Below are 115343 nucleotides of genomic sequence, written 5' to 3' on the forward strand. Positions count from 1 at the left end.
GTGTACGCTCCGGTTTTTGCGCGCTGTCCGTGTCCAAACTGGCTGCGCCAATAACGCCTGGTGGGATAGGCTCTTAACTGCATGTTGATCTGATGTTGCATGGTTGAGATATACTGTTGCTGGTTTTAGTTACCTGACAGGTCCCTATGGAACGCTTTCTTGAAAATGTAATGTATGCGTCTCGCTGGCTGCTCGCGCCGGTGTATTTTGGCCTCTCTTTGGCGCTGATCGCTTTAGCGCTAAAATTTTTCCAGGAAATTCTACACGTTCTGCCGAACGTTTTTGCCCTGGCGGAAGCCGATCTGATTCTGGTGCTGTTATCGCTGGTTGATATGACGCTGGTCGGCGGATTGCTGGTAATGGTTATGTTCTCCGGGTATGAGAATTTTGTCTCTCAGCTGGATATCTCTGCGGGCAAGGAGAAGCTGAACTGGCTGGGGAAAATGGATGCGACGTCGCTAAAAAATAAGGTGGCGGCATCGATAGTCGCTATCTCTTCCATTCACCTGTTACGCGTGTTTATGGATGCGAAAAACGTCCCGGATAACAAATTAATGTGGTATGTCATCATCCATCTGACCTTTGTCCTGTCGGCGTTCGTGATGGGCTATCTGGACAGATTGACGCGGCATAACCATTGAGCCGCCGTCAACGGCGGGGCAGTCGGGCAAAGGACGCTGAGCCCGGCTGTAAAACAGCGCTACTTTAACGGCGGATAACCGCCTCCCTGCAGCCTTACGCAATATTTTTACTACATCTATTCATTTACTCAGTAATAAGACTAAAAGATTTTCTCTGCGTTCACAGATATATAACATCTGCGGGTACGTAAACGGCGATAACTGTAAAAAAATGGAGAATGCATTATATATTCTCCGCGCCTTGCCGATAACGAGAGTGCGTCATCATCAGATGACTAATCTCTTATATTCAGCAAGGAAATTCATATGCGTTTGCTGCAAAACTTTACTATTCGTATGGTCATGCTGACGATACTGGGACTTTTTTGTCTACTCTGGTCGGGGGTGGGGTTATACAGCGTCCATGCTTTATCCGAAGTTTCGGAAGGAAATGATATTGACCGGCATCTTGTGCGGCAAATGACGGTGCTAAGCCAGGGTAACGATCAATATTTCCGCTTTGTTACCCGCCTTAGCCGCGCGATGGATGTAAAAATCGGCGGCGGCACGCCCGATTTTGCGCCCGCCCGGCAGTCGCTCGAGAATATGCGTCAGAAGCTGGAGGAGATGAAAGCGCTATCGCCAGGGCCGATGAACCCTGATATCTCAAGGGAGGTCTTGTCCAACTGGCAGGCCTTGCTGGAGAAAGGCGTCGTTCCTCAAATGCAACTGGCGCAGCAAGGATCGCTAACCGCCTGGAGCGAACATGCCAGTACGGTCACGCCCGCACTCAGTCGCGCGTTCGGCGCCAGCGCGGAACGGTTTAGTCATGAAGCTGGCGCCATGCTGGATAACACACGTGTGATGGTCGATGGTAAAACCTATACCATCCGCATCCTGCTTATCACGGCGGTGATTCTGGGCATTGCTATCCTGATTTTTACCGATCGCTATCTGGTTGCAATGATGGTGAAACCGCTGGAGCGCATCCGTCAGCAATTTCAGCGCATCGCGCAAGGCGATCTTAGCCAGCCGATTGAAGCGTTGGGGCGTAACTGCGTAGGCCGGTTGGTGCCGCTACTACGCGCGATGCAGGACAGTTTACGCGAAGCCGTGAGTACGATCCGCGCCGGAAGCGACAATATCTGGCGCGGCGCGACGGAAATTTCTACCGGTAATAACGATCTCTCTTCCCGAACGGAAGAACAGGCCGCTGCGCTGGAAGAGACGGCCGCCAGCATGGAACAGCTTACCGCAACGGTGAAAATGAACGCCGAACACGCTCGCCAGGCGAGTCAGCTTGCGGATGCCGCCTCGCTAACGGCAGGAAAAGGCGGTGAACTGGTTTCCGATGTGGTAGAAACAATGAACGGTATTTCCGCCAGTTCGCAGCAGATCGCCGAAATTACTACCGTGATTAATAGTATTGCTTTCCAGACCAATATTCTGGCCTTGAACGCAGCGGTAGAAGCGGCCAGAGCGGGCGAGCAGGGACGCGGCTTCGCGGTGGTCGCCGGTGAGGTACGTAACCTGGCCAGCCGCAGCGCGGGGGCGGCGAAAGAAATTGAAGCCTTAATTGGCGAATCGGTACGTCGCGTAGCGCAGGGCGCGCAGTTGGTCCAGGAGACCGGCGCGACGATGGACGCCATCCTGCGCGGCGTCACGGAAGTGACGACGATTATGAAACAGATCGCGTCCGCCTCCGAAGAACAGAGTAAAGGTATTTCTCAGGTTGGCGTGGCGATTACGCAAATGGATAGCGTTACGCAACAAAACGCCGCGCTGGTTGAGCAGGTTTCCGCGGCGGCAGCGGCGCTGGAACGGCAGACGGAGGATTTGCAACGCTCCGTACAGCAGTTCCGGCTTTCCGCTAGTGAGCCGCAACAACGCGTAACGGCGAAAGCGGCGCCTGGCGTTCAGAGAATGGCGTCGACTCCCGCACAGTCTACTGATGAATGGGTTGCCTTCTGATGTGAAGCAAAAAAGCGCGTAATGCGCTGGCCTTCATTTAATTAGTCGCTATATAATTTATTATATAGCGACTAAGGAGGTCAGATGAATAATCATTTTGGGAAAGGGTTAATGGCCGGGTTGCACGCGCCATATGCATATAGCGCGCATCATGCGGTGAATTTCTGTTCTGAGTATAAACGTGGCTTTGTATTGGGTTTTACACACCGTATGTTCGAAAAGACCGGCGATCGTCAACTTAGCGCGTGGGAGGCCGGAATTCTGACGCGTCGCTATGGTCTGGATAAAGAAATGGTGATGGATTTCTTTAAAGAGAATCATTCCGGGATGGCGGTTCGCTTCTTTATGGCCGGTTATCGACTCGAAGGTTGATCCAACAGGGGTATTATCTTGCTTTAATTAATTACACTATCGCCTCTTCCCTTCGTTTTACTGTTCCGTCGAAGTATTATGGCGCACATAACCATAAAAAAAGTGTGGTAAATGGCGTACCGATCGCAATAACTTCTTCGCGAACAGTGCAAAATAAAAGCCAGGTCTTCGTAACGGAATAACTATAAAATGACTGGAGATAATACTCTCATCACTTCTCACGGCATTAACCGTCGTGATTTCATGAAGCTTTGTGCAGCACTGGCCGCTACTATGGGGCTCAGTAGCAAAGCCGCCGCAGAAATGGCAGAATCGGTATCCAATCCACAGCGTCCGCCCGTTATCTGGATTGGCGCTCAGGAGTGTACCGGTTGTACCGAATCACTGCTTCGTGCTACACACCCAACCGTTGAAAACCTCGTTCTGGAGACCATCTCTCTGGAATACCACGAGGTACTTTCCGCCGCATTCGGTCACCAGGTCGAAGAAAACAAACATAACGCTCTGGAGAAGTATAAAGGGCAATATGTTCTGGTGGTGGATGGTTCTATCCCACTAAAAGATAACGGTATCTACTGCATGGTTGCCGGCGAGCCGATCGTGGATCACATCCGCAAAGCCGCCGACGGCGCAGCTGCGATTATCGCTATCGGTTCCTGCTCGGCATGGGGCGGCGTTGCTGCGGCTGGCGTAAACCCAACCGGCGCTGTCAGTCTGCAGGAAGTCTTACCGGGCAAAACGGTTATCAATATTCCAGGTTGTCCGCCAAACCCGCATAACTTCCTGGCGACCGTCGCGCATATCATCACTTACGGCACGCCGCCGAAGCTGGATGCGAAAAATCGTCCAACCTTTGCCTATGGCCGTCTGATTCATGAGCATTGCGAACGTCGTCCACACTTCGACGCAGGCCGTTTTGCCAAAGAATTTGGCGACGAAGGCCACCGTCAGGGCTGGTGTCTCTACCATCTTGGCTGTAAAGGGCCGGAAACCTGGGGCAACTGTTCTACGTTACAGTTCTGTGACGTTGGCGGCGTCTGGCCAGTGGCGATCGGTCATCCTTGCTATGGCTGTAACGAAGAAGGTATCGGCTTCCATAAGGGCATTCACCAGCTTGCTCATGTCGAAAACCAAACTCCGCGTTCAGAGAAACCTGACGTCAATATGAAAGAAGGCGGCAATATCTCTGCGGGCGCTGTCGGTCTGCTTGGCGGCGTAGTCGGTCTGGTTGCCGGCGTCAGCGTGATGGCGGTACGTGAACTGGGGCGTCAGCAAAAGAAAGATAACGCTGACTCACGGGGAGAATAACCGTGAACAGACGTGACTTTATTAAAGCAGCCTCCGGTGGAGCATTGCTGTTGGGCGCCGCGCCGTCTGTCAGCCATGCGGCTGCAGAAAACCGTCCGCCGATTCCAGGTTCGCTGGGTATGCTGTATGACTCCACTCTGTGCGTGGGCTGTCAGGCCTGCGTCACAAAGTGTCAGGATATCAACTTCCCGGCGCGTAACCCGGAAGGGGAGCAGACCTGGTCGAACAACGACAAGCTGTCGCCGTATACCAATAACATTATTCAGGTATGGCGTAGCGGTACGGGCGTGAACAAAGATCAGGAAGAGAACGGCTATGCCTACATCAAGAAACAGTGTATGCACTGCGTCGATCCTAACTGCGTTTCCGTTTGCCCGGTGTCGGCGCTGAAAAAAGATCCGAAAACCGGCATCGTCCACTATGACAAAGATGTCTGCACCGGCTGTCGTTACTGTATGGTTGCCTGCCCGTACAACGTACCTAAGTACGACTACAACAACCCGTTTGGCGCGCTTCACAAGTGTGAGCTGTGTAACCAGAAAGGCGTTGAGCGTCTGGATAAAGGCGGTTTGCCTGGGTGTGTGGAAGTTTGTCCGGCAGGGGCCGTCATTTTCGGTACTCGTGAAGAGCTGATGGCGGAAGCGAAAAAACGTCTGGCCCTCAAACCAGGCAGTGAATATCACTATCCGCGCCAGACGTTGAAAACGGACGACACCTATCTGCATACGGTGCCTAAATACTACCCACACCTCTACGGTGAAAAAGAGGGCGGTGGTACTCAGGTGCTGGTGCTGACAGGCGTTCCTTATGAAGATCTGGATCTGCCGAAGCTGGATGACCTTTCAACCGGAGCGCGCTCCGAGCATGTTCAACACACGCTTTATAAAGGCATGATACTACCCCTGGCTGCGCTGGCGGGCTTAACCGTGCTGGTTCGTCGTAATAGCAAAAACGACCATCACGATGGAGGAGACGATCATGAGTCATGATCCAAAACCGCTGGGCGGAAAAATCATCAGTAAACCGGTCATTATTTTTGGACCGTTAATCGTCCTGTGTATGCTCCTTATCGTGAAGCGTCTGGTCTTCGGATTGGGCTCCGTTTCCGACCTGAACGGCGGTTTCCCGTGGGGCGTCTGGATTGCCTTTGACCTGTTGATCGGCACCGGCTTTGCCTGCGGCGGTTGGGCGTTGGCATGGGCGGTGTATGTCTTTAACCGTGGGCAATACCATCCGTTGGTGCGCCCGGCGTTGCTGGCAAGCTTGTTTGGTTACTCGCTGGGCGGCCTGTCGATCACTATCGACGTCGGTCGTTACTGGAACCTGCCGTACTTCTACATTCCAGGTCACTTCAACGTGAACTCGGTACTGTTTGAGACGGCGGTCTGTATGACCATCTACATCGGCGTGATGGCGCTGGAGTTTGCGCCTGCCCTGTTTGAACGTCTGGGCTGGAAAGTGTCGCTCAAGCGTCTGAATAAGGTGATGTTCTTCATTATCGCGCTGGGCGCGCTGCTGCCGACGATGCACCAGTCCTCAATGGGGTCATTGATGATCTCGGCGGGCTATAAAGTGCATCCGCTATGGCAAAGCTATGAAATGTTGCCGCTGTTCTCGGTTCTGACCGCGTTTATCATGGGCTTCTCTATTGTCATATTTGAGGGTTCGCTGGTTCAGGCAGGCCTGAAAGGAAACGGTCCGGATGAGAAAAATTTGTTTGTTAAGCTGACGAATACCATCAGCGTGCTGCTGGCGATTTTCGTCGTCCTGCGCTTTGGCGAACTGATTTATCGCGACAAGCTGTCCTATGCGTTTGCCGGCGATTTTTACTCCGCTATGTTCTGGATTGAAGTCGTCCTGATGGTCTTCCCGTTAGTGGTGCTGCGTGTGGCGAAACTGCGTAATGACTCTCGTATGCTGTACCTGTCGGCGCTAAGCGCGCTGTTGGGCTGCGCGACGTGGCGTCTGACCTATTCGCTGGTGGCATTCAACCCGGGTGGCGGCTACCACTACTTCCCAACCTGGGAAGAATTGTTGATTTCTATTGGTTTTGTGGCTATTGAGATTTGTGCATACATCGTACTCATTCGTCTACTGCCGATACTTCCTCCTTTAAAACAAAACGATCATAATCGTCATGAGGCGAGCAAAGCATGAGCCAGAGAATTACTATTGATCCGGTAACCCGTATTGAGGGTCATTTACGCATTGACTGCGAAATTGAGAACGGCGTCGTATCCAAAGCATGGGCGTCCGGCACCATGTGGCGCGGTATGGAAGAGATTGTGAAGAACCGCGATCCGCGCGATGCGTGGATGATTGTGCAGCGTATTTGCGGCGTTTGTACGACAACTCACGCGATCTCTTCCGTTCGTGCGGCAGAAAGCGCGCTGAATATTGATGTTCCCGTCAACGCGCAGTATATCCGTAATATTATTCTGGCGGCGCATACCACCCATGACCACATTGTCCATTTCTACCAGCTCTCTGCGCTGGACTGGGTGGACATTACCTCTGCGCTGAAAGCCGATCCGGAAAAAGCTTCTGCGATGCTGGATGGCGTGTCGAGCTGGCACCTGAACAGCGCGCAAGAGTTCACGAAAGTTCAGAACAAGATCAAGGATCTTGTCGCCAGCGGTCAGTTAGGTATTTTCGCCAACGGCTACTGGGGGCACCCGGCAATGCAGTTACCGCCGGAGGTCAACCTGATTGCGGTCGCCCACTATCTGCAGGCGTTGGAATGTCAGCGTGATGCTAACCGCGTGGTGGCGTTGCTGGGCGGTAAATCGCCGCATATCCAGAACCTGGCGGTCGGTGGGGTGGCGAACCCGATCAATCTCGACAGTATCGGTACGTTGAACCTTGAACGCCTGATGTACATCAAATCGTTTATCGATAAGCTGAGCGATTTTGTCGAGCAGGTGTATAAAGTGGATACCGCAGTCATCGCGGCCTACTATCCGGAATGGCTGGAGCGCGGCAAAGGCGCGGTGAACTACCTGAGCGCGCCGGAATTCCCGACCGACGGTAAAAACGGCAGTTTCCTGTTCCCGGGCGGTTACATTACCAATGCCGATCTGTCGACATACCGTCCGATCACCTCTCACTCCGACGAGTTCCTGATTAAAGGTATTCAGGAGAGCGCGAAGCACGCCTGGTACAAAGATGAAGCGCCGCAGGCGCCGTGGGAAGGCACTACGATCCCGGCTTACGACGGTTGGTCGGATGACGGTAAATACTCATGGGTCAAGTCGCCGACATTCTACGGCAAAACCGTCGAAGTCGGGCCGCTGGCGAACATGCTGTGTAAACTGGCTGCAGGTCGTGAATCCACCCAGACCAAGCTCAATGAAATCATTGCGCTTTATCAGAAGCTGACCGGTAAAACGCTGGAAATGGCGCAACTTCACTCTACGCTGGGTCGTATCATCGGGCGTACCGTTCACTGTTGTGAACTGCAAAACATATTGCAGGATCAATACAACGCGCTGATTGTAAATATCGGCAAAGGCGATTACACCACGTTTGTGAAGCCGAACATTCCGGCGACGGGCGAGTTCAAAGGCGTGGGCTTCCTGGAGGCGCCGCGCGGTATGCTGTCTCACTGGATGGTGATTAAAGACGGTATTATCAGTAACTATCAGGCAGTGGTGCCATCGACCTGGAACTCAGGTCCGCGTAACTTCAACGATGACGTGGGGCCGTACGAACAGTCGCTGGTCGGTACGCCGATCGCCGATCCGGCGAAGCCGCTGGAAGTGGTACGTACCATCCACTCCTTCGACCCTTGCATGGCGTGCGCGGTACACGTGGTGGACGCCGATGGCAATGAAGTGGTCTCGGTGAAGGTTTTGTAATGCGGATATTAGTCTTAGGGGTCGGCAATATTTTGCTGACCGATGAAGCCATCGGGGTACGTATTGTTGAAGCGTTAGAGCAACGATACACCCTGCCGGATTTCGTTGAGATTCTGGATGGCGGTACGGCGGGAATGGAACTTCTTGGCGATATGGCGAATCGGGATCATTTGATCATTGCCGACGCCATCGTGTCGAAAAAGAACGCGCCGGGAACCATTATGGTACTGCGCGACGATGAAGTTCCGGCGTTGTTCACCAACAAAATCTCCCCCCATCAGCTTGGACTGGCCGACGTATTGTCGGCCCTCCGCTTTACCGGCGAGTTTCCGAAGAAACTGACCCTGGTCGGCGTTATTCCACAGTCGCTGGAACCGCACATCGGCTTAACGCCAACCGTAGAAGCGATGATTGAACCTGCGCTTGAGCAGGTTCTTGCTGCGCTGCGTGAATCCGGCGTCGAAGCAATTCCTAAGGAGACGGCGCATGTCTGAAACGTTTTCCGGATTCGACACGGCGCCCGTCGCTCGGGTTCAGGCGGCGTTTGAAGAGATAGCCCATCGTTCGATGCACGATCTTTCGTTTTTGCATCCGACTATGCCAGTGCATGTCTCTGATTTTACGTTGTTTGAAGGACAATGGACGGGCACGGTAATTACGCCGTGGATGTTAAGCGCATTAATCTTCCCTGGCCCGGACCAGATCTGGCCCGGGCGTACCGTCGGTGAAAAACTCGGTCTGCAACTGCCTTATGGCACGATGACCTTTACCGTTGGCGAACTGGAAGGCGTTTCGCAATATCTTGCCTGCTCGTTGATGTCGCCGCTTTCCCGTAGCCTGTCGCCGGAAGAGGGCGTCCGGCTGGCGGATGACTGCGCGCGGATGCTGTTATCCCTGCCGGTAAGCAATCCTGATGCGCCGCAGACAAGCCGGCGCGCGTTGCTGTTTGGCCGTCGGAGCTGTGAGAATGCATGAGCTGTCTCTTTGCCAAAGCGCCGTTGAAATTATTCAGCAGCAGGCAGAACAGCACGGCGTGGCGCGCGTCACCGGCGTATGGCTGGAGATAGGCGCGCTTTCGTGCGTTGAAGAGCGCGCGGTTCGTTTCAGCTTTGACATCGCCTGCCAGGGGACTTTAGCGCAAGGGTGCGAATTGCACATCGACTACAGACCGGCCCAGGCCTGGTGCTGGGATTGCAGTCAGGTGGTGGAAATTCTCAGGCATGACGCGCAATGTCCGCATTGTCATGGCGATCGCCTGCGGGTGGATACCGGCGATTCGTTGAAAGTAAAAAGTATTGAGGTCGAATAACCCGCATTTTATTTCAGGTGGTTAATTATGTGTATTGGCGTCCCCGGTCAGGTGCTGGCCGTCGGAGATGATATTCACCAGCTTGCGCAGGTGGAAGTGTGTGGCATCAAACGTGATGTCAATATTGCTCTGATTTGTGAAGGTAAGCCAGCCGATCTGATAGGGCAATGGGTATTGGTACACGTTGGTTTTGCGATGAGCATCATTGACGAAGACGAAGCGAAAGCCACGTTAGATGCGCTGCGCCGCATGGAGTACGACATCACCAGCGCGTGATCCCTTAATCACCTCTATTATATCGCTCTATAATCGTTGTATAATTATTTATATATCGATTATGGGGCGAAACCTATGAATAAATTTTTGCGCCAGCTCTCTCTGCTGGCGTTGCTTTTTTGCTGGCCGTTAATGTCACAGGCGGCGCGTACTTTTACCGATCAACTTGGCCGCCAGGTCACGGTTCCCGATACCGTCGACAGAGTGGTGGTGCTCCAGCATCAAACGCTCAATCTCCTTGTACAGATGAATGCCACTGACAAAATCGTTGGGGTCATGGCGAACTGGAAACAGCAATTAGGCGACGGCTATGCGCGTCTGGCGCCGGAACTGGCGCAAAAAGCCTCGCTGGGCGATCTAACGCACGTTGATCCTGAAAAACTGGTGGCGCTGCGCCCGCAGGTGGTGTTTGTCACGAATTACGCTCCGCAGGAGATGATCGACAAGATCAGCCGTCTTGGCATTCCGGTGGTGGCGATTTCGCTGCGCCATGATGTTGCTGGCGAGCAGGCTAAAATGAACCCGACCCTGGCCGATGAAGAGCAGGCTTATAATCGCGGGCTGCGTGAAGGAATAACGCTGATTGGCGATATCGTCAATAAACCGCAGGAGGCGAAAGCGCTGATTGAGGCGATGGATAAAGGTCGCAAGATGGTCAGCGACCGTTTGCAGTCGGTTCCTGAAAATGAGCGGGTTCGCGCCTATATGGCGAATCCGGAGTTGACCACCTACGGTTCCGGTAAATATACCGGTCTGATGATGGCCCATGCGGGGGCGCTGAATGTAGCGGCATCCTCGGTGAAAGGCTTTAAGCAGGTGACAATGGAGCAGGTGATCGCCTGGGATCCGCAGGTGATCTTTGTCCAGAATCGCTATCCAAAGGTCGTCAATGAGATCCTGCACAATCCCCAGTGGCAGGTCATTGACGCGGTGAAGCATCATCGGGTTTACCTGATGCCGGATTATGCCAAAGCCTGGGGATATCCGATGCCGGAGGCGGTGGGAATCGGCGAACTGTGGATGGCGAAAAAACTCTATCCGGAAAAATTCCACGATATTGACATGCAAAAGGCCGCTAACGACTGGTATCAACGTTTTTACCGTACTGACTATCAGGGCGTACAGTGATGCGAATACTGGCTGCGGGGAGCTTGCGCGTCGTCTGGCCGCAGCTAATGACGGCGTTTCAGGCGGATGCGGTATGTGATTTCGGTCCGGCGGGGCTGTTACGTGAACGCATCGAAGCGGGCGAAGCATGCGACTTTTTTGCTTCGGCGAACCTGGCGCATCCGCAGGCGCTGCTGGAAAGCGGGCGGGCGCTGCGGGTCGCGCCTTTTACGACGAACCGTTTGTGTCTGAGCGTGCGGGCACAGGCGATGCGTGAAGGCGAGGACTGGCTGTCGCTATTAACCCGGCGGGATCTGCGGATCGGCACCTCAACAGCAGGTTGCGATCCTTCCGGCGATTATACGCAGCAGCTTTTTTCGCGGATGGGCAAGGAGGGCGAAGCGATCCGAAAACGCGCGGTAGCGCTGGTTGGCGGCAGGCAGACTTTGCCGTTACCGGCGGGCCGGCTGGCAGCGGAATGGCTCATCAATCATGATTACACCGATATCTTTATCGGCTATGCCAGCTATGCTCCCAGGCTACGGCTGGTTAATTCGCTGCGAGTGGTTGATATCCCGGAACCTTATAATCCCGTGGCTGAATATGGCTTTGCCTGCCTGAGCGAGCAGGGAAAAACGCTTGCCGACTTTTTACTATCAGCACGGGCGAGGTTGATTCTCATGCAACATGGGTTTAGTGAAGCGCCGAATATGACACACCCGCAGAACTGATAAGCGAAGCGTCAGCAGGGAATACCATGCCGGATGACGACATTACTACCCCATCCGGCATTATGGTTTAACTTTGACGTTTATCTTCGGTATGGTTTTCGAAGTCGCTGGCGTCATGGCGTTCGTGAAGCTGTTCGTTCAATGGGCCGTTGGTCCGGTTGACAATGCGCCCCCGCTTTACCGCCGGACGTTCGGCTACCTGTTTCGCCCAGCGTTGTACGTTTTGATAACTTCCGGCATCCAGAAACTCCGCTGCATCATAGACATTCCCCAGCACCACGTTGCCGAACCACGGCCAGATGGCCATATCGGCAATAGTGTACTCTTCTCCCGCGACATACGGGTGGTGAGCTAACTGCTTATCCAGCACGTCCAGCAGACGCTTGGCTTCCATGGTGAAGCGATTAATGGCGTACTCAATTTTTACCGGCGCATAATGATAGAAATGACCGAAACCGCCGCCGAGGAACGGCGCCGCGCCCTGTAGCCAGAACAACCAGTTAAGGGTTTCTGTGCGCTTAGCCAGATCCTGCGGCAGGAAATGGCCAAACTTATCCGCCAGATAAACAAGAATTGCGCCCGACTCAAAAACTCGAATCGGCGGGTTGTGTGAGTTATCGCGCAGCGCCGGGATTTTTGAGTTCGGATTGATGTCAACAAAGCCGCTGGAGAACTGATCGCCCTCGCCGATGCGAATCAACCAGGCGTCATATTCGGCGCCGGTCACGCCCAGCGCCAGGAGCTCTTCCAGCATAATAGTCACTTTCTGGCCGTTAGGCGTCCCCAGCGAATAAAGCTGTAACGGATGTTTGCCGACGGGCAGCGTTTTGTCGTGCGTCGGGCCGGAAACCGGGCGATTAATGTTAGCGAACGCGCCGCCGCCGGATTTATCCCACGTCCAGACTTTTGCGGGTTGATAAGTATTATCTGCCATATTGACCTGCCTTCACAGTGGTGGTGTTGAAGCAGTGTAGCAGCTTGCTAGTCGGACATTTAACCGATTGGGACATTCCGGCGAGTGAAATTTTAACCTTCTGGCCTCAGTGTGCCTTATTGAGGTGTATGATTATGTCGACCTCTGTCCGGTTAGTGTCACAGAGCAGACAATCAGAGCGAAATCACGCCAGGCTGCTCAGGCGGTCTTGTTTTGAGGTAAGTGCATGAGCAAAGGAACCACCAGTCAGGATGCCCCCTTCGGGACATTATTGGGTTACGCCCCCGGCGGCGTAGCGATCTACTCTTCAGATTACAATTCCCTCGATCCGTGGGACGACGACGACGCAGCTTTTCGTAGCTACATCGACGATGAATACATGGGGCATAAATGGCAGTGCGTGGAATTTGCCCGCCGTTTTCTCTTTCTGAATTATGGCGTTGTTTTTACTGACGTCGGCATGGCCTGGGAAATCTTCTCGCTACGTTTTCTGCGCGAAGTCGTGAATGACAATATTTTGCCTTTGCAGGCCTTCCCGAACGGTTCGCCGCGCGCGCCGGAGGCCGGGGCGCTGCTCATCTGGCAAAAGGGCGGCGAGTTTAACGAAACCGGGCACGTCGCGATTATCACCCAACTCCTGGATAACAAAATTCGTATTGCTGAGCAAAACGTTATCCACACGCCATTGCCGCCAGGGCAGCAGTGGACTCGCGAACTGGAAATGGTTGTAGAAAACGGGTGTTACACCCTGCGCGACACCTTTGATGACACGACGATTTTAGGCTGGATGATCCAGACCGACGACACGCAATACAGTTTGTCACAGCCTGACATCGCGAATCAGTCGCTGGCGATTCGCAGCGCAAGACTGCCAGAGAAAGGTCAGTTTGACGGTCCGTGGCTGGATGAGCGCGATCCGTTACAAAAAGCCTATGTACAGGCGAACGGGCACGTTATCAATCAGGACCCGTACCAGTATTTTACCATCACCGAGAGCGCTGAACAGGAGCTTATCAAAGCGACCAATGAGTTGCATTTGATGTACCTGCACGCCACGGACAAAGTTTTAAAAGACGATAATCTGCTGGCGCTATTCGATATCCCCAAAATTCTTTGGCCGCGTCTGCGCCTCTCCTGGCAGCGCCGTCGTCACCATATGATCACCGGTCGTATGGATTTCTGCATGGATGAACGCGGGCTGAAAGTCTATGAATACAATGCCGATTCCGCATCATGCCATACCGAAGCGGGATTAATTCTCGAAAAATGGGCTGAGCAGGGCTATACCGGTAAAGGGCATAACCCGGCGGAGGGCTTAATTAACGAGCTGGCAGGCGCCTGGAAACACAGTAAAGCGCGTCCTTTCGTCCATATCATGCAGGATGATGATATCGAGGAGGACTATCACGCGCAGTTTATGCAGCAGGCGCTGCATCAGGCCGGTTTCGCGAGCAAAATTCTCCGCGGGCTGGGCGAGTTGCGCTGGGATGACGCCGGGCAGTTGATCGATGGCGACGGACGGCTGGTGAATTGTGTCTGGAAAACCTGGGCGTGGGAAACGGCGATGGAGCAGATACGCGAAGTCAGCGAGACGGAGTATGCCGCAGTGCCTATTCGTACCGGGCACCCGGAAAATGAAGTCCGGCTGATTGATGTATTACTGCGCCCGGAAGTGTTGGTGTTTGAACCGCTGTGGACGGTGATCCCGGGTAACAAAGCGATCCTGCCCATCCTGTGGTCGCTCTTCCCGCATCATCGCTATTTGCTCGACACGGATTTTACCGTTAACGATGAGCTGGTGCAGACCGGCTATGCGGTAAAACCGATTGCCGGACGTTGCGGTAGTAATATTGATTTGGTGAGCCATCAGGAAGAGCTCCTGGATAAAACCAGCGGCAAGTTCGCCACGCAGAAAAATATCTATCAGCAGTTGTGGTGCCTGCCGAAGGTCGCCGGGAAGTATATTCAGGTCTGTACGTTTACCGTGGGCGGTAACTACGGCGGTACGTGCCTGCGCGGGGATGATTCATTAGTCATTAAAAAAGAGAGCGATATTGAACCGTTAATCGTCATCAAAGCGTAACGGGGGCATTCTCGTCGGGATATCGGCGTGGGTGCCGATATCCCGCCTGTTGTGTTTACCAGCGAACGGCTATCAGCCTGCCATTTATTGGTAACATATGAGAAATAATATCACAAATTATTCTTAACTTTTCTGACGCAGGCGGTGACGCTCGCCGCGTTGGCGCATCCGTTTCCTGATTTTCGACTAATCGATACTTTTTGCGGCTGGTTACGCTGCGCCCATTCCTTTGGATTTAGGTCATGCCTGTTTGGCGGGTAAACGGACAGCATAATATATTGATGAGTCCAAATGATATTATTGGTCATATAAAAAGTTTACGTTAGGTTATTTTTCTATTGTAAAAGTTTGCGTTTAAACCCTGTCTGCAATCTTCGTGGCGAGATATAGCTACACCTAAGTAAATGCAGTTAATTATTATTCAGCTATTGTTGTCAGCCTTGTAAATAATATTTCCGTATAAAGCGAAGCGACTTCCATCATGACTGTTAATGGTATTGTTGAATAGTTTACTTTGTAATTATTTAAGTTTGGTGGACGTTTTGTCTTATTCTGGTGAGCGTATGGTTATGGCAGATGACAGCCGATTTTTCATTATGTTAGCATGAGTTGATAATACTTTATCCAGGCATAGATCAGGATGTCCACATATAATAAGGAGAATGGTATATGTTTAAAAAAGTATTAGGCTTGCGCCACTGGAATAATAATGTTGTAAAAATACCGCCGCCAGCAGCAGAATCTGGCGCTAATGCGTCTGACGTGGTGGTGGATACTCCTGAGCCTTATGAGCGGATACTGTGTCAAAAAATTCTGATGGGGATCTCGACGATCGATATCATTCGTAATGCCATCATTAAGTCCTGTGAGCAGCTCAACATTGAAAAAGAACGCATTAATGAACTTAACGAACAGAATGATAAAGCCAGAAGTTCATTAAAATCGCTCGTGGAATTTATCACCGAAATTGGCACGACTTCGTCGGATATTGGCTGTCGTATGGGCGACTTAAATACCTCCTTAACGCAAATTAATGCGTGTATTAAAGAGATACAGAAGATCGCTAACCAGACCAATTTGATAGCGATTAACTCCGCGATCGAGGCCGCGCGCGTAGGGGATGCCGGGCGTGGTTTTAGCGTTATTTCGAAAGAGGTGAAAAACCTGTCCGAAGATGTTAAACACAGTTCGAAAAGCGTCAGTACGTTAACCTCTGTAATCAAAGATAATACGGCCAGAGTGAGTGAGGTGCTGGATAACCAACAGCCGGTTATTGATAATATTACGACTAACATAAATCAAATTGTGGAGTCTATTGGCATCGTCATCGATAAATCGCTGAGCATGAAATCGGTCATGCAGTACATCTCTACGGTGCAGTTTTTGAATATTGTCAAAGTTGACCATGTTATCTGGAAAATGGAAGTCTACAAATTACTCTTAAATAAAGACATAAACAGTAAAATAACGATGCACGATCAGTGTCGGCTGGGGAAATGGTACTACGGTTTTGAAGGGCAGCAGTTTAGCAATTACTACAGTTTCCTTAGTCTGGAAGCGCCGCATAAAGAGGTGCATACCGCTGGTCACTCTGCGCTGAACTATTTTGCCGCAGGCGATATGAATGCGATGTCGCAAGAACTCGACAGAATGGAGCGCTCCAGTAATGAGGTGGTTAACCAGCTGGAAATGCTGGCTGTCGATTTATTAAAAGAAACCACACTGTGAAGTCATGAGTTATTACCGTATAACCAACAGGAGCCATTATCAACAGGACTGATGTATCACACTTTCTGCACTGGAGTTATTCCGGACAGAGAAAAAAAGCATGACGCAGAAGATGGCTGTGTTTGTTTACCCGAATCACTTACCTTAGTAAGTGATTCGGGATTAATCAGCGACATCTTTGCTTTTTATCGGCGGCCAGACTTTGGCTGGAAAAGTGCGTTACTGCTAAATTTCTCACTCTCTTACCGCCTTCCTGCCCCTCGAAATACCTGAAACCTGTGCTCACAGATTAATAGCGATTATTTAATCGTGAAATAACGCTGGGCATTATTGAAGCAGATATCCTGAACCATACGGCTTAGCATCGCTTCATCATCAGGAATCTCTCCGTCCTGCGCCCACTGTCCCAGCAGGTTACAGAGAATACGACGGAAATATTCATGTCGCGTATAAGAAAGGAAACTGCGGGAGTCGGTCAGCATCCCGACAAACTGACTTAACAGTCCCATTTGCGACAGTTGCTCCAGTTGGCGCAGCATCCCGTCTTTCTGATCGTTAAACCACCAGCCGGAACCAAACTGCACTTTTCCGGCAATTCCCGGCCCCTGGAAGTTACCGATCATGGTCGCCAGGACTTCGTTATCACGTGGGTTCAGGCAATAGAGGATAGTCTTGGGCAGTTCATTGGTCACATCCATACTGTCGAGCAAACGGGAGAGCGCCCAGCTAATGTTATTATCGCCAATGGAGTCAAAGCCGGTATCCGGCCCCAGCAGGCGGAACATCCGGGTATTATTATTACGGATCGCGCCAATATGTAGCTGCATCACCCAGCCGCGCGCGGCGTACTGACGGCCCAGCCAGACCAGCACCGCCGTGGTAAACTGGGCGATCTCAAGTTCGCTCAACGTTTCGCCAGCCAGACGTTTGCCCAGAATGGCGTCAAGCTGCGCGTCGTCGGGCACCGGCGCAAATCGCAGCGTTTCAATGCCATGATCGGACGCGCGGCAGCCGCAGGCGGCGAAATGGTCGAGACGGCGAGTGAGCGCCTGACGTAAATCGTCGAAACGGGTAATGCTGACATCTGCCGCCGCTTCCAGTTTCCCCAGGTAATCGACAAAGCCGTCCAGTTCGATTTTGAAAACTTTGTCGGGGCGCCAGCTTGGCGCGACTTCAATATCAATGCTGTCGTCGGCGGCTATCTGGCGGTGATATTCCAGAGAATCTATCGGGTCGTCGGTGGTTCCGACCATCCGCACATTCATCTGCTGCATAATACCGCGCGCGGAAAAGGCCGGCGTTGCTAGTTTCTCATTACACTGCGTCCAGATACTTTCCGCGGTATCCGGTCCGAACAGCGTACCTGTAATGCCAAATGGACGGCGTAGTTCAAGGTGCGTCCAGTGATACAACGGATTACCCAGCGTTTTTGGTACGGTATTGGCCCAGGCCATATATTTTTCATAATCGCTGGTCTCTTTGCCGGTGATCAGCGACTCATCCACGCCTGCGCTTCGTAGCGCTCGCCATTTATAGTGGTCGCCTTCCAGCCAGATCTGACCGAGGTTATCGAAACGGCGATCGTCGGCGATTTCCTGCGGACTTAAATGGCAGTGGAAGTCATAAATCGGCATGGGCGCGGCGTATTTATGGTACAGCGTGCGGGCAATGTCGTTTTTCAGTAGAAAATCTTCAGTCATAAACGTAGCCATGATTTATCTCCTTACTTAGCCAGCGCTTCTACCGTGGCTTTCGCGCCATTCTGCAATAGCTGTTGGTAAGCGTCGGTAACGGCTTGCACAAATTCGTGGTTCTTCGGCAGGTCGTTGCCAAAGATAGACTCGATGGCCAGTAGCCCGCGAACGCGTTCTTCCGGCGTCTGATATTGCTGATGAATCGCCTGATACTGCGCGAGCAGCGGATCGACGACATCAATGGTTTTACCTTGCTCATCGACACCGCCGACGTAACGCATCCATCCGGCGACGCCCAGCGTCAGGCGGCGATAGTCATCGCCCTGTTGCAAGTGTAGACGTACCGGGTCCAACAAACGCTGCGGCAGTTTCTGACTGCCATCCATCGCGATCTGCCAGGTGCGGTGTTTCAACGAGGGGTTAGTGAAACGCGCGATCAACAAATTCGCATACCCTTCCAGATCGGTGCCTTCCGGCATTGACAACGTCGGCGCTTGTTCATCAAGCATCAGCGCCAGCGCCGCGCGACGGTAAGCCGGGTTGGTCATGGTATCGGCGATAGTGTCATACCCGCCGAGATAACCCAGATAGGCGAGGAAAGAGTGGCTGCCGTTAAGCATACGCAGCTTCATCATTTCAAACGGTACGACGTCTGCAACGAATTGCGCGCCGACGGTGTCCCAGTCCGGGCGACCATTCACAAAGTTATCTTCGATGACCCACTGGCGGAAGGGTTCGCAGGCGATAGCGCAGGGATCATAAACCCCTAACTGGTCGGCAACCAGTTGTAGCGTCTCTTCGGTCGCTGCCGGAACAATGCGGTCAACCATGGTGCAGGGGAAGGTTACATTGTCGGCAATCCATGCGGCGAGGGCGGCATCGCGAGCTTTTGCCAGGCCGAGGACGGCAGCCTTCGCGACGTGACCATTCTCGCGTACGTTATCGCATGACAACACGGTAAAAGCTTTCAGTCCTTGCTCCCGGCGCATGTTTAGCGCTTCGACAATATAGCCAATGGCGGATTTAGGCTGCTGTGGATGGGCAAGATCGTTTTGGATCAGCGGGTTATTGACATCAAGCTCGCCGCTGGCGGGGTCGGTGCAGTAGCCTTTTTCGGTCACGGTTAAGGAGACGATGGCGGTTTCCGGGCGCGCCATTGCCGCCAGAATCCCTGCATGGCCGTCGAATTCAGGGTGCAGCGCTTCTTTCATTGAACCGATAATTTTCAGTTCGGTGCTTTCTGCGCCGCGTTCTGCAACGGTGTACAGCAGATTTTGCGCTTTCAGGTTCGCGATCAGCCGCGCGTCGTTACCCGGCATCAGGTTCACTTCACAAATGCCCCAGTCGCTGTCGCTCTTTTCCAGTAGATGATGGGTAAAGAGCGCCTGGTGCGCGCGGTGAAACGCCCCGCAGCCCAGATGCACAATACGGGATACCAGACGTGATTTGTCCCAGTTTGGGCGGGCGACGGAAACCTGGGCGGTGGCGATATTCTGTTCCATTGCAAACTCCTGTCATTCGACGTCTTCGCCCGCGATCTCCGGGGCGAGGCATGTTGCTATTGCATTGAGTAGGGGAAATCGCATGACGCGTCGCGCCATGCGAAAGAAGGTTATTTGCTAAAGAAAGCGCGCTGGATAGCCAGTTCGACGCCGCGGACTTCCGCAAGCCCTTTCAGACGGCCAATGGCGGAATAACCCGGATTCGTTTTCTTCTTCAGATCGTCCAGCATCTGATGACCGTGGTCCGGGCGCATTGGGATCAGATCGTCGCTACCTTCGGCTTTACGACGGTGCTCTTCTTCCACAATCGCTTTAACGACTTCATACATATCCACATCGCCGTGCAAATGGGCGGCCTCGTGGAAGGTCTTAGGATTCTCTTCGCGCAGCGTAGAACGCAGATGCGTAAAGTAGATGCGCGGACCAAATTGCTTGATCATATCAACCAGATCGTTGTCGGCGCGCACGCCGTAAGATCCGGTACACATGGTGAAGCCGTTCGCCATGCTATTAACGGTTTCCACCATCCATTGCATGTCTTCAATGGTAGAGACAATGCGCGGCAGGCCGAGAATAGGGCGCGGCGGATCGTCAGGGTGAACGGCCATACGCACGCCAACCTCGTCGGCAACCGGAATAATGGCTTTCAGGAAATAGGCAAAATGTTCACGCAGTTTTGCTTTATCGATATCTTTATACGTCGCCAGGTGTTGACGGAACTGATCCAGCGTATAGCCTTCTTCCGCGCCAGGTAAACCGGCAATAATGTTGCGGGTCAGACGTGCTTTGTCTTCCTCGCTCATGGTGGCGAAACGCCGCTCTGCCTGAGCAATCTCTTCTGCCGTATAGTCGGCTTCTGCTCCCGGACGCTTCAGGATGTGCAGTTCGAACGCGGCGAATTCAATCTGGTCAAAACGCAACGCTTTGGAACCATCCGGCAATACGTATTCCAGATCCGTACGTGTCCAGTCCAGCACCGGCATAAAGTTATAGCAAACCGTATAGATACCGCATTGCGCCAGGTTACGCAGCGTTTGCTGGTAGTTTTTGATCCATAAATCGTACTGACCGGTGTGGGTTTTGATGTCTTCGTGGATAGGTACGCTCTCTACCACCGACCACTCCAGACCCGCCTCTTCAACGATTGCTTTACGTTTCTGGATCTCGTCTACCGACCAAATTTCTCCATTCGGGATATGGTGTAACGCCGTTACCACGCCGGTTGCGCCAGCCTGGCGTACATCTGACAGCGTTACCGGGTCGTTAGGTCCGTACCAGCGCCAGGTTTGTTTCATATCTCGTTTCCTCTTCTTGCGATAACGTCTTCGTGGTTGACCCATTGCCAGCCAACATCGAAACGTGCTTTGTAAACCCGTTCTGCCCCCTAAATTCAACCAAAATTTTTCTCATGTCAACCTTATTGTCTAAATTGGCTAACCAAATCACAAATATCATCATTCACGGTCTGCCAATTTTATTTATTTGATCTGTGTCAATTTTTGCTGGGTGAAAAGCATTCACCATTCAACTTGAAATGAGTTGATGTATTTATTTCAAGAATATTAAGGGCGGGAGTTGCCGCCAGATTTTGACCGGTCCGGATGAGAAAATATTGATTGGTCAACCAATTTTTGTGATTTCAGTTTTCCCGCTACAGGTCAGACGGCGCGGAGCTAATGTTTTTTAACGAGGCTTTATCATGAAGATGACAAAATTAAGATGGTGGATTATCGGCCTGGTCTGCGTAGGGACCATCGTAAACTACCTGTCCCGTAGCTCGCTTAGCGTTGCGGCGCCAGCGATGATGAAAGAACTCCATTTTGATGAGCAACAATATTCCTGGGTGGTGAGCGCCTTCCAGCTTTGTTACACCATTGCGCAGCCGATCACCGGCTATTTGATGGATGTCATCGGACTGAAAATCGGCTTCTTTATCTTTGCCTTGTTATGGTCGCTGATTAACATGGCGCACGCGCTGGCCGGCGGCTGGATAAGCCTGGCATTTCTGCGTGGTCTGATGGGGCTAACCGAAGCGTCAGCGATTCCGGCCGGGATTAAAGCCAGCGCCGAATGGTTCCCGACGAAAGAACGCGGTATTGCGGGGGGCCTGTTTAATATCGGTACTTCGATTGGTGCGATGCTGGCGCCGCCGCTGGTGGTCTGGGCGATGCTGACCTTTGCTGATAGCGGCATCGGTACTGAAATGGCGTTTGTGATTACCGGTGGGATCGGCGTGCTGTTCGCCATCACCTGGTTCCTGATTTATAACTCGCCAAATAAACACCCGTGGATCACCCACAAAGAGCTGCGTTATATCGAAGACGGCCAGGAAAGCTATCTCCAGGACGATAATAAAAAACCGGCCGTTAAAGAGATCGTTAAAAAGCGTAACTTCTGGGCGTTGGCGATTACCCGTTTTCTGGCTGACCCGGCATGGGGAACGCTGAGTTTCTGGATGCCGCTGTATCTGATTAACGTGATGCATCTGCCGTTAAAAGAGATCGCCATGTTTGCCTGGCTGCCGTTCCTGGCGGCGGACTTTGGCTGCGTTGCAGGCGGTTTCCTGGCGAAGTTCTTCATGGAAAAGATGCACATGACCACGATCAATGCGCGTCGTTGTAGCTTTACCATCGGCGCTGTTTTGATGATTTCGATCGGTTTTGTCAGCATTACGACTAACCCGTATGTCGCCATTGCATTGATGAGTATTGGCGGTTTTGCGCACCAGACGCTGTCTACCGTCGTGATTACCATGAGCGCTGACCTGTTCAAGAAAAATGAGGTCGCGACGGTTGCCGGTCTGGCAGGATCTGCGGCATGGATGGGACAGTTAAGCTTCAACCTGTTTATGGGGGCATTGGTCGCTATTATCGGTTACGGCCCGTTCTTCATTGCACTCAGTCTGTTCGATATTATCGGCGCCATCATCCTGTGGGTACTGATTAAAGATCCAGAAAAGCACCACCCGCCAATGACGGAACAGCCGCTGGCGTCTCACCGCTAAAGCTGTCTCGGTTTCACTGGCCTGATAAGCGAAGCGCTACCGGGTTCTAACGGCCACCTTCGGGTGGCCGTCTTCATTACCCTTATCGGTAAAAATACGCGTTGGTTTTATACCAGCGCGTTATCATTTAGTTTGCCTGATTATTTTCAGATGCTGAAAATAATATTGTGGTAAGGGTTATTGTTTTTCGCCTGGATTTTTATCGACTCTCTGTCTCGCTGCGATCATCGATAAAGTCCCCTTTATGTAAATAAAGGTTCAATGCTTCTACTCTTTTCTCCATATATTTTGCGCAGCTTCACAAAAAATAACCTGATGTTGTAATGCCCACTCCCTAACATTCTCCATGCGCTATACGTTAATTTAAGTTTAAATTTCATGCCGGGGATATCACGATGTCACGTAATTTTACTGTTTCAGCCTGTCAGTATATTGTTACTGAAATAAACACTTTTGAAGATTTCATAACAAAGGTAAGGATACTTCTTAATAAAAGTCAGGGAGCTGATGTCGTTATTTTCCCGGAGCTATTTACCATTGAGTTATTTACACTATTGAAAAAATGGCAAGAAAGACCCATTTCACACCTAACTTTAATTGATCAGTTTACGGATGCCTATAAGCAGCTTTTTCAACAGGAAGCGAAAGAAAGAGGACAGTTCATTATTGCTGGCTCTCATCTGGAGCAGACTGGAGCAGATCGCTATGAGAATGTTGCGCATATATGGGGACCCGATGGCGAACATTATGCTCACAGTAAGACGCATATCTTCCCGGCTGAACGGGGTTGGTATACTCAGGAAGGCGATAAAATGGCTGTTTTTCAACTGCCATTTGCTAAGGTGGGTTTTAATATTTGTTATGAAGCAGAAATACCGGAGTGTGCTGCGACGCTGGCGGAACAGGGTGCGGAGTTAATTTTAACGCCTTCCGCTACGTTTACTGAACAGGGATTTTGGCGAGTCAGGCATTGTTGCCACGCACGTTGTATTGAAAATCAAATTTATCTTGTTCACTGTTGCCTGGGCGGAAACCCGGGCGGGCCACTGCCAGGCTGCTGGGCCCGAAGTTCAATTTTAAGCCCCTGTGATGTCGTGTGGAAAAATCCACAAGGTATTATCGCAGAGGCGCACGTCAATCAAGAGGATGTCATTTCAGGAGAAATTAACCTCGATGTTCTATATGAAAATAGACTTGGGGGGGCAGCAACAACGTTCAAGGACAGACGCAGAAAAGCAGGCATATATAATATCTGGCCATCACACATTAAATAACAGAATGTGTCCCTTCTATGTATTAGCTGGAGGTCGTTATGGGATATTTAAAATTACCTGAGGGTAAAAGGATTGCGGTCAATCTTGGTGTTGATGTAGATGCTCAGTCTTTATGGCTGGGCGGATTTAATCGACCGTCGCCATCCTTTATGTCACGGGGAGAGTTTGGTGCACAAGTTGGCGTACCAAGGCTTCTCAAATTGTTTAAAGAAAATAATATCAAAACCACCTTTTTTATTCCCGGACACACTGTAGACACCTTCCCGGAAATCAGTAAAGCGATTTTTGATGCCGGGCATGAAATCGCTCACCATGGCTACTATCATGAAAATCCGACGCTGGTGAATCGTGATACAGAACGCCGACTAATGGATTTGGCGTTCGCCTGTTATAAAAGACATTTCGGCATACGCCCTGTGGGATACCGTTCTCCCTATTGGGATTATAGCGAGAATACGCTGGATCTTCTGGAGGAAGCCGGTTTTCTCTATGACAGTAGCCTGATGGCGAGAGATCTTGTGCCTTACCATCCTCAACGTTGGCAGGTGAATTGGGAAACGGGAAATATCGCAGGCCCGGCCAGCGCGATTCTGGAAATTCCTGTTAGCTGGTATCTGGATGATTTTCCCGCACTGGCGTATACCGGCAACCAGGAGGGGATGAGCGATACTGACGGTGTTCTGCGACGCTGGAAGGATATTTTTACCTATGCTTATAACCATCAGGAAAACGGTTTATATGCGATGGCTCTTCATCCGCAGATAATCGGTCATGGGCATCATATGATGATGTTGTCACGTTTGATTGAACATATTAAAGGGCATGATGGCGTATGGTTTGCAACCTGTGAAGAGATAGCCAGTGTCTGGGTGGATGACGAAGAGGATCGACAAAAAATGCTCCGTCCTGATGTTCGTGGCGTAGCGCCGGTTCCGGATGATTATGGCTGGCCGGGCAAATGATATCACCTCATGACAATGTTAATATCAGTCGGGTAACGGATTACCCGGGCAGAAGTTACCTGTTTGCCCGCTCGTTAATGCATATTGTCCATCAGAAAGGGAGACTATCCCGGGACGTATAAAATCTTTTTTATTTCGGTCAAAACGTTAATCAACGAGAATAGTTTGTTTTTTGATTTAAATCATTTTTTAGTGTTCACAGGTAAATAAGCAAATAACATTTATAATGTGAGTATTAAGAAAAATAAAATTTCCATAGTGATTAATTTTTATTTAATGCTTTGATTTTTAATGCTTTTGCATGTGTTAATTGATGTAAATCAATTTGTGTTTTTTTATTAAATAAGTAAAAATTAAGTTGATATTTGCTTTTTGATGTGTTTTTTATATATAGCTGATTATTATTCTGAAATGTCAATTTTTGAATAACGACGCTGTGATACCGGCACCAGGGATACTTTGCGATAAAAGGGATTGAATATGGCAGAGAGCGTTCAGTATAACCTCAATTGTATTTGGCCACAGCGGGCCAAAACCTTCTATTGCATTGCAACCAGCGGAATAACGTTCATCAGACGTGGGTAAACGTTGGCAAAATCCCTGCAAACCTGGCGCTTTTCACGCTGTGTTTTTTGGTCGTTGCGCTTTTAATAAGAGTCACAAGCGTTGGCCGCCGGTATTCGTCTGGCTGCTGAACTGCCACCTGATCAACAAGGAGATAAATCATGGATGCGATTTTTTTAAAGCTCGACAATATCAAAGGCGAAAGCCAGGTTGAAGGCTTTGAAGATCAGATAGAGATCATGTCTTATAGCCACAATGTGGCAATGCAGGTAAATAACGATGTTAGCCTCACCGAGCGGACTTCCGGGCGTGCGCATGTTGGTGAAATGTCGCTCACCAAATTTGTCGACCTCGCCACGCCTGTGCTCAATGAGTACTGCTGTAGCGGGAGGCTAATTAGAACCGCGGTGCTGACGTTGTGCCACAATGACGGCGGCAAAATGCGGTCGCTTATCGTTTATACCCTGACAAACGTGCTGATATCACAACTCAGTGTTAGCGGCGGCGCCGGCGGTAAGCCGGTGGAAACGATGTCGCTGAACTTCACGAAAATCAAATGGCAAATCACTGCCGAGAAATCAGACAGCGCTCAACAGGAGTCCAGAACGTCAGTATGGGATCTGGCGATGGACCAGATAGGGAAATGATGATGACGCCAACCATTCCGGTCGCGCTATTCGACAGGCTCTTGGTTGAGGGGATAAGCCCACATGAATTGGTACGCTGCAGGTTAATGTGTTTATTCAACTCTTGCGCCGTGCCAGGTGGCGAGACATTACCGCCGCTGCTCACTCGGGGTATGCCGGAATGGCACGAGGTGAATGTGGGTGACAAACGGGTTCTCAACTGGTTTTGCCGTGAGCTTCGCGCTGCTATTTTACGTTATGAACCGAGCATCAACATGCTGAAAGTCAGTGTAAAAGATGCCTATCATCAGACGCTGGCGTTGTCTTTGGAAGCGATGTTACAGGATGAGTCTGAACCGTTAAGACTGGAGATAGCCTACTCTAACGGTAGATGGCGCTAGTAATGCAGGAAGGAACGCCGGGCCGGGCGTTTAACATTACCCACAAGCAATAAAACGCAGCGAACGAACCTGATAATCAGGCAGACAGTCCACCTTTCGGTATGGTTGATCTGCCTGCATCATTTTCAGGATGGTTAATAACGGACCATGACCGATTTAAGTTCGGTATAGTCATCAATAAACGCGCTGCCAAATTCACGACCAATGCCCGATCCTTTCATCCCTCCAAAGGGTACCGCGGGATCGAGGAAGGTATGCATATTGACCCACACCATGCCAGCATCAATATCTTCAGCGTAGCGTAATGCCTTAGACATATTTTCCGACCACACACTTGCAGCAAGGCCGAATGGCGAAGCGTTGATATGCGAAAGCGCCTCTTTTTCATTCTGATAACCGATAAAGCTACAGACAGGGCCAAAGGTCTCCTCGTGCATCAGCGTACTGTTTTTACTACGCACTTTTACCGCCGTCGGCTGTAAAAAGTACCCTTCGCCGGGTAAAGTTTCACCGCCGTAAACAATAGTATCCCCTTCTTCCCGTGCGCGTTGAATCAGATGCAGCACTTTTTCAAGCTGAACCTGATTCGCCAGCGGGCCCATCACCGTTTTTTCATCTAAAGGCGAGCCGGGCACGATCTCCGATAACCGTTGCCTGAGGAGCGTCATGACCGTATCCAGTTTTTCCTGGGGCAGATAAAAACGCTCTGCGGCAGCACAAATCTGTCCTTGATTCAGATAACCGGCTTCAAGAATACCGTTGACCATGGCTTGTGCCGAGAGATCATTGAGAAACAGCGCCGCATTTTTCCCTCCTAGTTCGAGGGTAACGCGTTTTCCTGACGATGTTGCCGAACGCCGGACTTTCTCACCTGTCGCAACTGACCCGGTGAAACTCACTTTGGCGCAATCTGGATGCGCGATCAGCTGTTGCGCTATCTCACCGCCAGCACCGTTTACCACGTTAATTACGCCATCAGGGAAACCTGCCTCTTTAGCCAGCTCAGCGACTCGCAGCAGTGTCAGCGGGGTATATTCACTTGGTTTAATGACGATGGTGCAGCCACATACCAGCGCTGCGGCCAGCTTCCAGATAGCAATCATAATTGAGAAATTCCACGGCACAATACCGACGACCACACCAATGGGTTGGCGTTGGGTAAACGCTGTGTATCTCTCTTCTCCCATTGATGGCAGGGAGACATTCAGCGTTTCACCGGTTATTTTTCCTGCCCAACCGGCAAAGTAACGCAGGAAGGCCACTGACTGATCGAGTTCAAGACCGCGCGACAGCATAATCGTTTTACCTGAACAGACGCTTTCCAGTTGAGCTAACTCTTCACGATGAGCGGCAAGAGTATCAGCCAGTTTCAGCAGTAATGCGCCGCGTTGTAACGTTGGCATTTTACGCCAGACATCAAACGCCCGTCTGGCGCTCTGCATGGCCTGTTCTGCCTGCGCAGGGGTTGCCGACACAACGTCGGCGATGATTTTGCCTGTGGCTGGGTTAGTGACCGAGAAGTTCGTGCCGTTTCCGGCCTGACGTTCACCTGCAATAAATTGTCCGTGTCGTTGGCGTAAAAAAGTCGTTACTTCGGCAAGTAATGTCACGTCGCTCATCAGAAGTGCCTGTAGGTCAGGAATGTACGTTTTTCCATCTCAACATACTTGCCTGGAACTGAATATCGTTCCAAAGAACGTCATTCTTCCGGACGATATTTTGTAAAACGTTACCGTGCTGTGATAGCGGTCTTAGTCAAGCGTGATGACAAGGTAACGCGATGAATACAAAAATCGATGCGTTGAATTACTACGGCGCGACGAAAAAATACCCGTTGCATTTTCCTGCTCTGCAAGAGGATATTGATGCCGATGTGGTGATCATTGGCGGTGGCTTTTCAGGCATCAATACCGCGCTGGAACTGGCGGAGCAGGGGATCACTAATGTTGTCGTTCTGGAAGCCCGCCATCTTGGGTATGGCGGCACCGGGCGAAACGGCGGTCAGGTGATGGCCGGTATAGGTCACGACATCGAAGCCGTTAAAAAATATGTAGGCGCAGCGGGAATGGAGACGCTGTTTAAAATCTCGAACCTCGGCGCAGGCATTATTCGGGAGCGAATTCGTAAATACCATATTGATGCTGATTTTGTCCCCGGATATGGTTATCTGGCCTACAACCAGCGGCAGTTAAAAACGCTGCAACAATGGGAAAAAGAATTCAAAGCCGCCACGCCGGAAGATGATATTGAACTCTATACCGGTAAAGACGTGCAGCAGGTTATTGGTTCCGACGTCTACTGCGGTGTTCTCAAGCATATGGGGGGAGGGCATGTCCACTCGCTGAATTTATTGCTGGGCTCCGCTCAGGCTGCGAATTCGCTGGGGGTGAAGATATTCGAATATTCACCTGTGGTTGAGGTCAGTTACGGTAAAACTGTGCGGGTACGTACTGCGATGGGCAGCGTAAAAGCGGCCAAATTGCTGTGGGCCTGTGATAGTTTTCTCAATAATCTGGAACCAGAAATTTATAAGAAAACGCTGGTTACTTATTCTTATCAGGTCTCTACAGAACCTCTCTCCAGCGAGCTTGTTGAGCGGATCAGTCCCTTGCGCGGGGCTTTTAGCGATATCCGCCCGGTGATAAATTACTACCGTCTCACAAAAGAAAACCGTCTGCTGTTTGGCAGCGCCACAAGGTTTCTTGAATATACCCCGCACGATTTTGCTGCCTGGAACCGCACTCTGTTGACGGAGGTCTTTCCTTATTTGAAAGACGTTAAAATCGATTTTGCCTGGGGCGGACCGATGGCCTGTAGCGCGAATCTGTTTCCGCAGATTGGCACGCTTCGTGAACACAATAATGTTTTTTATGTTCAGGGTTATTCCGGATTTGGCGTCACGCCTTCCCATATTGTATGCAAAATCCTGGCCGAAGGAATAAATGGCGGTTCCGAGCGGTATCGTCTGATGAGTAGCATTCCCCACGCGACAATTTATGGTCGCGACAGTCTACGTCTATTGCTGGTCAGTGCGGGAAAACTGATACATCAAACAGCCGGTTTCTGGAAAGGCCGGAATTAACCAGGAGAACATTAATGCACGCTTTTAAACTCAATCAACCTGTTCCTGAATTACAGCCAATCGGGAGTGTCAGCCTGTTGGGGGCGTTGCCAACAGAAGGCGATCCCCAGGTCGCCGTTGCGATGATTTACGGTAAACCTGAGGACGTATTTACCTGTGGACTGTTTTCATCGACCCGCGGCGGTTTCACTATGATTTATCCCTTTACCGAGCACGCAACCGTGCTGGAAGGGGAAGTGGAACTCACTGTTGCGGGTCAGGAACCGATACGTTTTTCACCAGGCGATAGTTGGTTTGTTGAACAGGGAACCGAAGTGGCATGGAAAGTTTTAACGCCCCGTTTTGTAAAACATTATCTGGCAAACGTTGAAAGCCACAAACAGGGTTGAATCCTTTAATTGTTCGTCAGTAGCGTTGGCATCACTGGGGAGAATAACGCGCTCCCCACTTGCTATTAGCGCATGCGGGGACGGCGTCACAACGTTATTTACCGTTATCCCTCTTCAGGACGATACCTGTTAGATGCGGTGCCTGCCATAAATAAGCGTTATTCCGGAGCGGTAATTTATTGTTGTAATAATAGTGAAGAGGTTGACCATGTTTAAAAACAGACTTGCCAGCCATCTTGAACGTGGCGTTATTGGTTTCCCCACGACGCTTGCCAGCTCCGTCGGGCTGATTATGGCAAGCCCGGTGATCCTGACCGTGACCAGTGGTTTTGGCTCAGGGGGAGATACCTTTGCCCTTGCGGTATTACTGGCATTTATTATGATGCAAGCGCAGATTACCACCTTTGCCGAAGCGGCAACGCTTATTCCCACGACTGGCTCCGTCTACGACTATATTTCCTGCGGGATGGGGCGTTTTTTCGCTATCACCGGTGCGCTTTGCGCTTACCTGATCGTACACATTTTTGCCGGCACGGCAGAAACGATTCTCGCTGGCGTCATGGCGCTGGTGAACTTTGAGTCCGTTAGCGAACACGTGGCCATGCAGCACAATACCTGGATGGTTGGCGTCGGCATGGTAGTGGTTTTCGGGTTATTGAATGCCATTGGTGTTGAAGTATTTGGCAAGGTGGAAGTGTTTCTTACATTCGGTATGTGGACTACCCTGACCATCTTCGGTTTATGCGGGATCCTGTTATCCCCGGTCACTCATCATTCCGGGTGGTTTGGCGCACCGCTTGATGTCAGTAATCTTTCTGGTCTGTTTGGTTATATTGGCATGGCGATGTTTATGTTCGTCGGTTGTGAACTGGTAACGCCAATGGCGCCGGAAATTAAAAAAGCGCATCGTACGATTCCCAGAGCGATGGCGCTTGGCCTTTTAGCGGTGGCAGGTTGTATGTTCCTCTATGGCGCTGCGATTAACCGGCAGGTAAATAATGTGGTGGTCGATGCGGCAAACCATATCTTTTTACTGGATACGCCGATGGCTATTCCCGCCTTTGCCAATCGTGTCATGGGACATGTCGGGCAATACTGGCTGGGCGTGGGGTTGTTGTTAGCGGGATGTGCGACGATTAATACGCTAATGGCGGCAGTACCGCGTATTATATACGGCATGGCGCTGGACGGCGCTTTGCCGCGGTTTCTGACCTGGTTGCACCCCCGCTTTAAAACACCGGTCATCGCCATCGCATTCGGTGTTGCGATTCCCTGTTTACACGCCTGGTATCTGAACGGTGATATCGACCACATTGTTCCGCTGATCCTCGCTGCGGTCTGCGCCTGGGGGGTAGCTTATCTGCTGGTAACGTTATCGGTCGTTATCTTACGTATTCGGCGCCCCGATTTGCCACGCGCTTACCGGGCCCCCTGGTTTCCCTTACCTCAGATTATTTCGAGCGTGGGTATTATTATCGCCATTATTAATATCGCGCCTCCAGGAATGAACAGTCGGGATGTACTTATACCATTCGGTATTATGCTTGGATTGACTGCCGCCTATGCCTTATTCTGGACATTATGTGTGCAACGGGTTAATCCTTTCCTCCCGCTTCCGGTAGAAGAGGTCGTGGAACGGGCGATGGGCAATTATGAAAAGCGAAACAATGAAGAGATGACGCCAGATGTCCTCCGTCCCCTGGTTTAAGAACGCATTAATGAATATGGTGTTACGTGATTTGAGCGGCTGGCGTTGTGAAAAATTGACCGAACATAGCGCCGTGCTGCATCTGAATGCATTTACCCAGGTTATCTGCCATGTTCAGCAAAAACGGTTATTCATGGCCAGTATTCACAGTTGTGAATTCAGGGTGAAAGGCGCAATCAATTATCCTTTGCAGGGCAAAATTCGCGCTCATCAGCCCGGATGGCTGAAACGTTATCCCGTCATTTTTACTGGCAGTAAAAGTACCGCCGGGCTGATTAACTATCTTAATCGTTTCCCCAATTTACAACAGACTCTGAGTGAACTGGATTATCGTCGGTTTACGCTGGTTTTACATCATAAGGAATGGTATTGCGGCATTGAGCTATGGGCTGCTAGCGAAGTGGTTTGTAAAATGCCGCCGCTGCGCCGTTATCTGCGGCTTGAGCGGCACCAGCGTGTTCTTCTGCTTAGTGTGATAAATATGATCAATCAGGCCATGAATCAATGGCTGCAACAGGATACCGACGCCAGATAATATGACATTTTATTGCGGCATCAGCTCAGAGAGTGGTATTAATTCAGGCATATATGACACAGGGGGAAAAGACCCGCAATTGACGCGGGTGAAAAAGCACGCTTTCACATATGCTGTGAATGTTGTACCGAAGACATTCTGGTTCGGGAAACCAGTTCCGTGCGATTTATCACTTCTGTTTTAGCAAAAATATTACGTAAATGCGTTTTCACTGTTGAGAGAGAAATATTCAACTGACGGGCAATCAATTTGTTGCTGGCCCCTTCGCAGACCATTCCCACAATTTCACGCTCTTTGGCGGTCAATATTGACGTCAGATTGTTGTCTTCCTGAAGAGAATCATGAATTGCCAGTCCCAGTAATGGTTGTACTGCCTGGGCTCGCAAACGCTCTTCGCTGGAAAAAGGTATATCGCGCATTAATGAAATGCCCGCGATAATACGATGGCCCCGACGAATAAAGATCTCAATCATGTCGCACACATGATTAGGTAGCATAAATTCATGATAATAATGGCGATGACGGGCACAGATACCGGGCGTCATCGTCGCTACGGTAATAACCTGCTGGCCGAACCGGGAAGGCGATAGCGGGTCTAATGGTTGAAAATGCTCCAGATATTGTTGGTGTGTGCTATTAGAAATATTATGTAAAACATAGGCTTCCGGCTTTAAATAAGCATTAACACGATAAAAAACCGCCGACGACAGAGGAATAAGTTGCGCAATGCTCTGTAAGCAATGGAGAGTGATCCCGTCATTATGGCCAGTAGTTGATAAGGCTGACATGTTATCTCCTTCCATCCGGATGAGCGCGTCGGGACGCAGTAAAATAGTGGTATGTTGAAACATACAATTTACATTCGGTTAACACAATCATTCACATGTTAATAATGTGACGTGTGTTGCGATATTTTTTATAACCGATTGAAAATAAATGTTTTTAATTTAAATCTTGTCTGGCTTTCTAAAAAATAATTAAAAATTATTAATATAATTTTTTTTCTGTCGCGGTTGACTCATCTCCTGAAAATGCCGTGGGTTCTCGTCCTTCAGGACGATATTATTTTGAGACGACTGTTCTATGATTTTCTGTAATAGCGCAGGTTAACAGAGACTTAATTTCTGGTTCAGACAGGATTTGCTAAATAACGTTTCAATAGCGTCATGCGCTATGCAGAAAACCGGGGTTTTTACCCACAAAAAGCGGTGGCTGCCAGTATATTTTAATGAACAGTAGTGAACATGAAGAACGGAATAACCTGTTGATTTTATAAAGCAAAACGGACGCCACAGGGCGTCCGCATCTGAATGGTTGGTGCCCGGACTCGGAGAAGTCCTTTGGGCTAATGGACTGTTAAAGCTATTTTTGACCGTTTATCAAGACCACTACAAAACTAACCATTACAGAATTATCTACATGATTTTCCCGGTGTGGGTTTGATTCCTGCTACTGTCTGATAATTGTTGAACCAGTTCTTCTGTATAGGGTATCAGTAGAGCAGGCTTTCGAAATTTGACATCCAGTAAGAATCGGTGTGAGACACTCACGGTTTTTTCCTGCCGTCTATTCATCATTGAAAAATGATAGTATTTTTATGAGAATAAGAGCCAAAAATATAGAGGCGCCTATATAAATCCCTCGTTCTGTCCAGGTATCCAGACGAAATAACCAATAGACACATAAAAAAACAAGTAGCCCACCAATAATTGACGCGAGAGCGCCAATGATTTTTTTGAACATATATTTAAAAGTACCTTCATTATATTTCATGGTTTTTCTTTTTGTGTCGCCATTACCATTATTATGACAGTTAATTTTATGCTGAAGAATAACCCTGCCATTATCTGTTTTCTGGCATATCTTATTAGGCGTAAACGTCAACAGGCGTAGCGCATGATAGTAATTTTCTTGTTTTGAAGGCCAGTTTCTATCAACGATTAAATAATCCACTGTACGTATACTATAACGATGCTGATCTGATAAAAATGATACATATTATCAAGTGGAACAGAAAAATGATAATTGCTCTCACCTGGAATTTCAAGCTACTCGTCTGTGTCAAAGACAGAACTAAAGCGGCATGAACCACTTAAATAACGCAGAGTAACCTCGTCATTAATGATACGCTCATCTCAGTATCCAACATCCAGACTCCTGGAAATTTACTGCATTCCTGTAACTCAAATTATTTAGAGCATATTAATATCGGATATTCCTTTTTAATTAACGCCAATCTCCATACTTTCCAGTGACTTTAATATGTATGGCGTAAAATCAATCAACTGATTATCTATTTTTCTGATTAAACTGCCTGCGCCGCATAAAGCATGTGAGCCATCAATCATACAAAAATAAAATTTCTTTTTTATGTTATCATCTTCGTATATCGTTTTATCCATCTCCGAAATATTCTCATCAATGATTAAGAAACCCTGTGCATTCACTGAACTTATATTATATAAAACTGATGGTTTAAATTTATTATTTGTTTTTGTTGCATCATCATCTATCACCCATATGTTTTTATTTTTATCAAAAACGATGTGCTGTATATGTGAGCCATACTCACCAACATCATACACCTCTCTGCTATATGAACAACTCCATAATGTAATTGGATAAAACTCAGGATCATAAACATGGTTTTTATCATTGAGATCTTTAATATTTTCATTTAAGAAAAAGTAATCATTAAATTTTACGTTCTTACACTCAGGGGTTTCCACGCGATAGTCAATCCTTGCATCAATGCGAAGCATTCTTACAGAATATTTCGACTCACTTAATTTGTCTGGTAATGATATAGATGGAATAATATTTGCTTTCAAAGGTAAGATAAGAAACAAACTAATGATAGTGATTTTTTTCATGGCTTTTATCCTGGTTGAGCTTGGTGGAGTTATTTGATTCGATAAGCTTATCATCATCTTTTTTCGGTTGATAAAAATAACCAGAACCAGAAAATAAAAACATCCGATAATAATTACCACCAGATTCAGCAGACATATATATATCTTTTTTGATACATTTTGATTCTGATTTTATATCAGGAAAACAATAAAATTCATCCTCGGAATCATAGGGCGATAATTTTTGATAACCGTCACCAAAATCCCATATATATACCGAAAAATCATTTTCAGGGAGATTATATTTTTCCAGAATTTTTCTTTCATTTTCTCTCCACCAATTCAGCTTTCCCCTGTCCGTAATGGGGAAATGCCTGGCAAGAATGTTAATGTCTTTACCTGAATAATAATGGACATCCACGATTTCTACTGGTCTGCCTGACCATAAGTATATAACAACAGAACAAAATAATATGGCGATTGTCACAATATAAATGAATTTTTTCGTTATTACCCATGACACAATCACATTCCTTATGCAAAATATCGGACTATGCTATGTTAACAATACAAACAAATACCTTGCCGACAATACATACCAAATCAGGAGTAATATCCTCTGACACCTGAGATTTTTACGGTGGTATTTATTTCTGTAATATATACTTCATCCTTTAAGCTGCCTCTTTGTTGGCTGCGCTCAGAAACCCCGGTCACATAGTTATCTATGCTCCCGGGGATTTCTTCCCTTGCCGCCGCGATGCATCTAGAATGATTTTGTGTATAAATGGCTTAAACTCATACCCCTCTTTCTCATAATGTTGAAGTACAAACCAAATTTTAAAGACATCCCAATGGCTATAAAGCCAATGTGTTATATCATTACTGTCAAGACTAAAATGATCCTGCATCCTGTAATGCCCGTTTGCTGCGTAGGCATTTTTGATACATTCAATGATGTTATGGTAACGTGTGTGCCATACATATCATGAACAGATAATCTCAGCCCGTAGCTATAGGCCCTCCACGATTTTATTTCCCACTGTCGGCAATTGTTCCGCATCTTTTGTTGTTGCCTTTTGCTTCCCAGAAGATGTAGATCCGTTACCCGTGTCGACTGTAGGTACATTTGACGGTACAGGGTAATTTGATTTATTCAACAACCCTTCTTATGGTGAAAAATAACTATCTATAGGCATCAAAGCGTTACAGATCTTTCCATCAAATAATTCAAAATCATGGACGTTTACTAAAAATTTATCTTTATATGAGTAATTAGCACCAACCACTGGAATAGTAAAAATCTCGATCTCTTCATTTTTTTTATTTATTATTAACATGCCATCAAAACCATGAGGTATTTGATCGTCACTAAAATTATTTAATGATAGTCTAATATTTATTATAGATTTATTATTCCCAGCCAAAAAGGCATTAATTAAAGAATCAGTTATTCCATGAGGATAAGTATCAACATATACTATTCGTATAGAGTTCCCCGCTCTTTCATTCCAACAAGATTTATTGACCGCATATATCCTTTCATCAGCTCTATATTCTTTAAAATATTCCTTCCCTTCTGGGTTACCCCATACGAATAAATAATATCCTCGCTCACCAGCGCTGACAGAAAATGTCACAATCCAGATAAAGAGGAATATATATTTAGCCATATCATCTATCTCTTATATTAGATTTTTTTGAACGGATGTAAATTCGCCACCGCAAAGATGTCCGGTTCCTGGCCGTCAGCCTCCAGCGTGGAACTTTAGCGGGCGAGAGTTCGTCAGGCTCATACTTTATCGTGTTTCCAGAACATGAAACAATGTACAAAAATAGACTCTTAGTGAGTAGGCCGTAGGATCTTTCCCTACAGCCTCTTACAAACCGTACGTAAAGCTCTCATTTCATACGATTCGCGTCAGACAAATATATCCTCTGGCACTACGGTTCAGTGTAAAAACTCTCAGAATTATGCCTTTGATAGTTGCTCCCTTAACTGACATATTTTTGCCTTTTAACGGTCACTGCATTATCATCCCGGTTCCGGTTGACAAACTCCTCACCACTGATCGCTACTTATTTTCCTTAAAACAGGGGAGTCTCTGAGACTTCCGCCAGCGTTTTAGCTCTTCAATAACTCCTTCAGGACTATCTTCTCGTTCCTCTGATGGATAAAATATCAAATCCCCGCCATCAGGGTGTTGAGTAATTTTATTAAAATGTCGTAGAAGATTATCAATAAACTTCGATAATTCATCTCCAGTCAACTCTTCAGGAGGCTCAAAGAAATTATTTAAAAACTCGATAAACTCATCTTCTGTATAATCTTCAAGGTTATTTTTTAGTTCCATTTTCACCTCAAACCTTACTTATGCAATCGTATATGATTTTTAGGAGTGTTTATCCTAAGGTTATCAACATCAAACACCATTCCTCCATACTGGATCTTTCCAACGTGATAAATTTCATAAGCCCACCTACCTCCGACTTGTTGCCTTATCAAGGTGTACGGCGCTCGACCTCTTTTTATCAAAGTTTGATTCGATTTACTAAACTGCGCCAGTAACTCTGGGCATTCCCCTACACCTGATTTTCATTTACTTTTCTTAAAACAAGGCAATCCTTGAGATTCTCTCCATTCTTTAATTATGTTCAGAATACCCTCAGGTGTTCCATCACTTTCCGTTTCAGGATAATAGATAAGATCTGTTCCATCTGGGTATTCAGTGATCTTATCAAAATACTCAAGCAATGGATCTAATGTTTCATCTGTATCCGACTCGTTTTCAGAAAATATCACTCTCAAGAAATCAATGAACTCACTTTCCGTATAATCACTAATATTTTCTTTTAATTTCATAAATCGCCTGTGTATGTCAATATGGTGTTCACACGGAGATTGTCTACATTGTAAACATCGCCTCTATTTGCAACTTCATCTATATGATGAAACTCGAACCCCTGTTTTCCGACTCTGTCAACTTTTCTAACCTTTGATGCCTTACTTGATTTCATTCGAGTCATATTAACAACCCCGCCACAGTCCACCGCATCACCCATTCTGGCAACGGGCAGGCCGTCAATAAATACCGTGGGGGAACTCGCTATACTCACGGTCTCGTAATAATCGTCGTACTGGGTGCCTTTATCGTTGAGTCGGGCGGCTGTGGGCATTTTTCTCCATAGCTTCATTACTAAATAATAAGTTGTGAGATTATCCTGGAAAATAAGAGTAATTATTTATTAGAAGTTAATAAGTGATAGGAACATTGTACTTACTGCAACTCCAATATAACTAATTAATTCTTTTAATAAAAATCTAAACTCTGAATCTTTTTGATGCGAATTCAGGATATTAATTAATTTATTTTCTCTTCGATTTGATGGCGTAATTCCATCTGGGAATGTATGTATTAGTTTTCTCAACGCACTGCTGATTTTTTTAAAATTTGTTATTAGATAAAGCTTTTCTTTCTTTTTTTATGAATTTGGATATAACATGAGTATTCTGTTTGTGTACTAACTTTTTTTAGTGACCATGACACGGATTCATTATCAATGATAATCTTCCCATCAGAAAATTCAATTTTTTGAATAAAGAAAACTTTTTATTTCCCCGCCAAAAATGTATGCAGGTTCCAAATCAAACATTTCATTATCAGCTAATGCGCCTAATTTTTTTAACCGTGCGATCAAAAAGATAATTATTGTTATCATCCACTAAATCAAATCCTTCCTGACTTGAAGATGCAAGAAAAGATGCAATTTCGCTGTCAAGAATATTTTTTGTTTTATTGATAAACCTATTTTCATTAAAAATGATCTTATTAAGTAAAGGTAAGATGGTAATATTTCCTCCTGTGAACCATGGCCTGATTTAATGCTATCATTGGATGCATCATCTGGTGTTTTTAGTCTTTCATTCTTATTCCAGCTTGCACCTGTTGAACTGTTGATACCTCTGGAGGGTGAAGCTGACGACAGTGGTTGCCGTCGGCGTTAATCCGTCCACATCCAGCGTAAAACGCAGGCCATTTTGTGACATAACCTTGTTCTGGATTTATTGACGAAAAAGGAACCACGGTCCGCTCGTGGCAGTGGCAATGGGGAGGACAGCCGCTTCAGGCACGCTACCGCCAAAGTTTCCGGCATCCACCATCTCCCATATATGAAACGTAACAGACGTAACTCATTGCTGGCACGGGCTTTTTGTCTCCGTTCCCGGACAAAAACAGCATCCCACCATTAAGGCGGAATGCTGTGGATTTACTCTTATGCTTCCAGCGGCGCACGCCAGTCATCAGTACCTGAAGTGCCTGCTGAAACGTGTTTCCATTCAATTTTGCGGTAAGCCAGAGAAACTTTAATCAGATATGTGAACTCACGTTTGGTGTCGTCCTGGCAGTGCGGCACAGCGGAAAGTGTCGATAGCCGGTATCCGGCCTTGTTGTAGGTGTCGATATAGCCCAGCAATTCAGGCAGGCGTTTCAGGGGAAGGGCGGGGTGATGCTGGGTTACAACAGGAGTTACAACGCCATCGAGATCGAATGCCGGATTATATTTAATCGTTCCCTGTTGTACGGCGTGGCGCATAATTTTGGTCAGATGCTGGCGTATACGTCCGGCAACATCATGCACACCTTTATCATCAATGTCTCTGACCAGTCGCGTGAGATGTAGGATTTAAGTCGCCGAAATATCCATTGCGCCGATATCAGGGAAAACGTAGTGTTGGAGGCGGACAGGAATTTTATTGGCGTGACTTCTGACCAGAGTTTCAGGCAGCCGGTATGCCACAATCTGGCGATGTACTGGAACGTTCTAATTCATTGACAACCTTTTTGCGTCCCGGCGCTGCTGAGAAGGGGTAAAGCCGGATTTTAGTACGCGCCGGGTGGCATCGCGTTTTTCGCGGACAAGGGCGAATGAGGTTTCGGGATAAGGACCGAATGATACCCCGGACTCTTTTCCCTCAAAACGATATTTGAAATACCAGATACGAAAACCGTTGGGTTTTACCAGAAGATACAGGCCGAGTGTATCAACGAGTTTATAGGGTTTATCAGAAGGCTTTGCACTACGTGCTTGTTTGTCGGTTAATGCCATTTGAGGGCACTCCTTTATCTAACCGGACTGAGCACCGAGTTGACCACCAAAAGCCCCTGATTTGGGCGGATAAATAGAAATTCGCTGGGAAGAGTTTTTCCACTAAATCATTGAATTAAAAACACATGGGGATTTTTAAGGAAGTATAAAAAGGGAAGGTGGTGCCCGGACTCGGAATCGAACCAAGGACACGGGGATTTTCAATCCCCTGCTCTACCGACTGAGCTATCCGGGCAACGAGGCGCATTAAACCGTAATCGCCTCGCTTCGTCAACGAAATTTCTTCAAATCAACGTAGACTGCACAATCTATCACCACTTTGTTGTTATTGCACGCAGAGTCAGGCAAAAAACATCGCCCATGCGGCGGAAATCGGCATCGCCAGCAACAGCGCCGGGAGCATATTCACTACCGGAAACATTTTGATTCCACATACACGCAAGCCGGTCGCCACCAGCAGCAGCCCGCCTACAGCGCTAAAGTCGCCCATCATTGCCGGCGTGGTCAGCGGAAGAATGAGAGTGGCGCAGGCGGCAAGCGTTAACTGGATAATCAACATCGGCGCGCAAATCGCCGAAACGGCGATGCCAAGCGAACAGGCGAAAATAATGGCAGTGAAAAAATCCAGAAAAGATTTAGCGATCAAAATGTTTGGATCGCCGGTCATCCCTTCATGCATCGCGCCGAAAATACCGGTGCCGCTGGCGCAAAAAAGTACAATGATAGCGACGTAACTTTGAATAAATGAGTCGTGTGTCGGCTTCTTACCCGATGCCATAAATAATTTTTGGATTTTCGCGACTGCGCCATTAATGCCTTTTTCCAGCAAACAAAACTCGCCGATAAGCGCGCCGACCAACGTCGCCAGCACCATCACCGGAAGATTAGCGCACTTCATCACCAGCAGAATGCCAATTCCCAGAGAGCACAGACCAAAAATAGACGTCATTGAGACGCGAATCCGTTCTGGCAGACGCTGACTTAACAGCGCGCCAATAACGCCGCCGAATAAAATTGCGCCAGCGTTAATAAAAGGTCCAATTACCACAATGACTCCTGTTATTTGTCTTTCAAATTGCCTTATTATCACGCGATTAAGCTGTTAATAGCTTGATTATCTGTGACGTATAGAGCGCTGATTTTACCTTGCGCCGTCTGGTGAAAGGTGCCATGATTGCGCGAAATTTCTCCTGCCAGCATGGGGCTCGCCGGGATGAACATAGCGCCTTTATATTGTCTTCACTGTCGCCTGACTGCGCGAGGTTTGCCCCTTTCTTTCCTTTTTTTTGTCATCCCCGCTATGCGGTGAGGGCAGCGCACGCTCACTGCAGGACAACAGTAAAATCAGAAACAGTCTGTTTTTACTGATGTCTGGCGGTCGGAGCTGGTATCCAGTTTGACCCGGCATCTCGTTGGGCAAGGCATCGGCCTTGTCCGGGGTTACTCTACTCCCGAAACGGGTATTTGCGCTTATGAAATCAATGAATATTGCCGCCAGCGGTGAACTCATCCCCCGTCTCTCCACCCACCGAAACGTAGTGGCGCTGGACAGTACCGACTTTACCGATGTGGCCGCAGTCGTCATTACCACTGCCGACAGCCGTAGCGGTATTCTGGCGTTGCTTAAACGCACCGGTTTTCACCTGCCGGTGTTTATGCTTGCGGATGAACCCGTCAGCGCGCCTGTCGGCGTTACGGCGGTAATAGGCGGGAACGCGCAGGAATGGCTGGAGCTGGAAAACGCTGCCTGTCGCTACGAAGCGGAACTTCTGCCGCCCTTTTATGGCACCCTGACCCAGTATGTCGACATGGGGAATAGTACCTTTGCTTGCCCGGGGCACCAGCATGGCGAGTTTTTTAGAAAGCATCCCGCAGGCCGCCATTTTTATGACTTTTTTGGTGAAAACCTGTTTCGTGCGGATATGTGTAACGCCGATGTGAAACTTGGCGATCTGCTAATACATGAAGGTTCTGCCAAACACGCGCAGAAATTTGCGGCAAAAGTGTTTAATGCGGATAAAACCTACTTTGTGCTGAATGGAACTTCGGCGGCGAATAAAGTGGTCACCAACGCCTTGCTGACGCGCGGCGATCTGGTGCTGTTTGATCGTAATAATCACAAATCCAACCACCACGGCGCCCTGATTCAGGCCGGGGCGACGCCAGTCTATCTTGAAGCGGCGCGTAACCCGTTTGGTTTTATCGGTGGTATTGATGCGCACTGTTTTGATGAAACGTACCTGCGCGACCAGATTCGTGACGTGATGCCGGAAAGCGCCGATGCGTCGCGTCCGTTCCGCCTGGCGATCATTCAACTGGGTACCTATGACGGCACTATTTACAACGCCCGTCAGGTGGTGGATAAAATCGGGCATCTCTGCGATTACATTCTGTTTGACTCCGCGTGGGTAGGCTATGAGCAGTTTATCAATATGATGGCGGATACCTCGCCGTTGCGGCTGGAGCTTAATGAAAACGACCCAGGGATCTTTGTGACCCAATCGGTACATAAGCAACAGGCGGGGTTCTCACAAACCTCGCAGATCCACAAAAAAGATAACCATATTCGCGGCCAGGCGCGTTTTTGCCCGCACAAACGCCTGAACAACGCCTTCATGTTGCACGCCTCGACCAGTCCGTTCTACCCGCTGTTTGCGGCGCTGGATATCAATGCCAAAATCCACGAAGGGGAGAGCGGTCGCCGCCTGTGGGCGGAGTGCGTTGCGCTGGGCATTGACGCGCGTAAAGCCATTCTCGCCCGTTGCAAACTGCTTCAGCCCTTTATCCCACTGGTGGTTGACGGCAAGCCGTGGCAGGCATATCCGACGGAGACCATTGCCAGCAATCGTCGTTTCTTCAGTTTTGAACCTGGGGCGAAATGGCATGGCTTTGAGGGTTATGCGGATGACCAGTATTTTGTCGATCCTTGTAAACTGTTACTGACCACGCCAGGTATTGATGCCGATAGTGGGCGGTACACCGAATTCGGCATCCCGGCGACCATTCTCGCCCACTATCTGCGTGAGAACGGTATTGTGCCTGAGAAGTGCGATCTCAACTCGATTCTGTTCTTGCTGACACCCGCCGAGAGCGAAGAGAAACTGGCGCGGCTGGTCGCGATGCTGGCGCAATTTGAACGGCACATTGAAGACGATACGCTGCTTGCGGATGTATTGCCGACGGTTTTTCAGAAATACCCGGTGCGCTACCGCGATTACACCCTGCGTGAGCTATGTCAGGAGATGCACAACCTGTACGTTAGCTTTGACGTTAAGGATCTGCAAAAAGCGATGTTTCGCAAAGAAAGCCTGCCGCATGTGGCGATGAACCCACAGGACGCCAACAGCGCCTTTATTCGCGGCGATGTAGAGCTGGTGCGTATCAGCGAGGCGGACGGGCGTATTGCTGCCGAGGGGGCATTGCCATACCCGCCGGGCGTACTGTGCGTGGTGCCGGGGGAGATTTGGGGCGGCGCGGCGCAGCGTTATTTTTTGGCGCTGGAAGAGGGCATCAATCTGTTGCCCGGTTTTTCGCCGGAATTGCAGGGAGTGTATAGCGAGACCGATGCCGATGGAATTCAACGCTTGTACGGATATGTTTTAAAGTAACGTTGCCTGCAGGCCGGATAAGGCATTTACGCCTTATCCGGCCTGCGAAACAGGGCAAGGATTAATGTGCAACGGGTTGAGAACCCGCCGGAACGCGAACGTGTTTGTATTTGAACAAGGCTACGAACGCGAAGGCCAGCACCAGCGAGTAGCCTGCGAAGATGAGCCACACGGTCTGCCAGTCGGTAATGCCGTTTTGAGTGTAATACTCCACCACTTTACCGCTCACAATGCCGCCCAGGATACAGCCGAAGCCGTTGGTCATCATCAGGAACATCCCCTGCGCGCTGGCGCGGATTTCCGGGCGTACTTCTTTTTCGACAAACACCGAGCCAGAAATGTTGAAGAAGTCGAAGGCGCAGCCGTACACAATCATCGACAATACCAGCAGAACGGTACCGAACGGCGTCGGGTCGCCATAAGCGAACAGGCCGAAACGCAGCATCCACGCCACAATACTGATAAGCATAACGTTCTTAATACCATAACGGCTCAGGAAGAACGGAATGGTCAGGATGAATAACGTTTCAGAAATCTGCGAAATCGACATCATCACCGAGGCGTGCTGCACGATAAAGCTACTGGCGAATAGCGGATCTTTATCAAAGCTATGCAGGAAGGTGTTGCCAAACATGTTGGTGATCTGCAGTTCCGCGCCCAGCATCATGGAGAAGATGAAGAAAATCGCCATCCGCTTATTTTTAAACAGCGCAAAAGCGTCAAGGCCCAGCATTGATGTCCAGCTCTGGTTTTTCTGTTGGTTCGCCACCGGAATGTGCGGCAGGGTAAAGGTAAACAGTACCAGCAGAACGGAAAGCGTCGCGCCGATATAAAGCTGCATATGGCTCAGCTCGAAACCGGAGAAACTCACGCCCCACATCGCCAGAATAAAGCCAATGGTGCCCCAGATACGGATAGGCGGGAAGTCAGTCACAATATCCATGCCGGCAGACTGCAGGCGGTAATACGATATAGTATTGATCAAGCCCAACGTCGGCATATAGGCCAACGAGTTAAGCAGGATCACAAAGAACATCGCCCCAGGCGTAGTGACTTCCGCGGCCATGAATAGCGTGATGGCGCCGACGACATGACACAGGGCATAGACCCATTTCGCGCTCAGCCATTTGTCAGCCACAATGCCTAACAAGGTCGGCATAAAGACGGCGGCAATCCCCAGTGAACTATAAACTGCGCCAATAGATGCGCCGTCAAATTTTAAGGTGACGAACATATACGAGCCCAGGGTAGTGAGCCAGCTTCCCCACAGACAGAACTGCAGAAAAGAGAGTATTTTAAGCTGCAGCTTAAGATTCATGTTAATTTCCTCACACCTGAGAGCGGATGAATGTTTTAAAAGGCACATTTGCCGTTGTGATTTGGTGTGATTCTATCAATGAGAGGCGGGCTTTTTTTGTTACCTGTGACAAATATTTGCAAACAATTTCTGATTGCAAAGCAAAAGAGTGACGGAGTTAACACTTTTACCTTTCCCGCCTCTGTCATTTGCCAACCAGAGGCGGGATGCGATGGTTTATCGGCGACGATACGATCGCTGGGCGGAATTCACCTTATACAGATAGCGGCGCGACTCCGCAGATGGATGTCGGGTGGTTAATATCTGGTACACATCCCCCGGCGACATGCGGTTAATCATATTCGCGGCCTGAATCTTATCGTTCGAGAATACGCGTAATACGCTGCCTGCGCCGCCATTGTAGGCGGTAATGACCGCATAGCGCCGCGACGTCGGATTCTCGATACCGCTCAGATAGACATTATTCAACATCGCCAGATACGCTGTGCCGGTATCGATATTGCTGGCGGGGTCGAACAGGAAGTTACGGCTTGGCGTGCCGGACTTACCCTGAGAACGGAAAACATCTTTCCCGGCGCTGTGTTGCACTACCTGCATCAGGCCCAGCGCATCCGCGTGGCTGACCGCATACGGGTTAAACGAGGACTCCGTTTGCATAATCGCCAGAATCAGCGACTCGTCAACGCCGTATTTACGGGAGGCCTGGCGTACCATGCCAATGTATTTATGCGCGCGTTTATCAAGGTGGTTCGGCACCAGATTAATGGTGACGCTGTAAATAATACGCAGGCCGTTACTGCGGCTTTTGAGCCGCGTTTTCAGCAAGTAATCCGCGAATGTCGTGGCGCGGCCTTCCCAGCGAATAGGCTGGCCGGTATTGTCGAGGACCTGACCATACAGGAAGGGTTCTTTAGAAATTTTTATGTCATCGACATCGGAGTAAAGATCGACGGAGGTTGGGTCGTCACCCATGAGCAACGTTTTAATAATGGCCCGGCGCAGATGTGCGGTAGGTTCCGTCCCGGCGATGGTTTCAACGGTAATGGTCCCATCATCAAAGTTGATGTGGCTACGGGTCTGGAACTGATCGGTATATTTGACGTAGTCTTTCGGCCCGGCGATCAGGACTTCCTTATATCCCCACAGATTTTCAATATTGTTGGCAAATTGCCCCATCAAAATATCAAAGCCGTTGGTATCCTTGACCCAGGCTTCATTATACGTCTCGCCTTTTTTGGTCGAACTGGAGCAGGAGATGAGCAACGGCGCAATAACAGCAAGCGCGAGTAATTTTTTCATCATTCCGGGAGTGCATGTTGTGTTGTCGTTATGCCATGTTGCCGGGCAGCGGCGCTAAGGGCTTATCCGGCATAACTCACAGGCCGAATAAGCGCAGCGTCATTCAGCAACGGGCCTATTTTTTATCTTCCGGCGTATAACCTTCGATATGAACGTCTTTGCCTTCGAACAGGAAGCTCACCATCTCCTGTTCCAGCAGCTTACGGTGCTCGGCGTTCATCATGTTGAGCTTTTTCTCGTTAATCAACATGGTCTGCTTATGCTGCCACTGCGCCCACGCGTCCTTAGAGATCTCGTTATAGATACGTTTTCCCAGTTCGCCAGGGTAGAGCTGAAAATCTTGCCCTTCAGCGTCGCGTTGCAGGTAAGTACAAAAAATCGTTCTGCTCATAAGTCATCCTCTTCATCGACCGGGGCGTTAAACTGGCGCTCCGGTACGTAACTGCTGTAACAAGCGCTCCACGGGGGCCGCCAGTCCGACTGACGGCGGTTGCGCTAAGTTATACCAGAGCGCGCTGCCTTCATCCATGCAGGCGTCCAGTGACGACACGGGAAGCCACATAGGCACAATATCCAGGTGGAAATGGCTAAATGTGTGGCGAAACGCATTAAGCTGGGTCAAATTATCAGCGTTAACATGCCGTTGCGCCAGCCATTCACGTAATTCATCTTCGCTGGCGAACTGCGGGAAGCAGTAGAGTCCGCCCCATAAACCGCTGGGAGGGCGCTGCGCCAGGAAAATCTCCTGATTATGCTGTAACAATAAAAAGTAACCCGTCCGCTCCGGCAACGTCTGTTTCGGTTTCTTGCCCGGATAGCGTGACCAGCTTTCATGCGCAGCGGCGATACAACCGTTTTGCAGCGGACACAGGGCGCACTTTGGCTTTGAACGCGTACAAACCATCGCGCCCAGATCCATCATCGCCTGATTAAAACGCTCCACGCCGCGTGCGGGCGTCACTTGCTCGCTCAGCGTCCACAGCGTATTCTCCACCTCTTTTTTTCCAGGCCAGCCGCTAACAGCATAACAGCGAGCCAGCACACGTTTAACGTTTCCATCAAGAATCGGATAATGTTTACCTAACGCGAGGGAGAGAATTGCGCCGGCGGTTGAACGCCCGACGCCGGGTAGCGCGGCGATTTCGGCAAAAGTTTGCGGGAATTCTCCACCGTGAAGCGTCGCCACCTGTTGCGCCGCTTTATGCAAATTACGCGCGCGGGCGTAATAGCCGAGCCCGGTCCATAAATGGAGCACTTCATCCAGCGGCGCATTCGCTAAATCCGTTACCGTGGGAAAGCGCGCCATAAATCGCTCAAAGTAAGGAATCACCGTTGTCACCTGCGTTTGTTGCAACATGACTTCCGAGAGCCATACTTTGTAAGGCGTCTTGTTAATTTGCCAGGGCAGCGTTTTCCGCCCGTATTTGTCGTACCAGTCCAGAATCTGGGCTGAAAATTGAGACGCTTGCATGGAAACTCATTCATTATTGCCGGGGGCAAGATTGCAGCACAGAGGCCGCAGGGTGTAAACCGGAACTTTCCGCAGTGCGCTTCATGCTTGCATCCGGCAACTAACTTTGGATAATGCCCGTTTTCAGAACTCAAACACAGCAGACTACACTTTTATGAAAAACGACGTCATTTCACCGGAATTTGATGAAAACGGTCGCCCGCTGCGCCGTATTCGTAGTTTTGTTCGTCGCCAGGGGCGACTGACAAAGGGGCAAGAGCACGCGCTGGAAAACTACTGGCCGGTGATGGGCGTCGAGTTCAGCGAAGCGCCGGTAGATTTCGCCACGTTGTTTGGTCGCGAAGCGCCGGTGACGCTGGAGATTGGTTTTGGCATGGGGGCGTCTCTCGTGGCGATGGCGAAAGCGCGCCCGGAGCAGAATTTCCTCGGCATTGAAGTACATTCGCCCGGTGTCGGCGCGTGTCTGGCGTCCGCTCATGAAGAGGGCGTTGAAAACCTGCGCGTCATGTGCCACGACGCGGTAGAAGTGTTGCATACAATGATTCCTGACAATTCTTTATCGATGGTTCAGCTCTTTTTCCCTGACCCGTGGCATAAAGCGCGTCATAATAAACGCCGTATCGTTCAGGTGCCGTTTGCTGAACTGGTATTGAGCAAGCTGAAATTGGGCGGCGTTTTCCATATGGCGACCGACTGGGAAGCGTATGCGGAACACATGCTTGAAGTCATGTCTTCTATCGACGGGTACAAAAATCTGTCAGAGAGCAATGATTATGTACCGCGCCCGGAATCGCGCCCGGTAACGAAATTTGAACAACGTGGCCATCGTCTTGGTCATGGCGTATGGGACTTAATGTTCGAGAGGGTGAAATAATGGCAAAGAACCGTAGTCGTCGTCTGCGTAAAAAAATGCACATTGACGAATTCCAGGAATTAGGATTTTCGGTGGCATGGCGTTTTCCGGAAGGTACATCTGAAGAGCAGGTCGATAAGACTGTCGATGACTTTATTAATGACGTTATTGAGCCTAATAAACTGGCGTTTGACGGCAGCGGCTACCTGGCCTGGGAAGGGCTGATTTGTATGCAGGAAATCGGTAAATGTACCGAAGAACATCAGGCGATTGTGCGTAAGTGGCTGGAAGCGCGCAACCTTGAAGAAGTCCGAACCAGCGAACTTTTCGACGTTTGGTGGGACTAATAAGTACAGGGTCGGCAAATGCCGGCCCGCTTTGTCTTGAGGGAAAGTTATGATGCGCAAAACGCTGCTGGCGGCAGTGCTAACGTTTACGGCGATGGCCGCTCATGCAGATTACAAATGCAGCGTCACGCCGCGTGACGATGTGATCCTGAGTCCACAAACGGTGCAGGTGAAAGGTGAAAACGGCAACCTGGTGATCACGCCGGACGGCAATGTGATGTACAACGGTAAGCAGTACACCCTTAGCGCCGCGCAGCGCGAGCAAGCGAGAGATTACCAGGCGGAACTGCGAAGCGCGCTGCCGTGGATTGATGAGGGCGCCCGATCGCGCGTCGAAAAAGGCCGCGTGGCGCTGGATAAAATCATCGCTAAAGAGGTGGGCGAAAGCAGCAACATGCGTAGCCGTCTGACGAAGCTTGATGCGCAATTAAAAGCGCAAATGAACCGCATTATCGAACATCGTACGGACGGCCTGACGTTCCACTATAAGGCTATCGACCAGGTGCGTGCCGACGGTCAGCAGTTGGTGAATCAGGCGATGGGCGGTATTTTGCAGGACAGCATTAACGAAATGGGCGCCAAAGCGGTGCTTAAAGGCGGCGGTAATCCTTTACAGGGTGTGATGGGCAGCCTCGGTGGTTTGCAAACCGCTATCCAGAACGAATGGAAAAATCAGGAGAAAGATTTCCAGCAGTTTGGCAAAGATGTCTGTAGCCGCGTAGTAACCTTAGAAGATAGCCGCAAAGCGCTGGTTGGCAGCCTGAAGTAATCTTTCCTTTTTAAACAATGGCGTAGATCGTATCTGCGCCTTTTTATTCTGTTTTTTCCTGCATTTTGTTATCCATCTCTAAAAAATACTCTCTGTCGGATATATATCGCTGGTTAATCGTATGACATCACATTATTCGTCTGCAATATAGGGATAATGCGACCAGTTGACATAACTGGAGATATAACATGGAGTTTTTCAGGAAAACGGCATTAGCTGCTCTGGTAATGGGTTTCAGCGGCGCAGCGTTCGCTTTACCGAATATCACCATCTTAGCGACCGGCGGAACGATCGCTGGCGGCGGTGATTCAGCAACAAAATCAAATTATACGGCAGGTAAAGTCGGCGTCGAAAATCTGGTGGATGCCGTTCCTCAATTGAAGGACATTGCGGTAGTGAAAGGCGAGCAGGTCGTTAACATTGGCTCGCAGGATATGAACGATGAAGTCTGGCTCACGCTGGCGAAAAAAATCAATACCGAGTGCGACAGCACCGACGGTTTCGTGATCACCCACGGTACTGATACGATGGAAGAGACCGCTTATTTCCTCGATCTGACCGTGAAATGCAATAAACCGGTGGTACTGGTCGGCGCGATGCGTCCTTCCACGTCAATGAGCGCAGATGGCCCGTTCAACCTCTATAATGCGGTAGTAACAGCGGCTGATAAACAGTCTGCCAACCGCGGCGTGCTGGTGGTAATGAATGATACCGTCATGGACGGACGCGACGTCACTAAGACCAATACGACTGACGTGGCGACGTTTAAAGCGGTTAACTACGGCCCGCTGGGTTATATCCACAACGGTAAAATTGACTACCAGCGTACGCCAGAGCGTAAACATACCACCTCCACCCCGTTCGACGTGTCGAAGCTGACCGCGTTGCCGAAAGTCGGTATCGTTTATAACTATGCGAATGCGTCCGATCTGCCGGCAAAAGCGCTGATAGACGCGGGTTATGACGGGATCGTGAGCGCAGGCGTGGGTAACGGCAACCTGTATAAAACGGTCTTTGATACCCTGGCGACCGCCGCGCACAACGGTACGGTAGTGGTGCGTTCTTCACGTGTGCCGACTGGCGCAACCACGCAGGATGCGGAAGTGGACGATGCAAAATACGGCTTTGTCGCTTCCGGCACGCTGAACCCGCAAAAAGCGCGTGTCTTACTGCAACTGGCGTTAACCCAGACTAAAGATCCAAAACAGATCCAGACGATGTTCAATCAGTATTAAAGATAATGCCCCGGTCGGAAGGCCGGGGCTATCTTTGGAAGACCTCTCGCACAACCAACACTATTATCTTGCTAATTATCATCCTGGTTATGATAATCGTGGGCGTCATGTCTCTGGACGGGAGGTCCACAAGTGGTTCGACAATGGATTGCTGGCGCAGCGCTGTTTGCCCTGATTTCAGGCTATAGTTGGGCAGAGGTTGCTCAACCCTCCGATAACATCTTAAAAGAACAGTTTAGTAAGCAGTACCACGGCATACTTAAACTGGATTCCATTACCTTAAAAAATCTTGATTCGACGGGCAATCAGGCCACCTGGTCTGCCGAAGGGGATATTTCTTCCCGTGAAGATATGTATACCGGCGTTGGTATGGCGGCGGATTATTATTTTGTTGAAAAAACCTGGACCAAAGATCGTCCCGTTAAATTTTCTGCCATGTTAACCAGTAAAGGGACGCCAGCCTCTGGCTGGACGGTGAACTATTACTCATTACAAATGGCAGCCAGCGATCAGGGCCGGGCTATTGACGACATTAAAACGAATGATAAATACCTGATCGTCAACAGTGATGACTTTAACTATCGGTTTGGCAACATTGAAGCCTCCTGGCGTGCGCAGAAAGCGTCGATCCCCGGTCTTGAAGAACAACTCTCTGCCCTGGATAAGAAAATAGCGGTAGCTAAAAAAGAAGCGGACGCGTATTGGGGAAAAGGCGCTGATGGGAAACCGTTGACCCGCGCCGAGGCGTTTAAAAAGACGTTAAAAGAGCGCGATGATTATGTAAAAGCCAACGATAGCAGCGTATATGCCGAGAAATACGAAAAAGAGGTCTATCAACCGGCATTAGACGCGTGTCGTAAGCAGAGTGAGCCGTGCAATGAAGCGGCTATTCAGCAGAAAAGAGATTTAGACATACACGAGCAACGGCGGCAGGTATTTTTGAAATCAGAAGAGCTGCGTCGAAAAGCGCAGAATGACTGGATAACGTTAGAGAAAGGACAATATCCGCTGAATATAGCGGTACAGAAACTTCAGATGCAACAGAGTGATATCCGCATGAAGATCATGGATATTAATGACGGTTACGAGCGCTGGAAAAAAGATACGGACGATTTGCGTCGTAAAGGCGTTATTAAATAATGCGCTTGCTGGTGGCGCATTAACCGCCACAGGTCGGTAAGCGTCGCGCCATCAGGTATTTTACCCGCTGGCGCAACAGGCTTATCCTTGTTATTCCGCGAGAAACAACTCAAGAAGAGAGTTTAAAAACAGTTTACCGTGACGGGTAATCTGCCAGTATTGCTCGCATTCTGTCAGGTAGCCCTGGGCAATAGCCTCGTCGATTGGCTGACGAATAACCGCTTCCGTAAGCCCGGTATAGGCGACAAATTCGGCGCGAGGCGCGCGCTCCAGCAACCGAAAACGATTCATAAAGAACTCAAAGGGTTTATCGTCATCACTCACGTCACGCTGGCTTTCCAGGTAACGTCCCTGCATATAACCGCGTGGGTGACGGGTTTTGGTGGTGCGCAAGATCCTGCCGCCCGGGAAGGTGACTTTACCGTGGGCGCCGCAGCCAATACCCAGATAGTCGCCAAAGCGCCAGTAGTTCAGATTATGCTGGCACTGATAACCGGGTTTGGCATAGGCCGACGTTTCGTATTGCTGATAGCCCGCGGCGGTTAATAACTGGTGGCCCTGCTCAAAGATATCCCACAGAGCGTCATCGTCCGGTAAAACCGGCGGACGCGAACCGAACAGAGTGTTGGGTTCAATCGTCAATTGATACCATGAGAGATGCGGCGGATTAAGCGCAATTGCCTGTCGCAAATCGTTCAGCGCCTCTTCCAGCGTTTGGTCCGGCAATCCATGCATCAAGTCGAGGTTAAAGCTGCGTAGCCCAAGCCCATTTGCCAGTCTTGCTGCCCGCATCGCCTCTTGTGGACCGTGAATACGGCCAAGACGTTTCAGCTTAGGCTCACTAAAGCTCTGCACGCCAATGGAGATCCGGTTTACGCCGGCGCGCTGATAGTCGATGAAGCGGTCGGCTTCGACCGTGCCGGGGTTCGCTTCCATGGTAATTTCTGCATTCGCCGCCAGATTCAGGCGTGCACGCACGCCGTCCAGCAGCGTTTGCATCGCCGGCCCGGAAAGCAGGCTTGGCGTACCGCCGCCAATAAAAATGGTCTTTACTTCACGCCCTTGCGCCCAGACGACGTCGGCATCCAGATCGTTTAACAGATGCTGGACGTAGTCGTCATGCGGCACCTCGCCCTTCAACGCATGGGAATTGAAGTCGCAATATGGACATTTTTGTACACACCAGGGAATATGAATATAAAGACTGAGCGGCGGTAGTTTAGCCATTGCGTAACGCATCCAGCAGCAGCTTGAGCGCTTGTCCACGATGGGAAATCGCGCTTTTTTCTTCACGGGTCAGTTCTGCGGCGGTTTTGCCTTCAGACGGTACGAAGAAAATGGGATCATAGCCAAATCCGCCATTTCCGGCCGCCTGGCGAGTAATGACGCCAGGCCAGCTACCGTGACAGACTATCGGTGTGGGATCTTCGGCATGACGCAAATAAACCAGCACACAATGGAATCGCGCCTGGCGTTTGTCGTCCGGAACATCTCGTAGAGTATGCAGCAGTTTTTCCAGATTTTGCTGATCTGTCGCGTTTTCGCCAGAATAGCGCGCGGAATAGATACCCGGCGCGCCGCCTAAAACGTCAACGGCCAGACCGGAGTCATCGGCAATGGCGGGCAGACCGGTCATTTTAGCGGCATGGCGCGCTTTGAGAATCGCGTTTTCAATAAACGTCAGGCCGGTTTCTTCCGCGGAGTCAACGCCCAGTTCCGTTTGCGCTACCACATCAAGCCCAAAATCGCTTAACAGCGACGCGAGCTCGCGCACTTTACCGGCGTTGCCGGTTGCGAGAACAACTTTTTGCATGGAATACCTACTCAGTTAACGCCGCAATTTCCGGCGGGATCTGTTGCGGGTGAATAATTTTTACCTGTTTGTGACGGCCCAGCTCGCCTTTTTCGATGACGATCTGACTTTTCGCCACGCGAAACTGTTTACCGAGAAACTTGGTCAGATGGCTGTTTGCCTGACCGTCAACCGGTGGGGCGGTAATGGCGACTTTTACCTCGTCGCCATGTAAACCCACAATACTGTCGCGGCTGGCTTTCGGCTGAATATAAAGCCGTAACACCAGACCGTCTTCGCAGCGAGTCACAGCACTCATAACGCCATCCACAGCCCCGGCAGCAACATGTTGCCTGTCGCTTGTAAGACTTCAGCGATCCCCATATTAACGACATACAGTAGCAGCACCAGAACCATCGGCGAGAAGTCGATGCCGCCCATCGCAGGCAGTATACGGCGAATCGGGCTGAGCAGCGGCTCGGCAAGCTGAATCAATACATATTCAATCGGGCTACGACCCTGGCTCACCCAGCTCATGATAGCCATGACCAGCAGCACCCAGAAGATCAGCAGGCCGATTGTTTTAAGCAAGATAAGCACCGCGGCAATCCAGATAATCGCCTGAAACGTAATTACCTTAAACAGCACTATCGCCTTAATAACGCTAAGAATAAACGCCACCAGCAGGGAAGCGCTGTCAATCGGCCCCATTGGCGGGATAATACGACGCAGCGGTCCGATGATGGGCTGCGTAATTTTCACCACGAACTGGGAGAAAGGGTTGTAAAAGTCACAGCGGGCCCACTGCATCCACACGCGCAATAATAGCACCATGGTATACAGCTCAATTACCGTTGAGAGCAGGAAGGTCAACGTATTCATGGCGTTCCTCAGTTTTCCTTAATTTTTTGTGTAATCACGAGCACCAAAGATAGCGGTGCCGATGCGCACCATTGTGCTACCTGCCGCAATCGCGGCTTCCATATCGTCGCTCATACCCAGAGATAGGGTATCAACGTCAGGGTAGCGCGCTTTCAGCCCGGCAAATGCTACAGCCATTTGACGTGCGACTTCAAACTGCCTTACATAATCTGACTCTGGCGCCGGGATCGCCATCAGTCCGCGAAGCCGCAGACGCGGCAGTGTAGCCACCGCAGCGGCCAGCTCATCCAGTTCCGCCAGCGGAATGCCTGATTTGCTGTTTTCATCGCTGATATTAATTTGGATCAGAACATTTAGCGCCGGCAGATTATCCGGGCGCTGTTCGCTCAGCCGCGAGGCGATACGCAGGCGATCGATGGTATGACACCAGTCAAAATGCTCGGCCACCAGCCGACTTTTGTTGGACTGTAAAGGGCCAATAAAGTGCCAGTGCAGGCCTTCCACTTTCGCTTCCTGAAAGTGGCGGATTTTTTCCACCCCCTCTTGTACATAATTTTCACCAAATGCCCGTTGTCCGGCGGCAATGGCTTCTGCGATGTCGCTCGCAGGTTTGGTTTTACTCACTGCAAGCAACGTAACTTCTTCTGAAGAGCGGCCGCAACGCGTCGCCGCGGCGGAGATTTTGTCCCGGATGTATGCCAGGTTATGCGCGATATCGTTCATTTTCCGAGGATGTTTATATGAATATGGAAGAAATTGTGACGCTTAGTGTAAAGCATAACGTCTCGGATCTACACCTGTGTAACGCCTGGCCTGCGCGATGGCGCAAACAAGGACGCATGGAGAACGCGCCTTTTACCGCGCCTGATGTCGACAGGCTTCTGCTTGATTGGCTTAATGATGCGCAACAATATCAGTGGCGAACGCACGGCCAGCTTGATTTCGCCGTCTCGCTGTCTGGCACGCGGCGCCTGCGCGCCAGTGCGTTCACACATCAACAGGGAACGTCGCTGGCGCTACGGCTATTGCCCGAGCGTTGTCCTGATCTGGCGGAAATCCAGACGCCGCCGATAGTACCCGCACTGCTTGCCAGCGAGAACGGACTGATTCTGGTCACTGGCGCTACTGGCTGCGGGAAGTCCACCACGCTGGCGGCGATGGTGGGATATCTTAATCAACATGCTGATAAACACATCCTGACGCTGGAAGATCCTATTGAGTACCGTTACACCAGCAAGCGTTGCCTGATACAGCAGCGGGAAATCGGCCAGCATTGCGCCACTTTTGCCGCCGGGCTGCGCGCGGCGTTGCGTGAAGATCCCGATGTCATTTTGCTGGGAGAGCTGCGTGACAGCGAGACCATTCGCCTGGCGCTGACGGCGGCGGAAACGGGGCATCTGGTACTGGCAACCCTGCATACTCGCGGTGCGGCGCAGGCGGTGGAAAGATTAGTGGATAGTTTTCCGGCGCAGGAAAAAGAACCGGTACGCAGTCAACTGGCGGGTAGTCTGCGCGCTGTACTATCGCAAAAACTGGAGGTCGACAGACAGGATGGGCGCGTGGCGTTGTTTGAATTACTGATTAATACGCCAGCCACAGGGAATTTGATCCGTGAAGGCAAACTCCATCAGTTGGCCCACGTGATACAAACCGGGCAGCAGCAGGGGATGATGACATTCGCCCAGAGCGCGCAATGGCGTCAGGCGCAGGGACGGCTGTAGCGAACATGGCGGCGTAGGGGGGTGTAAAGTGTTGACTGGCGCGGTGGATTGAACGACATACAGGCTTGTATCCTGGCGAACCGGCGTTAAAATCGCAGCTTTGTTAAAACCACAGCGAAGCCATTTAACGATGTCATCACAACCGAATCAAAGCCTGATAGATGGCATTCGCTGTCTGCAATATCTGGTTTCCAGCGACCGTGCTATCGGATGTCGCGAGCTTGCCCGGCTGATGGATATTAATACCACGCGCGTTAATCGCCTGTTAATGACGATGGCCTCTATTGGACTCACGATGCAGGATGAGCACCGACGCTATTTACCCGGGCCAGGCATTCATGCTTTGGCGGCGCAGGCGATTCGTGGTTCAGCGCTGTTCTCCCATGCGTTGCCTATCCTTGAACGCCATGCGCCCAAAGACATCGTGGTGGCATTAGGCGTGCTATGGGAAGACCAGATTATCTATATTTATCACTCTACGCCGGGTTCGCAGGGAAGTCAGGCGCTGGCGGGGTTTCGCATGTGCCCGGCCTGGCAGTCGGTAACAGGAGTGGCGTTACTGGCGGCAGAAAGCGATGAGGCGCTAATGCAGCGTTTTACTCCGGAGCAGTGGCGTAATCTGGCGCCGCATGTGGCGCAGCAGCGCCAGCGGGGATACGTGCTGTGGCATCACGCTGATGGTGAAGTTTCTATGGCGCAACCGCTAGACAAGCACGCCGCAGCGCTGGCCTTTGCGGGAATGTGGCGGATTGATGAGGCGGAGGCGGCTGCGCGTTTACAGGCGTTGAAGGCATTAAACCAGCTTATTGCCCAGTAAGCCTGGCAACCGTGACCGCGTTATCCGCCTGCTGACAAAAACGGCTTTAATACCCCTGTTCAAAATAGCTTTCGAGGATAATCACGGCGGAGGCCGAGTCCACTTTGCCTTTATTCAGCGCGCGATACCCACCTCGTTCAAACAGACCGGAGCGTGCTTCAACGGTGCTGAGTCGTTCATCGTGCAGCGTGACAGTTACCCCGAAACGCCCATGAATACGGTTGGCGAATTTACGTGCGCGCGCCGTCAGCGGTTGTTCAGTGCCATCCATATTGAGCGGTAGCCCGACAATAATTTCGTCCGGCTGCCACTCTTTCAGCAAACGTTCAATGAGCGTCCAGTCGGGCGTGCCGTCCTGTGCTTTGATTGCCGGAAGCGGACGGGCGGTGCCGGTAATGCGTTGTCCTATTGCAACGCCGATGCTTTTTGTGCCGAAGTCAAAGGCCAGTAAGGTGTCGCTCATCAGGCGTGCCCCGCAACGCCAGGCATGGTCAGAATATCAATGCCAATAAGTTTTGCCGCTTCGCGCCAGCGCTCGGCAATGGGCGTTTTGAACAAAATATTGAGATCGGCGGGCGCGGTAAGCCAGGCGTTATCAAGCAACTCTTGTTCAAGCTGGCCTTTATCCCAGGAGGCGTAGCCCAGCGCGACCAGCACATCGGAAGGCTGTTGTTGGGTTCCTAACGTTTCCAGCACATCGCGGGAGGTGGTAATCACGGTATTGTCTGAGATACGAATGCTGGAGGCGAAACGTGACGGCGGAGTATGGAGAATAAATCCGCGATCTTCCGCCAGCGGGCCGCCGAGCATCACGGCTTTATCAAGACGAATTGCCGAATCGCGCGGTTCCGGTGTAATTTTTAATTTTTCCAGAATCCCTTCAATTTGCAGATTTTCCAAAGGCTTATTAATAATAATCCCCATAGCGCCGTCCTGGTTGTGCTCGCAAATATACACCACGGAACGGCGGAAAATCGGGTCCTGGAGCGCAGGCATGGCAATAAGAAAGTGATGCTGTAAATTCATTGTCAGAGGTTCTGTTTCCTGGTTCAAAAAAACGACAGCGTTCAGTATGTGGGGAAAGCGGACGGTTGTCACTCATATAAGCCGTCTTTTGCCAAAGGACGGCTGCCTTATCGGGCAATAGATTGCCGGATGGCGATGCTGATGCGCCGCCTTATCCGACCGGGGCGGCGTGATTGCTCAGGCCCGGTAAGCGCACGCCACCGGGCAATAAACCTTTACTTCGCCAGACGCGCTTCGATGGCGTCCATCAACATCCCGGTGATAGAGATTGGGTATTCCGCTTCAATTTCACGCACGCAGGTTGGGCTGGTCACGTTAATTTCCGTTAAGCGGTCGCCGATAATATCCAGACCGACGAAAATAAGCCCTTTGGATTTAAGCGTCGGCCCAACGCGGCGGGCGATTTCCCAGTCGCTTTCGCTCAACGGACGGGGTTCGCCGCGACCACCAGCCGCCAGGTTGCCGCGGGTTTCGCCGCCCTGCGGAATACGCGCCAGGCAGTAAGGCACCGGCTCGCCGTCGACGACCAGGACGCGCTTATCGCCATCTTTGATCGCGGGCAAATAGTTCTGCGCCATGCAGTAGCGGTTGCCCAGCTCGGTCAGCGTTTCGGCAATAACGCCTATGTTAGGATCGCCTTCCTTAACGCGGAAAATGGACGCGCCGCCCATACCGTCCAGCGGTTTCATAATGATATCGCCGTGCTTTTCCCAAAACGCTTTGAGCTGCGCTTTATTGCGCGTTACCAGCGTTTCCGGCGTCAGATCGGCAAACCAGGCAGTATACAGTTTTTCATTACAGTCGCGCAGGCTTTGCGGTTTGTTGACGATCAGCGTCCCTTCTTCTTCAGCGCGTTCCAGAATATAGGTCGCATAAATAAACTCGGTATCAAACGGCGGATCTTTACGCATCAAAATGACGTCCAGATCGGCGAGTTTAATCTCCTGCTCGCTGCCGAACTCGTACCATTTATCGTAATTTTGCTCCACACTCAACGTTCGCGTGCGGGCGCGGGCTTCGCCGTTAATCAGATAAAGGTCGGCCATCTCCATATAATGAAGTTCATAACCACGACGTTGGGCTTCCAGCAGCATAGCGAAACTGGTGTCTTTCTTGATGTTGATGTGTGCGATGGGGTCCATCACGATGCCGAGCTTGATCATTATTTTCTCCGTTAACGCTTCATCCTAAGTCGCCAAAACGCACCTGTAGCGCGGTAATGGCGGTGAGCGCGGTTGTCTCAGTACGCAGAACGCGAGGTCCTAACAGAATATCAGTAAACTGATAGCGTGCGGTCATCGCGATTTCGTCCGCCGACAGCCCGCCTTCCGGGCCGATCAGCAGTCGGACGCGTTCAACCGGCAGCGGCAGAGTGTTGATGCTGGCATGGGCGCGCGGATGAAGATTGAGCTTCAGCCCGGAATCTTGCTCGGCGCACCAGGCTTCCAGCGCCATCGGCGGGCGAATTTCCGGCACCCGGTTACGCCCGCATTGTTCGCAGGCGGCGATGGCGATCTTTTGCCACTGCTGGCGCTTTTTGTTCAGACGTTCATTATCCAGTTTAACGCCGCAGCGCTCAGAGAACAGTGGCGTAATGAGGCTTACACCCAGTTCGATCGATTTCTGGATAGTAAATTCCATTTTTTCACCGCGCGACATCACCTGGCCCAGATGGATATGTAGCGGCGATTCACGATCGTCGATTTCGCCTTTCATCACTTGCACTTCAACGCTTTTCTTACTGGCGCTAATGATTTCAGCATCGAATACCTGATTGCTGCCGTCAAACAGCTGTAACGCTTGTCCCGCTCCCATGCGCAGTACACGACCAATATGGTTGGCCGCATCTTCGCATAACGAAATCTGCGTACCGGACGTCAACAATTCAGGGTGATAAATGCGGGGAATACGCATAATAAAAAAATCCGCGTCATGGCCCCGGCGTTTGGCTATCCAGGGCATGGGTTAACAAGAATCCCGCTAGTGTAGGTTAGCTCTTTCGCGCCTGGCAAGCGCGTTGCACATAGGGATTATGATTACCCTGGACCTTCGCGATACGCGCATCGCGCTCGCACTCCCAGGCGGTAACGGGGTACTGCTTATCCCAGACGTTAAAAAGCTGCGTTTGTTGGCGGGAAAGTTTCAGTTGGTATTGGTCGCGCATATAAAAATAAGTGCGGGCGATTGCGCCACGGGCGCGGGCGGGCGGCTCGGCGAGCTTCGCTTTGAAATCCACTTTCATGGCGCACTGCCCGTACTGACCTTCGCCGCCGTTCCACTGGCTATACATAAAGTTGCCGCGATCGCCATTCACTTCGCCAATCGCGGGTTGCAGGTTATGCATATCGCTTTCCATTTTGCGGTAGACCGGGTCTTTAGCGCAGTTTTTTCGCCCGCCGTCCTGCCAGCACTGGCGCTGATGACCGAATTGCCAGGCGGGGACAACGTGCTCCCACTCAATGCGTCTGGCGCGATTCTCGTTTTTACGCACCTTATAGCCGCAGGACTCCAGGTCTACGACGCCTTTTTTACCCTGCCAGCGGATTTGGCACCCGCAGTAAAAGCTGCCGGGCGCGTCGGCATTGACTTTGACGCTCGCCGCTTTGGCCTGAGAAAAATTGTTAATGCCATCGGCCAGGGCCTGGCCTGAAAACGCTGCGGCCAGCAACACAGCGGCAAAAGAGAAATTACGGTACATTGCACACTCCATAGCAAAACGAGCCCGCAACGTAACGAAAGTTGTGTCTGTATGCAATCAGTCCGCTCAGGAAAGTTCCCGGACGTTTCGGGAACTACCCGGCGACCAGTGGTTCGCCGCAGTGAACGCAACGATAAACCGCTTCGCCGCGTACTACCCGATTATGACGGCGGACGGTGAGTTGATGTTGCTGGCATTGGCAATGGTAGGGAAAGGTGTTGCGCCGTACGGATTGCAGCGCAAATTGATGAGTACGTCTGGCCGGAACGCCCAGCACGCTTTCCATCATCCACTTCCATTCCTTGCCATGCGGAGCCTTGCGTCCGAAGTGCTTCCACACCAACAGATGCGCCAGTTCATGCGGCACGACCTCTGCTATAAAGGTGTCGATGTTTTCCAGCAGTAACACCGGGTTGAGGCGGATTTCGTAGCTCTCCAGCCAGGCGGTGCCCGCCGAGGTGCCGCGTTGCGTATACACCAGTTTCGGCTCCGGATAATGTCTATCGAGCTTGAGGTTCGCCTGGGCGAGATTTTCCCGCAGACGGCGCATCACGGCCTGCTGGATAGCGATAGGGAGACGAGGGGTTTTCATAGCGGCAGAGAATAGTGCGACGGAAGAGGGACTGCAAGAAAAACGCTTCCTCCTGTGGCAGGAGGAAGCGTGGAGGGATTAGTCGTGGGCGCCGATTTCGCGCAGTTTACGACCTTTCATCAGGTTACGTTCAATGTGTTCCAGCGAAACGTGTTTGGTTTCCGGCACCAGCCACAGGGTCAGCAGGATAAACAGCACGTTCAGGCCAGCGTAGACCCAGAAAGTATTGGCGTTACCCAGATTGTTCAGCATGGTCAGGAACGTTGCGCCGACGATCATATTGGCGATCCAGTTGGTCGCGGTGGAGCAGGTGATGCCGAAATCGCGGCCTTTCAGCGGCTGGATTTCGGAGCACAGTACCCAAATCAGCGGACCAGCGCTCATCGCAAATCCAATGATGAACATCAGCAGCATAGCGATAGCGAAGTATTGCGCAGACGGCGAATGGATGCCGATGTGCATCATCGTACCCAGAATCCCCATACCAATCGCCATGACCAGGAAGCCCAGCGTCAGGGTCGGCTTGCGGCCCCAGCGGTCAACCAGGCCGATAGCGATGAAGGTTGCCAGCACGTTAGTCAGACCAACAATAACGGTGCCCCACATCTGCTCCGTGGTATTCGTGTACCCCGCCAGTTCGAAGATTTTCGGCGCGTAATACATGATGACGTTCATCCCGGTAAATTGCTGCATGACCTGCAACAAAATGCCAAGAAACACGGCGCGGCGGAAGTTGCTGTTCTCTTTGAACAGCGCCCAACCGCTCTGTTTAACCTGCAAACTTTCGCGAATTTCATCGAGCTCACGTTTTGCTTCCGCACTGGTGTCACGCAGGCGCAACAGGACGCGTTCAGCATCATGGAAACGGCGTTTCGCCGCAAACCAGCGCGGGCTGTCCGGCAGGAAGAAGACGCCGATCAGCAGCAGAATGGCCGGGATGATGATCACGCCGAGCATCCAGCGCCATGCGCCGCTGTAGCTGAACGCGGTATCGGACAGATAAGCGCCCAGAATCCCGATGGTGATCATGAGTTGGTACATTGAGATCATACTGCCGCGAATTTTTTCCGGCGCGATCTCGGACAGGTACAACGGTGCAGTGTAGGAAGCGACGCCGACGGCCAGACCCAGCAGCACGCGAGAAATAATCAGGACTTCAACGTTAGGCGCCGCAGCGGAGAACAGCGAACCGGCGACGAACAGGATAGCGCCGATCATCAGGCTTTTTTTACGGCCCAGCTTAAAGGAGAGCCAGCCGCTGCCGACAGCGCCGACGGCCGCGCCAAACATCATGGAGCTGACCACCCATTCCTGAGTGTGTGCGGTAATCTGAAACTCGTCGGTAATGAAGGGTAAAGCACCGGCGATAACGCCGATATCCAGGCCAAAAAGTAATCCTGCCAGGGCTGCAAGAAAGCAGACAAAAAATGTCATGGCCTTGTTGGAACGCCCTTGTTTTTTATTGTCAGGCATTATGCCCTCCGGTTGGGTTAGCAATTTTATCGATGTTAAGAGTAGGTGAGTACGCCGTAAAAAGATGTGAGGCTAATCACAATGGTGTAATCGTTTACACTACTATTTATCTCGGTGATTATTTAATTATCTGAAAAATAATAGTTTTAATAATCTTATAACCATATCAATCGCCTGGTATTCAGACAAAGTTGAAAAATTATGTAATATTTTCATCGCAGAATTAGCATACCGATAGTGAGGCGGTCAGTTCTTAATGAAAATGAATGTAACCGCTTTCATGATGACTGAAACTGAATGATAAAAAGTGTAGTCGAAGAAACGAAAGGGGAGAGTGGATTGTGCTGCGCATCACAAAAAGGTCAGTATAAATTCACGCTGGAATATCTGATAACGTTGCGTGTATCAGCAATGATAAAGGCCAGCAGGGCGCTGGCCTTGATAAGTACGGTATGGTTTACCTGACTGAAAAACAGCGTCAGGCGCGGGCGATTATTTCAGACCGGCAGCATCGCGCAGCAGTTGCGCTTTGTCGGTTTTTTCCCATGGGAAGTTTTCGCGACCGAAGTGGCCGTAAGCCGCAGTTTCTTTGTAGATCGGGTGCAGCAGATCCAGCATCTGAATCAAGCCGTACGGGCGCAGGTCGAAGAATTCGCGCACCAGCAGAATCAACTGTTCAGCAGGCACTTTTTCAGTACCGAACGTTTCCACCATGATGGACGTCGGCTCCGCTACGCCGATAGCGTAGGAGACCTGGATTTCACAGCGATCCGCCAGACCTGCCGCCACGATGTTTTTCGCGACATAACGCGCAGCGTAAGCTGCAGAACGGTCAACTTTAGATGGATCTTTACCGGAGAAGGCGCCGCCGCCGTGACGCGCCATACCGCCGTAGGTATCAACGATGATCTTACGACCGGTCAGACCACAATCGCCCATCGGGCCGCCGATAACAAAACGCCCGGTTGGGTTGATAAAAAATTTAGTGGACGTATTTAACCATTCAGACGGCAGAATGGGTTTGATGATCTCTTCCATCACCGCTTCTTGCAGCGATTTTTGGTCGATATCTTCTGCGTGCTGCGTAGAGAGAACCACGGCGTCGATACCGACGATTTTGCCGTCGTCATACTGGAAAGTGACCTGGCTTTTTGCATCCGGGCGCAACCATGGCAGGGTGCCATTTTTACGCACTTCAGCCTGACGCTGTACCAGACGGTGCGCGTAGGTGATTGGCGCAGGCATCAGTACGTCGGTTTCATTTGTCGCGTAGCCAAACATCAGGCCCTGGTCGCCCGCGCCTTGTTCCAGCGGGTCTGCGCGGTCAACGCCCTGGTTGATATCCGGAGACTGTTTGCCAATTGCGCTCAGTACTGCGCAAGAGTTGGCGTCAAAGCCCATGTCGGAATGCACATAGCCAATTTCGCGCACCGTATTACGGGTAATCTCTTCGATATCGACCCAGGCGCTGGTGGTGATCTCACCGCCAACTAAAACCATGCCGGTTTTAACGTAGGTTTCACAGGCGACGCGTGCTTTCGGATCCTGTTGCAGGATAGCGTCCAACACGGCATCAGAGATTTGGTCTGCGATTTTGTCAGGATGCCCTTCTGATACGGACTCAGACGTAAAAAGGTGTTTTGCCATATTTAATTTCACCTAAGGAGAATTTAGTTAGCTCAAACTGTTGTGCGGAATAGTCATGACAGAAGATTCTACCATGAGTCTGAAGGTCGCTGACACTGGCAGTCTGAGTGTTAATCAGTATGGATGGATTAACATCTGGACGGCTATTTTAGGTCACTTCTTCGCCCAATTTCCAGCTTTTTTTGAAGGCCGTCGCAATGTCGGTCAAAATCAAGCGGTAAACGTTTCTGATAATGCTGACATTATGCGCATTTATGCTTTGCTTTTTTTCTGCGTTCTGGGTATAAAACGCGACGCGCGGCTCATACAAAAGCACACGACGTTTTCTTCGTGTCGCCACTTCCAGCCGGGTTAAAACGTTGCTTTGGCTTGTGGGTTCGTCTTACGAGGCGGCCGTGGAGGTGATACGAGATAATGAACCGTTGTATTCTGCTGAATCTGTCGCATCGTTCTGGTGCGCGCATGTCCCCCGCAATCTGCATCTCTGCTTTGCATACCTGCCGATGTTATACCCATCTCGGCGCTTCTCAGGATTCCAGAGCCGGCAATGGCGCTGAAGACTGAACAAGGGCGCTCTTGTTAACGCAAGAGTTTTCTCGTGGTTTCGCCGAACCGTTATCTGTGAGTTCGGTTACGTGTTTACAATGATATGAAAAAGAAACCGGTCGCGCAGGCGGAGCATCAGCGCTATCTGCTGGAAAATCCGCTTGTCTATGGGTTGTTATCGCGTCTTCGGATTGCGATAGTAGTCAACTGTTTTACACTTGCTAATAAAAATTGAGGTTCGCTATGTCTGACGACATGTCTATGGGTTCGCCTTCGTCAGCAGGCGAACAGGGTGTACTACGCTCCATGCAGGAGGTTGCAATGAGCTCCCAGGAAGCCAGCAAGATGCTGCGCACTTACAATATTGCCTGGTGGGGCAATAACTACTACGACGTCAACGAGCTGGGCCATATTAGCGTATGCCCCGATCCCGACGTACCGGAAGCGCGTGTCGATCTTGCCAAACTGGTGAAAGCGCGCGAAGCGCAAGGTCAGCGTCTGCCGGCGCTGTTCTGCTTCCCACAGATCCTGCAACACCGTTTGCGTTCAATTAACGCGGCGTTTAAGCGTGCGCGTGAATCTTACGGTTATAACGGCGACTACTTCCTCGTTTACCCGATTAAGGTCAATCAGCATCGCCGCGTGATCGAGTCCCTTATCCATTCCGGTGAACCGTTGGGGCTGGAAGCGGGGTCGAAAGCGGAATTGATGGCGGTGCTGGCGCATGCCGGCATGACCCGTAGCGTGATCGTCTGTAATGGTTATAAAGACCGTGAATACATTCGGCTGGCGCTGATTGGCGAGAAGATGGGCCATAAGGTTTATCTGGTCATCGAAAAGATGTCTGAAATCGCGATTGTGCTGGAAGAAGCTGAGCGCCTGAACGTGGTTCCTCGTCTGGGCGTGCGTGCGCGTCTGGCCTCTCAGGGGTCCGGTAAGTGGCAATCCTCCGGCGGCGAAAAATCAAAATTCGGCCTGGCGGCGACGCAGGTGCTGCAACTGGTGGAGACCCTGCGTGACGCCGGGCGTCTGGACAGTCTGCAACTGTTGCACTTCCACCTGGGATCGCAGATGGCGAACATTCGCGATATCGCGACCGGCGTGCGCGAGTCCGCGCGTTTCTATGTTGAGCTGCATAAGCTGGGCGTTAATATCCAGTGCTTCGACGTGGGCGGCGGTCTGGGCGTGGATTATGAAGGTACCCGTTCGCAGTCCGACTGTTCGGTGAACTATGGCCTGAACGAATATGCCAATAACATCATCTGGGCGATTGGCGATGCCTGCGAAGAGCATGGTTTACCGCATCCGACGGTGATTACCGAGTCTGGCCGCGCCGTCACTGCGCACCATACGGTACTGGTCTCTAACATTATCGGCGTGGAGCGTAACGAATACACGGATCCGACAGCCCCTGCTGAAGATGCGCCGCGCGCGCTGCAAAATCTGTGGGAAACCTGGCAGGAGATGCATAAGCCTGGCACCCGCCGCTCGCTGCGTGAATGGCTGCATGATAGCCAAATGGATCTGCACGATATTCATATCGGCTACTCTTCCGGCGCGTTTAGTTTGCAGGAGCGCGCCTGGGCGGAGCAACTTTATCTCAGCATGTGCCATGAAGTGCAGAAGCAACTGGACCCGCAAAACCGTGCGCATCGTCCGATTATCGACGAACTGCAAGAGCGGATGGCTGACAAAATGTACGTCAACTTCTCGCTGTTCCAGTCAATGCCGGACGCGTGGGGAATCGATCAGCTCTTCCCGGTACTACCGCTGGAAGGGTTAGATCAGGTACCGGAACGTCGTGCCGTGCTGCTGGATATAACCTGTGATTCCGATGGCGCTATTGACCACTATATCGATGGCGACGGTATCGCCACGACGATGCCGATGCCGGAATACGATCCAGAGAATCCGCCGATGCTCGGCTTCTTTATGGTCGGCGCCTATCAGGAGATCCTCGGTAACATGCACAACCTATTTGGCGATACTGAAGCGGTTGACGTGTTTGTCTTCCCGGATGGTAGCGTCGAGGTTGAGCTGTCGGACGAAGGCGATACCGTTGCGGATATGCTGCAATATGTGCAACTGGATCCAAAAACGCTGTTAACGCATTTCCGCGACCAGGTAAAACAGACGGATCTGGACGATGCGTTGCAGCAGCAGTTCCTTGAGGAATTTGAAGCGGGACTGTACGGTTATACTTATCTTGAAGATGAGTAATTAAGAGTATTCCGCTTGTGGGTCGATTTAATTATTTAAATCGACCCTTTTATATTTTATAAATTCTTAATTATCAGCGGTGCCGCTTCTCTATGTAATTTTATGGGCCTACAATCCCCCTAATAATTAAAAAGGGGGTTAAGTATGAGCAAATTTAAATTTAATGCCGTCATTGTTGGCTTGTTTTTGCTGTTAGGCGGTTGTTCCAGCGGAATGCAATCTAATAATGGCTCTTCATCCGACGTCGGCACCGCCTGGGGCGGCGACGTGCATTCATCGGTACAAAGCGTTTCGGTAGAACGTGCCGATCGAGAACCTGCCGAAATGGTGATAATAAATTACTCCACTCAATATCCGTCAGGTTACGATAAAGTTTATAGTATACGTATCAGCGATCTTGAATATGCTGTGCGCGACGCTAATTTTAATTCGATTCCAATTACTCGTCGCTACAACGCATCAATGGGACAATGGCAATATAGTATTCCTGCAAGATCAGGGATGAACTATCAGTTATATATTCGTAATTACAGTCATGATACCAATTACGAAATCGTCGCAACGGTTGATGGCCTGGACGTGTTGAACGGAAAAGCAGGCTCGCTGAATCATCATGGCTATATTGTTAACGCCGGCGACTCACTGGCGATTAAAGGGTTTCGCAAAGATAAACACACTGAGGCGGCATTCCAGTTCGCCGACGTAGCTGACGCTTATGCGGCCCACTCCGCGCAGGGCGATGTACGCAACATCGGCGTCATCGGCTTTGCCGCCTTTGCATTGCAGGGTAAAGCAACAAATACGCTACCGCCTTGTTCCTCGCAGGCTTTCCCGGCGGACAATAACGGGTATGCGCCGCCGCCCTGCCGCAAATAAACCCGGCATCAAACGTCAAATATGCGTTATGGGAATCAGTGCCTTTCCTGCCGAGTCTGGTGGGGAAGGACTGTGTGACGCGCATAGCCGTAGGTTGCGGGAAAGAAACGACCACTCTCTGGCAGGGAAATTGTTTACCATAAACATTAGGATTTGTTTACACTACCCTCAAGTGGAGCAATTGCTGTCTACATAGGTATGTGCATGGAACAAATTTTAACCAAGCGGCGCTATTTTGATATAGGGCTGCAAATAGAAGAACTACTCTATTCAGGGGTATTTAAAGCTGGCGAGCGACTTCCGGCGGAGAGAGAACTCAGCGAGCGTTTTCAAACCAGCCGCACGACGATTCGTGAGGCGATTATTATGCTTGAGCTGAAGGGAGTGGTAGAGGTTAAGCAAGGCGCAGGCACTTACTTTATTGATAGTCTGGAGAAAATCAATCAAAAAGCGCTCTTGCCTTACTCAGACATTGGCCCCTTTGAATTGCTACAGGCCCGGCAGGTCATCGAAAGCAACATCACCGGTTTTGCCGCTACGCAAATAAGATTTAATGAACTTAAGCAGCTTAAACGTATTATTGAGCAGCAGGAAAAGCAGATTGGCGGCGACAGCGACAAATTTGAAGAACTGGATCGCCAGTTCCACAATATCATCGCGGAATCCACGCAAAATCGTGTATTAATGAAACAATCTGCCGAGCTGTGGCGGGCTGTCAGGACCGAAAATCCGCGCTGGAAGCAGTTAAACTATAAGTATTTACATAAGAAAGAGTTAAGAATGAAATGGGTGGAAGATCACCGTAGTATCTTCCTTGCATTGCAAAAACGCGATGCTGAGCAGGCCAGACAGGCCTCGTGGACCCATCTTGAAAACAGTAAAAATGAGCTGGTAAAAATCTTCCAACAGGATGATTCGCTGGAAGATTTTGATGATTTTTTCTTCGCCACCTGACGGCTATTTTCAGGCGGATGACATTTTTGTCAGCGATTAACCGGGCCTGCCGTCAAAAACAAACCCGGAGAGAGGGAATCAGGCTTCGTAAACGCTCAGCTTATCCCAGTCAAACTCTACGCCAATGCCGTAGGTGTCCGGTGCCACGGCGCGATAATTGTCGACCACCAGCGGATGTTTGGTATATTGATCGATCGGGAAACTGTGAACCTCCAGTCAGCCAGTCTCGAATGCGGAAACCAGTCTGACGTGTAATTCCTGCATACCGAGCGAGCATACCAAACGACCGCCATTCGTCGACAGACGCGCCGCCTCCAACCAGCCATTTTCCACAGCGGCAGTTTTTCACGTTTGCCTTTCAAATCCCAAAGGGCGATATCCACCGCAGACATCGCAGACATCGCAAACGACGCGATGCCTCCGCAACCCACATAGTGAATATGCTATTCCATAAAGTCATAGATATCGTCAATCGCAGCGCCATCTATCCCTGACAGTACCGGGGCAAGATCGTGGTCGATCATCGCTTTAATTGCATACCCTCCCTTTCCGCCGGTATAGGAATATCCGGTGCCAGTTGAACCGTCTTCCAGCGTAATCGTCGTGGTTACCAGTTCGAAATGGCTATTATGCCATGTTTCACGTCAACTAAGACCTCGGCCAGAGGGGCTTTGAAAGCTTTGTTTCAACGTGCCTAATCCGCGTCTTCATCAATTTTTTCCTGTTTTAAATCAATGGATTAATTTGCCAATTACGTCTAAAGGCGGCTCACTCCTCATCGCTTTAGCAGCGACCCGGATGATCAAAACCGTAACTGATGTTCTTAGGTTAATGTTGATGCTGATAATAAATTGAGTTCATTAATTCACTAGACAAATTATCAGGTTTGGTTTGCTGTATTTCGGGTAATTGTTGAACCAATCATGTGCGGCATATACGCTTGCAGCGGGGTGTTATTCAATAAGATATTGTTTTTAATGGGGTTTAATGATTGCGGGTTGTATGGGTGGTATGCCAATTCGTGGCCGATTTTTCTAATCAAAATCACGCTTTTGTGAATCGTAAAATTTATCCTGAGAAGCGCTTTTTGTAACTAATTGATAAATAAATTATTTTTATTAATTGGCTATTAGTCAGCATACCAGGGTGAAGAATACGGTGCCGTGAGTGTGATCATATTCACGGATTTTGGTATGCTGTTTAAGCAGAATTGGTAAACAAAACAGGAGTGGGAAAAATTCATGGACACCATAGCTCGCCAGTTAGACGCCGCAAGGCACCAATTCAAAACGACTTATTCACGTCAGGGAATGGAAGCCAACATCGTACATATTGGATTTGGCGCCTTTCACCGTGGTCACCAGGCTGTTTATAACGATCTCACGAATGAGATAACCGGCAACCGCTGGGGGATTTTTGAACTAAATCTGTTCGGCGATGCGGAGCTGGTGGATGCGCTAAATGCGCAACAGGGGCTGTTTTCAGTGGTGGAAACGTCAGCCAGCGCCATCAACAGTCGCCTGGTTCGGACCGTCACCGGCGCGTTGCATACGCCGAAGTCAGGTATTCAGGCGGCGATCGAGAAGCTGACTGAGCCGCAGGTAAAAATTGTTTCGTTGACGATAACGGAAAAAGGTTACTGCACCGATCCGCGGTCCAGAACGCTCGATCTCAGCCATCCGCTCATCAAACACGATCTTGCCGATCCTGAACATCCCCGGTCAGCACTCGGACTGATCGTCGAAGCGCTACGGATACGCCGCCAGCAAGGGCTTCCCCCGTTTAGTGTACTGTCGTGCGATAACATTCCGGAAAACGGTCATTTGACCAAAACGGCGATCGTTACGTTTGCCGATAATCTCGATCCGCAACTGGCGGCCTGGATAGCGAAGCATGTCACCTTTCCTGGCACCATGGTCGATCGCATCGTGCCGGCAATGACGCCAGAGCAATTTGACATGATTAAAGACCAGATCGGTTTTGCCGATCCCTGCGGCATCGTATGCGAGGATTTCCGTCAGTGGGTTATCGAAGATAATTTCGTTGCCGGTCGTCCTGACTGGGATAAAGCAGGGGCGATGTTCGTCTCGGACGTGCTTCCCTATGAAGAAATGAAACTTCGTATGCTGAATGGCAGCCATTCGTTTCTCGCCTATAACGGCAGCCTGGCTGGATATGAGTTTATCTATCAGTGCATGGAAGACGACGCTTTTAAAACCGCCGTACATCATTTAATGACGGAAGAGCAGGCAAAATCGCTGCGCCCGAATTTGGCGGTAGATGTACATCAATATGCGCAGTTGCTCATTGAGCGATTCAGCAACCCGAACATTAAACATAAGACCGGACAGATTGCGATGGACGGTTCTCAGAAGTTGCCTCAGCGGGCCGTCGATCCTTATCTGACGCTCCAGGCGCGCGGCGTTAAGGGCAGGGCGTTGGCGACGCTGATTGCGGGCTGGCTCCATTACGTCATTAATACGCTCTCTCAGGGGCAGAGCGTGGCCGACCCGCTCAATGATACCTTCAATGCGGCTATTAAAAATAAAAACACGCGATGGGAACAAGCGCTGTCTTTGCTGCAGATAAATAGCATCTTTGGAACGCTGGCCGGCGACAACGCAGATTTTTTAAACAACATTCAGCAGGCCTTTAACCATATTGAATTACATGGCGTCACGGCCACCATTCACCGTTTATCTTCAAAGGGTTAAGTATGAAAACGCTTATCTGTAATAATCCGGGAAATATCGAATACATTGAAAGGGATATTCCTCATTTAAAAGACGATGAAGTACTGTTAAAAATTAAAGCGGTTGGTATTTGCGGCACCGATATCCATGCGTTTGCTGGCCGCCAGCCCTTTTTTGCCTATCCGCGCGTGCTGGGTCATGAAATTTGCGGCGTGGCGGAAATGTTGGGTAAATCGTGCAGCACGGCGAAGGTCGGCCAACGCTATAGCGTTATTCCCTGTATTCCTTGCGGCGCTTGCGCAGCCTGCCGGGAAGGAAAAACCAACTGCTGTGAGAACGTCTCGCTGTATGGCGTTCACCAGGACGGCGGCTTTAGCGAATATCTGGCCGTTCGTGAACAAAATCTGGTTGAACTGTCGGATAACCTCACCGACAGCGCGGGCGCGCTGGTTGAGTGTTTCGCCATCAGCGCCCACGCAGTACGCCGCGCTGACGTGAAGCCGCAGCAAAACATTGTGGTGGTCGGCGCCGGGCCGATTGGGCTGGCCGCCGCCGCGATAGCAAAAGCCAAAGGCGCTCGCGTCGCGGTAGCTGATATTGACGCCGAACGCCGTCGTCTGGTCGCCGAAAAGGTAGGCGTTGCAACGCTCGATCCGTCGTCAGACGACTATATTGATGCGCTGAAAGCCTGTTTCTCCGGTGAATTAGCCGGCACTGTGCTTGATGCCACCGGCAATAAATCCTCCATGAGCCGCGCTGTCGATCTGATTCGTCACGGCGGAAAAATCGTCTTCATCGGGCTGTATATCGGCGAGCTCGTCATTGACGATCCGACCTTCCATAAAAAAGAGACCACGCTATTGAGCAGCCGTAACGCGACGCGGGAAGACTTCGAATGTGTCATTGAGCTAATGGCTCAGGGCGCTATTAGCGAAACAATGATGAAAAACCAGGAATTCGATTTCTATACGTTCGGCAACCAGTACCAGAAGAACGTGGTAGAAAACAAAAAATTGGTTAAAGGCGTTATCAAATTTTAATAGCGGGATAGTTATGTCAACAATATTAGTCAAAGAAAATGAATTGAAAGCGCTGGCGTTTAATAAACTCACCCAGGCGGGTCTTGACGCGCAAACGGCGCAGCAGGTAGCCGACGTTTTGGTTCATGCCGATATTACCGGCGTTCACTCCCACGGCGTTATTCGCGTAGAGCACTATTGTACCCGCCTGAACGCAGGCGGGCTCAATCCAAAAGCAACATTCAGCATCGAACAGATTTCGCCTTCAGTCGCTATTCTGGACTCTGATGATGGAATGGGACACTGCGCGCTGATAAAGGCGACAGATCACGCTATTAGTCTGGCGAGAGAGACGGGGCTGGGTTTCGTCAGCGTCAAAAATACGTCCCACTGCGGCGCGCTCTCGTGGTTCATTGAGCAGGCGACAAGCCAGGGAATGGTGGCTATCGCCATGACGCAAACGGATACCTGCGTTGCGCCGTATGGCGGCGCGGAGCGCTTTCTGGGGACTAACCCAATCGCCTTCGGCTTCCCCGTTAAAGACAGCCATCCGATGATCGTCGATATGGCGACCAGCGCCATTGCGTTTGGTAAAATTCTGCACGCCAAAGAAACCGGGAAACCAATAGGTCATGGTCTGGCGCTGGATAAAGAGGGACATATCACTACCGATCCGCATAAAATTGAAAATCTGCTGCCCTTTGGCGGACACAAAGGTTCTGGTATTGCCCTGGCGATTGATGCGCTCACGGGCGTCCTGATGGGGGCAAACTTTAGCAACCATATTGTTCGGATGTATGGCGACTATGACAAGATGCGCAAGTTAGCGAGTCTGGTTATCGTTATTGATCCGCAGATGTTGGGCAATCCGCTGTTTTCCTCAATAATGAGCACAATGGTCAATGAGCTAAGGGCTGTAAAACCGATGCCCGGTGTTGATAAAGTGCTGGCGCCAAACGATCCGCAAATCGCCTATAAAGAAAAATGTTTAAAAGAAGGTATTCCTGTGGCTGAGGGTATTTACCAGTACCTGATTGGCTGATAATTATAATCACGACCATTATTTAGGATAACTATAGTATGCTATATGGAAATATAGAGCAGCTTACTTTATTACCTTACGTTAACCACATTATTAAAAAACTTATCATCGAAGCGGTGAAGATAGCTGAAGACCAGCCTGCTGGTAGATATGAACTTTCTTTCCCGGAGTCATTTCTTATGATAAGCGAAGGAGAAACACACTCTTCGTTAAACCGCAAAGCTGAACTTCATAAAAAATATATCGATATTCAGATTTTACTAAGCGGTTATGAGGAGATTGGCTATTCCAACAAAATTGATACCAGGATAAAGGAGCTTGAGCATCTTCCTGATGACATCATCTTTCCTGAATGTGTCGCTAATGAGCAGTTCGTTACATTAAATCCTGGCGATTTCGCGCTTTTTTATCCCAACCAGATCCACCGTCCGCTTTGTACGCGTGGTAAACCTGCGCCGGTTAAAAAAGCGATTGTGAAAATTCCGGCCACGGCATTTAGCGAGTCAAGCTCGCCCTGTCAGACGAAGGAATAAAGAAAGCGCCAAATGCAATTCAGGAAGAGACCTTCAAGTCATCCTGAATTACAGCCAGAATGAATAAGGTGGCACTTTTCTGACTTCAGAGCCTTTTCGCGTTGGGGCTAATCGCGGAAAGGCTTTTTACGTTCTGTAAAAAGAGGATGCGGGGTCTCCCCGGTAAATAAGTGAAAATGATACAAATCGATTTTGATGTTATTTTTGTTCAATCTGAATAATATGGTCTTTTACACGGAAAGTGATTGGCGAGGTGTTATGAATCATATTTTTAAATTAGCATTTATTTTTATTATCAATATTATATTTTTAATAAATGCTTCAGCAACAACGATGGACAAAGATAAATTTGTGGAAGCGAATGGTATCAAAATTCATTACGTTGAAGAGGGCGAGGGGCCTCCGCTGCTGTTGATTCACGGTGGTGGTCTGACGGCGAAAAGCTGGCAGGGATTAGCGAAAGAGGCATCTCGATATTTTCGCGTCATCATGCCGGACAGTCGTGGACATGGATTGACCAATAACCCGCAAGGAACGTTTAGTTATGATCTGATGGTGGAAGATATGGCGGCTTTTGTTAAAGCGCTGAAGCTGGAAAAACCGCTGGTGATGGGTTACAGCGATGGCGGCATGGTCGTTCTGAAGTTAACCAGCCGATACCCGGATCTAGCGCACGCTGCTATCGTCGGCGGCGCAACGCATCGCTTTGCTACGGCCCATTACATGCAGGGGATGGAAATTTTTTATGGTAAAGGAATGCCTCAGGGGCAATTGACGGATCGCGATCTGGATAAAATGGCTTCGGATGCGCCCGGGATGGTTAAATTTTATCAGAACATGCATCATCCAGAGCAAAAAGACTACTGGCGCACGTTCCTCAAAGGTGTCTGGCCAATGTGGACAACGCCCACATCGCTGACGGAAGAAGAGGTGAAAAAAATCCACATTCCTGTGCTATTACTGGCCGGCGACCGGGATGAATTTTTCACCGTTGAAGAAGTTACCGAGCTGTACCGGCTGCTGCCTCAGGCGGAGATGACCCTCATTCCCGGTAGCGGTCACGCCATTTTCCAGACGCCGGGGAAAACACCGCTGTTTTACGCATTAGTGCTTGAGTTTTTACAGCGGCAACTCCCTAAGGCCTCTTAACTGACCGCGATGGACGTATGAGCCTACTGATTTGCGCTGGATATATATTTTTTTCGGGCGTTGTCTACTGTACCTGGCTAAACTGACTTCAATAATGCGGCCTGTCAGAGTAAACTTTGAGCCGTAAACAAATTCAAACCCTTCCTCGTCGGGCCTAACGACGCGGGAGGGTTTTTTTATATTGACTAAGAAGAGGTTTTTGCCATGAGCACCTTAGGTCATCAGTACGATAACTCACTGGTTTCTAATGCGTTTGGTTTTTTACGTCTGCCAATGAACTTCCAGCCGTATGACAGCGATGCCGACTGGGTGATCACTGGCGTACCGTTTGATATGGCAACGTCCGGTCGCGCTGGCGGTCGTCATGGCCCGGCGGCGATCCGTCAGGTGTCGACCAACCTCGCCTGGGAACATCACCGTTTCCCGTGGAATTTTGACATGCGCGAGCGCCTGAACGTCGTGGACTGCGGCGATTTGGTGTATGCGTTTGGCGATGCCCGTGAAATGAGCGAAAAATTACAGGCTCACGCTGAAAAACTGCTGTCTGCAGGCAAGCGTATGCTCTCTTTCGGCGGCGACCACTTCGTCACGCTGCCGCTGCTGCGCGCCCACGCGAAACATTTTGGCAAAATGGCGCTGGTACATTTTGACGCGCATACCGATACCTACGCTAACGGCTGCGAATTCGATCACGGCACGATGTTCTACACCGCGCCGAAAGAAGGCCTGATCGATCCGCATCATTCGGTACAGATCGGTATTCGCACGGAGTTTGACAAAGACAATGGCTTTACCGTGCTGGATGCCTGCCAGGTCAACGATCGCGGCGTGGATGATATTCTCGCTCAGGTGAAACAGATCGTCGGCGATATGCCGGTCTATCTGACCTTTGATATCGACTGTCTGGACCCGGCGTTTGCGCCTGGCACCGGTACGCCGGTGATCGGTGGTTTGACCTCCGATCGCGCCATTAAACTGGTACGCGGTCTGAAAGATCTGAACATTGTCGGTATGGATGTAGTGGAAGTCGCGCCGGCTTACGATCAGTCGGAGATCACCGCTCTGGCGGCCGCGACGCTGGCATTAGAAATGCTCTATATCCAGGCGGCGAAGAAGGGCGAGTAAGTTGTTTTGCCGGATGGCGCTGCGCTTATCCGGCCTACAGCTGATTGATGCTTGTAGGCCGGATAAGGCGTTCACGCCGTCATCCGGCACTGTTCGGGGGTTATTTGATCCCGTCTGCGCTCATACGATCGCGCACATGCTGTGCGCGTGCGGCGGACGCCGGGTGATCGTCGAACATCGAGCTTTGACGACCCGCTTCCAGTTTTGCCAGTTTCTCAAAGCTGGTGGCTAGTCCTGCCGGACTGATACCGCGTTTGCGCAACAGATCGTAAGAATAATCATCCGCTTCGGACTCCTGACGCTGGGAGAACTGCGAGTTCACCAGTTTTTCGCCAAGATCGCCAAGCTGTGATTGCGACAGGCTGCCGACAACGCCTCCTGCCGATGCCGCCGCGACGCGCACTGCGTTAGTGCCCAGCGCGACCTGCATCCCTTTCTTTACATGACCCAGCGCGACATGGCCCATTTCATGACCGATCACGGCTTCAACTTCGTTGTCGGTCATCATATCCATTAGTCCGCTGTAGACGCGGATACAACCATTCGCCATGGCAAACGCGTTGACGTCTTTCGTCTCGTAAACCTTATAGTTCACCGGCTGGCCGTTAATGTTATCCCCCAGCGCGGCGGCAATTTTTGCCAGTCGTTTAGTGTATTCGCTGCTCGCCGGCGCGATTTTCGCTTTGCTGTCGAGCTCTTGACAGGATTGATCGCTCAGCGCTTTTACCTGCGCATCGCTTAACGTATAGGCCTGAAAAGCTTCAGCGCCCGAAGAAAGCAGTCCATTAGAGTCCATATTCTGGCAACCGGTCAGCACCGTCGCCATGCCCAAAGCAAGCAGTAAAGCGCGAATTTTCATTTTTCTCTTCCATACGAATCAATATTATTTTGAAATGCGCTCGTTGCAGATGAATTAGCGCCTGGGTTAAGTATAAAGAAAAGCATGGCAGGCAAGTTAGCTAATTGCGCAACATACGAGCACGATCCGGAGATTTCTGAAGCGGTAAAAGGATGTTCCATGTACATGACGCGCGGCTTGGGGTAAATTGTTGGCAAATTTTCCGGCGTAGCCCAAAACGCGCTGTCGTCAAGTCGTTACGGGCATGGCCTTTCAACATCCGATCTGGAGTCAAAATGTCCTCACGTAAAGAGCTTGCCAATGCTATTCGTGCGCTGAGCATGGACGCAGTACAGAAAGCCAAATCCGGTCACCCGGGTGCCCCGATGGGTATGGCTGACATTGCCGAAGTCCTGTGGCGTGATTTCCTGAACCACAACCCGACCAACCCGTCCTGGGCCGACCGCGACCGCTTCGTGCTGTCCAATGGCCACGGCTCAATGCTGATTTACAGCCTGCTGCACCTCACCGGCTATGACCTGCCGATGTCCGAACTGCAGAATTTCCGTCAGCTACATTCAAAAACCCCGGGTCACCCGGAAGTGGGCTACACCGCTGGCGTTGAAACCACTACTGGCCCGCTGGGTCAGGGTATTGCCAACGCCGTCGGGATGGCGATTGCCGAGAAAACTCTGGCGGCGCAGTTTAACCGTCCTGGCCACGATATCGTTGACCACTTCACCTACGTCTTTATGGGCGACGGCTGCATGATGGAAGGCATTTCTCACGAAGTGTGCTCTCTGGCTGGTACTCTGAAACTGGGCAAACTGATCGCGTTCTATGATGACAACGGTATCTCTATCGATGGTCACGTTGAAGGCTGGTTCACCGATGACACCGCGAAACGTTTTGAAGCCTACGGCTGGCATGTTATCCGTGGCATTGACGGTCACGATGCCGATGCCATTAAACGCGCCACGGAAGAAGCTCGCGCCGTGACTGACAAACCGTCCCTGCTGATGTGCAAAACCATCATCGGCTTCGGTTCGCCGAACAAACAGGGTACCCACGATTCCCACGGCGCGCCGCTGGGCGACGCGGAAATCGCGCTGACCCGCGAACAGTTGGGCTGGAAATACGCGCCGTTCGAAATCCCTTCTGAAATCTACGCCCAGTGGGATGCGAAAGAAGCCGGCCAGGCGAAAGAGTCTGCATGGAATGAGAAATTCGCGGCTTATGAGAAAGCCTTCCCGCAGGAAGCTGCTGAATTCACTCGTCGTATGAAAGGCGACATGCCGGCTGACTTCGATGCGAAAGCGAATGAGTTCATCGCTAAACTGCAGGCGAATCCATCCAAAATCGCCAGCCGTAAAGCGTCCCAGAATGCCATCGAAGCCTTCGGTCCGCTGTTGCCGGAATTCCTCGGCGGCTCCGCTGACCTGGCACCGTCTAACCTGACCCTGTGGTCCGGTTCGAAAGCGATTAACGAAGATGCCGCAGGTAACTATATTCACTACGGTGTGCGCGAATTCGGTATGACCGCTATCGCCAACGGTATCGCCCTGCACGGCGGTTTCCTGCCGTACACCTCCACCTTCCTGATGTTCGTCGAATATGCCCGTAACGCAGTGCGTATGGCAGCGTTGATGAAACAGCGTCAGGTGATGGTCTATACCCACGACTCCATCGGTCTGGGCGAAGATGGCCCGACGCACCAGCCGGTCGAGCAGGTGGCAAGCCTGCGCGTAACGCCGAACATGTCCACATGGCGTCCGTGCGACCAGGTGGAATCCGCGGTGGCGTGGAAATATGGCGTAGAGCGTCAGGATGGCCCAACCGCGCTGATCCTCTCCCGTCAGAACCTGGCGCAGCAGGAACGTACTGAAGAGCAACTGGCGAATATCGCCCGCGGTGGTTACGTACTGAAAGATTGTGCGGGCCAGCCGCAGATTATCTTCATTGCGACCGGTTCTGAGGTTGAGCTGGCGGTTGCCGCTTACGAAAAACTGACTGCCGAAGGCGTGAAGGCGCGCGTGGTTTCCATGCCGTCCACCGACGCGTTCGACAAGCAGGATGCGGCTTACCGTGAATCCGTGCTGCCGAAAGCGGTATCTGCGCGTGTGGCGATTGAAGCGGGTATCGCTGACTACTGGTTCAAATACGTCGGCCTGAACGGCGCTATTGTCGGCATGACCACCTTCGGTGAATCCGCCCCGGCAGAGCTGCTGTTTGAAGAGTTTGGCTTCACGGTAGACAACGTGATCGCCAAAGCGAAAGCGCTGCTGTAATCCTTAATACGGCATAAAACGGGTCGCTTCGGCGACCCGTTTTTATTTTTAGATACTTTTATTTTATCGCTAACAAGGTTTTATTTGTGACGTTTATCACAATTTCGATATTTTGTTATTTATTGAATTTGCAATGAGCGTCACAAAATGAAACTTGCTTTTTATTTTTATATCTATAACAGGTTGTTTTATAGATAAATTATAATCATGTCATTTTAAGCGCTCGCTTTTTCGCCTGGATTGATTTCATTTTGCCGCCCGCGTATTTTATTTTTAACGACAGGTTGTACCCTAAAAATAAAATAAGGATAGTTTATGCGGTTAATAGATTATTTTCCTGAAGCATCTATTACAATAAGACCATTGGCACAAAATTGGCAGGAAGCTGTTGATTTTTCCATGTCATCCCTTTTGGCTAATCGTTATATAAATGAAAATTATATTCAGGCTATCAAAGATTCAACAATCAGTAATGGTCCTTACTATATTCTGGCACCTGGTGTCGCGATGCCTCATGCTCGCCCCGAATGCGGCGCGTTAAAAACCGGGATGTCATTAACATTGCTCAGGCAGGATGTGCAGTTTACCGACGAGGATGACGGCATAAAATTATTAATCGGCCTGTCAGCAGCAGATTCAGATTCACATATTGGCGCTATCCAGGCGTTAAGCGAACTATTATGTGAAGAGGATGTTTTAGCGGCGTTATTAGCTGCGAAATCAGAAAAAGAGCTGGCGGATATTATAGCTCGCGCATAATTATTCTCTCCTTTACAGGATATTAATATGGAACACAAGTCTGCTCGTGCAAAGGTCCAGGCTTTTGGGGGCTTTTTGACCGCGATGGTCATTCCCAATATCGGCGCTTTTATTGCCTGGGGTTTTATCACTGCATTATTTATTCCAACCGGATGGATGCCAAATGAGCATTTCGCCAAAATTGTCGGCCCGATGATTACTTATTTACTGCCGGTGATGATTGGTTCTACCGGTGGACATCTGGTCGGTGGAAAGCGTGGCGCCGTGATGGGGGGAATTGGCACCATTGGCGTTATCATCGGCGCTGACATCCCCATGTTTCTTGGCTCAATGATTATGGGGCCTCTCGGCGGTCTGGTCATTAAATATATTGATCGGTTGCTGGAAAAGCGGATTCCCGCCGGTTTTGAGATGGTGATTAATAACTTCTCGCTGGGTATCGCCGGGATGATTTTGTGCCTGCTGGGTTTTGAAGTGATTGGTCCGGCGGTACTTATTGCCAATAACTTTGTGAAGGAGTGTATTGAATCATTGGTACATGCGGGCTATCTGCCGCTGCTGTCTTTAATCAATGAACCGGCAAAAATCCTCTTTTTGAACAATGCCATCGATCAGGGCGTTTATTATCCGTTGGGAATGCAACAGGCGTCGGAAACCGGAAAGTCCATTTTCTTTATGGTGGCCTCTAACCCGGGGCCTGGCTTAGGTTTGCTGCTTGCCTTTACGCTATTCGGCAAAGGAATGGCAAAGAAATCTGCGCCTGGCGCCATGATTATCCATTTCCTCGGCGGGATTCATGAGCTCTATTTCCCCTATGTGCTGATGAAGCCATTAACACTCATCGCCATGATTGCCGGCGGGATGAGCGGAACATGGGTGTTTAACCTGCTGGATGGCGGCCTGGTTGCAGGGCCAAGCCCGGGGTCAATTTTCGCTTACCTGGCGCTGACGCCGAAAGGTTCTTTCCTTGCTACGATTGCTGGCGTAACGGCGGGAACGGCAGTGACCTTTATTATCACCGCTTTCATTTTGAAAATGGAAAAAAGTAGCGAAGCCGACAGCGAAGATACTTTTAGTGATTCCGCTAAAGCGGTGAAAGCCATGAAGCAAGAAGGCAATTTTTCATATCGCGACGTGAAACGTATCGCCTTTGTCTGCGATGCGGGGATGGGCTCCAGCGCAATGGGCGCCACAACGTTCCGCCGACGTCTGGAAAAGGCGGGCCTGACTATCGACGTTAAACATTACGCTATCGAAAATGTACCGGATGATGCCGATATTATCGTTACCCACGCCAGCCTTGAAGGACGGGTTAAGCGAGTCAGCGATAAGCCCTTAATACTTATTAAAAACTATATTGGCGATCCGTGTCTTGATGATTTATTTAACCATTTGACATCGAATTAATATTTCAGGTTTCTGGAGTAAATATGAAAACGAAAGTAGCTGCTATATATGGCAAGCGGGATGTCCGTATCCGTGAGTTTGAATTACCTGACATTACGGAGAATGAACTGCTCGTAAGCGTAATTTCCGACAGCGTATGTCTCTCTACCTGGAAAGCCGCTTTATTAGGTAGTGAACATAAACGAGTGCCAGATGACCTGGAAAATCATCCAGTCATTACGGGTCATGAATGTGCCGGAATTATCGTCGAAGTAGGAAAAAATCTGACTGATAAATATAAAAAAGGACAGCGTTTTGTTTTACAACCGGCGATGGGCCTGCCGAGCGGTTATTCTGCTGGCTACAGTTACGAATATTTTGGCGGTAACGCCACGTACATGATAATCCCGGAAGTAGCGATTAATCTGGGCTGTGTTTTACCGTATCACGGCTCATATTTTGCCGCGGCATCGCTGGCGGAACCGATGTGCTGCATTATTGGCGCTTATAACGCCAATTACCATACAACACCTTATGTTTATGAACATCGGATGGGAGTCAAACCCGGCGGTAATATCGCGCTCCTGGCCTGTGCCGGACCGATGGGCATTGGCGCGATTGATTATGCCATTAACGGCGGGATCCAGCCGGCGCGAGTTGTGGTGGTAGATATCGATGAAGCCCGCCTGGCGCAGGCGAAAAAACTGCTGCCGGTCAAACAGGCCGCCGAGAAAGGCATTGAGCTTATCTATGTGAATACCGCGGGCATGGTTGATCCTGCTGCGCAACTTCGGACATTAACCGATGGCGCAGGATTTGATGATGTCTTTGTTTATGCCGCCGTTCCGTCCGTCGTTGAAATGGCTGACGATCTTCTCGCCGAAGACGGTTGCCTGAATTTCTTTGCCGGGCCGACAGATAGCCAGTTCAAGGTACCGTTTAATTTTTACAATGTGCATTACAACAGTACCCATGTTGTAGGGACATCCGGCGGCTCCACGGATGATATGAAAGAGGCTATTACGTTAAGCGCAACAGGACAGCTCCAACCTTCATTCATGGTGACGCATATTGGTGGGCTGGATGCAGTACCGGACACCGTACTCAACCTGCCGGATATTCCCGGCGGTAAGAAGCTTATCTATAACGGCGTCACCATGCCGCTGACGGCGATTACTGATTTCGCCGAAAAAGGAAAAACGGATCCGTTGTTCAGGGAGCTGGCGCGTCTGGTTGAAGAGACGCACGGCATCTGGAACGAAAAAGCGGAAAGATACCTGCTGGCGCAATTTGGCGTGGATATCGGGGAGGCGGCATGATGTCTCTGGCATGGCCGCTATTTCGCATTACAGAGCAGGCAGCACTGGCTGCCTGGCCGCAAACCGGATGCGGCGATAAGAACAGAATTGATGGGCTGGCTGTTACCGCGATGCGACAGGCATTGAATGATATCGCCATCCGTGGGCGGATCGTCATCGGCGAGGGGGAAATCGATCATGCGCCCATGCTGTGGATTGGCGAGGAGGTGGGTAACGGCGAGGGGCCGGAGGTGGATATCGCCGTCGATCCTATAGAAGGCACCCGAATGGTCGCCATGGGACAAAGTAATGCGCTGGCCGTCATGGCGTTTGCGCCCCGGGGCAGCTTGTTACATGCGCCCGATATGTATATGAAAAAGCTGGTTGTAAATCGGCAGGCGAAAGGCGTGATCAATCTGGCGTTATCGTTAACCGATAATCTGCGAAATGTCGCCAGGGCGCTAAATAAGCCGCTGGAGGATCTGCGTATGGTCACATTAGATAAACCGCGGCTGAAACCGGCCATTACACAGGCGACGCAACTTGGGGTTAAGGTATTCGCTCTCCCCGATGGTGATGTGGCGGCCAGCGTCCTGACCTGTTTGCAGGATAACCCTTATGATCTGATGTATACCATTGGCGGCGCGCCTGAAGGCGTAATTTCCGCCTGTGCGGTAAAAGCGCTGGGCGGTGATATGCAGGCGGAGCTGCTCGACTTTTGTGAAGCGAAAGGGGACAACGCTGACAACCGCCTGGTGGCGCAACAGGAGCGTCAACGCTGCGAAGAAATGGGCGTTGCGGTTAACCGCGTCTACTCCCTTGACGAGCTGGCTGCCGGTAATGACATTCTCTTTAGCGCGACGGGCGTTACGGGCGGCGATCTGGTTAACGGGATCCAACGGGTTGCGAACGGTGTGCGCACGCAAACTTTACTGATCGGTAGCGCAGATCGAACGTGTAATATTATAGACTCTCTGCATTCATGGTGACTTATCCCCGTCATTCTTCACGTTGCAAGTACGTTGGCGACGCGCGTTCACACCAGTCACTTACTCATGTAAGCTCCTGGTGGTTCTCTCTCTTGCCGCTTGTCTGCAACTCGAATTATTTAGGGTATATACTCTGGGCTTTTCAGGATGAAGGACGGTGGCAAGTCCACGCCCACCTGTAGCTTGAAAGACGATGAGTATATCGGGACACAAATGACGACGCTGACAGAAGACGATGTGCTTGAGCAACTGGATGCTCAAAATAATTTACTTTCGTTTATGACGACGGCACATAACATTTTGCTCCAGGGCATTAAGCGCTTTCTGCCGTCGCTGTTTGTCGATAATGATGAAGAAATTGTGGAATATGCAGTGAAGCCGTTACTCGCCCAAAGCGGGCCGCTTGACGATATCGACGTTGCATTACGTCTGATTTATGCGCTGGGGAAAATGGATAAATGGCTCTACGCTGACATCACCCATTTTTCTCAGTTTTATCAGTACCTGCATGAACAGGACGCGATTCCCGGTTTTGCCGACGACATTACCTGGGACTTCATCAGTAACGTTAACTGTATTACCCGTAATGCGCCCTTATATGGTGCGCTGGAGTCGATGAAGTTTGCCGACTTCGCCGCGTGGTCTGAGGTGCGCTTTACCGGTATGGTCAAAACGGCGATGGCGCTGGCGGTAACGTCAATTTTAAAGGAATTAACGCCGTGAAAATCGCATTAACGGTTAATGGGCTGCACGTTGAAGCACATTATCATGATGATGAAATAGAGAAGGTTCACAAGCCCTTACTGCAACAACTGGCTAAAATACATGCCGCTAAACCTGAGCGCCGTACCATCGTTTTTCTTAGCGCGCCGCCCGGCACAGGCAAATCCACGCTGACCACCTTCTGGGAATATCTCTCTCGTCAGGATGCTGGCCTGCCGGAAATTCAAACGCTTCCCATGGATGGCTTTCATTACTATAACCGCTGGCTGGAGGCGCATCATTTACGTGCCTGTAAAGGCGCGCCGGAAACCTTTGACGTTGATAAGCTGGCGGAAAATCTGCGTCTGGTGCGGGCTGGCGAAGCGACCTGGCCGCAGTACGACCGACAGCGGCACGACCCGGTGGAACACGCTGTTGTGGTCACGGCGCCGATCGTGATTGTGGAAGGAAACTGGCTCCTGCGTGATGACGACAGATGGCGCGCGTTAGCGGAGTTTTGCGATTTCTCATTATTTATTCGCGCCCCGGCGGAAACCTTACGCGCCCGGTTGATTGGACGTAAACTGGCGGGAGGATTATCACAGGCGGAGGCGGAAACCTTTTATGAACGCACCGACGGCCCAAATGTGCGCCGGGTGCTGGAAAGTAGCCTGCCAGCCGATCTCATGCTGGAAATGACCTCTACGGGCGAATATCGGATGGCGTGTCCTTAATGATGTTACGCGGCGTTATCGCGCCATTATGCAGCCGTACCACCCGTGAAAAATGACGCCGGGTAAACGCAGCGTCATGGCTAATCGCCACGACGCTGGTTCCCCGTACCCGGCATGTCGCCAGCCAGTGTTCAAATACGGTTAGCCAGTGGGCGTCAAAATCCCGGCTGGGTTCATCCAGCAATAACACCGGCGGCGCCATCGCCTCCAGACTGGCGACCGCCACCATCCGGCGCTGCGCGGCGTGCAGATCAAGCGGGTGTGCCTCGGCGACGTCCGTTAGCTGGCATAACCTCAGCGCGGCCTGCGTGCGCCGTGAAATTTCCTCTGCCGATAAGCGTTGTAGTTTCAGCCCAAAAGCGACCTCTTGCGCGACATTGCTGTGGAAAATCTGGTTTTCCGCTTCCTGAAAGAGTACGCCGATAGCGGCGGCGCGTTGACGATTTTTAAGCTGCGCAATCGGCTCTCCATTAAGCGTTACCGAGCCGGAAGTGGGGGAAAGCAGGCCGGCCATAATCCGTAACAGCGTTGATTTTCCCGCGCCGTTATCGCCGGTCAACGCCAGCCATTCGCCGTCACGAAGTTCAAGCGAGATGGCGTGCAAACAGTCGGCTGCGGCATCCGGCCAGCGATAAGCGACCTGATTTAACGTCAACATAATGGGGTTAGCGCTCCGTCGCGCAATTGCCATACCCGCTGGCATCGCGTCAGAAAAGGAAAGTGATTACGTTCAAAAAGCACAATGAGAGAATGACGTTCCAGCGCCCACTGTTGTAACCGTTCCAGCAGTTTCCCGGTGGCCGCTGACGTCAGCCGACTGAAGGCTTCATCAAGAACTAATAGCCTGGGCTGCATGGCAAGCGCGCTGGCAATCACTACCCGCTGCGTTTCGCCGCCGGAGAGCGTGCCGGGATGACGATGGCGTAACGACTGGCAGTTTGTCAGAGTCAGCGCCTCGTCAATGCGCCGTAGAATTTCCGCTTCATGGAGGCCGAGATTCTCCGGGCCAAACGCCACCTCTTCCTCTACGCTAAAGGTACAGCCGGAAAGCTGTAAATATGGCGATTGCTGCACCAACTGGATGGTGGGCGACTGTTCTACCAGCGGGAGCCGCCCGATAGGGACGCCAAGCAGTAAGCCTGTGCCGTCAATATCACCGGGGAGATAATCCGGATACCAGCCAGCCATCAGTTGCGCCAGCGTACTTTTTCCGCTGCCGTTATCGCCGACTATCGCCACTATTCCGGGTGTTGAATAGTGAAAATCAAAACATGCCGGCGGGCGTGTCGCATCGGACGGAAGATAACGAAACTGCTCTAACGTAACCATATCCATACTCCCGCTTCCGCCAGTATTAGCAGTACCATGCCATACCGCGCAACCCGTTGTAACATGCTATCTTTCGGCGCCCACAGCGTGGTTCGGGCTCGATGCAGCCGAAACCCCCGCATATCCAACGCCGCGCCGCGTATTGTCAGATCGTTAAGCGCATTTTGCGTAAGCGGCACGATCAGCGCAGGCATTGCCCGTAGCCGCTGATACCAGCCTTCATCCAGCGGTACGCCGCGCGCGCGCTGGGCTTCATGAACGATCGTCAGTTGTCGTTTGAGCTGTTCGACGACCAGCAGCGGGCCAGCGAACAGGTAAGCGATGCCGGGCGGCAGACGTGAAGCGAACAGGGCGCGAATAAACCGCTGAACCGGCACATACTGCATCCATAGCTGCGACGTCGACACGATCGCCAGCAGACGTAGCCATAGCGTAACGGCATATACCCAGCGCTGCGGATCGCGAGGCTGCCCGCTTATCCATTCCGTTAGCCAACCGCCATGTACCAGCCATAGCCCAAACCCTAAAGACAGCATCAGCCAGGCGACATACTTCGCCCGCCGCCGCGTTGATTTCAGCGCCAGCAGACAGAGGAAGGCCGCCGCGCTATAAACCGGGAGCACGGTCTGCGCAGGGAGTAGCAGCGTGGTGCAGGCCGCCAACGCCCATAAGGTTAACGAGGTAAACGGATGCATTTAGCGTACGGCTGACATCGCAGGAAAATGCCGTGTCGTACGTAACGGTAGCTGACGCAGCAGCACCCAAACGATGATCGCCGTCAGAATTTTATCGACCAGATTAGCGCCTATGACGGTAATCGCGACTGACTCCACCAGGTTTTGGCCCATTGAATGCATCCAGGCGACGAACAAATCAGCGCCGCTACCGGTAACGCCGCCAAAAAGCGCGGTACGAAGCGGTACGGCGACCAGCGTCACCGCCAACGTAATGACGACCCCGCTGACGATCACTTTGGGCAGGGTACGAAACCAGCCTGCGCGCGCCAGCCACCCGGCGACCAGACCGATAACCATCGCTACCGGGGCAAACGCGGCAGCGATAGGGTCGGTAAGCAGCCCCCACAGCAAGTTGGTCAGAAGCCCAGTCAACATGCCGATGAACGGCCCTAACAGTACCGCGCTAATTAAGGTGCCGATCGAGTCGAGAAAAATAGGCAGCTTCAACATGCTAATAAGCTGTCCGCCAATCATATTGATGGCAATAGCGATGACAATCAGCACCAGAGACTGGCTGGAAAACGGGCGACGCGCCATAAAGTACCTCTTAAAGAGTCGTCAATTAACGGGAAGAAATATGCAGTTCGTCATAACCGGAAATGGCGCACGGTTGACGGCTGAACGTCAGCGCTGGCAGCTCGCCGATAACCAGCTCCAGCGTGGTACGCACGGTACACCCTGGCATCATATGGCCGCCGAGCATGGCCCCGTAGGGATCCGATACCGCGAGATGCAGATGCTCGCCGGTCAATTCAAGCGTGCCGTTTAGCGAGATAACTTCAAACGTGCCGGTGAGCGATGTGGTCGCCTCTTGCCCGGCATAACGCAGCGCAACGTCGGTCAGACTGCCGGTACACCCTGCAATCCAGGCGGCATGTAATTGGTTCTGTTGCACAAAGGCGTGTAATTGGGAAAACACTTCCTGGCCGGGAAGCAGACGAAGCGCGTAAAAGCGCGCTGTAGAGGCATTGTGGTGAGATACAGTCATCGTTACAGGACTCCGAGACTCGGACGTGGCGCTGATAATATAGACGCTGACGACAGCGCTTTCTGATATAAATCAGTATTTGTGACGCGACGATGAAAAGATCTGACGGATGTACTGGTGATTCTTAAATATGGAATAAATTGCAGCGTAAGCGGCCATGAAATGTGATGCAGGTCAGATAACTGTCTTCTTCGACTGGACAAACATTCCTTTTATTCCCCGTTTCGCTTATTCTAGCTGAAGCGTTTCAGTTAATTAAATGTTCGACAATTAACCAATCAGTCGCAGTTTGCGACAGGTGAGGTTTTACTCGACGATGAGCTGCATTACTCTGTCAGCCTCATCTGAATCGGGATAGCCTTGCAGGAGACCTATGACCGTACGCATAGCGATTAATGGCTTTGGTCGCATCGGACGTAACGTGGTTCGTGCTTTGTATGAATCCGGACGTCGGGCGGAAATTACCGTGGTGGCCATCAACGAGCTGGCGGATGCCGCAGGCATGGCGCATTTGTTGAAATACGATACCAGCCACGGGCGTTTTGCATGGGAGGTTCGCCACGAGCGCGAGCAGCTTTTTGTCGGCGACGACGTCATTCGTATTCTGCATGAACGAACGTTAGCGGATCTGCCGTGGCGCGAACTGGGCGTGGATGTCGTGTTGGATTGTACGGGCGTATATGGCAACCGGGAGCATGGCGAGGCGCATATTGCCGCTGGCGCGAAGAAAGTGCTCTTTTCTCATCCGGGAAGCAACGATCTTGACGCCACCGTCGTTTTTGGCGTGAACCAGAACCAACTGCGTGCGGAACATCGTATTGTCTCAAACGCGTCCTGTACCACGAATTGCATAATTCCCGTCATTAAATTGTTGGATGATGCTTACGGCATCGAGTCTGGTACCGTCACGACGATCCACTCCGCGATGAACGATCAGCAGGTGATCGACGCGTATCACTCCGATCTGCGGCGCACGCGCGCGGCCAGCCAGTCGATTATCCCGGTAGATACAAAACTGGCGGCAGGCATTACGCGTATATTCCCGCAGTTTAACGATCGTTTTGAGGCGATTGCGGTGCGCGTTCCAACCATTAATGTGACGGCGATCGATTTAAGCGTGACGGTGAAAAAACCAGTAAAAGCCAGTGAAGTCAACCAGTTGCTGCAAAAAGCAGCACAAGGTGCATTTCATGGTATAGTTGACTATACGGAATCACCGTTGGTCTCGATAGATTTTAACCACGACCCGCACAGCGCCATTGTTGATGGCACGCAAACCCGGGTCAGTGGCGCCCACCTGATCAAGACGCTGGTCTGGTGCGATAATGAATGGGGCTTTGCTAACCGGATGCTCGACACCACGTTAGCGATGGCCGCAGTTGGTTTCAGGCTCGACGCGTCAGCGTCGACAAAACTTTAAGCATCATTGAGAGGATTCACCATGTCTGTAATTAAGATGACCGATCTGGATCTGGCCGGGAAACGCGTTTTTATCCGTGCGGATCTGAACGTACCTGTTAAAGAAGGGAAAGTGACCAGCGACGCGCGTATCCGCGCCTCTCTGCCGACCATCGAACTGGCTCTGAAACAGGGCGCGAAAGTGATGGTAACTTCCCACCTGGGTCGTCCTACCGAAGGCGAGTACAACGAAGAATTCTCTCTGCTGCCGGTTGTTAACTACCTGAAAGACAAACTGTCTAACCCGGTTCGCCTGGTCAAAGATTACCTGGACGGCGTTGACGTGGCCGAAGGTGAGCTGGTGGTTCTGGAAAACGTTCGCTTTAACAAAGGCGAAAAGAAAGACGACGAAGCGCTGTCTAAAAAATACGCCGCCCTGTGTGACGTATTCGTGATGGACGCCTTTGGTACCGCGCACCGCGCGCAGGCTTCTACCCACGGTATCGGCAAATTTGCTGATGTTGCGTGCGCAGGCCCGCTGCTGGCCGCTGAACTGGATGCGCTGGGTAAAGCGCTGAAAGAACCGGCTCGTCCGATGGTGGCTATCGTTGGTGGTTCTAAAGTATCTACCAAACTGACCGTTCTGGATTCCCTGTCTAAAATCGCTGACCAGCTGATTGTCGGCGGCGGTATCGCCAACACCTTCGTTGCCGCTCAGGGCCACAGTGTCGGTAAATCCCTGTACGAAGCTGACCTGGTTGACGAAGCAAAACGTCTGCTGACCACTTGCGATATTCCGGTTCCGACCGATGTTCGCGTTGCCACCGAGTTCTCCGAAACCGCACCGGCGACTCTGAAATCCGTTAACGACGTGAAAGAAGACGAGCAGATCCTGGATATCGGCGATGCTTCCGCTCAGCAGCTGGCTGAAATCCTCAAGAATGCCAAAACCATTCTGTGGAACGGCCCGGTTGGCGTGTTTGAGTTCCCGAACTTCCGTAAAGGGACTGAAATCGTGGCGAATGCCATCGCTGATAGCGAAGCGTTTTCCATCGCTGGCGGCGGCGACACCCTGGCGGCAATCGACCTGTTCGGCATTGCTGACAAAATTTCCTACATTTCTACTGGCGGCGGCGCATTCCTCGAATTCGTGGAAGGTAAAGTTCTGCCAGCCGTAGCGATGCTCGAAGAGCGCGCTAAGAAGTAATCGTTACGGGCAGGGATTCCTGCCCGTTGATTTATCGCCGATCTGACATTCAGGGCGGCCCGTGTTTTTTCCCAAAGCCCGACGATACAGGACAACGAAACATGTCTAAAATTTTTGATTTCGTAAAACCAGGCGTGATCACTGGTGATGACGTACAGAAAGTGTTCCAGGTAGCAAAAGAAAACAATTTTGCTCTGCCGGCAGTTAACTGCGTGGGCACTGATTCCATCAACGCTGTTCTGGAAACCGCTGCAAAAGTTAAAGCGCCGGTCATCGTTCAGTTCTCCAACGGCGGCGCGTCCTTCATCGCGGGTAAAGGCGTGAAAACTGACGTACCTCAGGGCGCGGCAATCCTGGGCGCTATCTCTGGCGCGCATCACGTTCATCAGATGGCTGAGCACTACGGCGTGCCGGTTATCCTGCACACTGACCACTGCGCGAAGAAACTGCTGCCGTGGATCGACGGTCTGCTGGACGCGGGTGAAAAACACTTCGCGGCTACCGGTAAACCGCTGTTCTCTTCTCACATGATTGACCTGTCTGAAGAGTCTCTGCACGAAAACATCGAAATCTGCTCCAAATACCTGGCGCGCATGTCCAAAATTGGCATGACTCTGGAAATCGAACTGGGTTGCACCGGTGGCGAAGAAGACGGCGTGGACAACAGCCACATGGACGCTTCTGCCCTGTACACCCAGCCGGAAGACGTTGATTACGCGTACACTGAGCTGAGCAAAATCAGCCCGCGTTTCACCATTGCCGCTTCCTTCGGTAACGTACACGGCGTTTACAAGCCGGGTAACGTGGTTCTGACCCCGACCATTCTGCGTGATTCTCAGGACTATGTTTCTAAGAAACACAACCTGCCGCACAACAGCCTGAACTTCGTTTTCCACGGCGGTTCCGGTTCTACTGCTCAGGAAATCAAAGACTCCGTAAGCTACGGCGTAGTGAAAATGAACATCGATACCGATACCCAATGGGCAACCTGGGAAGGTGTTCTGAACTACTACAAAGAAAACGAAGCGTATCTGCAAGGTCAGCTGGGCAACCCGAAAGGCGAAGATCAGCCGAACAAGAAATACTATGACCCGCGCGTATGGCTGCGTGCTGGCCAGACTTCGATGATCGCTCGTCTGGAAAAAGCATTTAAAGAACTGAACGCGATTGACGTTCTGTAATATAGTCTGCTGATTGAAATGGCTTCCCTTGGGAAGCCATTTTTTTATCGTTATTTCCGGAGAGCGGCGTTAGTTAGCGCTTTCATCCGGCCAACTCACAATGTACCTGCCTTTTTTGATTTTGGGATGATGCCGAAAAATGGCATATTCCTCTGTTTTTGTTTACCTTTAAAAAGTTCTTTTCGTGAGAATGATCTCATTTGCTTGTTTTGCTATGACCAAGGAATATTGAATGGAAGATTTGAATGTTGTCGACAGCATAAATGGTGCGGGCACCTGGCTGGTACGCAACCAGGCGTTATTGCTCAGCTATGCTGTGAATATTGTTGCGGCTATCGCTATTATCATCATCGGCTTGATTGTAGCGCGCGTGATCTCCAATACGGTAAATCGTCTGATGCGTGCGCGTCATATTGATGCGACAGTGGCCGACTTTCTTTCTGCACTGGTGCGCTATGGGGTTATCGCTTTTACGCTGATTGCGGCTCTGGGTCGCGTGGGGGTTCAAACCGCCTCGGTTATTGCCGTACTGGGCGCCGCTGGTTTAGCCGTTGGCCTGGCATTACAGGGATCGCTTTCTAACCTTGCGGCTGGGGTATTGCTGGTTATGTTCCGTCCGTTCCGCGCCGGTGAGTATGTCGATTTAGGCGGCGTTGCCGGTACGGTACTGAATGTGCAAATCTTTTCCACAACAATGCGCGCGGTAGACGGCAAAATTATTGTAATTCCGAATGGCAAAATTATCGCGGGAAATATCATCAACTATTCTCGTGAGCCGGTTCGCCGTAACGAATTCATTATTGGGGTGGCCTACGATTCGGATATCGATCAGGTGAAACAGCTGCTAACGACGATTATCGAGTCCGACGATCGTATTTTAAAAGATCGCGAAATGACGGTGCGTTTGAATGAGCTGGGCGCCTCATCAATTAATTTTGTGGTGCGTGTCTGGAGTAAAAGCAGCGACCTGCAAAATGTCTACTGGGACGTGCTGGAACGTATTAAACGTGAATTCGACGCCGCTGGTATTAGCTTCCCGTACCCGCAGATGGACGTCAATTTTAAACGCGTGAAAGATAACGCCGCGGAGTAATTTTCCTCCCGCGCTGCGCTTATCCGCCTCCAGTATTCTCTGGTTATTGAGCGGATAAGCGTAGCCGCCATCCGTTATTCAGTCTCTTCATTAGCTTTTCTTATTAGTGATTAAAATTATCAATTTCCGCTAATAATATTCCCGCGCTATAGTCTGCCTTTAAGAAAAACAGCTCAGGGTAGTTAACGTGATATCTTATTATTTTCAAGGGTTTGCCCTTGGCGCCGCCATGATCCTTCCGCTTGGCCCGCAAAATGCGTTTGTGATGAATCAGGGAATTCGTCGCCAGTACCACCTCATGATAGCGCTGCTTTGCGCGTTAAGTGATTTAGTCCTGATTAGCGCCGGTATTTTTGGCGGCAGCGCGTTGCTGATGCAGTCGCCGTGGCTGCTGGCGCTGGTCACATGGGGCGGGGTCGCGTTCTTGTTATGGTACGGTTTTGGCGCGCTGAAAACGGCAATGAGCAGTAATCTGGAGCTGGCCAGCGCCGAGGTTATGAAGCAGGGGCGCTGGAAAATTATTGCTACGATGCTGGCGGTAACGTGGCTGAATCCGCACGTTTATCTGGATACGTTTGTCGTGTTGGGCAGTCTCGGCGGACAACTGGCTATGGAGCCAAAGCGCTGGTTCGCCCTCGGCACGATTAGCGCGTCGTTCTTATGGTTTTTTGGGTTAGCGCTACTGGCGGCCTGGCTTGCGCCTCGACTGCGTACGGCGAAAGCTCAACGCATTATCAACATTCTGGTTGGGGTGGTGATGTGGCTTATCGCCTTCCAACTGGCGCGGGAAGGCGTCGCGCATATGCACGCGCTTTTCAACTAAGCGTTGTCTGATGGACAACAGGCCGATATCCGCTAAGCTTGCCTGCATGCGCCCTGTATATCAGGGCAATGACTGCAATATGGAGGAGAGACTGTGAAGTTCAAAGTGATGGCCCTGGCGGCATTAGTGGGTTTAAGTGCAATGTCGGCGCAGGCAAGCGAATTGCCGGAAGGCCCGCACATCGTGACTTCCGGTACGGCAAGCGTCGATGCTGTGCCTGATATCGCCACCTTAGCGATTGAAGTGAACGTCGCGGCGAAGGATGCGGCGACGGCGAAGAAGCAGGCCGATGAGCGCGTGGCGCAATATCTTTCCTTCCTTGAGCAAAATCAGATTGCGAAAAAAGACATTAGCGCGGCGAATCTGCGCACGCAGCCGGATTATGATTACCAAAACGGTAAAAGCATTCTGAAAGGGTATCGCGCGGTGCGAACCGTTGAGGTGACGCTGCGTCAGTTAGATAAACTTAATTCGCTGCTGGACGGCGCGCTGAAGGCGGGTCTGAACGAGATTCGTTCGGTATCGCTGGGCGTGGCGCAACCGGACGCCTATAAAGACAAAGCCCGCAAAGCCGCCATTGATGACGCGATTCATCAGGCGCAAGCGCTGGCAGCCGGTTTTAACAGCAAATTGGGGCCGGTTTACAGCGTTCGTTACCATGTCTCTAATTATCAGCCGAGTCCGGTGGTGCGAATGATGAAAGCCGCAGATGCTGCGCCAGTATCCGCGCAGGAAACTTACGAGCAGCCGACCATTCAGTTCGACGATCAGGTCGATGTGGTATTCCAGCTTGAACCTGGAACAGGGCAGACGTCGACCACGGCCGCCAGCACGCAGTAATCTCGCCCGGCCTGGGCGCTTCCAGGCCGCATTTTCTCCCGGTGTTCGCGTTTTTTGCTCCGTATTACGCATTGAAATGAAGATTTGCTAATACGGTGAGCGTTTTGAATCGTCTTGCCGCCAGCAAAAAATAGCCAATGGCGCGTCGTTTTTTGCCGCCTGAACGCAATGATTTTGTGATGAATTTCAAAGAAGTGACGGGGGAATAATGGGTCATGCAGGCCGGATAAGACGTTCACGCCGCCATCCGGCATTCAGAGAGAGGCTAATCCTGACGCAGCACCTTGTGCCCGTACTCCAGCAGCGCGTCGGTCACTTTGCGCATCATCCGGCTTTCCGGGGCAAAGCGGTGCCAGTAAAGCATCCGGCGTTGTAGCAAGCCAGGCGTTAAGTTGATCAACTCGCCGCTTTCCAGCTCTTTCTCAATCTGCAGGTGAGGGATCATGCAGCAGGTCGTGCCCTGACGCGCAAGCTGTACAAACGCTTCGGATGAATTAACGATATGGCACGGCACGCTGCCGGGCGGTAGATCGAAATTCTGTTGCAAAAAGGCCTGATGCATATCATCCAGATGGTCGAACGCGACGGCGGGCGCTTTCAGCAGCGACGACCGGGTAACGCCATTGGGAAAATAGCGCTCGGCAAACGGCTTTGACGCGACAAACAGATAGTCGAGCGCGCCCAGTTTGTCCACCAGGCAACTGGGCAGCGCCTGATGCTGAATACTCACCGCGCCCACCACCTCGCCGCGACGCAGACGTTCTTGCGTGCGCGTTTCATCTTCCACCTGTAAATTGAGACGGATAGGGGAGTCCGCCAGCACCGGCGCCAGCGCTGGAAGCAGCCAGGTCGCCAGACTGTCGGCGTTAACCGCCAGCGACAGCAGCAGCGGCGTAGAGCCGGTTTGTTCATCGCCCAGCCACTCTTCTTCCAGCAGTTCAACCTGACGCAGCAGAGCCAGTAATTTTTGCCCTTGCTCCGTGGGGCGAGGAGGAACGGTACGCACCAACAAAGGTTGTCCGAACATATTCTCAAGCTGTTTTATGCGCTGTGAGACGGCGGATTGTGTGATGCACAGCTTCTGGGCGGCGCGCTCGAATCCTCGTTCACGTATAACGGCATCCAGCGCCTGTAGTGTTCTGTAGTCCGGACGTTTCATTGTTGTGTCATGCTCCTGTTATTTTTTTCCGCACTATGACATAAATTTGCCGTCGGTACAGATGAAATCCGTAGCCTGTGTACGGACACGGAGATTTTTCCCGACAATGTTCTATAATGCGGCTGTATTTTCACACCACAGGCGAAACGATCTATGACGCAGGATGAACTGAAAAAAGCGGTAGGATGGGCGGCACTTCAGTATGTACAGCCCGGCACCATTGTGGGCGTTGGTACAGGCTCAACGGCCGCACACTTTATTGATGCGCTGGGCACAATGAAAGGCCAGATTGAAGGCGCGGTCTCCAGCTCGGACGCCTCGACTGAAAAACTCAAAGGCCTCGGTATTCATGTGTTTGATCTCAACGAAGTGGATAGCCTGGGCATCTATGTCGACGGCGCGGACGAAATCAACGGTCATATGCAGATGATCAAAGGCGGCGGCGCAGCATTAACCCGTGAGAAAATTATTGCTTCCGTGGCGGAGAAATTTATCTGTATTGCGGATGCCTCTAAACAGGTGGATATTCTTGGCAAATTCCCGTTGCCGGTTGAAGTGATTCCGATGGCGCGCAGCGCGGTCGCTCGTCAACTGGTGAAGCTGGGCGGGCGTCCGGAGTACCGTCAGAACGTGGTCACGGATAACGGCAACGTGATTCTGGATGTTTATGGGATGGAAATCCTTGATCCCATCGCGCTGGAAAACGCCATTAACGCGATTCCGGGAGTCGTGACCGTAGGGTTGTTCGCCAACCGTGGCGCCGATGTCGCACTGATCGGCACGCCGGACGGGGTGAAAACCATCGTAAAATGATCCCGCCAGGCGAATTTCCTGCCGCGTAAAAAATTCGGTCAGGGCAAATTTGGTGACATGTATCACGTTTAATCGTTTGCCCTGCCGATCCCTCCAAAGAAAAAGTTATTCCCGGTATTTTCATCTGCTATTTCCCTCTGTATGCGATTCCTTCACGACGCTGGCGCAAACGTTCATATTGCCGTGATAATTTTTTTTGATATGTTGAAGGACGGATGCAAATCCATACACAACATCAGATGGCAAAAAAAGACAGGATCGGGGAAATGGCAAAGGTATCGCTGGAGAAAGATAAAATTAAATTTCTGCTGGTTGAAGGGGTGCATCAAAAGGCGCTGGAAAGCCTTCGTGCGGCAGGTTACACCAACATTGAATATCACAAGGGCGCGCTGGACGCTGAACAGTTGAAAGCGTCCATCCGCGATGCCCACTTCATCGGTCTGCGATCCCGTACTCATCTGACAGAAGAAGTGATTAACGCCGCAGAGAAGCTGGTGGCGATTGGCTGTTTTTGCATCGGCACCAACCAGGTGGATTTAAATGCGGCGGCAAAACGCGGTATTCCGGTTTTTAACGCGCCATTCTCGAATACCCGTTCCGTGGCGGAGTTGGTGATTGGCGAGCTGTTGCTGCTGCTGCGCGGCGTGCCGGAGGCGAACGCCAAAGCGCACCGCGGCGTATGGAATAAACTGGCGGCGGGATCGTTCGAAGCGCGCGGTAAAAAGCTTGGCATTATCGGTTACGGCCATATCGGAACGCAGTTGGGCATTCTGGCGGAATCGCTGGGGATGCATGTCTATTTCTATGATATTGAAAATAAACTGCCGCTTGGTAACGCAACTCAGGTGCAGCACCTGTCTGAATTGCTGAATATGAGCGATGTGGTCAGTCTGCACGTACCTGAAAACGCCTCCACCAAAAACATGATGGGCGCAAAAGAGATTGCCCTGATGAAGCCGGGTTCGCTGCTGATTAACGCCGCGCGCGGTACGGTGGTGGATATCCCGGCTTTGTGCGACGCGCTGGCGACGAAACATCTGGCGGGGGCGGCTATCGACGTCTTCCCGACGGAACCGGCCACTAATAGCGATCCGTTTACCTCTCCGCTGTGCGAATTCGATAACGTGATCCTGACGCCGCATATCGGCGGCTCGACGCAGGAGGCGCAAGAAAACATCGGTCTGGAAGTCGCAGGAAAACTGATTAAGTACTCGGATAACGGCTCGACGCTGTCCGCCGTGAACTTCCCGGAAGTGTCGCTGCCGCTGCACGGCGGTCGTCGCCTGATGCACATCCACGAAAACCGCCCGGGCGTATTGACCGCGCTTAACCAGATCTTTGCCGAGCAGGGCGTTAACATTGCCGCGCAGTATCTGCAAACCTCCGCCCGAATGGGGTATGTGGTGATTGATATAGAAGCCGATGGCGATGTGGCGGAGAAAGCGCTGCTGGCGATGAAGGCGATTCCGGGCACCATTCGCGCCCGTCTGCTGTACTAATTTCCTCTAAATGGGCAGGAGATGACCTGCCCATCCTTTCTCTGGTTTCCCTGCCTCAACATCTCTTCGTGTAACGCATACATTCTGTTTTCGAGCCTTGCCGCAATTGGTAATTAAAGGCAGCGTTGCGTGTTGTACAGCAATAAAAGGAATTTACGATAAGGGCTCAGCATAGCGCTGAAACGGGAAAGCCCCTACCGAGGCAGGGGCTCTAAAAAGGAAAGGGACGATGATGAGATACGTCATCATGCTGCTGATCCTGTTAATCATCGCTTGCCCAGCATATTAACAGAGAGTACGCAGGAGGGAGGTTTGCCTCCCTCACCCTTCACCGAGAAATTTAGGTCAAAAAAGCGACGCTGTCAATCGGCAAAACACGGCTACCACTCCCAAATTTTGGATGGCGTCACCACCGCAGGCAGCGGGATATCCCACTCTTCAACCGGCAGCTTTTCTACTAACTGGCAATCATGCGCGTAGCCCACGGGCTGGATCTTATGCTGCTGCCAGTTTTGTAGCGTGCGGTCATAAAATCCGCCGCCCATCCCCAGGCGCTGCCCGTCTTCGTCAAACGCCACTAACGGCGTTACCAGCACATCCAGCTTTGCCAGCGGTAATACGTCGCGGACATCAAGCCGTGGCTCCCGGATCTTTAAGCGGTTGGTCACCAGCGCACTCTGCGGATGATAGTGCAGGAACAGGAGGTTGCCAGGGCTGAAGGGATGAAGAACCGGAAGGTAGACGCGCTTGCCCGCTCGCCATAGCTGTTCAATCAGCGGCTGGGTGTCGAGTTCGCCATCAAAGGAGAGAAACACGGCGACAGTGTGCGCCATCACGACGGGAGGAAAGCTGAGCATTCGGGCGGCGGCCTGTTGACCAAAGCGGCGTTGCTGCTCTGGCGTCAGCGCACGGCGACGTTGCCGAATCATTCGGCGGATTTCTTGTCGTGATAAAGAGAGTTCGGGAAGTTGCGTCATGGCTGTCGCCAGTCAGAAGGGGAATCTCCGAGATGCCGCCGCAGGCTGTAACCCTTGAACCCTTGGTTCAAGGTGAATGTGTCGTCACAGTTTTAAGGCTTCTCGGACGAACCGAGCATGCTCACCAACCGCGGAGCGCCACATTCTTGTGGTATGAAATATCGGCTCAGGGGACTGGCCCGCTTGCAAACATCTCAGAGAAATTCTGTTTTCACAATCACTTTACCATAGTAAAGCGAAAAGTGTTATTCAAAGTTTTGGCCCGTTTTTTCGGTTATGCGACCTTGATCAAGCAACGCCTGTTCGATGGTCTGTTGTAGCATCCGAATACGTTGTTCCATGCTCGCCGCGTAATCGCGGGTCTTCGCTTTTTCCTGAGTTAACTCATAGCTGATATTCAATGCGGCAATGAAAACCAACTGCTCAGTATTTGTGACTCTAGTGCGAACTTTCAGATCTTGCAACCGCTGATTCAGATCGTCCGCAGCCTGATTCAACGCATCCCTTTGGTCAGGCGGGCAATTCACTCGCAGTGAACGGCCAAATATTTGGATATCGACGGGTTGTGCAGACATGCCACCTTCCTGCTGATTGACTGCGCTGCCTTCGTCTCCAGACCCAGGGTCCGCGAAGGGGCGACACTATAGCTACCCTGGTGTGAAGATACAAGCCCTTTTCTGGTTCACCAGGGTCCAAAGTGGTAGCATATCATGAATATCCTCCCTTTGATGACGAATGCTTATGTCTATACAGAACGAAATGCCTGGTTACAACGAAATGAACCGGTTTTTGAATCAACAAGGGGCCGGTCTGACCCCGGCTGAAATGCATGGTTTAATCAGCGGGATGATTTGCGGCGGCAACAACGACAGCTCATGGCAGCCGCTGTTGCACGACCTGACGAACGAAGGTCTGGCCTTCGGGCATGAGCTTGCTCAGGCGCTGCGCAAAATGCACGCGGCGACCAGCGACGCGCTGGAAGACGACGGCTTTCTTTTTCAGCTTTATCTGCCTGAAGGCGACGATGTCAGCGTATTCGATCGCGCAGATGCCTTAGCCGGGTGGGTTAATCACTTTTTGCTTGGCCTCGGCGTAACGCAGCCTAAACTTGATAAAGTCACCGGCGAAACGGGTGAAGCGATTGACGACCTGCGTAATATTGCGCAGCTTGGTTATGATGAGAGCGAAGATCAGGAAGAGCTGGAGATGTCGCTCGAAGAGATCATCGAATATGTCCGTGTTGCGGCGCTGTTATGTCATGACACTTTCACGCGCCAACAGCCGACCGCGCCGGAAGTGCGTAAACCGACGCTACACTAAGAAAAAACGAAATGGAGGCCATGTCATGACTCAGCAGGAATACCAACGCCGTCGCCAGGCATTACTGGCGCAAATGCAGCCCGGCAGCGCCGCGCTGATCTTTGCCGCGCCGGAGGCGACGCGCAGCGCAGACAGTGAATATCCGTATCGCCAGAGTAGCGACTTCTGGTATTTCACCGGTTTTAACGAACCGGAAGCCGTGCTGGTACTGATTAAGAGTGATGACACCCACAACCACAGCGTTTTGTTCAACCGCGTTCGCGACCTGACGGCGGAAATCTGGTTTGGTCGCCGTTTAGGACAGGATGCCGCGCCGGAAAAACTGGGCGTTGACCGGGCGCTGGCGTTTAGCGAAATCAACCAGCAACTCTTTCAGTTGCTTAATGGTCTGGATGTGGTGTACCACGCGCAGGGCGAATATGCGTATGCCGACGAGATTGTTCTGGCTGCGCTGGAGAAGCTGCGCAAAGGCTCCCGCCAGAATCTGACCGCGCCGGCCACCATGACTGACTGGCGACCGATCGTCCATGAGATGCGCCTGTTCAAATCGCCGGAAGAGATTGCTGTCCTGCGCCGCGCCGGGGAAATTAGCGCGCTGGCGCATATCCGCGCGATGGAAAAATGCCGTCCGGGGATGTTTGAGTATCAGCTGGAGGGGGAAATTCACCACGAATTTAATCGCCACGGCGCGCGCTATCCCTCCTATAACACCATTGTCGGCAGCGGCGAAAATGGCTGTATCCTGCATTACACTGAAAACGAAAGTGAAATGCGCGACGGCGATTTAGTGCTTATCGACGCGGGCTGTGAATATAAAGGTTACGCGGGTGACATCACGCGTACTTTCCCGGTGAACGGGAAATTTACGCCAGCTCAGCGTGAAATTTATGACATCGTTCTGGAATCGCTGGAGACCAGCCTGCGACTGTTCCGTCCTGGTACCTCTATTCAGGAGGTGACCGGCGAAGTCGTGCGCATCATGATAACCGGGCTGGTGAAGCTGGGGATTTTGCAAGGAGAGGTTGATCAACTGATTGCCGAAAATGCGCATCGTCCTTTCTTTATGCATGGCTTGAGCCACTGGCTGGGGCTGGATGTTCATGATGTCGGCGTTTATGGGCCGGATCGCTCCCGCATCCTGGAGCCGGGCATGGTGCTGACCGTAGAGCCAGGCCTCTATATCGCGCCGGATGCCGACGTGCCGGAAGCGTATCGCGGCATTGGCGTTCGAATTGAAGATGACATTGTCATTACCGAAACCGGTAATGAAAACCTGACCGCTGGCGTTGTGAAGAAGGCGGATGACATTGAAGCATTAATGGCGGCGGCGCGGCAGCAATGAGCGTCATTATCGTTGGCGGCGGCATGGCAGGCGCGACGCTGGCGCTGGCCATCTCTCAGTTCAGTCATGGGACGTTGCCGGTACACCTGATTGAAGCGAAAGCGCCTGAAGCCGACGGTCATCCCGGCTTTGACGCCAGAGCGATTGCGCTGGCGGCGGGCACTTGTCAGCAACTGGCGCGAATTGGCGTCTGGCAGGCGATTTCCGATTGCGCAACGGCAATCAACACCGTACACGTCAGCGATCGCGGCCATGCCGGATTTGTGACTCTCGACGCGCAGGACTACAGTCTGGCAGCGTTGGGGCACGTTGCGGAGCTGCATGATATCGGGCTGCGTCTGTTTGCGCTCTTGCGTAAAGCGCCAGGCGTTACGCTGCACTGCCCGGAGCGCGTAGCCAGCGTGTCGCGTACCCAACAGCAGGTTAACGTCACTCTGGAAAACGGCAATGTGATAGCTGGCAGCGTGCTGGTGGCGGCTAACGGTACCCACTCCGCGCTCGCGTCAGCCTGCGGCGTTGACTGGCATCAGGAGCCTTACGAACAGTTAGCGGTGATAGCGAATGTCGCGACCGCTATCCCGCATCAGGGACGCGCCTTTGAACGTTTTACCCCCAATGGCCCGCTGGCGATGTTGCCGATGTCGCATGGCCGATGTTCGCTGGTTTGGTGTCACCCGCTCGACCAGCGCGATGAGGTGCTGAGCTGGTCCGACGCGCAGTTCTGTCATGCATTGCAGGCCGCGTTCGGCTGGCGGCTGGGGCGAATTACTCAGGCCGGTAAGCGCAGCGTGTATCCGCTTGCCCTGACTACGGCGGCAAAAGTGTTTACTCACCGGACTGTCGTGGTCGGCAATGCGGCGCAGACGTTGCATCCTATCGCCGGACAAGGGTTTAATCTCGGTCTGCGCGATGTCATGAGCCTGGCGGAAACGCTGGTCGCGGCACAGGACGCGGGCGAGGATATTGGCGCCTGGCACGTATTATCGCGCTATCAGCAGCGTCGTCAGGTTGACCGGGATACGACGATTGGCGTAACGAACGGTCTGGTCCATGTGTTTGCAAATCGTTGGGCGCCGCTGGTTATTGGGCGCAATATCGGTTTAATGGCGATGGAGTTATTACCGCCTGCGCGCGATGCGCTGGCACAGCGGACCTTAGGTTGGGTTGCGCGTTAAGCAGATCTGTAGGCCGGATAAGGCATTTACGCCGCCATCCGGCATCGTGTTCGTAAAAATGCCGGATGGCAGCTTCGCCTTATCCGGCCTACGGTTTTGATTGTTCCGGTTTCCAGGAGTAAATAGTGCAAAGTGTTGATGTAGCAATAGTTGGCGGAGGCATGGTGGGACTGGCTGTCGCCTGCGGCTTGCAGGGGAGCGGTTTGCGCGTTGCGGTGCTGGATCACGTTGTTCCCCAGCCGTTGGCGAACGATGCCCCGCCTCAGCTTCGGGTGTCGGCGATTAATGCCGCCAGCGAAAAACTGCTTACCCGTCTTGGCGTATGGTCAAACATTGTAGCGCGACGGGCAAGTTGCTACCACGGTATGGAAGTCTGGGATAAAGACAGCTTTGGCCGTATTACGTTTGATGACGCAAGCATGGGATATAGCCATCTGGGGCATATTGTTGAAAACAGCGTCATTCACTACGCATTGTGGCAAAAAGCGCAGCAAGCGGCGGATATCACCTTAATGGCGCCAGCGGAGTTACAGCAGGTCGCCTGGGGGGAAAACGACGCCTTCCTGACTTTAAAAGACGGCGCGATGTTAACCGCGCGTCTGGTGATTGCCGCGGATGGCGCCAACTCCTGGCTGCGTAACAAAGCGGATATCCCCTTAACTTTCTGGGACTACCGTCACCATGCGCTGGTAGCGACTATCCGCACCGAAGAGCCGCACGGCGCGGTTGCTCGCCAGGTGTTTCATGGTGAAGGTATTCTGGCGTTTTTGCCGTTAAGCGATCCGCATCTGTGTTCCATTGTCTGGTCGCTTTCTCCGCAGGATGCGGAGCGTATGCAACAGAGCGGCGACGAGGCGTTTAACCAGGCGTTGACTATCGCCTTCGATAATCGGCTGGGCTTATGCCGCCTGGAAAGCGAACGGCAGGTTTTTCCGCTGACGGGCCGCTATGCTCGCCAGTTTGCCGCGCATCGTCTGGCGTTGGTCGGCGATGCCGCGCACACCATCCACCCGCTGGCAGGGCAAGGCGTCAACCTCGGCTTTATGGACGCGGCCGAACTGGTGGACGATCTGCGCCGGCTTCAGCGCCAGGGCAAAGACATTGGTCAACGTCTTTATCTTCGTCGTTATGAGCGTAGCCGTAAACATAGCGCGGCAATGATGCTTGCCGGGATGCAAGGTTTTCGTGACCTGTTTGCCGGCGAAAACCCGGCAAAAAAATTGCTGCGCGACATCGGACTGAAACTGGCGGATACGCTCCCCGGCGTCAAACCCCAACTGCTTCGCCAGGCAATGGGGCTAAACGACCTTCCGCAATGGCTTCGTTAAGCGTCTGACTGCACGCTAGCAAGAGTTTGAAACCCGTCACACTTTGCTTTCCCGGCTATCGCGCCGGGGGGCTTTCCTCGTTTGAAATAATCTAATTTCACCGCCTATTTCGCATTATATTTTCTAATGCCACTATTTTTAGCGAACGCGATTTTCGACATTTTTTCCGCATTTAATATTAATTTCTGTTGTGGTAAATCGTATCAGCTTCCTTTTTATGACGGTTATTTAGCGTAATAGTGGTTTTTTGTGCTGATGGGATTTTAGCGTTTTTTAGTCATAAGCTAATGTGATGGTAAATTCAGCCTTATGGTTTAGCGCCTGGTTCGGTGGTAAGTTCAGGAGCAAGAGAACGTTTGCGTCGGCGCAGGAAAAAGGGCGTCGATGCCAGGTTTCGTGGCGAAGATTTCCCATGAAAATGGTTGTTAGCCCCCGCTAATTCAACGAGGAAAAGATGGCCCAACAGACGCCTTTGTACGAACAACACACGCTATGCGGCGCCCGCATGGTCGATTTTCATGGCTGGATGATGCCCCTGCATTACGGCTCTCAGCTTGATGAACACCACGCTGTGCGCACCGATGCCGGGATGTTTGATGTATCGCATATGACCATTGTCGATCTTCATGGCAGCCGCACCCGGGAGTTCTTGCGTTATCTGCTGGCAAACGACGTCGCGAAGCTAACGAAGACGGGTAAAGCCCTCTACTCCGGTATGCTTAACGCATCGGGCGGCGTGATTGATGACCTTATCGTCTACTACTTCACTGAAGATTTCTTCCGTCTCGTTGTTAACTCCGCCACCCGCGAAAAAGATCTCTCCTGGATTACCCAACACGCTGAACCTTATGCCATCGACATCACCGTTCGTGACGACCTGTCGCTGATTGCGGTACAGGGGCCGAATGCGCAGGAAAAAGCGGCGACTCTGTTTACTGACCAACAGCGCCATGCAGTAGAAGGTATGAAGCCGTTCTTCGGCGTTCAGGCGGGCGATCTGTTTATCGCCACCACCGGTTATACCGGCGAAGCGGGCTATGAAATCGCCATGCCGAATGAAAAAGCGGCGGATTTCTGGCGTGCGCTGGTGGAGGCGGGCGTGAAGCCGTGCGGTCTTGGCGCGCGCGACACGCTGCGTCTGGAAGCAGGCATGAACCTGTACGGTCAGGAGATGGATGAAGGTATCTCTCCGCTGGCGGCTAATATGGGATGGACTATCGCCTGGGAACCTGCTGACCGCGACTTTATTGGCCGTGAGGCGCTGGAGATGCAGCGTGAAAAAGGCCATGAGCAGCTTGTCGGTCTGGTGATGACCGAGAAGGGCGTATTGCGTAATGAATTGCCGGTGCGTTTTACCGATGCGCAGGGCAATCAGCAAGAAGGCATTATCACCAGCGGGACGTTTTCCCCAACGTTGGGCTACAGCATTGCGCTGGCGCGCGTTCCGGCGGGCATCGGCGAGACGGCGATTGTACAAATTCGTAACCGTGAAATGCCGGTAAAAGTGACTAAACCTGTTTTTGTGCGTAACGGCAAAGCCGTCGCGTGATTCATCCTTTTTTGGAGATTAATTGATGAGCAACGTACCCGCAGAACTGAAATACAGCAAAGAACACGAATGGCTGCGTAAAGAAGCGGATGGCACTTACACCGTTGGCATTACTGAACACGCTCAGGAGCTGTTGGGCGATATGGTTTTTGTTGATCTGCCGGAAGTCGGCGCGACCGTAAGCGCGGGCGACGACTGCGCCGTGGCGGAGTCCGTAAAAGCGGCGTCCGACATTTATGCGCCGGTAAGCGGTGAGATCGTGGCGGTAAACGATGCGCTGAGCGACTCCCCGGAGCTGGTGAACAGCGAACCGTATGCCGGTGGCTGGATCTTTAAAATCAAAGCCAGCGATGAAAGCGAACTTGAATCGCTGCTGGATGCCACCGCGTACGAGGCATTGTTAGAAGACGAATAATGTTGTGCCGGATGGCGCTAATGCTTATCCGGCCTACTCACTGCAACGCGAATGATTTTGCGTATTCGTTTTCGCACGCGTAGGCCCGGTAAGCGTCAGCGCCACCGGGCAACTGAGTTAGAGACAATCACGATTCACTGCACGTTTCAGGAACCATCGCCCATGACACAGACGTTAAGCCAGCTTGAAAACCGCGGCGCTTTCATTGAACGCCACATCGGACCGGACGCCGCGCAGCAACAAGAGATGCTGAATGCGGTTGGCGCCGAGTCGTTAAACGCGCTGACAGGTCAGATTGTGCCGAAAGACATTCAGCTCGCGACTCCGCCGCAGGTTGGCGAGGCGGCAACCGAATATGCAGCACTGGCGGAATTAAAAGCCATCGCCGGGTGTAACAAGCGCTTCACGTCCTATATTGGCATGGGCTACACCGCCGTGCAGCTACCGCCGGTTATCCTGCGCAACATGCTGGAAAATCCGGGCTGGTATACCGCCTACACTCCTTATCAGCCGGAAGTCTCTCAGGGGCGTCTGGAAGCGCTGCTCAACTTCCAACAGGTGACGCTGGACCTGACAGGGCTGGACATGGCTTCCGCCTCGCTGCTGGATGAAGCGACCGCCGCCGCTGAAGCGATGGCGATGGCAAAGCGCGTCAGCAAACTGAAAAATGCCAACCGTTTCTTTGTCGCCTCTGATGTCCATCCGCAAACTCTGGACGTCGTGCGTACGCGTGCCGAAACCTTTGGCTTTGACGTCATTGTGGATGACGCGGCGAAAGCACTGGATCACCAGGATGTGTTTGGCGTGCTGTTACAACAGGTAGGCACCACGGGCGAAATTCACGACTACAGCGCACTGATTACTGAGCTGAAATCCCGTAAAGTTGTGGTCAGCGTCGCCGCCGATTTTATGGCGCTGGTGCTGCTGACGGCTCCGGGCAAACAGGGCGCGGACATTGTTTTCGGCTCTGCGCAACGCTTCGGCGTACCGATGGGGTACGGTGGCCCGCATGCGGCGTTCTTTGCCGCCAAAGACGAATTTAAACGCTCCATGCCAGGCCGTATTATCGGCGTCTCAAAAGATGCGGCGGGCAATACCGCACTGCGCATGGCGATGCAGACTCGCGAGCAGCATATCCGCCGTGAGAAAGCGAACTCCAATATTTGTACCTCGCAGGTACTGCTGGCTAACATCGCCAGTCTGTATGCCGTTTATCATGGACCGGTTGGCCTGAAACGCATTGCGAATCGTATCCACCGCCTGACCGATATTCTGGCGGCAGGTCTGCAACAGAAAGGCTTAAAGCTGCGTCATGCGCACTACTTCGACACCCTGTGTGTGGAAGTGGCTGATAAAGCTGCGGTACTGGCGCGTGCGGAAGCGGCAGAGATCAACCTGCGCAGTGATATTCATAACGCGGTGGGTATTACCCTCGATGAAACCACCACCCGTGAGAATGTGGCGCAGTTGTTCAATGTTTTGCTGGGCGACAGCCACGGCCTGAACATTGAAACACTGGATAAAGACGTGGCGCTTGATAGCCGTTCCATTCAGCAAAGTATGCTGCGTGACGATGCGATTCTGACGCATCCGGTATTTAACCGTTACCACAGCGAAACCGAGATGATGCGCTATATGCACTCGCTGGAGCGTAAAGATCTGGCGCTGAACCAGGCGATGATCCCGCTGGGTTCCTGTACCATGAAGCTGAACGCCGCCGCCGAGATGATCCCTATCACCTGGCCGGAATTCGCTGAACTGCACCCGTTCTGCCCGCCGGAACAGGCCGAAGGATATCATCAGATGATTAGCCAGCTTTCTGACTGGCTGGTGAAACTCACCGGGTATGACGCCGTCTGTATGCAGCCGAACTCCGGCGCACAGGGGGAATACGCGGGGCTGCTGGCGATTCGTCACTATCACGAAAGCCGCAACGAAGGGCATCGCGATATCTGCCTGATCCCGGCCTCTGCTCACGGCACTAACCCTGCTTCTGCACATATGGCAGGAATGCAGGTGGTGGTTGTGGCGTGTGATAAGAACGGCAACATCGACCTGGACGATCTGCGGGCCAAAGCAGAACAACATGCTGCGAACCTCTCTTGCATCATGGTGACTTATCCTTCCACCCACGGCGTCTATGAAGAAACGATCCGTGAAGTGTGTGAAGTTGTGCACCAGTTCGGCGGTCAGGTTTACCTTGACGGCGCGAACATGAACGCTCAGGTCGGCATTACCTCACCGGGCTTTATTGGCGCGGACGTTTCGCATCTTAACCTGCATAAAACTTTCTGCATTCCGCACGGCGGCGGTGGCCCAGGCATGGGACCGATCGGCGTGAAAGCGCATCTGGCACCATTCGTACCGGGTCATAGCGTGGTGCAAATTGAAGGGATGCTCACCCGTCAGGGCGCGGTGTCTGCGGCGCCGTTCGGCAGCGCCTCCATTTTGCCGATTAGTTGGATGTACATCCGCATGATGGGCGCAGAAGGCCTGAAGCAGGCAAGTCAGGTCGCGATTCTTAACGCTAACTACATTGCCAGCCGTCTGAAAGACGCGTACCCGGTACTGTATACCGGTCGCGATGGCCGTGTGGCGCACGAATGTATTCTTGATATTCGCCCATTGAAAGAAGAAACCGGCATCAGCGAGCTGGATATTGCCAAGCGTTTGATCGACTATGGTTTCCATGCGCCAACCATGTCGTTCCCGGTGGCGGGCACGCTGATGGTAGAGCCGACGGAATCTGAAGGTAAGGCTGAGCTGGATCGCTTTATCGATGCGATGCTGGCTATTCGCGCAGAGATTGACCAGGTGAAAGCGGGTGTCTGGCCGCTGGAAGATAACCCGCTGGTGAACGCGCCGCACATTCAGAGCGAACTGGTCGCCGAGTGGGCGCATCCGTACAGCCGTGAAGTTGCCGTATTCCCGGCAGGCGTGGCAGACAAATACTGGCCGACGGTGAAACGTCTGGATGATGTTTATGGCGACCGTAACCTGTTCTGCTCCTGCGTACCGATTAGCGCCTACCAGTAATTTGCTGATTCGACTGTTTTCTAAAGGCGCTTCGGCGCCTTTTCAGCTTGTTAATAAAGTGCGCTTTGTTTATGTCGGATGCAGTGTGAGTGCCTTATTCAGGCTACAAAGTGTTACTAATTCAATATATTACAGTAAATCGTTGGCTCCTGTCAGGCAACCTGGCGTTTGTATCAGTGTATTAGCCAGAATTAAATTACCGCTTTTTTAGAGCCTAATGATTCATTGTGCATCATTTTTACCTTGCTGTTATTTAATCAAAACAACACAGTATATTTACATGTAGTTACAAATAGTTTCTCTCCGGAATCGTTATTTACCTCTCAATATAGTTACAAAAATTTCCGTATATTAAATTCATCAAGTTATTAATTTAAATTATAAATTAAAAATAAACATAAATAACGTAATTATTTATTAACTTAGCGCTTTGTTTTTTATACCTGGAGGGAATAATGAAACGATTTATATTTCTGCCATTAATGACATATTTTCTATTAATGAATGCAATGGCAGCTAACGGAGAAAATAATCCCAGTAATCTATTAGGTGCACCAGTTAATACCGCTATTTCTGGTGGTTCAGTATTGCCGGAAGGAAAGTTATTAACCGCCGTGAATAGCTCATTTCGCGATAAAGATCATCAAATCGAGGGGCACGGAAGTCCGGATGTTTACTCCCAGATATGGTTATTGAAGATTCGTTACGGTTTGACCGACAGACTGGAATTATCAACTGTGGGTTCCTATATCAATAACAAACGAGACAATCTGTCTCCTGAGCACATAGAGGGAATGGGCGACCAATCGGTGGGGGTCAATTATGCTTTAATGAGCCAGCGAAGAGGTGATCCGTTTTGGGTTACGGTAGGTGGGGCAGTATTACTACCCACCGGGCAAGATGGAGATAATCATTTGCCTGGGAATAGCGCCTGGGGAGGAAGAGTAACACTCACTTTAACAAAATTATTTACTCCTAACATTAAAGGGGATATGGGTTTTGTCTATCAGGGACCATTTGAGCGCGGTAACCAGGACGTGAAACGAGGTAACGAATTCCAGTGGAATACCCAGGTGCGGTATATGTTTAGCGATTTACCGCTGGATCTTGGTCTGGAAAGTGCCTACAGCAATAATGCCTCTGGAACGAAAAAACTGTCTAATGGCAGCGTAATTAATAACCATTCTGGAACTACCGAATGGGTTGTTGGTCCGTCATTTAATATTGCCGTCGATTCACTGAAATTATGGTTTGGTGCCGGAGCCTTCTTCCCGGTAATGCAGGAAGCGAAGTCGCCAACCAAAATGGAAGATGTACGCTGGGAATTTAAAATAGGTAAGACCTGGTAAGACTCGTTCAAAGTGTTACCCGCCGACTGGCGGGTAACGTGCAGGAGTTAAAGCTTCTCGCCGTTGCTGGCAATCACCTCTTTGTACCAGTTGAAGCTTTTCTTACGCGAACGCGACATATCGCCCGTACCGTCATCGTGCTTGTTCACGTAGATGAAGCCGTAGCGCTTGCTGTACTGCCCGGTGGTGAACGACACGCAGTCGATGCAGCCCCACGGCGTGTAGCCCATCAGGTCGACACCATCGTAAGTCACCGCTTTTTTCATCTCTTCAATATGGGCGCGCAGGTAGTCAATTCGGTAGTCGTCGTTGATGCTGCCATCTTCTTCTACTTTGTCGTAAGCACCAAAACCGTTTTCGACAATAAACAGCGGCTTTTGATAGCGTTCGTACAGTTCACACAATGAATAACGCAGGCCCACCGGGTCAATCTGCCAGCCCCAGTCAGATGCTTTAACATAGGGGTTCGGTACGCTGCCTTCAAAACCGGAAATCGCATCGCCGCTACCGCCTTCGGCTTTGACCGCGTTGGTCATGTAATAACTGAAACCAAGATAATCGCAGGTTCCTTCGCGCAGCACTTCAAGATCGCCATCTTCCATTTTGATGTTAAATCCGCGGCGCTCCCACTCGTTCAACACATAGGACGGGTAGTAGCCGCGCAGCTGTACATCGGTAAAGACGTAGCGTTCACGCATCGATTCCTGAGCAAACATCACATCTTCTGGTTTACAGGAGAAAGGATACAGCGCGACCATCGCCAGCATACAGCCCACTTTCATCTGTGGATTAATACGACGTGCCGCTTTTACCGCCAGCGCGCTGGCGACAAACTGATGATGTAAGACCTGATACATGGTTTCTTCTGGATTCTCATGCTCGGTATACACCACGCCGGAACAGCAGTAGCCAAACAGCGGCGCGCGCCAGTTTCGCTGGTTGTTAATTTCGTTGAAGGTCATCCAGTATTTGACCTTATGTTTGTAGCGTTCAAACACGACTTCAGCAAAACGGACAAAGAAATCAACGACCTTACGATTGGTCCAGCCGCCGTAGTGCTGTACCAGATGTAATGGCATTTCAAAGTGAGAAAGGGTAATGACCGGTTCGATGTTGTATTTGAGTAACTCATCAAACATGTCGTCGTAGAATTTCAGACCGGCCTCGTTTGGCTGGGATTCGTCGCCATTCGGGAAGATACGCGTCCAGGCAATAGAGGTACGGAAGCATTTGAACCCCATTTCGGCGAAAAGACGGATGTCTTCTTTGTAATGTCCGTAAAAATCCACCGCCTCGTGGTTCGGATAGTATTTGCCAGCAACGACATTCTGGGTGATTTCGCGTGGCACGCCGTGTGCGCCGCCGGTTAGCACGTCGCAGATGCTGGGGCCTTTACCGTCTTTATTCCAGCCGCCTTCAACCTGGTGTGCAGCAACCGCGCCGCCCCATAAAAAATCTTTTGGCAGGGTGAGTTTTCTCATTGTTGCATAATCTCAATTTATTTAGTCTGTTATCATTCATTCTGCACCAAATGGCATGTAAAGCGTACGCAAAATTCCAGGATGCTCGCGTGTCGGGACAAGAACACATTCAGATCGTAACATCCACTTCAAGGGGCCATATTCAGGGGATAACCACATGCAGCCAAACGACATTACTTTCTTTCAACGTTTCCAGAATGACATTCTGGCAGGGCGTAAAACCATCACTATTCGTGATGCCTCCGAGTCCCACTTTAAAGCAGGCGATGTGCTACGCGTGGGACGGTTCGAAGATGATGGCTATTTTTGCACAATCGAAGTGACAGGAACGTCAACTGTGACGCTGGATACGCTGAACGAAAAACATGCGCAACAGGAAAATATGTCGCTTGATGAGCTGAAACGGGTCATTGCTGAAATCTATCCCAACCAGACGCAATTTTATGTGATTGATTTTAAATGTCTTTGATAAATATGAACGCGTGTTAGTTGAGTTTTTGTAATTAACTTATTGAATAATAAACAAAATTTAATTTTGCGAATTTATTTTAGCTAACATGTGTTCACTGGAACCATTCTCAGTTACGCTAGAGGCGCAGTTCATCGTTATGAACGTTTCTCCGGAGTAAGTTATGGTGCAAAAACCATTAATGACGCAGGGATATTCGCTGGCTGAGGAAATCGCCAACAGTATTAGCCACGGCATTGGATTGGTATTTGGTATTGTCGGCCTGGTGCTGTTGTTGGTTCAGGCGGTAGAGGCGAATGCGGGTATGACGGCTATCGCCAGCTACAGTTTATATGGCGGGAGCATGATCCTGCTTTTTCTTGCCTCAACGCTTTATCATGCCATTCCTCATCAGCGGGCAAAAATCTGGTTAAAGAAATTTGATCACTGCGCTATCTATCTGCTCATTGCCGGAACCTATACGCCATTTCTGCTGGTAGGTCTGGATTCGCCGCTGGCGCGCGGACTAATGATTGTGATCTGGAGCCTGGCGCTATTCGGTATCCTCTTCAAGTTGACGATTGCGCACCGATTTAAAGTGCTTTCACTGGTTACGTATCTGGCAATGGGCTGGCTGTCGCTGATAGTGGTTTATCAGTTGGCGATTAAGCTGGCGATAGGCGGCGTGACGCTGCTGGCGGTAGGTGGCGTCGTTTACTCGCTGGGCGTAATTTTCTATGTTTGCAAACGCATACCTTATAACCACGCCATCTGGCATGGCTTTGTGCTGGGCGGCAGCGTGTGCCACTTCCTGGCCATCTATTTGTATGTGGGACAGGCGTAATTCCCGGATGCCCGTGCCGGATGGCGGCGCTGTCGTACCTTATCCGGCCTACGAGAGCAGCACGTGCGAGCCTGATGGCGTTGCGCTATCAGGCTATCCGGCTTTTAACGTGATATCATTCTTCCAGCGAGTAAGGCAGCGGGACGATATGCAGGGTGTTGGCATCGTCGCGAACGCGGAAGACGCTTTCGGCTTCTAAATCGTTATTCATGACGGCCTGAACCAGTAACTGACCATCGTCCAACTGTGCCGCCGCCAGAATAGCGCCGGTACGACGCCAGTTCTCGCCCATCTGTAGCTCCAGATCTTCTCCTGCTTCCGGTACCCGGCTGGCTTTGCCCGCCAGCAACCAAAGCGCGCGTTTATTGGCGCCGCGGAATTTTGCCCGTGCGACCATCTCTTGCCCGGTGTAGCAGCCTTTCTTGAAGCTGATGCCGCCCAGCGCCTGTAGGTTAGTCGCCTGGGGGATAAACTGACCGCTGTTCGCCGCGTCAATCACCGGAATGCCTGCTTCAATATCCAATGCCAGCCACTGTTGACTGTTATTCAGTTCGGCTTCGCCATGCAACTTCTCCGTTAACATGTTGGCCGTCGCGACATCAGTGACAAGCAGGAATCGTTCCGCAGGATGTTCAAACCATAGCAGCGTGGAGGCGCCGTCTCTGACCACCTGATTTTCACTATTGGGCAGTTCGCTAAAGACATTAGCCAGCGCCGCGCGGGCCTGAAAACCTGCCACGCCAAGCAATACGCGTTCGTCATCTGGCGCGATGACCACTTTGGAAAATACGGCGTACTTTTTCAGCTCCGTTAATTGCGCTTCACGCACGCTACGGCGTTCAATCCAGGCGAAACCGTCGCGCTCACGGAACAGGCGCAGAGTGCTCCACATCTTACCTTTAGCATCGCAGTGGGCGGCGAGAAGGTGTTGCTGTTCAGTCATCTGGCTTACGTCAGCGGTGACCTGGCCCTGAATATACTTTTCACTGTCTACGCCGGTGATGGACGACAGCGCCCAGTCGTCAAGCGCGATCAGCGTCAGCGGCAGGCGGGCTGACGATGAAGGATGACGTGGCGGAAAGGAGATAAAAGCCATAAATAATGTCCTGGTTAGCTGCAACAATAATGGTTAATGGTAAAAGAGCCATCGGTCATTGCAAGTGCTTTAAATAGCC

112 protein-coding genes, 1 tRNA gene, 1 other RNA gene and 5 pseudogenes are annotated in these 115343 nt (G+C 51.1%); 69 read left to right on the top strand and 50 right to left on the bottom strand.

Going from position 1 to position 115343, the window contains the following annotated elements:
* Positions 1-146: 146 nt before the first annotated feature.
* The 13 genes from NBA72_RS03255 to NBA72_RS03315 all read left to right on the top strand — a co-directional run bounded on the left by NBA72_RS03255 (position 147) and on the right by NBA72_RS03315 (position 11551).
* Positions 147-641: a TIGR00645 family protein gene (locus tag NBA72_RS03255; RefSeq protein WP_000439335.1), complete on the top strand. Its 495-nt coding sequence runs from the start codon at positions 147-149 to the stop codon at positions 639-641.
* Between the two features lie 306 nt (positions 642-947).
* Positions 948-2591, top strand: coding sequence for a methyl-accepting chemotaxis protein (locus NBA72_RS03260; RefSeq protein WP_021000782.1), 1644 nt, complete (start codon positions 948-950; stop codon positions 2589-2591).
* Between the two features lie 84 nt (positions 2592-2675).
* Complete coding sequence (locus NBA72_RS03265) at positions 2676-2963, top strand: DUF2623 family protein (protein WP_001059119.1); 288 nt, start codon at positions 2676-2678, stop codon at positions 2961-2963.
* Positions 2964-3152: 189 nt separating this feature from the next.
* Positions 3153-4271: a hydrogenase 2 small subunit gene (hybO, locus tag NBA72_RS03270; RefSeq protein ID WP_000145429.1), complete on the top strand. Its 1119-nt coding sequence runs from the start codon at positions 3153-3155 to the stop codon at positions 4269-4271.
* Positions 4272-4273: 2 nt separating this feature from the next.
* Positions 4274-5260, top strand: a complete 987-nt coding sequence (gene hybA, locus NBA72_RS03275) for a hydrogenase 2 operon protein HybA (RefSeq protein WP_001081721.1) — start codon at positions 4274-4276, stop codon at positions 5258-5260.
* Complete coding sequence (gene hybB / locus NBA72_RS03280) at positions 5250-6428, top strand: Ni/Fe-hydrogenase cytochrome b subunit (protein WP_000017678.1); 1179 nt, start codon at positions 5250-5252, stop codon at positions 6426-6428. The genes hybA and hybB overlap by 11 nt, the downstream gene beginning before the upstream one ends.
* Positions 6425-8128: a hydrogenase 2 large subunit gene (hybC, locus tag NBA72_RS03285; protein ID WP_000083044.1), complete on the top strand. Its 1704-nt coding sequence runs from the start codon at positions 6425-6427 to the stop codon at positions 8126-8128. Before hybB ends, hybC begins: the two co-directional genes overlap by 4 nt.
* On the top strand, positions 8128-8622 hold the full coding sequence (locus tag NBA72_RS03290) for a HyaD/HybD family hydrogenase maturation endopeptidase (RefSeq protein WP_001221960.1): 495 nt from the start codon (positions 8128-8130) through the stop codon (positions 8620-8622). Before hybC ends, NBA72_RS03290 begins: the two co-directional genes overlap by 1 nt.
* Positions 8615-9103 carry a hydrogenase-2 assembly chaperone gene (gene hybE, locus NBA72_RS03295; RefSeq protein WP_000004951.1) on the top strand — a complete coding sequence of 163 codons (489 nt, stop codon included), beginning with the start codon at positions 8615-8617 and terminating at the stop codon, positions 9101-9103. The genes NBA72_RS03290 and hybE overlap by 8 nt, the downstream gene beginning before the upstream one ends.
* The gene (hypA, locus tag NBA72_RS03300; protein ID WP_000544945.1) at positions 9096-9437 is read left to right on the top strand and encodes a hydrogenase maturation nickel metallochaperone HypA; all 342 of its coding nucleotides are present in this window, start codon (positions 9096-9098) and stop codon (positions 9435-9437) included. Before hybE ends, hypA begins: the two co-directional genes overlap by 8 nt.
* Positions 9438-9464: 27 nt before the next feature.
* Positions 9465-9713, top strand: coding sequence for a hydrogenase maturation factor HybG (gene hybG / locus NBA72_RS03305; protein WP_000334887.1), 249 nt, complete (start codon positions 9465-9467; stop codon positions 9711-9713).
* A 75-nt stretch (positions 9714-9788) separates the two neighbouring features.
* On the top strand, positions 9789-10841 hold the full coding sequence (locus tag NBA72_RS03310) for an ABC transporter substrate-binding protein (RefSeq protein ID WP_001032017.1): 1053 nt from the start codon (positions 9789-9791) through the stop codon (positions 10839-10841).
* A complete protein-coding gene (locus tag NBA72_RS03315) occupies positions 10841-11551 on the top strand; it encodes a molybdate ABC transporter substrate-binding protein (protein ID WP_042948758.1) in 711 nt (236 codons plus the stop codon). Before NBA72_RS03310 ends, NBA72_RS03315 begins: the two co-directional genes overlap by 1 nt.
* 67 nt (positions 11552-11618) lie before the next feature.
* Here the strand turns inward: NBA72_RS03315 and yghU are convergent, their stop codons facing one another.
* Complete coding sequence (gene yghU, locus NBA72_RS03320; RefSeq protein ID WP_000774852.1) at positions 11619-12485, bottom strand: glutathione-dependent disulfide-bond oxidoreductase; 867 nt, start codon at positions 12483-12485, stop codon at positions 11619-11621.
* 226 nt (positions 12486-12711) lie between these two features.
* Between yghU and gss the strand changes: the two genes are divergently transcribed.
* Both gss and NBA72_RS03330 read left to right on the top strand, forming a co-directional pair.
* Entirely contained in the window at positions 12712-14568 is a 1857-nt protein-coding gene (gene gss / locus NBA72_RS03325; protein ID WP_017466052.1) for a bifunctional glutathionylspermidine amidase/synthase, read from the top strand.
* A gap of 669 nt (positions 14569-15237) precedes the next feature.
* The gene (locus NBA72_RS03330) at positions 15238-16296 is read left to right on the top strand and encodes a methyl-accepting chemotaxis protein (protein WP_020899247.1); all 1059 of its coding nucleotides are present in this window, start codon (positions 15238-15240) and stop codon (positions 16294-16296) included.
* Positions 16297-16595: 299 nt separating this feature from the next.
* On the opposite strand, the gene uxaC is transcribed toward NBA72_RS03330, so the two are convergent.
* From uxaC to uxuA, 3 genes are all read right to left on the bottom strand, one after another.
* On the bottom strand, positions 16596-18008 hold the full coding sequence (gene uxaC / locus NBA72_RS03335; RefSeq protein WP_000190180.1) for a glucuronate isomerase: 1413 nt from the start codon (positions 18006-18008) through the stop codon (positions 16596-16598).
* A gap of 11 nt (positions 18009-18019) precedes the next feature.
* A complete protein-coding gene (locus NBA72_RS03340) occupies positions 18020-19492 on the bottom strand; it encodes a fructuronate reductase (protein ID WP_000437132.1) in 1473 nt (490 codons plus the stop codon).
* 110 nt (positions 19493-19602) lie between these two features.
* Positions 19603-20787, bottom strand: a complete 1185-nt coding sequence (uxuA, locus tag NBA72_RS03345) for a mannonate dehydratase (RefSeq protein WP_000815487.1) — start codon at positions 20785-20787, stop codon at positions 19603-19605.
* A gap of 404 nt (positions 20788-21191) precedes the next feature.
* On the opposite strand from uxuA, the gene NBA72_RS03350 reads away from it, so the two are divergent.
* The 5 genes from NBA72_RS03350 to iraD all read left to right on the top strand — a co-directional run bounded on the left by NBA72_RS03350 (position 21192) and on the right by iraD (position 26323).
* A complete protein-coding gene (locus tag NBA72_RS03350) occupies positions 21192-22496 on the top strand; it encodes an MFS transporter (RefSeq protein WP_000784371.1) in 1305 nt (434 codons plus the stop codon).
* 395 nt (positions 22497-22891) lie between these two features.
* Complete coding sequence (locus tag NBA72_RS03355; protein WP_000089254.1) at positions 22892-23770, top strand: carbon-nitrogen hydrolase family protein; 879 nt, start codon at positions 22892-22894, stop codon at positions 23768-23770.
* 38 nt (positions 23771-23808) lie between these two features.
* Positions 23809-24732, top strand: coding sequence for a polysaccharide deacetylase family protein (locus tag NBA72_RS03360; RefSeq protein ID WP_000540892.1), 924 nt, complete (start codon positions 23809-23811; stop codon positions 24730-24732).
* A 725-nt stretch (positions 24733-25457) separates the two neighbouring features.
* On the top strand, positions 25458-25943 hold the full coding sequence (locus NBA72_RS03365; RefSeq protein ID WP_017441064.1) for an Hcp family type VI secretion system effector: 486 nt from the start codon (positions 25458-25460) through the stop codon (positions 25941-25943).
* On the top strand, positions 25943-26323 hold the full coding sequence (gene iraD / locus NBA72_RS03370) for an anti-adapter protein IraD (protein ID WP_042948931.1): 381 nt from the start codon (positions 25943-25945) through the stop codon (positions 26321-26323). The genes NBA72_RS03365 and iraD overlap by 1 nt, the downstream gene beginning before the upstream one ends.
* A 134-nt stretch (positions 26324-26457) precedes the next feature.
* On the opposite strand, the gene NBA72_RS03375 is transcribed toward iraD, so the two are convergent.
* A complete protein-coding gene (locus tag NBA72_RS03375; protein ID WP_061423679.1) occupies positions 26458-27942 on the bottom strand; it encodes an NAD-dependent phenylacetaldehyde dehydrogenase in 1485 nt (494 codons plus the stop codon).
* A gap of 161 nt (positions 27943-28103) precedes the next feature.
* Here NBA72_RS03375 and NBA72_RS03380 point away from each other — a divergent pair, with 161 nt between their 5' ends.
* The 4 genes from NBA72_RS03380 (at position 28104) to NBA72_RS03395 (ending at position 32037) form a co-directional block, all read left to right on the top strand.
* Positions 28104-29405, top strand: a complete 1302-nt coding sequence (locus tag NBA72_RS03380) for an NAD(P)/FAD-dependent oxidoreductase (RefSeq protein WP_001092825.1) — start codon at positions 28104-28106, stop codon at positions 29403-29405.
* Between the two features lie 14 nt (positions 29406-29419).
* Positions 29420-29794 (top strand): cupin domain-containing protein, encoded by a 375-nt coding sequence (locus NBA72_RS03385; protein WP_000542980.1) that lies wholly within the window; start codon positions 29420-29422, stop codon positions 29792-29794.
* A gap of 208 nt (positions 29795-30002) precedes the next feature.
* Positions 30003-31502, top strand: a complete 1500-nt coding sequence (locus NBA72_RS03390; RefSeq protein WP_000475960.1) for an APC family permease — start codon at positions 30003-30005, stop codon at positions 31500-31502.
* A complete protein-coding gene (locus tag NBA72_RS03395; protein WP_042948765.1) occupies positions 31480-32037 on the top strand; it encodes a DUF3156 family protein in 558 nt (185 codons plus the stop codon). The genes NBA72_RS03390 and NBA72_RS03395 overlap by 23 nt, the downstream gene beginning before the upstream one ends.
* Positions 32038-32141: 104 nt before the next feature.
* Here the strand turns inward: NBA72_RS03395 and NBA72_RS03400 are convergent, their stop codons facing one another.
* The 14 genes and pseudogenes from NBA72_RS03400 to NBA72_RS03465 all read right to left on the bottom strand — a co-directional run bounded on the left by NBA72_RS03400 (position 32142) and on the right by NBA72_RS03465 (position 41046).
* Positions 32142-32825, bottom strand: coding sequence for a helix-turn-helix transcriptional regulator (locus tag NBA72_RS03400; protein WP_001275358.1), 684 nt, complete (start codon positions 32823-32825; stop codon positions 32142-32144).
* Between the two features lie 778 nt (positions 32826-33603).
* The gene (locus tag NBA72_RS03405; protein ID WP_000385068.1) at positions 33604-33990 is read right to left on the bottom strand and encodes a hypothetical protein; all 387 of its coding nucleotides are present in this window, start codon (positions 33988-33990) and stop codon (positions 33604-33606) included.
* A gap of 269 nt (positions 33991-34259) precedes the next feature.
* Positions 34260-34910 carry a hypothetical protein gene (locus NBA72_RS03410; protein WP_000724402.1) on the bottom strand — a complete coding sequence of 217 codons (651 nt, stop codon included), beginning with the start codon at positions 34908-34910 and terminating at the stop codon, positions 34260-34262.
* Positions 34888-35412 (bottom strand): DUF943 family protein, encoded by a 525-nt coding sequence (locus NBA72_RS03415; RefSeq protein WP_042948768.1) that lies wholly within the window; start codon positions 35410-35412, stop codon positions 34888-34890. Before NBA72_RS03415 ends, NBA72_RS03410 begins: the two co-directional genes overlap by 23 nt.
* Before the next feature lie 202 nt (positions 35413-35614).
* Positions 35615-35848, bottom strand: coding sequence for a DUF3289 family protein (locus NBA72_RS03420; protein ID WP_371045375.1), 234 nt, complete (start codon positions 35846-35848; stop codon positions 35615-35617).
* Between the two features lie 210 nt (positions 35849-36058).
* Complete coding sequence (locus tag NBA72_RS03425; RefSeq protein WP_042948769.1) at positions 36059-36562, bottom strand: hypothetical protein; 504 nt, start codon at positions 36560-36562, stop codon at positions 36059-36061.
* Between the two features lie 402 nt (positions 36563-36964).
* Entirely contained in the window at positions 36965-37243 is a 279-nt protein-coding gene (locus tag NBA72_RS03430) for a bacteriocin immunity protein (RefSeq protein ID WP_000421096.1), read from the bottom strand.
* Positions 37244-37257: 14 nt separating this feature from the next.
* Positions 37258-37464 (bottom strand): annotated as a pseudogene (locus NBA72_RS03435) (type VI secretion system tube protein TssD); the annotation flags it as partial.
* A gap of 21 nt (positions 37465-37485) precedes the next feature.
* A complete protein-coding gene (locus tag NBA72_RS03440) occupies positions 37486-37752 on the bottom strand; it encodes an STY3281 family bacteriocin immunity protein (RefSeq protein ID WP_001650677.1) in 267 nt (88 codons plus the stop codon).
* On the bottom strand, positions 37749-38066 hold the full coding sequence (locus NBA72_RS03445) for a PAAR domain-containing protein (protein WP_042948770.1): 318 nt from the start codon (positions 38064-38066) through the stop codon (positions 37749-37751). The genes NBA72_RS03440 and NBA72_RS03445 overlap by 4 nt, the downstream gene beginning before the upstream one ends.
* 1098 nt (positions 38067-39164) lie before the next feature.
* Positions 39165-39305 (bottom strand): annotated as a pseudogene (locus tag NBA72_RS03450) (type VI secretion system tube protein Hcp); the annotation flags it as partial.
* 36 nt (positions 39306-39341) lie between these two features.
* Positions 39342-39998: pseudogene (locus tag NBA72_RS03455) on the bottom strand (tyrosine-type recombinase/integrase); the annotation flags it as partial.
* A gap of 159 nt (positions 39999-40157) precedes the next feature.
* Positions 40158-40233 (bottom strand) — tRNA-Phe (locus NBA72_RS03460).
* 105 nt (positions 40234-40338) lie between these two features.
* Entirely contained in the window at positions 40339-41046 is a 708-nt protein-coding gene (locus tag NBA72_RS03465; RefSeq protein ID WP_042948772.1) for a DUF554 domain-containing protein, read from the bottom strand.
* A gap of 424 nt (positions 41047-41470) precedes the next feature.
* Here NBA72_RS03465 and NBA72_RS03470 point away from each other — a divergent pair, with 424 nt between their 5' ends.
* Positions 41471-43606, top strand: a complete 2136-nt coding sequence (locus tag NBA72_RS03470; RefSeq protein ID WP_042948775.1) for an ornithine decarboxylase — start codon at positions 41471-41473, stop codon at positions 43604-43606.
* Between the two features lie 61 nt (positions 43607-43667).
* Here NBA72_RS03470 and NBA72_RS03475 read toward each other — a convergent pair whose 3' ends face one another.
* The 4 genes from NBA72_RS03475 to mutY all read right to left on the bottom strand — a co-directional run bounded on the left by NBA72_RS03475 (position 43668) and on the right by mutY (position 47694).
* A complete protein-coding gene (locus tag NBA72_RS03475; protein WP_001049803.1) occupies positions 43668-44924 on the bottom strand; it encodes a nucleoside permease in 1257 nt (418 codons plus the stop codon).
* A gap of 216 nt (positions 44925-45140) precedes the next feature.
* Positions 45141-46226 (bottom strand): membrane-bound lytic murein transglycosylase MltC, encoded by a 1086-nt coding sequence (mltC, locus tag NBA72_RS03480; protein WP_000976289.1) that lies wholly within the window; start codon positions 46224-46226, stop codon positions 45141-45143.
* Positions 46227-46338: 112 nt separating this feature from the next.
* Entirely contained in the window at positions 46339-46614 is a 276-nt protein-coding gene (locus NBA72_RS03485) for an oxidative damage protection protein (RefSeq protein WP_000091706.1), read from the bottom strand.
* Between the two features lie 27 nt (positions 46615-46641).
* Positions 46642-47694: an A/G-specific adenine glycosylase gene (gene mutY, locus NBA72_RS03490; protein ID WP_042948776.1), complete on the bottom strand. Its 1053-nt coding sequence runs from the start codon at positions 47692-47694 to the stop codon at positions 46642-46644.
* A gap of 154 nt (positions 47695-47848) precedes the next feature.
* Here mutY and trmB point away from each other — a divergent pair, with 154 nt between their 5' ends.
* From trmB to NBA72_RS03515, 5 genes are all read left to right on the top strand, one after another.
* Positions 47849-48568, top strand: a complete 720-nt coding sequence (gene trmB / locus NBA72_RS03495) for a tRNA (guanosine(46)-N7)-methyltransferase TrmB (protein ID WP_000786893.1) — start codon at positions 47849-47851, stop codon at positions 48566-48568.
* Positions 48568-48894, top strand: a complete 327-nt coding sequence (locus NBA72_RS03500) for a YggL family protein (RefSeq protein WP_001107574.1) — start codon at positions 48568-48570, stop codon at positions 48892-48894. Before trmB ends, NBA72_RS03500 begins: the two co-directional genes overlap by 1 nt.
* Positions 48895-48943: 49 nt before the next feature.
* Positions 48944-49663, top strand: a complete 720-nt coding sequence (locus NBA72_RS03505) for a DUF2884 domain-containing protein (protein WP_042948778.1) — start codon at positions 48944-48946, stop codon at positions 49661-49663.
* A gap of 188 nt (positions 49664-49851) precedes the next feature.
* Entirely contained in the window at positions 49852-50898 is a 1047-nt protein-coding gene (gene ansB / locus NBA72_RS03510; RefSeq protein WP_042948779.1) for an L-asparaginase 2, read from the top strand.
* Between the two features lie 132 nt (positions 50899-51030).
* Positions 51031-52038 (top strand): DUF1202 domain-containing protein, encoded by a 1008-nt coding sequence (locus NBA72_RS03515; protein WP_000252196.1) that lies wholly within the window; start codon positions 51031-51033, stop codon positions 52036-52038.
* Between the two features lie 90 nt (positions 52039-52128).
* Here NBA72_RS03515 and hemW read toward each other — a convergent pair whose 3' ends face one another.
* The 5 genes from hemW to NBA72_RS03540 are packed head-to-tail and all read right to left on the bottom strand — an operon-like array spanning position 52129 to position 55435.
* Positions 52129-53265 (bottom strand): radical SAM family heme chaperone HemW, encoded by a 1137-nt coding sequence (gene hemW, locus NBA72_RS03520; RefSeq protein WP_042948780.1) that lies wholly within the window; start codon positions 53263-53265, stop codon positions 52129-52131.
* A complete protein-coding gene (locus tag NBA72_RS03525) occupies positions 53258-53851 on the bottom strand; it encodes an XTP/dITP diphosphatase (RefSeq protein ID WP_001174769.1) in 594 nt (197 codons plus the stop codon). The genes hemW and NBA72_RS03525 overlap by 8 nt, the downstream gene beginning before the upstream one ends.
* A 7-nt stretch (positions 53852-53858) precedes the next feature.
* Positions 53859-54149 carry a DUF167 family protein YggU gene (gene yggU, locus NBA72_RS03530; protein WP_001277205.1) on the bottom strand — a complete coding sequence of 97 codons (291 nt, stop codon included), beginning with the start codon at positions 54147-54149 and terminating at the stop codon, positions 53859-53861.
* On the bottom strand, positions 54146-54712 hold the full coding sequence (locus tag NBA72_RS03535) for a YggT family protein (RefSeq protein ID WP_001094848.1): 567 nt from the start codon (positions 54710-54712) through the stop codon (positions 54146-54148). The genes yggU and NBA72_RS03535 overlap by 4 nt, the downstream gene beginning before the upstream one ends.
* A gap of 18 nt (positions 54713-54730) precedes the next feature.
* Positions 54731-55435, bottom strand: coding sequence for a YggS family pyridoxal phosphate-dependent enzyme (locus tag NBA72_RS03540; protein ID WP_000997812.1), 705 nt, complete (start codon positions 55433-55435; stop codon positions 54731-54733).
* A 17-nt stretch (positions 55436-55452) separates the two neighbouring features.
* Here NBA72_RS03540 and NBA72_RS03545 point away from each other — a divergent pair, with 17 nt between their 5' ends.
* Positions 55453-56433: a type IV pilus twitching motility protein PilT gene (locus NBA72_RS03545; protein WP_001055647.1), complete on the top strand. Its 981-nt coding sequence runs from the start codon at positions 55453-55455 to the stop codon at positions 56431-56433.
* 130 nt (positions 56434-56563) lie between these two features.
* Complete coding sequence (locus NBA72_RS03550) at positions 56564-57250, top strand: IclR family transcriptional regulator domain-containing protein (RefSeq protein WP_000098324.1); 687 nt, start codon at positions 56564-56566, stop codon at positions 57248-57250.
* Positions 57251-57296: 46 nt separating this feature from the next.
* Here the strand turns inward: NBA72_RS03550 and ruvX are convergent, their stop codons facing one another.
* The 8 genes from ruvX to metK form a co-directional block, all read right to left on the bottom strand.
* Positions 57297-57713, bottom strand: a complete 417-nt coding sequence (ruvX, locus tag NBA72_RS03555; RefSeq protein WP_001285491.1) for a Holliday junction resolvase RuvX — start codon at positions 57711-57713, stop codon at positions 57297-57299.
* On the bottom strand, positions 57713-58276 hold the full coding sequence (locus NBA72_RS03560; protein ID WP_001053167.1) for a YqgE/AlgH family protein: 564 nt from the start codon (positions 58274-58276) through the stop codon (positions 57713-57715). The genes ruvX and NBA72_RS03560 overlap by 1 nt, the downstream gene beginning before the upstream one ends.
* A 215-nt stretch (positions 58277-58491) precedes the next feature.
* Positions 58492-59439 (bottom strand): glutathione synthase, encoded by a 948-nt coding sequence (gene gshB, locus NBA72_RS03565; protein WP_001650640.1) that lies wholly within the window; start codon positions 59437-59439, stop codon positions 58492-58494.
* Positions 59440-59458: 19 nt separating this feature from the next.
* On the bottom strand, positions 59459-60190 hold the full coding sequence (gene rsmE, locus NBA72_RS03570; RefSeq protein ID WP_001675718.1) for a 16S rRNA (uracil(1498)-N(3))-methyltransferase: 732 nt from the start codon (positions 60188-60190) through the stop codon (positions 59459-59461).
* Between the two features lie 76 nt (positions 60191-60266).
* Positions 60267-60974 (bottom strand): deoxyribonuclease I, encoded by a 708-nt coding sequence (gene endA / locus NBA72_RS03575; protein ID WP_000286133.1) that lies wholly within the window; start codon positions 60972-60974, stop codon positions 60267-60269.
* 94 nt (positions 60975-61068) lie between these two features.
* On the bottom strand, positions 61069-61566 hold the full coding sequence (locus NBA72_RS03580) for a SprT family zinc-dependent metalloprotease (RefSeq protein WP_000856775.1): 498 nt from the start codon (positions 61564-61566) through the stop codon (positions 61069-61071).
* Positions 61567-61644: 78 nt separating this feature from the next.
* Complete coding sequence (gene galP / locus NBA72_RS03585; RefSeq protein ID WP_001113171.1) at positions 61645-63039, bottom strand: galactose/proton symporter; 1395 nt, start codon at positions 63037-63039, stop codon at positions 61645-61647.
* Positions 63040-63531: 492 nt separating this feature from the next.
* Positions 63532-64686: a methionine adenosyltransferase gene (gene metK / locus NBA72_RS03590; RefSeq protein WP_001062140.1), complete on the bottom strand. Its 1155-nt coding sequence runs from the start codon at positions 64684-64686 to the stop codon at positions 63532-63534.
* 55 nt (positions 64687-64741) lie between these two features.
* On the opposite strand from metK, the gene NBA72_RS03595 reads away from it, so the two are divergent.
* The 6 genes from NBA72_RS03595 to NBA72_RS03620 all read left to right on the top strand — a co-directional run bounded on the left by NBA72_RS03595 (position 64742) and on the right by NBA72_RS03620 (position 69282).
* Positions 64742-65041 carry a hypothetical protein gene (locus NBA72_RS03595; protein WP_001540882.1) on the top strand — a complete coding sequence of 100 codons (300 nt, stop codon included), beginning with the start codon at positions 64742-64744 and terminating at the stop codon, positions 65039-65041.
* A gap of 59 nt (positions 65042-65100) precedes the next feature.
* Positions 65101-65250, top strand: a complete 150-nt coding sequence (locus tag NBA72_RS03600) for a hypothetical protein (protein WP_001751809.1) — start codon at positions 65101-65103, stop codon at positions 65248-65250.
* Positions 65251-65335: 85 nt separating this feature from the next.
* Positions 65336-65467: an acid stress response protein YqgB gene (gene yqgB, locus NBA72_RS03605; protein WP_000729109.1), complete on the top strand. Its 132-nt coding sequence runs from the start codon at positions 65336-65338 to the stop codon at positions 65465-65467.
* A gap of 8 nt (positions 65468-65475) precedes the next feature.
* The gene (gene speA, locus NBA72_RS03610) at positions 65476-67452 is read left to right on the top strand and encodes a biosynthetic arginine decarboxylase (RefSeq protein WP_001278580.1); all 1977 of its coding nucleotides are present in this window, start codon (positions 65476-65478) and stop codon (positions 67450-67452) included.
* 144 nt (positions 67453-67596) lie between these two features.
* Complete coding sequence (locus NBA72_RS03615) at positions 67597-68328, top strand: hypothetical protein (protein ID WP_000032793.1); 732 nt, start codon at positions 67597-67599, stop codon at positions 68326-68328.
* Between the two features lie 153 nt (positions 68329-68481).
* The gene (locus NBA72_RS03620; protein WP_001576357.1) at positions 68482-69282 is read left to right on the top strand and encodes a FadR/GntR family transcriptional regulator; all 801 of its coding nucleotides are present in this window, start codon (positions 68482-68484) and stop codon (positions 69280-69282) included.
* A 78-nt stretch (positions 69283-69360) separates the two neighbouring features.
* Here the strand turns inward: NBA72_RS03620 and NBA72_RS03625 are convergent.
* Positions 69361-69561: pseudogene (locus tag NBA72_RS03625) on the bottom strand (uroporphyrinogen decarboxylase); the annotation flags it as partial.
* 34 nt (positions 69562-69595) lie between these two features.
* Positions 69596-69993, bottom strand: a pseudogene (locus tag NBA72_RS03630) (uroporphyrinogen decarboxylase); the annotation flags it as partial.
* Positions 69994-70523: 530 nt separating this feature from the next.
* On the opposite strand from NBA72_RS03630, the gene NBA72_RS03635 reads away from it, so the two are divergent.
* The 6 genes from NBA72_RS03635 to speB all read left to right on the top strand — a co-directional run bounded on the left by NBA72_RS03635 (position 70524) and on the right by speB (position 76843).
* Complete coding sequence (locus NBA72_RS03635) at positions 70524-71996, top strand: mannitol dehydrogenase family protein (protein ID WP_023181536.1); 1473 nt, start codon at positions 70524-70526, stop codon at positions 71994-71996.
* Positions 71997-71998: 2 nt separating this feature from the next.
* Positions 71999-73015 (top strand): zinc-binding alcohol dehydrogenase family protein, encoded by a 1017-nt coding sequence (locus NBA72_RS03640; RefSeq protein ID WP_000853913.1) that lies wholly within the window; start codon positions 71999-72001, stop codon positions 73013-73015.
* Between the two features lie 13 nt (positions 73016-73028).
* Complete coding sequence (locus tag NBA72_RS03645) at positions 73029-74036, top strand: Ldh family oxidoreductase (RefSeq protein ID WP_000104231.1); 1008 nt, start codon at positions 73029-73031, stop codon at positions 74034-74036.
* Between the two features lie 38 nt (positions 74037-74074).
* Positions 74075-74569, top strand: a complete 495-nt coding sequence (locus NBA72_RS03650; RefSeq protein ID WP_042948792.1) for a YhcH/YjgK/YiaL family protein — start codon at positions 74075-74077, stop codon at positions 74567-74569.
* Positions 74570-74761: 192 nt separating this feature from the next.
* The gene (locus tag NBA72_RS03655) at positions 74762-75718 is read left to right on the top strand and encodes an alpha/beta fold hydrolase (RefSeq protein ID WP_077917551.1); all 957 of its coding nucleotides are present in this window, start codon (positions 74762-74764) and stop codon (positions 75716-75718) included.
* Positions 75719-75922: 204 nt separating this feature from the next.
* A complete protein-coding gene (speB, locus tag NBA72_RS03660) occupies positions 75923-76843 on the top strand; it encodes an agmatinase (protein ID WP_000105550.1) in 921 nt (306 codons plus the stop codon).
* A gap of 100 nt (positions 76844-76943) precedes the next feature.
* Here the strand turns inward: speB and NBA72_RS03665 are convergent, their stop codons facing one another.
* Entirely contained in the window at positions 76944-77702 is a 759-nt protein-coding gene (locus NBA72_RS03665; RefSeq protein ID WP_000701830.1) for a M48 family metallopeptidase, read from the bottom strand.
* A gap of 275 nt (positions 77703-77977) precedes the next feature.
* Between NBA72_RS03665 and tkt the strand changes: the two genes are divergently transcribed.
* The 7 genes from tkt to NBA72_RS03700 all read left to right on the top strand — a co-directional run bounded on the left by tkt (position 77978) and on the right by NBA72_RS03700 (position 85837).
* Positions 77978-79969 (top strand): transketolase, encoded by a 1992-nt coding sequence (gene tkt / locus NBA72_RS03670; RefSeq protein ID WP_000098651.1) that lies wholly within the window; start codon positions 77978-77980, stop codon positions 79967-79969.
* 315 nt (positions 79970-80284) lie between these two features.
* Entirely contained in the window at positions 80285-80728 is a 444-nt protein-coding gene (gene cmtB, locus NBA72_RS03675) for a PTS mannitol transporter subunit IIA (protein ID WP_001518319.1), read from the top strand.
* 27 nt (positions 80729-80755) lie between these two features.
* Positions 80756-82135: a PTS mannitol transporter subunit IICB gene (locus NBA72_RS03680; protein WP_000400413.1), complete on the top strand. Its 1380-nt coding sequence runs from the start codon at positions 80756-80758 to the stop codon at positions 82133-82135.
* 23 nt (positions 82136-82158) lie between these two features.
* Positions 82159-83433, top strand: coding sequence for a zinc-binding dehydrogenase (locus tag NBA72_RS03685; RefSeq protein ID WP_000853174.1), 1275 nt, complete (start codon positions 82159-82161; stop codon positions 83431-83433).
* A complete protein-coding gene (glpX, locus tag NBA72_RS03690; protein WP_001519647.1) occupies positions 83430-84401 on the top strand; it encodes a class II fructose-bisphosphatase in 972 nt (323 codons plus the stop codon). The genes NBA72_RS03685 and glpX overlap by 4 nt, the downstream gene beginning before the upstream one ends.
* A gap of 213 nt (positions 84402-84614) precedes the next feature.
* Positions 84615-85124, top strand: coding sequence for an MltR family transcriptional regulator (locus tag NBA72_RS03695; protein WP_023216281.1), 510 nt, complete (start codon positions 84615-84617; stop codon positions 85122-85124).
* Positions 85121-85837, top strand: coding sequence for a nucleoside/nucleotide kinase family protein (locus NBA72_RS03700; protein WP_000684838.1), 717 nt, complete (start codon positions 85121-85123; stop codon positions 85835-85837). Before NBA72_RS03695 ends, NBA72_RS03700 begins: the two co-directional genes overlap by 4 nt.
* Here NBA72_RS03700 and NBA72_RS03705 read toward each other — a convergent pair.
* From NBA72_RS03705 to NBA72_RS03725, 5 genes are read right to left on the bottom strand one after another with little or no spacing between them, the layout of a single operon-like run.
* Positions 85806-86495 (bottom strand): energy-coupling factor ABC transporter ATP-binding protein, encoded by a 690-nt coding sequence (locus NBA72_RS03705; RefSeq protein WP_042948794.1) that lies wholly within the window; start codon positions 86493-86495, stop codon positions 85806-85808. The two genes, NBA72_RS03700 and NBA72_RS03705, sit on opposite strands and share 32 nt — an antisense overlap.
* Positions 86489-87166, bottom strand: a complete 678-nt coding sequence (locus tag NBA72_RS03710) for an ABC transporter ATP-binding protein (RefSeq protein WP_024156677.1) — start codon at positions 87164-87166, stop codon at positions 86489-86491. Before NBA72_RS03710 ends, NBA72_RS03705 begins: the two co-directional genes overlap by 7 nt.
* On the bottom strand, positions 87154-87861 hold the full coding sequence (locus NBA72_RS03715) for an energy-coupling factor transporter transmembrane component T (protein ID WP_000553270.1): 708 nt from the start codon (positions 87859-87861) through the stop codon (positions 87154-87156). The genes NBA72_RS03710 and NBA72_RS03715 overlap by 13 nt, the downstream gene beginning before the upstream one ends.
* Positions 87862-88440, bottom strand: coding sequence for an ECF transporter S component (locus NBA72_RS03720; RefSeq protein ID WP_000124001.1), 579 nt, complete (start codon positions 88438-88440; stop codon positions 87862-87864).
* A gap of 25 nt (positions 88441-88465) precedes the next feature.
* Positions 88466-88891 (bottom strand): PPC domain-containing DNA-binding protein, encoded by a 426-nt coding sequence (locus NBA72_RS03725; RefSeq protein WP_000218564.1) that lies wholly within the window; start codon positions 88889-88891, stop codon positions 88466-88468.
* Positions 88892-89264: 373 nt separating this feature from the next.
* Between NBA72_RS03725 and epd the strand changes: the two genes are divergently transcribed.
* From epd to NBA72_RS03755, 6 genes are all read left to right on the top strand, one after another.
* The gene (epd, locus tag NBA72_RS03730; RefSeq protein WP_000218338.1) at positions 89265-90311 is read left to right on the top strand and encodes an erythrose-4-phosphate dehydrogenase; all 1047 of its coding nucleotides are present in this window, start codon (positions 89265-89267) and stop codon (positions 90309-90311) included.
* A gap of 21 nt (positions 90312-90332) precedes the next feature.
* Positions 90333-91496 (top strand): phosphoglycerate kinase, encoded by a 1164-nt coding sequence (gene pgk / locus NBA72_RS03735; protein WP_000111274.1) that lies wholly within the window; start codon positions 90333-90335, stop codon positions 91494-91496.
* A gap of 101 nt (positions 91497-91597) precedes the next feature.
* Positions 91598-92677, top strand: coding sequence for a class II fructose-bisphosphate aldolase (gene fbaA / locus NBA72_RS03740; protein ID WP_000034386.1), 1080 nt, complete (start codon positions 91598-91600; stop codon positions 92675-92677).
* A gap of 232 nt (positions 92678-92909) precedes the next feature.
* The gene (locus NBA72_RS03745) at positions 92910-93770 is read left to right on the top strand and encodes a small-conductance mechanosensitive channel MscS (RefSeq protein WP_000389833.1); all 861 of its coding nucleotides are present in this window, start codon (positions 92910-92912) and stop codon (positions 93768-93770) included.
* A 187-nt stretch (positions 93771-93957) separates the two neighbouring features.
* On the top strand, positions 93958-94593 hold the full coding sequence (argO, locus tag NBA72_RS03750) for an arginine exporter ArgO (RefSeq protein ID WP_000626863.1): 636 nt from the start codon (positions 93958-93960) through the stop codon (positions 94591-94593).
* Positions 94594-94686: 93 nt separating this feature from the next.
* On the top strand, positions 94687-95433 hold the full coding sequence (locus tag NBA72_RS03755; RefSeq protein ID WP_000669854.1) for an oxidative stress defense protein: 747 nt from the start codon (positions 94687-94689) through the stop codon (positions 95431-95433).
* A 265-nt stretch (positions 95434-95698) separates the two neighbouring features.
* Here the strand turns inward: NBA72_RS03755 and argP are convergent, their stop codons facing one another.
* Positions 95699-96592, bottom strand: coding sequence for a DNA-binding transcriptional regulator ArgP (argP, locus tag NBA72_RS03760; protein ID WP_000828345.1), 894 nt, complete (start codon positions 96590-96592; stop codon positions 95699-95701).
* Positions 96593-96745: 153 nt separating this feature from the next.
* Here argP and rpiA point away from each other — a divergent pair, with 153 nt between their 5' ends.
* Together rpiA and serA are read left to right on the top strand one after the other, a co-directional pair.
* Complete coding sequence (gene rpiA / locus NBA72_RS03765; protein ID WP_000189741.1) at positions 96746-97405, top strand: ribose-5-phosphate isomerase RpiA; 660 nt, start codon at positions 96746-96748, stop codon at positions 97403-97405.
* Positions 97406-97671: 266 nt separating this feature from the next.
* Entirely contained in the window at positions 97672-98904 is a 1233-nt protein-coding gene (serA, locus tag NBA72_RS03770; RefSeq protein WP_001151627.1) for a phosphoglycerate dehydrogenase, read from the top strand.
* A gap of 380 nt (positions 98905-99284) precedes the next feature.
* On the opposite strand, the gene NBA72_RS03775 is transcribed toward serA, so the two are convergent.
* The 3 genes from NBA72_RS03775 to zapA all read right to left on the bottom strand — a co-directional run bounded on the left by NBA72_RS03775 (position 99285) and on the right by zapA (position 100456).
* Positions 99285-99881 carry a 5-formyltetrahydrofolate cyclo-ligase gene (locus NBA72_RS03775; protein WP_031604965.1) on the bottom strand — a complete coding sequence of 199 codons (597 nt, stop codon included), beginning with the start codon at positions 99879-99881 and terminating at the stop codon, positions 99285-99287.
* Positions 99882-99901: 20 nt separating this feature from the next.
* Positions 99902-100085: non-coding RNA, 6S RNA (gene ssrS, locus NBA72_RS03780), on the bottom strand.
* 41 nt (positions 100086-100126) lie between these two features.
* Entirely contained in the window at positions 100127-100456 is a 330-nt protein-coding gene (gene zapA, locus NBA72_RS03785; RefSeq protein WP_001276011.1) for a cell division protein ZapA, read from the bottom strand.
* Between the two features lie 166 nt (positions 100457-100622).
* Here zapA and NBA72_RS03790 point away from each other — a divergent pair, with 166 nt between their 5' ends.
* From NBA72_RS03790 to NBA72_RS03825, 8 genes are all read left to right on the top strand, one after another.
* On the top strand, positions 100623-101201 hold the full coding sequence (locus NBA72_RS03790; protein ID WP_000027236.1) for a YecA/YgfB family protein: 579 nt from the start codon (positions 100623-100625) through the stop codon (positions 101199-101201).
* 25 nt (positions 101202-101226) lie between these two features.
* Positions 101227-102543 carry a Xaa-Pro aminopeptidase gene (gene pepP / locus NBA72_RS03795; protein ID WP_000193681.1) on the top strand — a complete coding sequence of 439 codons (1317 nt, stop codon included), beginning with the start codon at positions 101227-101229 and terminating at the stop codon, positions 102541-102543.
* Positions 102540-103718, top strand: a complete 1179-nt coding sequence (gene ubiH / locus NBA72_RS03800) for a 2-octaprenyl-6-methoxyphenyl hydroxylase (protein ID WP_042948798.1) — start codon at positions 102540-102542, stop codon at positions 103716-103718. Before pepP ends, ubiH begins: the two co-directional genes overlap by 4 nt.
* Positions 103719-103843: 125 nt before the next feature.
* A complete protein-coding gene (gene ubiI, locus NBA72_RS03805) occupies positions 103844-105046 on the top strand; it encodes an FAD-dependent 2-octaprenylphenol hydroxylase (protein WP_042948799.1) in 1203 nt (400 codons plus the stop codon).
* Positions 105047-105500: 454 nt separating this feature from the next.
* Positions 105501-106595 carry a glycine cleavage system aminomethyltransferase GcvT gene (gcvT, locus tag NBA72_RS03810; protein WP_000068738.1) on the top strand — a complete coding sequence of 365 codons (1095 nt, stop codon included), beginning with the start codon at positions 105501-105503 and terminating at the stop codon, positions 106593-106595.
* 25 nt (positions 106596-106620) lie between these two features.
* Positions 106621-107010 carry a glycine cleavage system protein GcvH gene (gene gcvH, locus NBA72_RS03815; RefSeq protein WP_001295377.1) on the top strand — a complete coding sequence of 130 codons (390 nt, stop codon included), beginning with the start codon at positions 106621-106623 and terminating at the stop codon, positions 107008-107010.
* A gap of 162 nt (positions 107011-107172) precedes the next feature.
* A complete protein-coding gene (gene gcvP / locus NBA72_RS03820) occupies positions 107173-110046 on the top strand; it encodes an aminomethyl-transferring glycine dehydrogenase (RefSeq protein WP_042948800.1) in 2874 nt (957 codons plus the stop codon).
* Between the two features lie 455 nt (positions 110047-110501).
* Complete coding sequence (locus NBA72_RS03825) at positions 110502-111395, top strand: transporter (protein ID WP_000819375.1); 894 nt, start codon at positions 110502-110504, stop codon at positions 111393-111395.
* Positions 111396-111442: 47 nt separating this feature from the next.
* On the opposite strand, the gene bglA is transcribed toward NBA72_RS03825, so the two are convergent.
* Positions 111443-112876 (bottom strand): 6-phospho-beta-glucosidase BglA, encoded by a 1434-nt coding sequence (gene bglA, locus NBA72_RS03830; RefSeq protein ID WP_001230141.1) that lies wholly within the window; start codon positions 112874-112876, stop codon positions 111443-111445.
* A 157-nt stretch (positions 112877-113033) separates the two neighbouring features.
* Here bglA and yqfB point away from each other — a divergent pair, with 157 nt between their 5' ends.
* On the top strand, positions 113034-113345 hold the full coding sequence (gene yqfB / locus NBA72_RS03835) for a N(4)-acetylcytidine aminohydrolase (protein WP_001182976.1): 312 nt from the start codon (positions 113034-113036) through the stop codon (positions 113343-113345).
* A 163-nt stretch (positions 113346-113508) separates the two neighbouring features.
* Complete coding sequence (gene trhA, locus NBA72_RS03840) at positions 113509-114168, top strand: PAQR family membrane homeostasis protein TrhA (protein WP_000250289.1); 660 nt, start codon at positions 113509-113511, stop codon at positions 114166-114168.
* 115 nt (positions 114169-114283) lie between these two features.
* Here the strand turns inward: trhA and ygfZ are convergent, their stop codons facing one another.
* Complete coding sequence (gene ygfZ / locus NBA72_RS03845; RefSeq protein ID WP_000874169.1) at positions 114284-115264, bottom strand: tRNA-modifying protein YgfZ; 981 nt, start codon at positions 115262-115264, stop codon at positions 114284-114286.
* Between the last annotated feature and the right edge of the window lie 79 nt (positions 115265-115343).

The organism is Salmonella sp. NW1250 (assembly GCF_051812965.1).
GTDB classification, from domain to species: domain Bacteria; phylum Pseudomonadota; class Gammaproteobacteria; order Enterobacterales; family Enterobacteriaceae; genus Salmonella; species Salmonella enterica.

What these genes read in the sequence shown, in the direction of transcription:
- NBA72_RS03255 (WP_000439335.1), top strand. Translation starts at nt 147, where the DNA reads ATGGAACGCTTTCTTGAAAATGTAATGTATGCGTCTCGCTGGCTGCTC.
- NBA72_RS03260 (WP_021000782.1), top strand. Translation starts at nt 948, where the DNA reads ATGCGTTTGCTGCAAAACTTTACTATTCGTATGGTCATGCTGACGATA.
- NBA72_RS03265 (WP_001059119.1), top strand. Translation starts at nt 2,676, where the DNA reads ATGAATAATCATTTTGGGAAAGGGTTAATGGCCGGGTTGCACGCGCCA.
- hybO (WP_000145429.1), top strand. Translation starts at nt 3,153, where the DNA reads ATGACTGGAGATAATACTCTCATCACTTCTCACGGCATTAACCGTCGT.
- hybB (WP_000017678.1), top strand. Translation starts at nt 5,250, where the DNA reads ATGAGTCATGATCCAAAACCGCTGGGCGGAAAAATCATCAGTAAACCG.
- hybC (WP_000083044.1), top strand. Translation starts at nt 6,425, where the DNA reads ATGAGCCAGAGAATTACTATTGATCCGGTAACCCGTATTGAGGGTCAT.
- NBA72_RS03290 (WP_001221960.1), top strand. Translation starts at nt 8,128, where the DNA reads ATGCGGATATTAGTCTTAGGGGTCGGCAATATTTTGCTGACCGATGAA.
- hybE (WP_000004951.1), top strand. Translation starts at nt 8,615, where the DNA reads ATGTCTGAAACGTTTTCCGGATTCGACACGGCGCCCGTCGCTCGGGTT.
- hypA (WP_000544945.1), top strand. Translation starts at nt 9,096, where the DNA reads ATGCATGAGCTGTCTCTTTGCCAAAGCGCCGTTGAAATTATTCAGCAG.
- hybG (WP_000334887.1), top strand. Translation starts at nt 9,465, where the DNA reads ATGTGTATTGGCGTCCCCGGTCAGGTGCTGGCCGTCGGAGATGATATT.
- NBA72_RS03310 (WP_001032017.1), top strand. Translation starts at nt 9,789, where the DNA reads ATGAATAAATTTTTGCGCCAGCTCTCTCTGCTGGCGTTGCTTTTTTGC.
- NBA72_RS03315 (WP_042948758.1), top strand. Translation starts at nt 10,841, where the DNA reads ATGCGAATACTGGCTGCGGGGAGCTTGCGCGTCGTCTGGCCGCAGCTA.
- yghU (WP_000774852.1), bottom strand. Translation starts at nt 12,485, where the DNA reads ATGGCAGATAATACTTATCAACCCGCAAAAGTCTGGACGTGGGATAAA.
- gss (WP_017466052.1), top strand. Translation starts at nt 12,712, where the DNA reads ATGAGCAAAGGAACCACCAGTCAGGATGCCCCCTTCGGGACATTATTG.
- NBA72_RS03330 (WP_020899247.1), top strand. Translation starts at nt 15,238, where the DNA reads ATGTTTAAAAAAGTATTAGGCTTGCGCCACTGGAATAATAATGTTGTA.
- uxaC (WP_000190180.1), bottom strand. Translation starts at nt 18,008, where the DNA reads ATGGCTACGTTTATGACTGAAGATTTTCTACTGAAAAACGACATTGCC.
- NBA72_RS03340 (WP_000437132.1), bottom strand. Translation starts at nt 19,492, where the DNA reads ATGGAACAGAATATCGCCACCGCCCAGGTTTCCGTCGCCCGCCCAAAC.
- uxuA (WP_000815487.1), bottom strand. Translation starts at nt 20,787, where the DNA reads ATGAAACAAACCTGGCGCTGGTACGGACCTAACGACCCGGTAACGCTG.
- NBA72_RS03350 (WP_000784371.1), top strand. Translation starts at nt 21,192, where the DNA reads ATGAAGATGACAAAATTAAGATGGTGGATTATCGGCCTGGTCTGCGTA.
- NBA72_RS03355 (WP_000089254.1), top strand. Translation starts at nt 22,892, where the DNA reads ATGTCACGTAATTTTACTGTTTCAGCCTGTCAGTATATTGTTACTGAA.
- NBA72_RS03360 (WP_000540892.1), top strand. Translation starts at nt 23,809, where the DNA reads ATGGGATATTTAAAATTACCTGAGGGTAAAAGGATTGCGGTCAATCTT.
- NBA72_RS03365 (WP_017441064.1), top strand. Translation starts at nt 25,458, where the DNA reads ATGGATGCGATTTTTTTAAAGCTCGACAATATCAAAGGCGAAAGCCAG.
- iraD (WP_042948931.1), top strand. Translation starts at nt 25,943, where the DNA reads ATGATGACGCCAACCATTCCGGTCGCGCTATTCGACAGGCTCTTGGTT.
- NBA72_RS03375 (WP_061423679.1), bottom strand. Translation starts at nt 27,942, where the DNA reads ATGAGCGACGTGACATTACTTGCCGAAGTAACGACTTTTTTACGCCAA.
- NBA72_RS03380 (WP_001092825.1), top strand. Translation starts at nt 28,104, where the DNA reads ATGAATACAAAAATCGATGCGTTGAATTACTACGGCGCGACGAAAAAA.
- NBA72_RS03385 (WP_000542980.1), top strand. Translation starts at nt 29,420, where the DNA reads ATGCACGCTTTTAAACTCAATCAACCTGTTCCTGAATTACAGCCAATC.
- NBA72_RS03390 (WP_000475960.1), top strand. Translation starts at nt 30,003, where the DNA reads ATGTTTAAAAACAGACTTGCCAGCCATCTTGAACGTGGCGTTATTGGT.
- NBA72_RS03395 (WP_042948765.1), top strand. Translation starts at nt 31,480, where the DNA reads ATGTCCTCCGTCCCCTGGTTTAAGAACGCATTAATGAATATGGTGTTA.
- NBA72_RS03400 (WP_001275358.1), bottom strand. Translation starts at nt 32,825, where the DNA reads ATGTCAGCCTTATCAACTACTGGCCATAATGACGGGATCACTCTCCAT.
- NBA72_RS03410 (WP_000724402.1), bottom strand. Translation starts at nt 34,910, where the DNA reads ATGAAAAAAATCACTATCATTAGTTTGTTTCTTATCTTACCTTTGAAA.
- NBA72_RS03425 (WP_042948769.1), bottom strand. Translation starts at nt 36,562, where the DNA reads ATGGCTAAATATATATTCCTCTTTATCTGGATTGTGACATTTTCTGTC.
- NBA72_RS03430 (WP_000421096.1), bottom strand. Translation starts at nt 37,243, where the DNA reads ATGGAACTAAAAAATAACCTTGAAGATTATACAGAAGATGAGTTTATC.
- NBA72_RS03440 (WP_001650677.1), bottom strand. Translation starts at nt 37,752, where the DNA reads ATGAAATTAAAAGAAAATATTAGTGATTATACGGAAAGTGAGTTCATT.
- NBA72_RS03445 (WP_042948770.1), bottom strand. Translation starts at nt 38,066, where the DNA reads ATGCCCACAGCCGCCCGACTCAACGATAAAGGCACCCAGTACGACGAT.
- NBA72_RS03470 (WP_042948775.1), top strand. Translation starts at nt 41,471, where the DNA reads ATGAAATCAATGAATATTGCCGCCAGCGGTGAACTCATCCCCCGTCTC.
- NBA72_RS03475 (WP_001049803.1), bottom strand. Translation starts at nt 44,924, where the DNA reads ATGAATCTTAAGCTGCAGCTTAAAATACTCTCTTTTCTGCAGTTCTGT.
- mltC (WP_000976289.1), bottom strand. Translation starts at nt 46,226, where the DNA reads ATGATGAAAAAATTACTCGCGCTTGCTGTTATTGCGCCGTTGCTCATC.
- NBA72_RS03485 (WP_000091706.1), bottom strand. Translation starts at nt 46,614, where the DNA reads ATGAGCAGAACGATTTTTTGTACTTACCTGCAACGCGACGCTGAAGGG.
- mutY (WP_042948776.1), bottom strand. Translation starts at nt 47,694, where the DNA reads ATGCAAGCGTCTCAATTTTCAGCCCAGATTCTGGACTGGTACGACAAA.
- trmB (WP_000786893.1), top strand. Translation starts at nt 47,849, where the DNA reads ATGAAAAACGACGTCATTTCACCGGAATTTGATGAAAACGGTCGCCCG.
- NBA72_RS03500 (WP_001107574.1), top strand. Translation starts at nt 48,568, where the DNA reads ATGGCAAAGAACCGTAGTCGTCGTCTGCGTAAAAAAATGCACATTGAC.
- NBA72_RS03505 (WP_042948778.1), top strand. Translation starts at nt 48,944, where the DNA reads ATGATGCGCAAAACGCTGCTGGCGGCAGTGCTAACGTTTACGGCGATG.
- ansB (WP_042948779.1), top strand. Translation starts at nt 49,852, where the DNA reads ATGGAGTTTTTCAGGAAAACGGCATTAGCTGCTCTGGTAATGGGTTTC.
- hemW (WP_042948780.1), bottom strand. Translation starts at nt 53,265, where the DNA reads ATGGCTAAACTACCGCCGCTCAGTCTTTATATTCATATTCCCTGGTGT.
- NBA72_RS03525 (WP_001174769.1), bottom strand. Translation starts at nt 53,851, where the DNA reads ATGCAAAAAGTTGTTCTCGCAACCGGCAACGCCGGTAAAGTGCGCGAG.
- yggU (WP_001277205.1), bottom strand. Translation starts at nt 54,149, where the DNA reads ATGAGTGCTGTGACTCGCTGCGAAGACGGTCTGGTGTTACGGCTTTAT.
- NBA72_RS03535 (WP_001094848.1), bottom strand. Translation starts at nt 54,712, where the DNA reads ATGAATACGTTGACCTTCCTGCTCTCAACGGTAATTGAGCTGTATACC.
- NBA72_RS03540 (WP_000997812.1), bottom strand. Translation starts at nt 55,435, where the DNA reads ATGAACGATATCGCGCATAACCTGGCATACATCCGGGACAAAATCTCC.
- NBA72_RS03545 (WP_001055647.1), top strand. Translation starts at nt 55,453, where the DNA reads ATGAATATGGAAGAAATTGTGACGCTTAGTGTAAAGCATAACGTCTCG.
- NBA72_RS03550 (WP_000098324.1), top strand. Translation starts at nt 56,564, where the DNA reads ATGTCATCACAACCGAATCAAAGCCTGATAGATGGCATTCGCTGTCTG.
- ruvX (WP_001285491.1), bottom strand. Translation starts at nt 57,713, where the DNA reads ATGAGCGACACCTTACTGGCCTTTGACTTCGGCACAAAAAGCATCGGC.
- NBA72_RS03560 (WP_001053167.1), bottom strand. Translation starts at nt 58,276, where the DNA reads ATGAATTTACAGCATCACTTTCTTATTGCCATGCCTGCGCTCCAGGAC.
- gshB (WP_001650640.1), bottom strand. Translation starts at nt 59,439, where the DNA reads ATGATCAAGCTCGGCATCGTGATGGACCCCATCGCACACATCAACATC.
- rsmE (WP_001675718.1), bottom strand. Translation starts at nt 60,190, where the DNA reads ATGCGTATTCCCCGCATTTATCACCCTGAATTGTTGACGTCCGGTACG.
- endA (WP_000286133.1), bottom strand. Translation starts at nt 60,974, where the DNA reads ATGTACCGTAATTTCTCTTTTGCCGCTGTGTTGCTGGCCGCAGCGTTT.
- NBA72_RS03580 (WP_000856775.1), bottom strand. Translation starts at nt 61,566, where the DNA reads ATGAAAACCCCTCGTCTCCCTATCGCTATCCAGCAGGCCGTGATGCGC.
- galP (WP_001113171.1), bottom strand. Translation starts at nt 63,039, where the DNA reads ATGCCTGACAATAAAAAACAAGGGCGTTCCAACAAGGCCATGACATTT.
- metK (WP_001062140.1), bottom strand. Translation starts at nt 64,686, where the DNA reads ATGGCAAAACACCTTTTTACGTCTGAGTCCGTATCAGAAGGGCATCCT.
- NBA72_RS03595 (WP_001540882.1), top strand. Translation starts at nt 64,742, where the DNA reads ATGACAGAAGATTCTACCATGAGTCTGAAGGTCGCTGACACTGGCAGT.
- NBA72_RS03600 (WP_001751809.1), top strand. Translation starts at nt 65,101, where the DNA reads ATGAACCGTTGTATTCTGCTGAATCTGTCGCATCGTTCTGGTGCGCGC.
- yqgB (WP_000729109.1), top strand. Translation starts at nt 65,336, where the DNA reads ATGAAAAAGAAACCGGTCGCGCAGGCGGAGCATCAGCGCTATCTGCTG.
- speA (WP_001278580.1), top strand. Translation starts at nt 65,476, where the DNA reads ATGTCTGACGACATGTCTATGGGTTCGCCTTCGTCAGCAGGCGAACAG.
- NBA72_RS03615 (WP_000032793.1), top strand. Translation starts at nt 67,597, where the DNA reads ATGAGCAAATTTAAATTTAATGCCGTCATTGTTGGCTTGTTTTTGCTG.
- NBA72_RS03635 (WP_023181536.1), top strand. Translation starts at nt 70,524, where the DNA reads ATGGACACCATAGCTCGCCAGTTAGACGCCGCAAGGCACCAATTCAAA.
- NBA72_RS03640 (WP_000853913.1), top strand. Translation starts at nt 71,999, where the DNA reads ATGAAAACGCTTATCTGTAATAATCCGGGAAATATCGAATACATTGAA.
- NBA72_RS03645 (WP_000104231.1), top strand. Translation starts at nt 73,029, where the DNA reads ATGTCAACAATATTAGTCAAAGAAAATGAATTGAAAGCGCTGGCGTTT.
- NBA72_RS03650 (WP_042948792.1), top strand. Translation starts at nt 74,075, where the DNA reads ATGCTATATGGAAATATAGAGCAGCTTACTTTATTACCTTACGTTAAC.
- speB (WP_000105550.1), top strand. Translation starts at nt 75,923, where the DNA reads ATGAGCACCTTAGGTCATCAGTACGATAACTCACTGGTTTCTAATGCG.
- NBA72_RS03665 (WP_000701830.1), bottom strand. Translation starts at nt 77,702, where the DNA reads ATGAAAATTCGCGCTTTACTGCTTGCTTTGGGCATGGCGACGGTGCTG.
- tkt (WP_000098651.1), top strand. Translation starts at nt 77,978, where the DNA reads ATGTCCTCACGTAAAGAGCTTGCCAATGCTATTCGTGCGCTGAGCATG.
- cmtB (WP_001518319.1), top strand. Translation starts at nt 80,285, where the DNA reads ATGCGGTTAATAGATTATTTTCCTGAAGCATCTATTACAATAAGACCA.
- NBA72_RS03680 (WP_000400413.1), top strand. Translation starts at nt 80,756, where the DNA reads ATGGAACACAAGTCTGCTCGTGCAAAGGTCCAGGCTTTTGGGGGCTTT.
- NBA72_RS03685 (WP_000853174.1), top strand. Translation starts at nt 82,159, where the DNA reads ATGAAAACGAAAGTAGCTGCTATATATGGCAAGCGGGATGTCCGTATC.
- glpX (WP_001519647.1), top strand. Translation starts at nt 83,430, where the DNA reads ATGATGTCTCTGGCATGGCCGCTATTTCGCATTACAGAGCAGGCAGCA.
- NBA72_RS03695 (WP_023216281.1), top strand. Translation starts at nt 84,615, where the DNA reads ATGACGACGCTGACAGAAGACGATGTGCTTGAGCAACTGGATGCTCAA.
- NBA72_RS03705 (WP_042948794.1), bottom strand. Translation starts at nt 86,495, where the DNA reads ATGTTGACGTTAAATCAGGTCGCTTATCGCTGGCCGGATGCCGCAGCC.
- NBA72_RS03710 (WP_024156677.1), bottom strand. Translation starts at nt 87,166, where the DNA reads ATGGTTACGTTAGAGCAGTTTCGTTATCTTCCGTCCGATGCGACACGC.
- NBA72_RS03715 (WP_000553270.1), bottom strand. Translation starts at nt 87,861, where the DNA reads ATGCATCCGTTTACCTCGTTAACCTTATGGGCGTTGGCGGCCTGCACC.
- NBA72_RS03720 (WP_000124001.1), bottom strand. Translation starts at nt 88,440, where the DNA reads ATGGCGCGTCGCCCGTTTTCCAGCCAGTCTCTGGTGCTGATTGTCATC.
- NBA72_RS03725 (WP_000218564.1), bottom strand. Translation starts at nt 88,891, where the DNA reads ATGACTGTATCTCACCACAATGCCTCTACAGCGCGCTTTTACGCGCTT.
- epd (WP_000218338.1), top strand. Translation starts at nt 89,265, where the DNA reads ATGACCGTACGCATAGCGATTAATGGCTTTGGTCGCATCGGACGTAAC.
- pgk (WP_000111274.1), top strand. Translation starts at nt 90,333, where the DNA reads ATGTCTGTAATTAAGATGACCGATCTGGATCTGGCCGGGAAACGCGTT.
- fbaA (WP_000034386.1), top strand. Translation starts at nt 91,598, where the DNA reads ATGTCTAAAATTTTTGATTTCGTAAAACCAGGCGTGATCACTGGTGAT.
- NBA72_RS03745 (WP_000389833.1), top strand. Translation starts at nt 92,910, where the DNA reads ATGGAAGATTTGAATGTTGTCGACAGCATAAATGGTGCGGGCACCTGG.
- argP (WP_000828345.1), bottom strand. Translation starts at nt 96,592, where the DNA reads ATGAAACGTCCGGACTACAGAACACTACAGGCGCTGGATGCCGTTATA.
- rpiA (WP_000189741.1), top strand. Translation starts at nt 96,746, where the DNA reads ATGACGCAGGATGAACTGAAAAAAGCGGTAGGATGGGCGGCACTTCAG.
- serA (WP_001151627.1), top strand. Translation starts at nt 97,672, where the DNA reads ATGGCAAAGGTATCGCTGGAGAAAGATAAAATTAAATTTCTGCTGGTT.
- NBA72_RS03775 (WP_031604965.1), bottom strand. Translation starts at nt 99,881, where the DNA reads ATGACGCAACTTCCCGAACTCTCTTTATCACGACAAGAAATCCGCCGA.
- zapA (WP_001276011.1), bottom strand. Translation starts at nt 100,456, where the DNA reads ATGTCTGCACAACCCGTCGATATCCAAATATTTGGCCGTTCACTGCGA.
- NBA72_RS03790 (WP_000027236.1), top strand. Translation starts at nt 100,623, where the DNA reads ATGTCTATACAGAACGAAATGCCTGGTTACAACGAAATGAACCGGTTT.
- pepP (WP_000193681.1), top strand. Translation starts at nt 101,227, where the DNA reads ATGACTCAGCAGGAATACCAACGCCGTCGCCAGGCATTACTGGCGCAA.
- ubiH (WP_042948798.1), top strand. Translation starts at nt 102,540, where the DNA reads ATGAGCGTCATTATCGTTGGCGGCGGCATGGCAGGCGCGACGCTGGCG.
- gcvT (WP_000068738.1), top strand. Translation starts at nt 105,501, where the DNA reads ATGGCCCAACAGACGCCTTTGTACGAACAACACACGCTATGCGGCGCC.
- gcvH (WP_001295377.1), top strand. Translation starts at nt 106,621, where the DNA reads ATGAGCAACGTACCCGCAGAACTGAAATACAGCAAAGAACACGAATGG.
- gcvP (WP_042948800.1), top strand. Translation starts at nt 107,173, where the DNA reads ATGACACAGACGTTAAGCCAGCTTGAAAACCGCGGCGCTTTCATTGAA.
- NBA72_RS03825 (WP_000819375.1), top strand. Translation starts at nt 110,502, where the DNA reads ATGAAACGATTTATATTTCTGCCATTAATGACATATTTTCTATTAATG.
- bglA (WP_001230141.1), bottom strand. Translation starts at nt 112,876, where the DNA reads ATGAGAAAACTCACCCTGCCAAAAGATTTTTTATGGGGCGGCGCGGTT.
- yqfB (WP_001182976.1), top strand. Translation starts at nt 113,034, where the DNA reads ATGCAGCCAAACGACATTACTTTCTTTCAACGTTTCCAGAATGACATT.
- trhA (WP_000250289.1), top strand. Translation starts at nt 113,509, where the DNA reads ATGGTGCAAAAACCATTAATGACGCAGGGATATTCGCTGGCTGAGGAA.
- ygfZ (WP_000874169.1), bottom strand. Translation starts at nt 115,264, where the DNA reads ATGGCTTTTATCTCCTTTCCGCCACGTCATCCTTCATCGTCAGCCCGC.